Source organism: Nitrospirota bacterium, assembly GCA_016214845.1.
Taxonomy (GTDB): domain Bacteria; phylum Nitrospirota; class Thermodesulfovibrionia; order UBA6902; family UBA6902; genus SURF-23.
In genome coordinates this window covers 1-106,692 of sequence record JACRMS010000008.1, presented here as the reverse complement: position 1 = coordinate 106,692, position 106,692 = coordinate 1, and the positions used below count along the sequence as shown (strand labels likewise).

The following is a 106,692-nucleotide window of genomic DNA, read 5'->3' as shown; positions in this document are numbered from 1 at the left end:
TATCCACTGAATAATACATTGTCTGAGGTCAGATTCTGGTGCAACGGAAATTTGCTCGACGTTCAGAACGTCAAAAACAAGGACCTTGAAGGTGTGCACTTTTAATTCTTAAAGTGTGCACTTTTGAACTTTAGCTAACAGCAAAAAAGCTGTCAGCAAAAAAGCTGTCAGCGTTTAGCCGCACCTCTGTTTAGCTGCACCTCTTGCCTGACGCCTTTGAATATAATAATATTTAAATGCACGGCCCCTGTTTGCCGTGCCGGTCATTATGCAAACTGGCTCTATTTTACTGAGATGCAGATCATGTCATACTCTTAACCGGCTTCCAGCGGGCAAGCTCGGGCTCCGCCCGGTATGCGGGAAATGCAAGGCCCCGCTTGATTTCCCAAGGACGCCCGTTTACGCGGCTGCCTCAACATTCGACCGTGAAGTGAACGATTGGCCCATGCTCTTGCTTGTTGAATTTTTTGCGCAGTGGTGCGGTCATTGCCGCGCGATCGAGCCTGTTGTTAATGATATCGCTGCAAGGAGGGCGGGTTCTTTGAAAGTGCTGAAGGTAGACGTGGACAGGGAGCCGGCCCTCTCAAGCCGGTTTACAGTCAAAGGCACACCAACCTTTTTGCTCTATAGAAACGGACGTCTTCTTGGGCGAATAGACGGAGCGCCAAAGTCCCACAGCGAGCTGGAAGCATGGATACTTCAGATGTCACGTACATAATAAATTGGAATGCATTGGACAGCGGTGATAAAGATGACTACTTTAAGTAAGCACTGCTCTTAATGTATAGTAGAGGTGCACGAAATGAGATTTGATGAACTTAATATCCCTGAAAAGGTCCTTGAGGGGATCAGGACCGCGGGGTTTACAGAATGTACACCGGTGCAGGAGCAGACCCTGCCTGAGGCGCTGCGTGGCAAAGACATCGCGGCCCAGGCACAGACAGGCACAGGCAAGACAGCGGCGTTCCTTATCGCTGTTTTCTCGCGTATGCTTTTGAAGCCCTCGCCGGGACGAGGCCCCTCGCCGCGCGCCCTCATCATAGCCCCGACCCGCGAACTCGTAGTGCAGATAGCCGCTGAGGCGAAACTGCTTAGCGGCTCGGCCGGTTTCAAAATCCTGCCCGTCTACGGCGGTATTGACTACCGGAAACAGCGTGAGGAGATCAGTGAAGGCGTTGACATCCTTATCGGCACACCGGGCAGGCTCATTGATTATCTCAAGCAGAGGGTCTACAGCCTGAAGAAGACCCAGTTTCTCGTGATCGACGAGGCGGACCGGCTTTTTGATATGGGCTTTATCGCTGACCTCAGGTTTCTGCTCAGAAGGATGTCCCCTTACGACATGAGACAGTCCATGCTCTTTTCCGCCACTTTGTCCAACCGCGTGCTTGAACTCTGCTATGAACATATGAACAACCCGGTGCGGTTCTCGCTGACGCCGGAGAATATAACAGTGGAACAGATCGAGCAGGAGATCTATCATGCCGGCAGGTCCGAGAAGATAGGCCTGCTCCTTGGTATACTCAAACGCGAGCCTGACGGGCGATATCTCATTTTTTGCAACACCAGGGCGGCAGTTGAAAGGCTCGACGGTGTTCTCAATGCAAACGGCTTTGCAACCGCATCCATCACCGGAGACCTTGATCAGAGGAAGCGGATGAAGGTGCTCGCGCAATTCAAGGAAGGCACACTGCCTATCCTTGTAGCCACGGACGTGGCGAGCCGGGGGCTGCATATCGACGGGGTGACGCACGTGATCAACTACGACCTGCCTCAGGACCCGGAAGATTATGTGCACAGGATAGGCAGGACCGCGCGCGCAGGCGCTGCAGGAAAGGCGATAAGCCTGGCCTGCGAGGAATACGTCCATTCCCTTCCCGACATCGAAGACTACATCAGGCTTAAGATCCCGGTCATACCGGTGTCAGATGAAATTATTGTTAGAGGATATCGCAGGCCATCGGGGAGTTTTAAGAAACAGGGTGTCTATTCACAAAGGAAAGAACATCATGGGATGCGCCCGAAAGAAAAACAGTCACGCACAGGCACCACCTCTCGCGGCCCCCGGCCGGCCGGCCGTATCAACACCGGCAGAAAAAGGCCTTAAGCAAATCACACCGCTCCGCTCTTCGTGCTTTCTGAAACCAGTCTTTATCCTCTTGTCAAATGCCGGTATTTGATCCTGTGGGGCTGGTCCGCAGCGGCGCCGAGGCGGGCTTTTCTGTCAGCCTCATATTCAGAATAATTCCCGTCGAACCAGACCACCTTGCTGTCGCCTTCAAATGCGAGCATATGTGTTGCGATGCGGTCGAGGAACCACCTGTCGTGACTGATGACAACTGCGCAGCCCGCGAAATTCTCCAATGCCTCTTCAAGCGCGCGCATGGTATTTACATCAAGGTCATTTGTCGGTTCATCAAGCAAAAGGACGTTGGCCTCTTCCTTCAGCATCCGCGCCAGGTGAACGCGGTTCCTCTCACCGCCCGAAAGCATGGAAACCTTCTTCTGCTGATCGCTCCCGGAGAAGTTAAACCGCGCCACATACGCGCGTGAGTTGAGCTGCTTCTTGCCAAGCTGGACCACATCCAGCCCGTCGGAGATGATCTCCCATATAGTTTTGTTAGAGTCAAGGTCATCGCGGCTCTGATCTATATATGCGAGTTTTACGGTCTCTCCTATTTTAAATGTTCCCGCGTCAGGCTTCTCCTGTCCGGTGATCATCCGGAAAAGCGTGGTCTTTCCGGCGCCGTTCGGCCCGATCACGCCGACGATCCCGCCGGGCGGAAGAGAGAAGGTCATGCCCTCCACAAGGATATTGTCGCCGTATGCCTTTTTCACGTTATCGGCTTCAATGACCACATTGCCCAGACGCGGCCCGGGCGGAATATATATCTCCAGGTCCTTTGAGCTTTTTTCGACGTCCTGACTTAGGAGCGCCTCATAAGAGGTGATACGCGCCTTTGATTTTGCGTGGCGTCCCCTGGGTGACATCCGTATCCACTCAAGCTCGCGCTGAAGGGTCTTCTGCCTTTCGCTTTCGGACTTCTCTTCCTTCTCAAGGCGGTCTTTCTTCTGTTCCAGCCATGAGGAGTAATTGCCTTTCCACGGGATCCCCTGTCCCCTGTCTAATTCGAGGATCCACCCCGCGACATTGTCAAGGAAATAACGGTCGTGCGTCACTGCGATGATAGTGCCTGCATAATTTTGCAGATGATGCTCAAGCCACGCGACTGTCTCAGCGTCGAGGTGGTTGGTCGGCTCATCCAATAGCAGGATGTCCGGTTTCTGAAGGAGCAGCCTGCAAAGAGCGACACGCCGTTTTTCTCCGCCTGAAAGCACTTTCACCGGCGTGTCTCCCGAAGGACAGCGCAGGGCGTCCATTGCCATCTCAAGACGTGAATCCAGGTCCCAGGCATCCATCGCGTCAAGCTTCTCCTGCACCTTACCCTGACGCTCGATGAGCTTGTTCATCTCATCATCAGACATCGGCTCCGCGAATTTTTCATTTATAAGATTGTATTCTTTCAAGGCATCGACTATTTCCTGTACCCCTTCCTCCACGATCTCCCGCACGGTCTTGCTGCTGTCTAATTGCGGCTCCTGCTCAAGTAATCCCACGGAGTGCCCCGGTGAGAGCACGGTCTCGCCGTTGAACTCTTTGTCCCTGCCCGCAAGGATACGGAGGAGGGAGCTTTTCCCCGACCCGTTAAGGCCGAGCACTCCGATCTTGGCCCCGTAGAAATAGGAAAGATAGATATCTTTCAGTACAGGCTTCTTGTCATAAAACTTGCTCACCCCGATCATGGAGTAAATTACTTTGTTAGGCTCAATGCTCATCGTATATCAAATCCTTTCTTTCCGTAGGGGCGAGGTTTAAAACCCGCCCTGCAAATCCGGTTTTGAAGTATACCATAATCAGGACAGGCAGCCGCAAATCTAAAGGAGGTGTATGATTTAAGATTTAACTCCGTTTGACCAGGTATCAAATAATCCTTTAAGATCATTGCAGCTTGAGGGACGGCAGGAGAGACTATTGAACCTCTATGTTTGGCGCAGACCATGTTCTGCTGCCGGAGAATTTGAAACTAAGTCAGATTTTGTTTTTTGTACCGCTCGCATGACGGATTTTTTCAAAATCCGTGACGGGTGATCTTTGCCCCTTGACAACCGGAGGCCTTATAAGTGTTCGGTGTCCATTCAGTCCTTCATTTGTTTCTTTGCAGATTTAATGAAGCGTCCGAATGCTCTATCCTTCTTCCGTTTGTCTATGTACGACAGCTCATGGTACTCCGACTCCTTCTTGAGCTTCATATAGCTGGAATAGCGATCTTCAGTCAATGCACCGCTTGTGACTGCGGCTCGGACCGCACAGCCGGGTTCCTGCGTGTGGCCACAATTTGCATAGCGACAATTCAGGGAAAGCTGGACAATGTCTTCAAAGCCTTGGTTGACCCCTTCGCTCACACCGAGAAGACCCAGTTCTCGCATTCCCGGCGTATCAATCAACATGGAACCTTGATTAAGAACAATAAGCTGGCGGCGCGCAGTTGTATGTATGCCTTCTCCTGTTCCACTGACGGCCTTTGTGTCAAAAGCGTCTTGCCCGATCAGGCGGTTGAGGAGTGTTGTTTTGCCGACCCCCGATGAACCGAGTAGGCAATATGTTCTTCCCGAGACTAACACCTGCTGGAATTCGTTAAATCCGATGCCCGTGATATTGCTGAGGGCAAGGACTCTGGCTGTAATGGCGCTCGATCTAATGGCAGCAAGCTTCTGCTCCATTTCTTCGGGGGTGATCAAGTCCGTCTTGGTAAGAATAACAATCGGCTCAACACCCCCGTCAGCTGCCATTACCAAATACCGATCCATCCTCCGCACATTGAAGTCAAAGTGACACGACTGGACAATGAAAGCGACGTCAATGTTGGCCGCTATCATCTGGAAATCCACCTTTTCACCGGCAGATTTGCGGCGCAGAAAGGTCTTTCTCGGAAACACCTCGTGGATAATTGCCGCAGTGTCGTTGCTGTGATATTGCACGGTTACCCAATCTCCGACGCACGGCAGGTCAACCGAGGATTTAACTTGGAAATAGAATTTCCCGGCGAGTTCGGCTGGGACTTCCTTGGTCTCATTTCTGACGAGGTATGAGCCGCGATCAACTGCTGACACACGTGTAATGTTCCAACCCTCTTGACGCAAGTCACTGACATGCGCTTGAAACCATTGTTCGAAACCTATATCACTCAATTTCGTCATATGTTGTCACCGAACAGATATTAGATAGAATGTTTTATATTTAATATCCTACAATTTGCCAATAAGTAATAGGGGACATTGTGCTCTATTTCTTATTCACATCTTTTCTACAGGAAATAGTGAATTATAGGGCCCATGCTTTTACCCCGTAGGATTATTATTAAGATGGATTCTATCAATGTCAAGGGAAAACTTTCTCACCGGTGGCCCACGTTTGACTGAGTATCAAATAATACTTTAAAATCAATCGAGCGAGAGTGGCGGAATTGGCAGACGCGCTGGACTTAGGATCCAGTGGGTAACTCCGTAGGGGTTCAACTCCCCTCTCTCGCACCATTTGTGAAGCTGTGCATTTATAACCTACGCGGTTTGTCTTTTCCTTTTCAAATAACTCCTGACTGACAGAGCAAGCCCTCCAGATAAAAAGAGAATCGAGCTAATGGGCTCAGGCCCAGCTACAGTAGTTCCAGTTATCTCTGATATATTTCCTGCGTGATCGTCAAAATACGCAGTAAATGGAATGTTCCCCGCCTGATAGTCAATTATAAAACTAAACCCGCTTAGAGAATTACCCGCGGCTAAGTCATAGCTTGGATCAATTGAAACAGGATCTAAATATGTAGTTGTATTTGTTCCTTCCCAAACAGTTGCGCCCATCCATCCCTCTGGAAGAGGTAAACCTGTAACTGTCGCGGTCTGGCTGAAATCAAACCAGACATTAAAAAGATACTCGCCGGTTGTAGATGTGTTATTAATTGTATAGTCATATTGCCATAACTCGTTCCCTAAATTTGTTTCACTATAAAGCACATTGCTTCCGGCAGATGCTGATGCCATAGAGTTGATTAATAATAAAACCCCTGCAATAACTGCTAATGCCAATATTTTCGCTTTCATGACAAGTCCCCCCATGCTGATTTTATTTTTGCGGGCCAAGGGCCCGTTGATTCAAGAACTGCTAAATGCCCCCTCCTTTCTGCAGATAGCGTGCCTCCATCTGCAAAGCATCAGATTGAAAAATATTTATTGAAACGTTATTGATTAATTAGAAAGCCCGCTCATGATAGGAACTATCCTCCCACTGTACAAATAATTTGAAAATCAATTAAGCAGAAAAACCAGCAACTTTCCCTCCCAGAGTATGAAAAAGTCTGTCTGCGGTCTGTTATTAAAACAACTAAATTTATTTTAAGAGCCCATTAAGAATTGTGCTTAAATATAACATTCAACGAATCACCTGTCAATTTAATCTTTCGGATTTATCTCCGGCCTTAGTTTCTCAATAAATATTCCCCAGAGGGTTTCCCATGTTTGCCAGTCATGCGCGCCGTTGATTACGACAACGTGATCGCGCGGGAGGGCTGTCGCGAATATATTATTTACGGGAGCAAAACGGTCATGGTCGCCGTATCCAAGATATACCGGAAGGGATTTCTCTGTTTCATAATTCTTGATCCACAGCCATAGAAAATCCTGCCAGTCGTCTTCGGTTATCCTGCCCGGATTCCAATTTTGAACTCCATCCGCATTTTTAATTTTGCCGATTATCTCTTCGTCTCCCAAAAACGGCGAGAATGCTATAACGCCGGATATGTCATCAGGGTACTTGCTCGCGTAGAGCAGCGCACCTGTCCCTCCCATTGAGATACCCACGAGCCAGATATGCTTGTAACCTTTTGCCTTAGCAGGTCCGATAATGTCTTCCCTCAATCTGACGCCGATGCTTCCGTCCTGATAGTAGGCTTCATAAGCGTCTGCTTCCGCCATGTCAACGTTTAATCCCTTCTGCCGTATGGCATCAATAAAACCATGCTTCATGTATGTCCCTAATCTGTCGCCCCTTCCGGGGAGGAAAACAATGAGATGAGAATTTCCAGCCTTCTCCGGTCCTTCGTAATAGATTGTGTCCATCGGGACCTTAGCAGCCCGGATACACCCGGTAATGAATATTGAAAATAATAAACCTATGCAGGCAATGGCTTTCATTGTTTAGAGAAATATTATCTCGTAGTTCACAAGGCGTCAATGAATTTTATCCTGAGGATCTCTGTTGAAAAAATAAAAATTTGCGGCTATTATCTAAAAATCAACTGAAATTTCATCGTCCAAAATTTATAAATGAGATACTGCATATTTTTCATATCAGCGCTTTTATTTTTTTCTTTTGCCTCCTCCGTCTTTGCACAGGAGGACCAGCCGTTGGGATTCAGCAAAGCAAAAAGCCACTGGACTTTTCTGGGAGGCTTCGGGCAGACCCACAGAAACCTCGGCAGCACTCATGTGAGGGTCCAGCAGGCGGACACGATACTTCAGTACGGTTATTTTCTGACCGAAGAGGCTGGGAGATCATGGTACAAGGTGCGCCATGAAATACTGATCGAGCTGCCTATCTCCTATGTCTTTCATCCTGATGACGGCATCATGACAGGGATAAACTTTTTGGCGTGCTGGGATTTTACCGCTTCTGAAAAGATCGTGCCCTACTTCTTTGCAGGAGGCGGGTTAGTTTACACAAATATTGATATACCGGGGCTGGGCTCGGATTACAATGGCAATTACCAGGGCGGGGTCGGCGTGCATTATTTCATAGACAAAAATGTCACCCTTGACCTGAACTACCGCTTGCACCATGTATCAAATGCAAATACCGTCAAACCGAATGACCCGCTGAATTCAAGCAAGTTCCTGTTCGGCTTGTCGTTTTTGACTAATTAATCAGCATCTCCTGATCTTGCCGCTGGGAGTTTTGGGGATGCCGCTGACTATCTCAAAGCCTTTCGGCACTTTATACTGCGCAAGCTTCCGGTAACAAAACTTCTTTAACTCGTCTAACGGGATGTCAGCATCTTTTTCCGGGACAATCTTTGACATCGGCAGTTGCCCGTATCTCGGATGGTCCTCGCCGTACACAAACGATTCCTTCACGCCGGGGAAATTATTAATGACTGTTTCCACCTCATAGGGGAAAACCTTCATCCCGACGAAGTTAATTACGTCCTTCCCGCGTCCGGCTATGGTAAGAAATCCGTCTTCATTTATCCTGCCTAAATCTCCTGTGTTAAACCAGCCGTCTTTTAAAATACTCTCCCTGTTTTGCCAAGGTGAAAAATAAGCATTCAGCATCCCCTTTCCCCTGATATGAATTTCTCCCACTCCGCTTTCGTCTTTGTTGTAAATCAATATCTCATAGTCGGGCAATACCCTGCCGACAGAGTTTCGATTGTCTTCATCTTCAGAGAGGTTTATAAAAGGCAGCCCCACTTCAATGATCCCGTATGCCTCGGTCAATTTGATGCCGAATTTCGCAAAAAATTCACCGGCGACACTCTCAGGCAGTTTCATTGCCGTGGAGACAGCCATGCGAATGTTTTTCAGAGGGCCGGGTGAGAGCAGGTTGGAGTTTGCCAACAGATTGTAATGAAAAGGAGAGGCGTAGATAAAAGTGCCTTTGTGATTGGTCACGCCTTCTATCAAAGATACCGGGAAGCGGTCACCGCAGAGCACAATGGCTGAGGCGCGGCGCAGAAAAAGGAGGATGGTCACTACGAAATGAAAGCTCATGGAAAGCACCCACAGCACTGTATCGGCAGAGGTAATTCTCATTCCTCTGTCAGCCGCATCAGTCCTTTCGATGATCGCCTCATGGGACAGGACAACGCCTTTGCTTGCGCCGGTTGTGCCGGAGCTGAACCTGATGAACGCGGGATTGATTTTAAAATACTCATCGCAGGGTTTTTCTTTAACGGCCCTCTTTTTAATGTAAAGATCTTTTTTGACAAATCCTTTTGATGAAAGACCAGGGGCTTCATTATCAGTGTATGGGCCCTTTTCAAAAAGCAGGAAATCCACCGCGATCTTTTCCAGTATCTCGTTGATCTCATCTTCCCTGTGATCGGTAGAGATTGGCACGACTACCGCTGAAAGAGACAGCACAGCCAAACTTGCAGCGATATAATCAATGCTGTCGCCGCAGAGAAGCCCCACGCGATGGAATTGAAGAACGCCTTCAGCTTTCAGGGATGAAGCGATCAGCTCAGCGGAAGAGATCAACTGACCGTATGTCACACGGTCGCCATCATCGATGACAGCGATTTTGTCTCTGAAGTTTTCCGTTTCTTTTTTTATTATGGCAAAGACTTTCATGTATTTCTTCTCTCCCCGACTACTTACTACTATCTACTGTCTATTTTTCATAGGTGTCGTATAGAAATATTTCGCCAGACTTTCTGCTCCTCTGATTCATTGAGGCACATTGTAATCCTTGTACATATTTCTCAGCGCGAAGATGTATTTTGTCCCGCGGTAAATGATCCTGGCGATCTCTCTCTTTGGGACCTTGACCTTGTTGACCCTTAGCGGATTCGCCCTGAGGGCCACGCTGGACAGCCTCGCGAAATGCGCGTAGAATTTCTTCAGTCCGAGCCTTGTCGGCAGGATGGTGTGCATGCAGTCATAAAATAAAAAGGGGTCGCAGATAAAGTCGTCCTTATGTTTCTGAAACAACTCAGTGCCCGGCGCAGGAGAAAATACCGTAAAAGTGACCTCGGCAGGACAGAGGTCCAGGACCTCCTTCTCAAGCGCGACAAAATCATCCACGTAGAAATCAGGGTCAACTATAAAGCTTGCGTGAAGGGTGATGCCGATTCCGCGAAGCACGGATATGGCCTTGCGGTTGGTCTCAACGTTTGTCCTCTTATTGTAATTGTCCAGCTGCGACCCTCTCATTGACTCCAGCCCGACATAGACCAGACCCAGTCCGGCTTTTTTCCACAACTGAAACAATTCAGGATTTTTAGCGATGGTGTCGCTTCTGGCCCAACTGATGTATTTCTTTTTAATACCCCGCTGAAGCAGAAGCTCGGCAACAGCGGTCATACGCTTTTTATTTAAAAAAGTTTCGTCATCTACGAAGTAAATGTTGTCTTCTTTTATTTGACTGATCTCATCGACCACGTCTTCAGGAGTGCGCTGAAGATATTTGCCGCGCATGATATGATGCACGACGCAGAAGGAACAGTTAAACGCGCAGCCTGTGGAGGTGCGCATACTTGCAGTCTGAGGGAATATCGTATCGAGGCTGTTTTCAGGGGCTGAGGTCCAGACGCAGAAATATTTCGAGCGCTGCACCAGGTCTCTCCTCGGTCTCGGTATGTCCTCTACCGGGGGGAATTCAGGCGGCGGGGCTTCAGCTTTTCTGAGAAAGTCAGGGTCTTGAGGAGAGAGAGAAACGTCACCAAAGTGAAGCGGCAGTCCTTCCTTATAACGATTTACTATCTCGCGGAATGTTGTCCCGCCTTCGCCGCGCACAATGATATCAATTTCGCCTCCCGCGTAATCAGCAGGGATAATTGTCGCGTGAACGCCCCCTGCCACAGTAATTGCCGAAGGGATATGTTCTTTAACGAGCCGCGCCAGTTTTTTCACCATCGAGGACTGGGAGCTGTATCCGGTGAACCCGACGATGTGCGGATTTATCTTGTGCAATTGATCATGGAAGGCCTCAAGCGGTTCCTTTTCAATGCCCAGATCACAGATCGTTATTTCATTTCCCTCAGGCACGCCCCCGGCAACTATCTCCAGTTCCAGAGGTTCCAGATGCAGAAACCCCTGCTGCAGGCGTTTTGCTATAAGCAGCTGCGGATGCGGTTTGACAAGTAAGATGCGCAATGAAGACCTCCTTTAAATATTAAAACAAATTACCACAGAGGGCACGGAGAAATAAACAATAAAAAAATACAACTTGTTCTATCTTTCAATTGTAAACATTTATCTCTGTGCTCTCTGTGGTTTTTCTATATCACCGAAAGGGAACTTCCCGTTTTTCACTTTAAATGCTGCTGCCAGGCCTGCCTGTTCTCCAAGTGAGATACAAGTGCCCATGACCCGCGTGGAGCCGAGGGCTTCATGAGTGACGGAGATACAGCGTCCTGCCAGTAATAAGTTATCAATTCCTTTTGCCTTCAGACACCGGAAGGGGACCTCGTAGTAGTCTCCTGACTTGACGTATTTGTAGATCGTTCCTTTTCTTTTGTCCCATATCTCTATGGGCCAGGAATTCTTGACAACGCCGTCATTAAATTTTCCGGCGTTGATTATATCATCTTCAGTAAGAACATATTCACCGCGAATTCTTCTGCCCTCCCTGTCCATTACTCTCAGGGAAGTCCCGGCAACGCAGGCGTTCTTAAATGAAGGCAGTTTGTCCGCTAAATAGCGGAGCGCCTTTTCAGCATTTTTTAAAACTACTTCATTGCGCCTGCTGTTCTCATAGCCAGGATTCAACTTCAAAAATCCTTCATCCGGAGACTCTCCTTTAGTGAAGGAGGTAAACCTCAAATACGCGGGAAGCAGTTTCATTTTTACCGCCTGTGATAAATGATAAGGCACTTTGATTGCCAGTGTTTCGTCTGCGTTTTTTAGTCCATTCAAATGAATGGTAAATCCCGCCAGTTGCCTTTTCGCCGGAGAGGACAATTCGAAATCCGCTCCCGCCATCGCAGAAACATCCCCATTCCCTGTGCAGTCGATCACAACGTTAGAGGTTATTTTGTGAATGGTTCCATGCTGCTTTAATCCGACCTCAACGATCGTCTTGCCTTTCTTCCTGACCGTTACAGCAGTTGCATCAAACATAACATTTAACTTCGGTACATTCCCGCACAATGAATTAAAAACAGACGACAGGTCTTCTCTTGAATATGGAAGCACATAAACCTGCCCGATCTTTTTAATCGTTCTTTGAGGAGATAATTTATTTAGATTGCTGACGATCTCTCTGACGATCCCGTCATTTAAAGTTTCCTTCGGCATGGCTTTACCGTTCAAATATAATCCGCATATATATTGGAACAAGCCGGAGTAACCAACGCCTCCGAGGAAGTTTTCTTTCTCCGCCAAAATGGTTTTGACGCCTGAGCGCGCCGCAGCCAATGCTGCCGCTGCGCCTGAAACACCCGCGCCGATCACAAGCACATCACAGGGAGTGGTCATTGTGCAATTCCCCCTCACCCTACATCATTTCCCGAATATTCTTTTCCAGCATATTCGCTTCTTCATCACTTATAATTCCGTCGAGATATGATATTACCAGATTGAGCCTGCCGTTGAAATAATTGGAGAAGAACCCAAGACCCGGAGGCACCGGGACTCTCGGCATATGAAATACGTTCTCTATCTTTGCCCCCATTATCTCAGGCGATAAAGGGTTCGTGCTCACGTGCGAAAAGATGAAGGTGGCGAGCTTTCCCTTCAATGGCCCGTCGATTATTTTTCCCAGAAAAGACAACGGCGCGATACGCGTCAGATGGCTTGCCTCAATAATATCACGCGGGATGCCTGCCTTCACCTGCTCGTACATCTGCGTCTTGATGCTGTTTATTATTTTCTTCTGGTTGCCCATCAAAGCGGTTTGGACCTGAAAAAAAAGGTACGACACATGATTGAAGAACAACTCCTGCTTAATGCCTTCGCCTGTTCTCGTGTCAATGGAAACTGTGGCCAGATAATTATCTGCCGACAGGCTTCTCTTTTTAAAAAATCCGTCCACGGCCCGCATGACAACTGACAGCAGATAAGGCGTCTCCATCAGATAGCCTGCCTCTCTGTATGCTTTGTCGTAGATCTCTTGTGTCTCCTGCGGGGTAAAGGACATTAATCTGAACTTAAACCTCCTGGTATTATCGCCTGAAACAGGCAGGACTTCAGGCGGCTTTTGAGACAGCGAGATTATCTTGCGGTTGACATTCCTTCCCGAAAGGAATTTTTTCATCCACTCAGAAAGATGGGCCGGTGCGGCTAAAGGAATCCCGCCTGAGATCCCGGCATCATCGCTGCTTTCAAGATACTGTTGAAATATCCTGAGAAGGTTTTCCGCTCCCCTTGCGTCCAATAGACGGTGGTCAAAGGTCATTGCCAGACAGCTTTTATTATTCTCAATATTAAAAAGGTGAAACGCCAGATGCTCGCTGTCATTCCTGAAAGGCTTATTGGCGCATTCACTGAGAAGAGCTGAAAAGGTCTCTTCGCTGGAGCAATTGTGGAAAGTAAAATTCAAATCCCCTCCTGCTTTCTCAGGGACCCTCCAGTAGGGACAGAGATTGATATCGCGCGCTATGCTGCCACGCGTTACCGGGAGTGCGTTTACAAAGCGGTTTAAGCGGTCCTGAATTTCAGCCTGAGCGATCACTGAGTCCAGTACAAGAACAACCTGCGACATGTTGCCGGCGCAGGTGTTCCTCTTCATCATGTGATCGAGGGAGCTGATTATCCAGTCGCAGCCGGAAAGATAGAGTTTGTTTTTTGATGACGGAATTACAAGTCCCATAAAATTAACCACAGAGGACGCAGAGAGTGAAACTAACAATAAAGATCGTAACGGGTCTTTGTCTCATAATACTGTCACCCTGAACTTGTTTCAGGGTCTAAAAAATACCAGAATAAGTTCGGCATGACATTTTATAATTTTTTATGAATAAAAGACGCTAATGAATGAATGGTCCCGAAGTCTTTCTTTTCCAGCCCTGATTCGATCAGCTTGAGATTGAAAGTCTTCTCTATGAAAACAAGGACCTCAACAAGCCCCAGCGAGTCAATGCCAAGTTTATGAAAAGGCGTGTCAGCGCCAATTGAGGCCGCGTCTTTCGATATGATAGCGGCGATCCCCTGAGTTAATTTGTCCTGAATGTTTTGTAGTGTCATTAAGAAACTCAGGCGCAGACTTTTTTTGCTGAAGGCGCAGGCAGTTCTTTCCCCTGCTTTTGCAATGCCTCTGTATGACAGGCGAAGGCCTCTTTGGCATTCGCGATTGCTTCATCTATAGTGCTTCCACCTGTGAGTATTTCAGGTATATCAGGGAACCTGACATAAAGCCAGTGCTCTTCTTTGTCTGTCGAAGGGGTTATTACAATTTCATAATCTTCTATTGTAAACATCTCTTTATTACCTCCTTAACATCCTGCACATGGCAAAACGTATGGCTGCCGTGTGGTCTCACTAAAGTTAAGGTCGTTGCCCCATTAGAGAAAGAATAATGGCTTCCTTTGACGTTTATTATATCATAGCCTTTGTGTTTTAAGACCTTCACTAAGTCCTCAAATCTTACATGCTTTGGATTTGCCTTGATCTTATCAAGCAGCTTTTCTGTTCTCCCCAATTTGTCCCCTCGTTATTTTGCACGTAGTTGGATTACAGCTTTTTCGTTCAGGCAATTATATCTGATGCACCGGATGAATTCAATGCGGGAGTTTTTCGTCTCATCAAGGAGGTTTACGCTATGCGGATTATCGGATACCGGGTTTGCATAGCACAATTGTTTCTTAAGCATCAATGCCCCTGCGGCGCAGTTGAAGGCGCTGCCTATCATCATGCTGCCAAATATTGGTGAATAAGCAGCCGTGGGAATTTCAGGAGAGAGGGATGACACATAAACGGATTCGTCAGCTAACATTCCATCGGTGTCAATGATGTTTAAATCTGCCCGAATGGGGGCTGGATTCCCGCTTTCGCGGGAATGACGAGTCGTTATGTCTTCAACCTTGCAAAATACATTTTCAGAATCTTCGTTGCTTACCAGAAAGAAGACAGCGCCCTCACCGGGAATACTGTAAGCCGGATTAAAATTGAATGGCTTTATCCTGCCGTCAATTGCCTGCGCCAATTTGGAACCATAAATGTATCCAAGCACGTCACCGTATTGTTCCACTGCCCCGACAAGGACATGATCACAGCGTTTTTCCTCAAGCCATGCCTTTGCAAGCTGAAGGGCGGAGTGGAAGGAGAAGAAAAACTGCGTCACGGTCAGGGCAGGCCCCTGAATATTTAATGCGGAAGAGATGTAAGAAGCAGCGGCATTATGCACGGAATTGGAAAACGTTGTCGGAGAAACATTCGCCTCCCCGTAATCGAGGATGTCATTGAGGAAGTCAAAGGTTGTCATATGCGCTCCGAATGCCGTGGCTGTGATGATGCCGATAGTTTTTTTATTTGTGTTTTCAATTCCGCAGTTTGTAAACGCGTCAGCGGCTGCGAGCACGGCCATCTTGCTGAGTTTGTCCGCGCGCCGCATTTTCTTTAGCAGCGACTTGTCGGACATTGTTTGCAGACCAACCTGATACACAAAAGATTTCCTGCCTTTGATTTCTATTTCATCAGGTCTCTGCCATCCCTCTTTCAGGGCATTCTCAAAACAGTCAACACCCCTGCCGCGTGTGAAGACGGTCCCGATCCCGTTAATGTTCATTTATAAAATCTCCCCTGCCCCCTCTTTTCCAAAGAGGGGAATTATCTCTCCCTTTGGCAAATGGAGATGTAGAGGGATTTTACCGTAAATAATTTTTAACCACATTCTTATACCCTTCCAATCACTATCGCCGCGTTGTTTCCGCCGAATGCCAGAGAGGTGGAAAGGGCGTATTGCCCGCTGATATTTGTTCTCTCTCTGACGGGCATCAAAGGAATGGCATCATCTTTGTTTTGAAAACCTGCGCTTGCCGGTATCCATCCTTCCCGAAGGCCTGCTGCGGTAAACACTGCTTCCAGCCCTCCCGCAGCGCCGAGTGTATGCCCTGTGAATCCTTTTGTTGACAGCATCATTAAATCCGTCCCGAAAATGTCAGCCAATACATTTCCCTCGACAAGATCATTGTCCGGCGTTGCCGTCCCGTGCGCGTTAACAAAACATATTTCCCCCGGCGTGATTCCCGCGTCTGTCAAAGCCTTTTTGATCGATATTCTCAACCCTGTGCCTTCGGGATGCGGAGCAGTGAGATGATAGGCGTCGCTTGATGAGCCGTATCCCGTCAAAAATAAATCGGATGAAATTCCCCTCTTTGTTGCGGACTCTTTCGTCTCTAAAATTATCACGCCTGCGCCTTCGCCGAGATTAAGTCCCTTCCTGTCCCTGTCAAAAGGCGCGCACAGGTCCATGCTCACGATGCCGAGCGAACCGAAACCGCAGAGAGGGATGCGGTTCATCTCATCCGCGCCTCCCGCGATTGCAATGTCACACAGGCCGTTGTTCAACCACGACAGCGCAACCCCGATCGCGTCTGTCCCTGAGGAGCAGGCATTGACAACTGTCAGGGAAGGCCCTTTGGCCTTGACCCTGCGCGAAATAAATTCAGCGGGATTTCCCTTCAAATATCTGTCCACGGAATTCATGGCGGCGGAGCCTGTGTCGCGGTATGATTTATAAAACTCAAGGTCATTCAACTGGCTTGCCACTGTTGTGCCGAGACAGACGCCTACGCGAAATTCAGACAGATCATTCAGCCTTGCGTCTTTCATCGCCTCATCAACCGCGAAGAGTGCGAGACTGAGTGTCCGCTGGCCTTCCAAATAGAATTCTCCCGGAAGACCCCTCACCTCAAACACAGGGTATTTCAAAGGCGTCTCAAAAAGGGTGACCTGTCCGGCGTTCCTTTTGGCGTCTCTGAATGAGTCAAGCGTTTCAGCGGCATTATTTCCAGCCGCCGAGATTGCGCCGAGGCCTGTGATCAAGATGTTTTTATTCATGTGGAATTCCATTCCAAGACGTGGAAGGCTGTGGAAGAATTTCTATACGACACCTTGAAAGGGTAGTCAGTAGATAGCAGTAAGTAGTTGGGAACCCCTATCTATTGGCTACTAACTACCAGCTACTGTTTTGTTGTCGATTATAGAAACTCTGAAACAGACTTCCATACGCTGAACGATGTTATTATTTTAGCCGGAGAAAATCAATAAATCAAAAATGTCGTTGCAACTTTTCAGTGAAACATGGTAAAACCTTCTATGCCTAAAAAACTCGTTATTGATATTGAAACAATCGGGAAGGACTTTGAGTCCCTTGATGAGATATCAAAAGAGTATCTCCTGAAGTTTGCGGAGTCTGAGGACGACATCAGGGCGGCGAAGGAGGGGCTTGGGTTTTCGCCGCTTACTGGAGAGATTGTCGCGATAGGGATGCTCAATCCCGACACCAATAACGGCGCGGTATATTATCAGTCCCCTGAAGTTGCTCAGGAGCCTTTAAAAGAAGACGGGATAGAATATATCGCTGATACGGAAGAGGGGATACTTAGAAGATTCTGGGAAGCGGTAAAGCATTACGATAAAATAATCACGTTTAACGGCAGGGGATTTGACGCGCCTTTTATAATGCTCCGTTCCGCAGTCCACAAAATAAAACCGACAAAAGAGCTCATGCCCAACCGCTACAACCTCTCGCATACTGACCTGATCGACCTGTTGACTTTCTACGGAGCGGTGAGGAGGAAGTTCAGCCTCCACATGTGGTGCAAGGCATTTGATATCAAAAGTCCGAAGGAAGAAGGCGTGTCAGGTTATGAGGTAAATGACCTCTTTAAAAGCGGTCAATACCTAAGGATCGCGAAATACTGTGTCGGGGATTTATACGCAACGAAAGAACTCTTTGAATACTGGAATGAATATATTAAATTTCCTTTAAATTCATAGACTTGCCTTGCCCGTGATTTTTTTATTTTTGCCGCTAAAAAAAGCTTGCCTATGGCAAAGGGGATGGGCTATAATAACACACTTTCCTGCCGGGAAAAGTTGCCAACAATTTATGAACATGTGTTAATAACTATAGTTGCCATTTCAATAGCCTATAAGACCGGACAGTAAAATAATCATGAATATCGAAGAAGCATGGATAAAAACCGTTGAAGCCATTGGCGCCAAGGTCGGCACGCAGACCTTTGACCTGTGGTTCCGGCCCATCAAATTCGTGGAGCTTCAGGACCAGCAGATAGTCCTTGAAGTGCCGAATAAATTTTTCAAGGAATGGATCGAAGACCACTTCCCCGGACTCATCACAGAGACCGCTGAAAAGTTTTTAAAGAAGGACTTGTCCATTAAGTTTAAGGTTTACGAGAGGAAGGAAGACCCTGCCCTTAAAAAGATAGAGACGAAACAGGAAAACAGGAGGGCCAAGCTTGCTAACCGGGGCATATTCCTAAATCCGAAGTTTACCTTCGACTCCTTTGTAGTCGGGGCGAGCAACCAGTTTGCCAATGCCGCTGCGAGGGCAGTGGCGGATGCGCCGGGCAAGGCGTACAACCCGCTGTTCGTTTACGGCGGAGTCGGCCTTGGAAAAACCCATCTCATGAACGCCATCGGGAACAAGATAATAGATAAGCATCCCGATATCAAGATGATGTACGCGCCCGCAGAGCAGTTCACCAACGAATTCGTTTACTCCATGAGGAACGATAAGATGGACGAATTCAAAGCCAAGTACAGGAACCTCGACGTCCTCCTGATCGATGACATCCAGTTCATCGCAGGCAAGAGCGGCACACAGGAGGAATTGTTCCATACCTTTAACGCGCTTTATGACACGCATAAACAGATAGTGTTCTCAAGCGACAGGCCGCCCAAAGATATCTCGCCTATCACCGAGCGTCTCAGGTCAAGGTTCGGCATGGGTCTTATCGCGGAAACACAGATACCGGACGTTGAGACCAAGATGGCAATCCTTGGAAAGAAATCAGAGCTCGAAGGGATACAATTGCCTGAAGATGTCAGTTTCTTTTTGGCAAGCAAGGTCAGGTCGAACATAAGAGACCTTGAGGCCTGCATGATAAGGCTTGGGGCGCATTCATCCCTGACAGGCAAAACCATAACGGTTGAGATGGCAAAAGAAGTGCTCAAGGACCTTGTCCATGACGAGGACAAGGCGTTGACAATCGACTACGTGCAAAAGCAGATCTGCGAATACTACGGGCTCAAGGTGCAGGACATCAAGGCCAAAAAGAGGAGCAGGGACATTGCCTTCCCCAGGCAAATAGCGATGTATCTCTGTAAAGCGCTTACTGATTCCTCGTTAAGTGAGATCGGGAAAAATTTCGGGGGCAAAGACCATTCCACTGTAATTCATTCCTGCAAGCTCATAGAGGAGCGCAGAAAGAAAGACGAAGATTTCGATAAAAAAATAGATTATTTCATCAAGAAAATTAAGGGTACTGGATAGAAACCGGAGGGAAGAATGAAGCTCAAAATTCAAAAGGAAGAGATACAAAATGTCCTGCAGAGCATTCAGGGAATAGTGGACAAGAAAACAACCATGCCGATACTCGGGCATTTTCTGTTAAAGGTCGATAAGACCGCCGCCTCTTTAATGGCGACCGATCTCGACATAGCTCTTAAAGGCCCGCTGAAGGCCGAGATAATTGAGCCGGGCAGTCTCTGCATTCCTGCAAGGAAGCTGTTTGAGATAGCCAGGGAGGTCGAGGGCGATATTTTGATCGAGTCGCAGGAAAACAACTGGCTCAGGGTCACCTCGGGAAAAAGCACCTTCAAGCTCATGGGGCTTCCTGAGGCGGATTTTCCCGCATTGCCCGAAGTTAAGAAGTCTGAGGAACTGGTCGTCAGCGCTGAAAAGATCGGGACCATGATCGAAAAGACCGTTTATGCGACAGGCGAAAGCGATACCAGATATACACTCAACGGGCTTCTGTTCCACTTTACTCCGAAGAAGAAAAATGTCGAATTCAAAATGGTCGGCACCGACGGGCACAGGCTTTCATTGATCGCCATAAACCTGGATGGGAAATTATCTGAAGAGAAAAAGATAATCCTGCCCAAGAAGGCGGCGCTGGAATTGAAAAAGCTCATTGAAGGAAGCTCCGAGGATGTTACGATCTACATGGACAAAAACCACATCTTCTTCGGCATCAACGGCATTGTGCTGACGTCGAGGCTCATCGAAGGAACTTATCCAAACTACGATCAGGTGATCCCGAAAAACAACGAGAAAAATGTCATAGTCGACAAGATGGAATTTCTGAAGGCGCTCAGAAGGACCTCCATCATGAGCAGGGAGAAAACCAATGCCGTGAGATTCGACCTTGAAGATGGAAAGATAACGCTGATATCAATGAACCCCGACGTTGGAGAGGCGAGGGAAGAGATCGCGGCCCAGTATAAAGGTGAACAAATGACTGTCGGATTTAATGCCCGCTACCTGATGGACATCCTTCAGGCCATGGAAAAAGAATCTGTAAATATAGAGCTCCAGGAGCCGTTAAGCCCTACACTTGTCCTCGAAGACAACAACAGGGATTATCTCTGCGTAGTAATGCCGATGAGGACGTAAATTATGTAGGGGCGAAATGGTGTCTCGCTTTTAATATTGAATAAAATAGTAGGGGCGGGTTTCAAACCCGCCCCTGCAATTAACACAACAGAAAGGAAGTACATGACAGAAAAAATAAATGAACAGGCCTATGGCGCGGAAGAGATAAAAGTCCTGAAGGGACTTGAAGGCGTCAGGATGAGGCCCGCCATGTATATTGGCAATACAAGTTTTGAAGGGCTTCACCACCTCGTTTATGAAGTGGTGGACAACAGCGTTGACGAGTCGCTTGCCGGTTACTGCGACACTGTCGAAATTACCATTCATACCGAAGGAAGCATTACCGTTATTGATAACGGGAGAGGCATTCCCACAGGCAAACACCCCGGCGATCCCGAAGGCAGGAGCGCCGCTGAAATTGCGCTTACTGAGCTTCACGCAGGCGGAAAGTTTGAGAGCAAGGCGTACAAGATTTCAGGCGGATTGCACGGCGTCGGCGTCTCGGTAGTCAATGCACTTTCAGAATGGCTCGACATGGAGATCAAACAGAACGGCCAGGTATGGGAACAGCATTTCAAAAACGGCGGCGTGCCCACAGGCCCGCTTACACTGGTCGGGAAGACAAAAAACAGGGGAACAAAGATAACCTTCAAGCCCGATACAAAGGTTTTTGATACCACTGATTTTCACTACGACACGCTTGTCAACAGGTTCAGGGAGCTTGCCTTTTTAAATAAGGGCCTGAGCATAACGATCTCTGATGAGCGCACAAACAAGAAAGAGACGTTTTTCTACGAGGGCGGAGTGGTCTCTTTTGTAGAGCACCTCAATAAAAGCAAAACAGCGCTGCATCCGAAACCGATCTATATCGCAAAGGAAAAAGACGGCATTTCCGTAGAGGTGGCCTTACAATATAATGACAGTTACACCGAGACGCTTTATTCTTTTGCAAACAACATTAATACAAGGGAAGGCGGCAGCCATCTTGCCGGATTCAAATCAGCGCTCACAAGGACTGCCAACAGCTATGCCGTATCATCCGGCCTGATAAAAGGCGAAAAGGAATCCATCACGGGCGACGACATAAGAGAAGGGCTCACCGCTGTCATCAGCGTAAAGCTTCCCAATCCCCAGTTTGAAGGGCAGACAAAGACCAAGCTTGGCAACAGCGAGGTAAAGGGCATTGTTGAATCCGTTGTGAACGACGTGTTAGGCAGTTACTTTGAGCAGAACCCCTCCGTCGTCAGGAAGGTCATTGAAAAGGCGATCCAGGCCGCGCGCGCGCGTGAAGCTGCGAGGAAGGCCCGCGAGCTCACCCGCAGAAAAGGCGCCCTTGAAGACACAGGCCTTCCGGGAAAACTCGCGGACTGTGCCGAGAAAGACCCGGCCATGAGTGAATTGTTCATCGTCGAGGGAGATTCAGCAGGCGGTTCCGCAAAGCAGGGAAGACAAAGGCACAACCAGGCCATACTGCCGCTGAAAGGAAAGATACTGAATGTTGAAAAGGCGCGCTTTGACAAGATGCTCAGTTCCGAAGAGATAAGGATCCTGATAACCGCCCTGGGTACCGGCATTGGAACAGAAGATTTTGATATAAACAAAACGAGGTATCACAAGATAATCATCATGACCGACGCTGATGTTGACGGCGCTCACATTAGAACGCTGCTCCTGACATTCTTCTTCAGGCAGATGCCGCAGGTCATAGAAAAAGGGTATCTCTTCATTGCCCAGCCGCCTTTATTCAGAGTGAAAAAAGGAAAGTCCGAACGCTACATACAGAATGAGGGCATGCTTGAAAACATGCTGTTTGAACTTGCAGTAGATGAGATCGAAATACAAAACGGGAAACAGCTTACCGGAAAAGTGATAATGCCGTATATCAAAAATCTCTCCAAATTCGAGAAGCTCCTTGAATGGTTTTTCAGAAGAAAGAGCGACACCTCGGTGATCAAGGCGCTCCTGCATTATGATCTGAACAGCGCCCTGCTGAAGAATGAGAAGGAATGCAAAGAGCTCGTAAAAAGGCTTAAGAAGGAATTCCCGGATATGTCTGAAGAGATAATGTTTGATGAAGAGCACCAGGCGTACAGGATCGAGACAAAGAGGTCAGGGCTTATGCTGACCATTGACGAGCATTTTTTTGCATCGCCTGATTTCAAAGAACTGACAAAACTCTTCTCGGAGCTCAAAGGACTCGGACATCCTCCGTATAAGGTTTTGCATAACAACGAAACACAGGAGTTCGGCAGCTCAAGGGAACTGTTCAACTTCATACTCTCCATTGCCAAAAAAGGCATCGCCATCCAGCGCTACAAGGGCCTCGGCGAGATGAACCCGACGCAGCTCTGGGAGACCACAATGGATCCTGAAAAAAGGACGCTCCTTCAGGTCAGCGTTGAGGACTCCATCAAGGCCGAGGAGATATTCAGCACTCTCATGGGAGACCAGGTCGAGCCGAGAAAAGAATTCATCGAGAAGCACGCCCTTGAGGTGCGGAATCTGGATATATAATGAGTTGCATGAGTTACGCATAAGACAATAATTTAAAAAGGGTGGGTCTCCCACCCTTTTTGTTTTTAACTGAATTGTCATTCCCGCTTGCCGGGAATCTTTCTTTTATTTGAGGGAATTTTTCGAAATGGCTAATCACAACAACGACATTGAAAAACGTCTCTGGGATGCGGCGGACCAGTTAAGGGCCAATTCCGAGTTGACCGCACAGCAGTATTCTGTTCCAGTATTGGGTCTTATATTTCTCCGCTATGCTGATCACAAGTTTACCGATGCTGAAAGGGAAATAGCGAAGAAACAGCCCACTGGCAGCAGAAGGAAGATTGGCAAGGCTGATTATCAGGCAAGGGGGGTGATGTTTCTGCCTGACGAGGCCAGATATTCATTTCTGCTCAACCTCCCTGAAGGTAAGGACATCGGTAAGGCAGTGAATGATGCCATGAAAGCGATTGAAGATGAGAACGAGGAACTGAAGGGCGTTCTTCCACGGACATATACGCGGTTTGAAAACAATGTGCTTGTTGCCTTATTAAAAGTCTTTTCAAGCATTCAGATGGATATTGAAGGGGATGTGTTCGGGAAGATTTATGAATACTTCCTCGGCAAGTTTGCAGCGAGTGAGGGGAAGAAAGGCGGAGAGTTCTTTACTCCTACCTCTATTGTTAAGCTTATTGTCGATGTTATTGAGCCCTTCCATGGAAGGATATATGACCCGGCCTGCGGATCTGGCGGTATGTTTGTCCAGAGCGCCAAGTTTATTGAACGTCACAAGAAAAGGCCGAGCAGTGAGATCATGGTCTACGGGCAGGAAAAGACTGACGAGACCATTCGGCTTTGCAAGATGAACCTTGCCGTGCATGGTCTTTCAGGGGATATCAAGCAGGGGAATGCCTATTATGAAGATATCCATAAATCCGTCGGCAAGTTTGATTTTGTCATGGCCAATCCTCCGTTCAATGTAAACGGGGTCGATAAGGAAAAGATCGCAAAGGACAATCGTATCGTCTATCAAATCCCCAGGCCGGATAATGCCAATTATCTCTGGATTCAATATTTCCTGAGCGCATTGAATGAAAAAGGAAGGGCAGGTTTCGTCATGGCAAATTCTGCCAGCGATGCCCGGCAGTCCGAGCTTGACATCAGGCAGAAGATGATAGAAGACAATGTCGTGGATGTGATGATCTCCATCGGCTCGAATTTCTTTTACACAGTTACCCTGCCGTGTACACTCTGGTTTCTTGACAAGGGGAAGAGAAAGACTGACCGCAAGGACAAGGTGCTTTTCATTGATGCCCGCCATATCTATAACCAGATCGACCGTGCCCACAGGGACTTCCTGCCGGAACAGATAGAGTTCATCTCAAATATAGTCAGGCTTTATCGGGGTGAGGATGTCGAGTCCGACGCAGGAAGCGAAAAGCTGATGAAGGAGCATTTTCCAAAAGGGAAATACAAAGATATCGATGGTCTCTGTAAGGTTGAGACAATCGAGAAAATCAGGGAGCATGGATATTCATTGAATCCTGGACGGTATGTCGGGGTAACAGAAAAACCTGAAGATGATTTTAATTTTTATGAGAGGCTTGAGGAGTTGAATGAGGAACTGGAGCAGTTGAATATTGAGGCGCGGGATTTGGAAGATAGAATCGCGGACAATGTGACAAAGCTTATGGAAGGACAGTCATCATGAAGAAGGTCGGCAGATATGACGTATCGCATCTGGAAGAAGCGCAGTTTGAGCCTGGTTCACGGGGCAGGGTCCTTAAGAACAGGCTTGGAATAAAACGCATCCGAGAAATGGAGGCGGCTGAATCTCTGGCTCTGAAGGATACACTTGATAAGCTCCTTACGATGTATGACGCAGGCCATCGTTTTACAACCTCGGATATAAAAGAGATGCATAAAATCTGGCTTGGTGCTATATACGGATGGGCCGGTGAATACAGGCAGGTAAATGTCAGTAAAGGTGATTTCCATTTTGCCTCAGCAAAACAGATTCCACTGTTAATGACTGAATTTGAGAAAGGGCCTTTGAGAAAACATACGCCATGCAATTTTAAAACTCAGGAAAGGGTTATTCAGGCATTGGCGGAAGTTCATGTCGAGTTGGTCCTTATACATCCTTTTCGAGAAGGGAACGGCAGAGTAGCCAGATTGCTGTCGACTGTAATGGCATCTCAGGCTGGATTGCCTATTATTGATTTTTCTGAAATTTCGGGAAGAAGACAGGAAGAATATTTTGCAGCTATAAACAGTGGATTGAGAAGAGACTATAAGCCGATGGAAACGCACTTCAGGAAAATTATAGACAAGGCAAAAAAGGACTAAGAGTGGCGAAGATTCCGAGACTTCTTCTTCAGGAGTGCAGGAGTAACACGGATGCCCTCAATGGCAGAAGACGATATTACGTTCTTAATAAGGGCTTCTTCGTATTGCTTGGGGTCTTTAAGGTAGGGATTAGTCTCTTTCAATGATTTTTTGCGCATGTTTAATTTTAGCATAAATGAGGGTTGAATGAACGGAGATTTTCCGATAGGATGGACTTATAAAAAACTTAATGAACTTGGCTTTGTTGGCCGAGGAAAATCCAGGCATCGTCCCCGAAATGAACCTTCACTATATGGTGGTCTATATCCTTTTATACAAACCGGGGATATTAAAACAGCAAACCTGTATATCTCAGAATATAGCCAAACCTATAACGAAAAAGGGCTTGCACAAAGCAAGCTTTGGAATCCTGGTACATTATGTATAACAATTGCAGCAAACATTGCTGAAACCGCGATACTTAAAATCAATGCATGTTTCCCTGACAGTATTGTTGGATTTGTTGCTGATCCTAAGACGGCAGATGTACGGTTTATAAAATATTACATTGATATAACAAAACTGCAAATGCAAAACGTTTCTAAGGGGACTACTCAGGACAATCTGAGTTTGGATAAACTGTTATCCTTTAATTTCGTTGTTCCGCAGTTACCACTTCAGCACAAAATCGCCTCTATTCTCTCTGCCTATGATGACCTTATAGAGAACAACAACAGGCGGATTAAGATTTTAGAGGAAATGGCGCAGGAGATTTACAGGGAATGGTTCGTCAACTTCCGCTTTCCGGGGCATGAGAAGGTGAAGATGGTTAAGTCGGGATTAGGGATGATTCCGGAGGGGTGGGAGGTGAAGACGCTTGTTGACATATGCACTATTGTAATGGGCCAATCACCTAAATCTGAATTTTACAATGAAGATGGAAATGGTTTGCCTTTTCATCAAGGTGTTACAGACTTTGGCGATAGATTCCCCACGACTCGAATATATTCCACCGTTCAAAATCGTATTGCTGAAGCTGGAGATATTCTATTTAGTGTTCGTGCTCCTGTTGCAAGGATAAATATCGCTAATAAGAAAATGGTTATTGGTCGTGGGTTATGTGCTATAAGAAGTAGAACGGCTAATCAGTTTTTTGTATTTCAACAATTGAAAGACAAATTTCAAGAAACAGACACAATGGGCGGCGGAACAATATTTAAATCTGTTACTAAAGAAGACGTTCATAGTATCAAGATGATTGAACCTTCAAATAAAGTTCTCACGCAATTTGAAGAGATTATCAAGCCTGTCTTTAGTAAGCTTGAAATCCTGTATAACAAAAATGATAACCTCCGCAAAACCCATGATCTCCTTATACCGAAATTAATCAGCGGAGAGATTGACCTGGAGGGGTTGGATATTAAGATAGATATAATAGGGGGCAATCATGAATGATCCAAGAGGCTCTACATGGGAAAAATGTGACTTGCATATTCATACACCATTGTCAATTGTTCAACATTATGGTGGTAATTCCGAGGAAATTTGGGAAAAATTTATTACTGATCTGGAAAATCTTCAACCCGAATTTAAAATCATAGGAATTAATGATTATCTGTTCATTGATGGATACAAAAAGGTATTGCAATATAAGCAAAATGGAAGATTACCTAAAATAGAGTTGATTCTTCCAATATTGGAATTTAGACTTAAAAAATTTGCAGGCACTGAGAACAGACTTAGAAAAATTAATTTTCACGTTATCTTATCCAACGAATTAAGTGCTGAAGTTATAGAACAACAGTTTCTAAATGCATTAACAAGTAAATATAAATTATCTCCGGGCCTCTTAGGAGCGACTTGGAGTGGTGTTATAACAAGAGAAAGCCTCGAGGATTTAGGTCGGAGTATTAAAAGTACAGTCCCAATTGAAAAGATTCATCAATATGGATCGGACCTTGAGGAGGGATTTAATAATTTAACGCTCGATGAAGACGATATTCTTGACGTCCTAAACAATTCATCATATTTTAACAAGAAGGCTAAGCCCTTGTATTTAACAGCTATCGGCAAAACAGAATGGGAAAGCCTAAGTTGGGCGGATGGATCAATAGCAGACAAAAAAGATGTTATTAATAAGGCTAATTTTGTGTTTATATCTTCTGTCAGCATAGATCAATTTCATAATGCAAAGAGCAAGCTCGGAGAACAAAACGTTAATGATCTTCTTTTAGATTGCAGTGATGCAAAATATTATTCGAGTAGCTCTGACAAGGATAGGATAGGGAATTGTTTTACTTGGATTAAAGCCGATCCGACATTTGAGGGGTTACAATATGTACTCTACGAACCTGAATCACGGATTTTTGTTGGTGATGTTCCTCCTGTTTTAAAGCGAGTAGATTCCGATAAAACCAAATATATTAATTCTATTTCTATTAATAAAAAAGAAGGCTCATCATATGATGAAGAGATTTGGTTTAACGACATCAGGATAGAATTAAACCCTGAATTAGTAGCCATAATTGGTAATAAAGGTAATGGTAAAAGTGCGTTGTCCGATATTATTGGGTTGCTCGGAAATTCAAAAAATTACAAATATTTTTCGTTCTTAAACCCGAATAAATTTAGAGAACCCAAAAACAATAAAGCTAAACACTTCAACGCCGATTTAGAATGGGCCAGTAAAGATACTGACACACAAATACTATCTGAAAATCCTGAGGATTACGAATATGAAAAAGTAAAATACATGCCACAAAAATATTTAGAAATACTGTGTAACGAGGAAAAGCCAGAATTCGAAAAAGAACTTAAGCAGGTAATTTTTTCTCACGTCCCAGACGATGAAAGGCTTGGGATGAGTTCTCTAGATGAGCTAATAAATTATCAGGGAGAAGTTATTAATGAGAACGTTGTGTTATTGATTGAAGATCTTAATAAAATCAACGAGGACATTGTTAAGGTCGAAGATTTTCTTGATGAAAACTTCAGTAAAACTTTAGCTGAAGAATTTAAGGTAAAGCTAAAGGAATTAGACTTTCATAAGAAAGGAAAACCTATTGAAGTTAAGAAGCCTGAGACCGATGAAAGCGTTACAAAAGAAATTAGTAACATAAATAACGATCTTGATAAATTATCAATTGAAAAGAAAGAACTTGAGAAACAAAAACTTGAGAAGCAGAATAAGAAAACTGACCTCAAAAAGAAAAGAGCTATTTTAGACAAGATATTGGGAGAGTTGGATAATTTTCAGACACAATATGATAATCTCCTCATAAAGATAAAGAATGATGTAGAAGAGTTAGGATTGCGTTTAGAAGAAATAATTTCACTATCAATTAAAACAAAATCGCTTGATACATTAAAAGAAGAGATTACAAGAGAAATTCAGCAAATTGAGGAGTCATTAAATCCTCAAACTCCTAATAATATTTTCAATAGATTATTAGATACTTCAAAAAAGATTGAGGAATTGCAGACAAAATTAGATGAACCGAATAAAAAATATCAGGAATACCTTAAAAATCTTGAAGAATGGCAAAACAAGAAAGCAGAAATGATAGGTGATGATCAGAAGGAAGGTACAATTAAACACTATATACAAGCAATAAAAAATATTAAATCAAAATACCCCAAACTTTTAGAGGATAAAAGAAAAGAGCGATTAGAAATAACGAAAAAGATTTATAGAAAAAAGAAAGAATTACTTGAAAAATATAAGTCATTATATAAGCCAATAGAGACTTTTGCAACGACATATGATATTGCGAATTATCCTGTAAGGTTTGATGTAGCCCTTGAAATTCGAGACTTTTATGACAACTTTATTTCGCATATCAATCAAAAAGTAAAAGGGAGTTTCTCCGGAATTGATGAAGGGGGAAAGAAAATTAGATCGATTATTGATGAAACTGAATTTAATAATGAGGAGGCGGTAGTTAATTGTTTGAATCGAATAATTGAAAATTTAGATTATGATACAAGATTTGAGAAAAAGGAAAAGAGAAGCATCAAACAACAAATTAAAAAAGACGTTCTTGATTTTTATGATTATTTATTTTCTCTCGATTACTTAGTCCCAAAGTATACTTTAAGGTTAGGTGATGTTGAACTATCTCAATTATCTCCAGGTGAAAAAGGCGCATTATTGCTAATATTTTATTTGCTTCTTGATAAAAATAATATACCTCTTATTATGGATCAACCAGAAGAAAATTTGGATAATCAAAGCGTCTACGAATTGCTTGTGAAGAATATTAAAGAAGCAAAAAAGAAGAGACAAATTATTATAGTTACTCATAATCCTAATCTTGCTGTGGTCTGCGACGCAGAACAAGTTATTTATGCAAAAATAGATAAAACTAACAAAAACAAAGTCAGTTATGAAGCTGGTAGCATAGAAAATCCTTTTATAAATAAGAGAATAATTGATGTCTTAGAAGGAACCATGCCGGCATTTAGTAACCGCGATTTAAAATATACAATAACCAGAAAATTAATGGCATAACATCATAATACATGAGCATATATTCCGAAACGAATCTCATCGAACAACCCGACATCAAACTCTTTCAATCTCTCGGCTACTCTTATCAGGACTGCTTCCACGAAATCTTCAGCGAAAAATGCACTCTCGGCAGGGAAACTTCAACCGACGTCTACCCATTCAAACAGGAGACATTAATAAATGATATAATTTAAAATCACGGCAATGAGGAGGATTACAATGCTTGCTTATAAAAAATATGTAACGATTAAAGACCCTGAAAACCTTGTTTTAAAAAAGCTGCCATTTCACTCAGGTCAGCGGGTCGAGATAGTGATGATTGCGGAAGATGAGAAGAAGAAAATAAGTGTACAGGAGCTGCGGAAGCTGTTTAAGAAGACCCAGAAACTTCCAAAGGTAAAGACAATCAGTGAAAGTCAGATCGCCGAAGAAGTAGCGGCATACCGGATTAGTAATTGATGCATTATCTTAGTGGATAAATAATGGCATATTATAATTATTCTGAAGCAGCCCTAATCGAACAACCCGCTATTACTCTCTTCCAATCCCTCGGCTATTCTTATCAAGACTGTTTTCATGAAATTTATGGCACAAAAGGAACCCTCGGCAGAGAGACTTCAACCGAAGTTATCATTATTCCAAGATTAAGAGAAGCTCTTCTCAAACTCAATACAGACATCCCAAACGAAGCAATCGAGCAAGCTATTGAAGAACTGACCCGCGACAGGAGCGTTCTAAATCCCGTCAATGCCAATCGGGAAATCTACAAACTCATCAGAGACGGAGTTAAGGTAAAGGTCAAACGCGAAGACGGTACTGAGGAAGATGAGACTGCAAAGGTTATTGATTTCGATAATCCTGACAGGAACGACTTCTTCCTTGCCTCTCAATTCTGGATAACAGGCGAGATGTACAAGCGCAGAGCTGATCTTGTGGGATTTATAAATGGACTGCCCCTTATCTTCATTGAGCTAAAAGCTGTTCATAAGAAACTTGAGAACGCTTTTAGAGACAATCTCACTGATTACAAAGACACGATCCCGCAGATATTTTGGTATAACGCTTTTATTGTCCTGTCTAACGGCTCGGAGAGCAGAATTGGCAGTATCTCTTCAGAATACGAACACTTCAGCGAATGGAAGAAGATTAACAGTGAAGGAGAAGAAGGAGTTGTATCCCTTGAGACTATTATTAAGGGAACCTGTGACAAGCGTAAGCTGCTCGACCTGATCGAAAACTTCATCTTATACAGCGACACAGGCGGAAGCCTTATTAAGATCGTAGCAAAGAACCATCAATTCCTTGGGGTAAATAATTCCATTGAATCATTCAGCAAGATAAAAGAAAATCAGGGACGGCTCGGAGTGTTCTGGCACACTCAGGGAAGCGGGAAGAGCTATTCCATGATTTTCTTTTCTCAAAAGATACTCAGGAAATTCGAGGGAAATTATACCTTCCTCATCGTAACCGACAGAATAGAACTTGATAAACAGATTTACAAGAACTTTGCATATGCCGGTGCAGTTACTGAACAAGAGGTCCATGCTGAAAGCGGGATGCACCTTGAACAGCTTTTGAAGGAAGACCACAGGAATATCTTTACCCTTATTCACAAATTCGGCGATATCAACTATAAGGTCTCAGACAGGTCGGACATCATTGTGATCGCAGACGAGGCGCACCGTTCACAATACGACACGCTTGCAATGAATATGAGGACAGCCCTTCCCAATGCCGCATTTATCGCATTTACCGGAACACCATTGATAGCAGGCGAAGAACTCACGAGAAAAACATTCGGCGATTACATCAGCATATACAATTTCAAACAATCGGCTGATGATAACGCTACTGTTCCGCTCTATTACGAAAACAGGATTCCCGAAGTACAGCTTAAGAATGAAGACCTGAACGAAGACCTGGAACGGATCATTGAAGAAGCCATGCTTTCTCCTGAACAGGAGGAAAAGCTCCAGAGGGAATTTGCGCGGGAGTATCACATTATCACAAGGGATGACCGTCTGGAGAAGATAGCAGCTGATATTGTCACTCACTTTATAAACCGGGGTTATCAGGGCAAGGCCATGGTGGTATCTATCGATAAACCAACGGCAGTAAAGATATATGACAAGGTTCAGAAGCATTGGCAGAAACATTTGGAGGAGCTAAGAATTAAACGGTCTGATGAACCTCAGGATAGAACTAAAGACATAGCAGAGAGAATAGAATACATGGAAGAGACCGACATGGCTGTGGTAGTCAGCAGCGAACAGAACGAGATACAGAAATTCAGAAAGCTTGGACTTGATATCGAGAAACACCGCAGGAGGATGGTCAAAGAGGATCTGGCGGAGAAGTTTAAAGACCCATATAACCCCTTTAGAATAGTCTTTGTCTGTGCCATGTGGATGACAGGGTTTGATGTGCCAATCCTTTCGACAATATACCTCGATAAGCCGATGAAAAATCACACCCTCATGCAGACCATAGCACGGGCAAACAGGGTATTCGGAGATAAGAAAAATGGTCTGATCGTTGACTATGTTGGGATATTCAGGAATCTCCAGAAGGCGCTGGCTATTTACGGCACTGGTTCCGGCGGCGGTATCGGAGAAGGTGATACTCCCGTAAAGCCCAAGAGTGAACTTGTCCGGGAACTTGAACAGGCAATTAAAGAGACGGAGGATTTCTGCGTAAAGCGTGGAGTCGACATTCAAAAGATCATTGAGGCAAATGATAAATTTGAAAAGATCAAACTGATTGCCGATGCCGCAGATGCCTTTATGGTGAACGATGATACGAAGAACAGATTTCTTCTGCTTGCGTCCAATGTCATGAAATTATTCAAGGCCATCCTGCCTGACCCTGAAGCAGGCAAGTTTTATGATAAATGTACTGTACTCAATGTCATTGCCGGCAAGATCATATCCGAAACAGGCGATGAAGTTGATATCTCAGCGGTCATGGGTAAGGTAAAAGACTTACTTGACGAATCCATTGAAGCAGAGGGGTTTCTTATCAGAGAGTCTATTGGGGCAAACAGAGTTGATTTATCCCGGATTGACTTCGAGGCATTAAGAAAGCAGTTTGAAAAAGGTAGAAAGAACACTCAGGCAGCGGGTCTGAAAGCTGCAATCAGTGCAAGGCTCAACAGAATGGTCAGACTAAACAGGGCACGGATTGATTACCTCCAGAAATTTCAGCAGCTCATTGATGAATACAACTCAGGCTCGATCAATGTAGAGATGTTTTTTGAAAGATTGATGGCATTTGTGAAAGATCTGAATGAGGAAGAGAAGAGGGGAGTATCTGAAAATTTAACGGAAGAAGAACTTGCTGTATTTGATCTGTTGAAGAAACCTGATATGACCAAAGCTGAAACACAACAGGTAAAACTTGCATCAAAAAACTTGCTAATAAAGCTGACAAAAGAAAAGCTGGTATTGGACTGGAGAAGAAAACAACAGACAAGAGCAGATGTCTTTATTACAATTGAAAAAATTCTTGATGAAATGTTACCGAACAGCTATCCACCTGACCTCTATCAACAGAAATGCAATACAGTCTATCAGCATGTATATGATTCGTATTATGGGGCAGGGAAGAGTGTGTATGCGCAATGAATACAATCCTCTTTCTCCCCCTCCGTTCTTTGTATTATAATTAATAATGCCGAGGCGGTTATATCTGAAGGTCGGAGACAGGGTCAGTCATCTCAATTACTCCGCGTGGGGCACGGGAGAGGTGGTGGAGGAGAAACATTCATCTCTCACGGGCGGTTTCTGTCTTGTAAGGATCATGTTTGAGGATGGTGAGGAGAGGTCTTTTATCAACGACCTTGAAAGCGCCCTCTGCTGCTACTACGCCGGGGTCAGGATAATCTACTGAATCTCAAATTTATCTCTCACGAACTTTATCTCTTCATCCCTGCTTTTGATCTTCCTTTCGAGCCTCGCGTCAAGTATCGCTGAAAGTATCTTTTTGTAAACCGGCCCGGGCGGGTATCCCATTGACTTCAGGTCTTTGCCGGTGAGGTCAGGTTTAATGTTCCTTAATTTCGTCAGATATAATGAGACGGCTTTTTTCAGTTCCTTCTGCCGGGCCTTTGCCATTGTGAAAAGGATGGTCTGGATATTCAGATGGCAGAGTGTATAGTAGATCTCCTTTTGAGAAGCGTTTTGCAGTTTTGCAATCGCGTTACGCGAATCGTCGATGCCGTCAAGTATTTCACGGTTTGCATTGGGAGGCACATGAAGCCTCTTCAGTGCCTTGTGCCTCTCCTGCGGGGCCAGGTCTTCGATCATGGCCATGAGAAAAAGATGAGACTTGTTGACCTCCTCTTCAAAGAAAAGTAACTTGAACCACGCGAATGTTTCCTGTATCGCCTCAAAGGTGTCTTTCAGGCTTTCTGTCACTGATATATTGGGATGAATGAACTTCAGCAGGTCCATCTCCTCCAGCTTTTTGAGCGCCTTGATCGGTTCTGTCTCAAGAAAGAGCAGGTTGAGCTCGTCGTACATCCTTGCGCCGGAGAGCTTTTCAAAAAGGTTTATCCGCACAGCGGTATTGATCAGGTTCATCGTGTGTTTGCTTATTTTGTAGCCGAACCGCTCCGAGAACCTTATGGCACGGAAGGCCCGAGTGGGGTCTTCTATGAAGCTCAGATTGTGAAGTATCCGTATGGCCTTTTCTTTAATGTCCCTCTGCCCTCCGAAGTAGTCAAGCAGTTGCCCGAACTTGTCGGGGTTCAGCCTTATCGCCATAGTGTTTATCGTGAAGTCCCTCCGGTACAGGTCTTTTTTAATTGACGACATCTCAACGGTGGGAAGGGCGGCGGGAGATTCGTAGTACTCCGTCCGCGATGTGGCGACATCGAATTTAAAAGAGTCCCTCTTTACGACAGCCGTGCCGAACCTCTTGTGGCTTGTTACCTTCGCATCGATTTTTTTCCCGAGGACCTGGGCAAACGCAATCCCGTCTCCCTCGATCACGATGTCGATGTCGAAGTTCGCTTCACCGCGAATCAGGTCGCGCACAGAGCCGCCCACAATATACGAGGAAAAGCCGAGGCCGTCCGCGACCTCGCCTGAGAGCTTCAGCAGGCTGAATATCTCAGGGGGGAATTTTGATTTCATGACCGCTGAAAGGTTCTTGCCTATGGAGGGTTTTTCGGTCAATCTTTCATATGTAAGTATCCTGTCTTTTCTCAGCAGGCTTTCATAAAGCGACCTCAGGAGGTCGGTCCTTGTTATCGCGCCTACTATTTGACTGTTTTCGATCACCGGCATGAATCGCTGGTTCTGCTCTATCATCAGCGCTTCAACGACGCTTACAGGTGTTGCGGGTTTTACAGTTGATACATCCGTGGTGCAGAACTCGGTGACCCTGCTCTTGCCGAAGCCGTGGAACAATGCCTTTTCCACGACCTCCCGCGAAATGAGCCCGTAGTAGGAGTTGTGCTTGATAACAGGCAGGACGTTTACTTCATATCTTGTCATCGTCTTTTCAGCGGTTGATACGGTGCTGCCCCAGGTAATGGTCTTTACAGGGCTTGTCATGATGTCCTTAGCGGTCCTTGTAGGATGTATCTTGTTTTTCAGGACTTCCAGTAATTCCTTTTCAGTCTCCTCAAGGGTCATGTTCCGTAGGCTTGCTGACGCTGCCTGAGGATGTCCGCCGCCGCCGAACACGCGCAATATTTCGGAGACGTCGACCTCGGGCATTTGGCTCCTTGCGATGATCTGAAGCCTGTCTTCCATTGCGACAAGGAGGAAGATCACATCAGCGTTTTCCATGTCGCGTATCTTATGGGCCATAAACGCAATGTCCCCGATATAATTGTCTCTCGACGCCTTCGCTATTTTTATTCTCGTGTCGTGAATGATGTAATCCTTTGCGGAATGCACCAGCTCATTTAAAAGGTCTATCTCCTCAGGGTTGAGTTCTTTTGTTATGAAGCTGGAAACGATGTTCAGGTTCGCGCCTTTCCTTAGAAGATAGGCGGCTGCGTTAAGGTCCCTTTCAGTAGTTGAAGGAAATATCAGGGAGCCGGTCTCTTCATAAATCCCAAGCATGAGCACCGTGGCTTCCGCCGGAGACAGAGGCAGTTTGTCTTTCCTCAGCATCTCAGTAAATATCGTTGTCGTGGCCCCGGCTGTTTCAATAATTTCCTTCTGCCCCCTTATATCATCCGCGGAAAGGGGGTGATGGTCGTAGATATGGATTGTCAATCCCTTCCTGTCCAGGATTTCGCAGAACCGTCCGACCCTCTCAGGGTTCTTTACGTCCACAAGAATCAGCCGCGTTATCTCCAGCAGGTCCACGTCTTTTATCTTTGTGAGCTCCGGCGCGATCTGCGAAGTTGAAAGAAAATCGCGGACGGTCTTTTCCTGCGAGCCGGGGAATACGAGGAGCGCGTCTGGATAATATTTCTTTGCCGCTAACATTGACGCAAGCGCGTCAAAGTCCGCGTTCAAATGAGTAGTAATCACGTCCATAATGTTTTAATTATATCCGAAATGGGTGAATTTGTAGCCGTAAATAAGCAGGAGGAGAGCCTGGAACTGTTCAAAAATGGTGAAAGGGTTGCGCAGGAGTTTTTGAAGAAATGGAATTTTAAAGACTGGAAGAAAAAGTACAGGCAGCAGCTGTTGACGCTTTCTCAATCTGCGTTATCCATCGTTTCAGGGCCTGTTTCCTGTTTTTCAGCTTCAGCGTTTGCGCAGAGAGGCAGATAAATTCTGAATGCTGTTCCTTTGCCCGGTTCACTATCCACGTATATGTAACCGTTGTGCTGGCGGACAATGCCGTAAACTATGGAAAGCCCGAGCCCTGTTCCGGCCCCCGCCTTCTTTGTCGTAAAGAACGGGTCGAATATCCTCTCCTTCGTCTGCTTGTCCATGCCGGCCCCTGTATCGGTGACACTGATCTCTGCGAAATCAGTATTTGATCCGGAGCATTTGGCCTGAAGCTCCGCTGTAAATTTCTCTCTGCCCCATGCTCTGAACTCTGAACACCGGACCCTTCTCGTCCGCACAGCCAGTATCCCTCCGCCTTGCATAGCGTCCCTCGCGTTTGCCGCGAGGTTCATCAGTACCCGTTCAATTTGTACCGGGTCAGCCAATATATTCAGGTCTTCTTCCGCAAGATCGATTTTTAAATCTATTTTTTCATGAAGGAGTCTTGTCAATATTCCCTCAATGCTGCCGGCAATGACGTTGAGATTTACGCGCTCGGGGTAGATGGCCTGCTTTTTACTGTATGCCAGCAGGCTTTTTACAAGGGTCTCCCCTTTTTCCGCGGAAGACATAAGCTGCTCAAGGCCGCGCCTGACAAAGTCCGCATCTTCTCCTCTTTGCTGGAGAAGCTCGATGTAACCGATCATCGCCCCGAGGATATTGTTGAAGTCGTGGGCGATACCTCCCGCAAGGGTCCCGATGGCCTCCATTTTTTGCGCCTGCCTCAACTGGTCTTCAAGCTGCTGTTTTTCGGAGTCCCTTTTTCTCAGGGAGTCTGCCATATTGTTGAAAGCCTCCGCCAGTTTGCCCACTTCGTCGCGTCTTTCTACGAATACTTTGTCGACCGGATGTCCCGCCCCCAATGCCTTTGCCTCCACGGTCAGGCGGCGCAGAGGTTTTGTAACGCCCCTGACTAACAAATAGGTAACGATCAGAGCTGGTATCAGAAGAAGTACTGGTATCAGGATGCTCTTTAAGAATATGCCCCTGAGATTTTTTTTCATGAATTCGGTAGTAAGCAGTATCCTGATGAACCCTGTTACCTTCATTTCACTGCTGGAAGGACCTCCATCAAAAAACAGATCTTCTTCATTGAAGGAAGGGTTTGAGATCACCGGCGCCCAGAACTCGATCTTATTCTCGTCTATGGAATAAGATATCGACCGGGATTTACTGAGCGTGTCAATGGCTCTCTCCTGCATACTGAATACGCCTTTGACGTTTTTTTCACGTGTCTCTCTGTACGGGCTCTTTTGTGTCTTCAGAACTTTTCCGTCCGCGGTAAACACCTGTACCAGCATGACTTCCCGGTTCTGTAAAATCCCCCCTACAGGGTCTTTAAGCAGGTCCGCGTTTTCAGTAAACACACCGAGTTTCGCATTATGCGCGAGCAGGCTTGAGAGCTGCCTGCCGCTGGATATAAGGTGCAGCTTTTCGGATTTGCTCTCGTGATAAATAAAAAACGCGGCAAATAAAAAATATATAATTACGATCAAACCCGCGAACAGGTAAAGTATTTTCGCCCCGAGGCTTTCCTGATTGCGCCTTAGATAGTCTGGAATTTTCATATTATTGTTTCCCGTTGATCACTTTTGCCTTATCAAGGACTTCACGGCCGATCGTGACCCCAAGTTTATTAGCTATCTTCTGATTTATTGTTATGCGCGTTTCTCTTGCGCCGGCCTTTTTAATACCTGCGGGTCCCGCCCCGGATAAAATCTTTTTTGTTATGTCCCACGCCTGCTTCCCGATGTCATACGCGTCAACTTCGAGAGATATCAACGCGCCTATCTCCAGGTATTTATCTGAGAATGTAATTACCGGCACCCGGTTTTCAAGATTAAAGAGGAACAGGAACTCAACCGTATCAGGGGCGATAACTGTCATATCAGGCAGCATCCAGAAGACGTCTATTTTGCCAGGCATATTTCTTAATGCACCGGGGACATCTTTTGAATTATGGACTTCAACAGTAATGAGCTCGATACCCTTTTCAGAGGCGGCCATACGGGCCTTGTTTACAAAATCGCCGGTCCTGTCGGGGTCGTACAAGACGCCGATGTTCTTTGCGTCCGGCAGCGCCTTCTGCAAAACGGACAATTGTTTCTCCGGCGCTACATACATATTTATCCCGGTAATATTTTCCCTGCCGGAGATCGCGGGCTGTGGGGCCAGCACCATCACGTAGACGATTGGTATATTTTTAATGTCCTTGATCTTATTCAGCGCGTCGGAACCTGCCGCAAGGATTATGTCAGGCCGCGCCTCGCGCAGTTCCTTTATGATGTCCCGGTCTTTCATCTCAGAAAGTATAAACCTTTCTACCTCGCAAACGCAGGCGTTCTCAAAGCCCTTCACAGCGTCGTTATAAGGCGGGATATTGAAGCTCTGGATGGCAATGATGTTTGACGCTGACACGGCGGAGGAAAGCAACAGGAAATATATCAGAGCGAACAGCGGAATTGTGCTGAAGTTGCAAGACCGCGCTGCGAGCCTGAGCAGCATATGGATTTTGTGTCTCATGAAATTATTCATGCCCCTTCAAAATTATTATAGACAAAGAGCCCCAAAATTGATAATAATAATCTCCGTACTCAAGCTTCATCAAGTAAATAATGAAACATCAAACCTGGAAAAAGATACTGTCCTAAAGGACAGGTGGGAGAAGGAAGGGGTCTAAGGGTGAACACAACGAATGAAGAAGCACGTCACAGCTCCAGCACATGTTACCGGTCTTTTTTATTTTCACTGTTGATTTTATCGATCATATGGCTGCCTGCTTTTGTCTTTGCACAGACTGAGGAGGAAATGCAGACCTTGCGGATGTACTTCAAAGAGGACCAGCTTGTCACCGCGCCGACGAGGGCGCCGAAGCCGTTGTCGAAGGTGGCGGAGAATATCAGTATTGTAACGGCGGCGGAGATAGAGTCGATGAACGCGCATACCGTGCTTGAGGTATTGGAAAGGGTAACGGGCGTGTTCGTTAATTTTGGCCTTGGCGGACATGATTTCGGGGGAGGGGGGTTTATATATATTCAAGGCTCAGAACATAGACACATACTCGTATTGCTTGACGGCATGCCCTGGAATGCTCTGGCAGGAGGAATAGTAACTCAGCCAATCCCCGTGAAGATAATAAAGCGCATGGAAATCATCAAAGGCCCGGCTTCATCAGCATGGGGATCGTCTTTAGGCGGAGTGATTAACATTGTTACAAAGGATGCAGGAGACTCTGTTGTCCCTTCAGGCTCTGTCAGCGGTTCAATTGGCGAGAGGGACACGCATGATTACAGTGCCGAGGCAGCCGGCAAGGCAGGCATTGCCGGGTATTATATATATGCGGGGAGGCAGGACTCTGATGGATTGAGGGACAACAGATCCTTTGAAAATGACAACATTTACGGGAAACTCGATATTCCTTTTTCTTCTGACATAAAACTTTTGCTTACTGCAGGTTACGGCGATCCCCATGCAGATACGGGAGACCTGCCGAGCTCGGACCTGGCGACAGGGACTATTGAACGCGCCTTTTTCACAACAGCGACGTTGTCAGCCGGGATTACGGACAACCTTAGTTTTGAGGCGTCTTATTACACATTCAAGCAAAAGGGCATTTCGAATAGCGATATCCTTAGCACAGGCGAGATGTTTGTTCATGAGATATATGACGAGGAATCTGCGGGGGGAAGCGCCAAGCTCATCTATAGGAACGAGGCACATACCGCGGTTGCCGGTTATGATGTCAGCCACGGAAAGCTGGACCATACAATTGACTCAGGAGACCTTGTGCAGTCCTTTGGCGCGCCTGCACATTCTGTAACGCATCCCGGCATGAGCAAGTGGGCGGTGTTTTTTAACGACACAATATCCATCGGCAATTTCTCGATCACGCCAGGTATAAGGTATGACAAAAACAACGTCAGCGGCGACTTTACCAGCCCGAGCATCGGAGCGACATACAAGATCGGCAGTCACACCATTATACGAGCATCTGTTGCCAAGGGGTTCTCGACGCCGTTGCTGGCGTCGATGTCAGGCGGGGGATTATTCCTTGATCCTAACCCGGACCTGAAACCGGAGAAAATCTGGTCTTATCAGGCAGGTGTTGAAACACGGGCAATGGATGTTCTTACCTCTCGGCTTACCTACTTTCACCACGAAATGAAAGAGGCCATAGATTTTATTCCGTTCGCTGGGGGACCTCCAGCGTTTAATGATAAGTTCTTTAACCTCGGAGAGATAAAGCGAGATGGAGTAGAACTGGATATGGAAACGGTCTCATTTTATAACATAACTGTAAAGGCCGGGGTTGGATATGTACACAAAACACTTGACTTTGAAACAGATACAACTGGAGATGACTCGATATATAACTATGCTTACAACCTTGCCCTGCTATATGACGACAGAAAATCCTTCTCAGCGCGGCTTGACGGGCATTACATATGGTGGGACACTGAGTCGTCCTCTATGGCAAGATATGACGATTTTATCTGGGACCTGAATCTCCGGAAGGGGATTTATTCCAAAGAAAAAATTAACGCTGATGTTTTCCTGACCGCACATAATCTCTTTAACGGTTCACAATATGACTTTGGTGACAGGAAGAACCCTCGCAGGTGGACGGAGGCAGGAGTTAGGATAAAATTTTAATTGACGTAGAGCATTTTTTGTGTAGAATAAGGAATCCTGTTTGCAGGATAAATCTTTTTACAGGAGGGAATATGAAAAAAGAAGAAATCATTGTGCTGGAAGAGGGCGTAAGTGTTGATGAGTTGGCAACCGATATGGCGTGCTGCAAGGCTTCTCCACAATCAGCAGTAAGATAAGTAAGGTTTTGAAGGGGAAGATAAGCCTCCCCTTTTTTTATCAAATCAAATGAAACTCTCTCACTATACAAGAGTCTACCCCTTTGAGGGGAAGCCCGGCTATCTGCTCCTTTACTCCACAAAGAGATCATCAAAGGTTCTCTTAAAAGAAGAGACATTCAATTCCATAATAAATGGCAGCCTCTCTCCTGCAAACGAAGCAGTCCTGTTAAAGCTCGGTATGATCGTCCCTGACGTTGAAGCTGAAAAGCGGGAAGCGCTGGGGATGTTAGATGAGATCAACGCGAAGAACCGGACATTGAATGTTTCTGCCATAATCAACCTCGACTGCAACTTCAACTGCGTGTATTGCTACGAAGGTGGCATGAAAGGCAAGTTCTACATGACTGATGAGACGGCAGGGCTTCTGACAGATTTCATCAAAAATAAATTTACTCCCGGCAAGAAAACTATCAACATAGACTTCTACGGCGGGGAGCCGCTGTTGAGCACGGGTCTCATTAAATCCATCTCCGGGGAGATGAAGTCTTTTGCAGAAAGCAATGAGGCAAAATATACTTTCACTCTCGTTACAAACGGCTCTCTTTTTAAAAGGCGGATCGCGGAAGAGCTCGCCGGGCTCGGTCTGAGAGGTATTAAGGTAACCCTTGATGGGACTCCTGAAATACACAACACAACCCGTCCGTTTAAGACAGGGGCGGGAAGTTTTGACACTATTGTGAACAATATCCGAGAGACCTGCGATATTGTGAAGATCGGCATCGGAGGCAATTACCAAAAAACAAACTTCAACAAGTTCCCCCTCCTGTTTGTCTATTTTGACGAAAAAGGGCTCACCCCGGAGAAGATACATGAAGTGAATTTTAATCCGGTGATGGAAAATCCCAAAGACATAAAAGCTCCCGTTGATTATGCAGACGGGTTTATGTCCGTCAATGAGCCGTGGGTTGCTCAAGCGGTGGTGTCGTTGAGAGAGGAAATCTTGAAAAGGGGCTATAAAACGGCAACTATTTCCCCGTCGCCATGTCAGGTGGATGTTACTGATTATTTTGTGGTCAATTACGACGGCGGCATCTACAAGTGCCCTTCATTTATCGGGAGGAAGGGTTTTGAAACAGGCACTCTTCTACTCGGTGTGGCAGATTACGCCGATTCTCATAGTCCCCTAATGTGGAAGACCGGAGAATGTCCTGAATGTGAGTATTTGCCGCTGTGTTTCGGAGGCTGCCGCTACATGACTTACGTGAGAGACGGGAATATCAGCAAGGTTGATTGCAAGAAACCTCACCTTGACACTGTCCTTGAGACACTCATCAAACAGGACATAAAATATAAGGTATTGAATCATTGACTTAGAAAATCTCCCCTGACCCCTCTTTTTCAAAGAGTGGAATTATTTCGGGTTGATTTAATCCCGCAGTTTCTTAATAATAAGCTATTAGCTTCCTAAATAAGCAGGTGTATGTCAGGATATGGAAAAAATACTGATCATTGACGATGACCGGGAGATGCGAATGCTCCTTTCGGATATTGTAGCCTTTCAGGGATGTGAAGCCATTGCCGCGAGTGACGGCATCCAGGCCCTGAAAGAATTCAGCGCACATTCGCCGGGGATAATTTTGTTAGACATCAGGCTTCCGGGGATTGACGGGATGGAAGTGCTGAAGGAGATCAAGAAGGCAAACAAGAACGCAGTAGTGATCATGCTGACCGGATACGGGGAAATAAAGGACGCTGTGCAGGCGATAAAACTGGGCGCGCTTGATTATATTACCAAGCCCATCAGGAATAATGAGATAACAACAATTATCAAAGAAGCTGTCCTTATCCGCCAGAGCAGCAGTAATGCCCACGGTATTTCAGTGCGGGAGCAGGAAGTGCTTAACTGGCTGATAGAGGGAAAGAATTCAGACGACATCTCTCTGATCCTCAATATAAGCGCACGGACTGTGAAATTCCACATCAATAACATCATGCAAAAACTCAACGCTGTAAACAGGGCTCAGGCAGTAGCGATCGCAATCGAAAAAGGCATAATCGCCCCCCGGTAGCCCTCATCCACTTTCCTAACCACGCCAAAACCATACCTGTCCTTTCGGACAGGTGATTTTATCGGGCTGTTCCGCTAATATCATATAGCTTGTCAGTATGCCATTGCATGTTTGTTAAGAGTACATGCCGGGCTACTGCAAAGGGGGGCAATTATGGAAGAGAATACAGGGACACATAGCAGCCGAAACAGAGCGGAATTTAAAGTCAGCGCAGACACGTTAACTAAGGCAGATAAATGCCAGATGAATTTTTCCTGTCTGCAGGGTGAAAAAGAATGCCTTTGCGAAATCGAGGAAGGCATTAATAACAAGATTATTTTTATAAAGCCATCCAACAGCAGTCTTTGTAATTACTCGATGTCTTTTGGTTATTCCAGTACTTGCAATTGTCCTGTCAGAAAAGAAATTTATAGAATTTACAGGGTATAAGTGAAACAGGGATCAAAGCATAAAATATTTATAGTTGACGACCATCCCTTACTGCGCCAGGGGCTTGCGCAGTTTATTGATAAAGAGACGGGATTTATTGTTTGCGGCGAAGCCTGTGACTATAAAGGTGCGATACAGGGAATTGAAGAGCTCCAGCCTGATATCGCGGTCCTTGATATTTCTCTTGGACAGGGCAGCGGGCTCCGGCTTATGGAGGATTTACGAAATCTTCATCCGTTAATCTTGATTCTGGTCTTTTCCATGCATGATGAATCCGCATATGCAGAGCGCTGTCTCAGGGCAGGCGCCAATGGATATATTATGAAGACCGAGGCCCCTGAAAAAGTTATATCGGCAATAAGGGCCATCCTGAATGGAGAAATATACGTAAGTGAAAAAATACAGAAAAATATTATAAACAAGTTGGCTCCCAACCAGTTTGAGGTCCAAAGTTCTCCTGTTGCGTGTCTCAGCAACCGCGAGCTTGAGGTGTTTCAGTTGATCGGCTTCGGAATGAAGACACAGCAGATCTCGGCAAAATTAAATCTCAGCGTTAAAACCATAGAGACATACATTGACCATATCAAACGGAAAATGAATTTCAGGAACTATCATGAGCTGCTGATGTTCGCAATTCGCCAGGCCATGAGCGAAAATATGGTTTGATTCTTTATAAGTAGTGCCTGATTAGACGCGCTGTTTGTCTGTCATTCTGGCAGTCTTTAAGCCGGAATCCAGTTGTTTTTAACCTTCAAAAAACCTCGTCCTGTTCTCTTTTCCCGGACTCAAGAAATTTCAAACAAAATTCGAATTAAATACAGGTGAATGCCGATGACAGAAAATAAGACAAAGTGCTGCGCCCACTGCGGGAAAAATATAAACGTGAAATACACAACCTGCCCTCTTTGCGGCGGGCAGAACGGTGAAGATATCAGGCCTGCTCCTCCGGTGTGCCCGCGCTGCAAAGTCGATCTAAAGCTGATTGGAAAAGACGGCGAGGAATATGACCTCTGTACGCAATGCGGGGGGCTGTGGCTTGATAAGGTAGAATTTCACCGCTCAACCAGAGAGTCTGATGTCTACCGTAACGAGAACTTCAAAGATGAATATCAAAAAGGCCCCGCAATAGATACGGTTGAATATGTGCCGTGCGTCAGGTGCGGGAAATTGATGAACAGGAAGAACTTCGGCCAGATATCAGGCGTGATAATTGACGAGTGCAGGAAACACGGGGTGTGGCTTGACGGCGGGGAGCTTGAGAAGATAAGGCATTTCATTGCCGACGGCGGCCTCGAAAAAGTTCAGGACCTGAAAATAGAGGAAAACAGGGCCGAACTGCGGGACCTCGCAACAAGGGTCGCAGATGTTGATTTTACGCAAAGGGTCATACACTTCTGGGACTGGAAGAGATGGCTTTTTCGCGGCTGGTAATTGTGCGCTGCCTGTTATGTTTTTTTCTTCAGATATATAAGATACTCCACATTTCCTTTTGGCCCCTTGATCGGGGAAGCGGTTACTCCTTTTACATCAAGCCCCATTTTTTCTGATTCGCTCTTTATGTTTTCTACAACCTCAAGCCGTTTGCCTTCATCCTTCACAACCCCTTTGCCGACGTCTTTTCTGCCTACCTCGAACTGCGGCTTTATCAGGGCGATTATTTCGCCGGATGGTTTTAGAAACTTCATAACTGGCGGTATGACTTTCAGAAGAGAAATGAAAGAGACATCAATGGTCGCGATATCGATTCTGTTTTCCATAAGTTCTTCCATGCGCTGACTTCTGACTTCTGACTTCTGGCTTCTGACTATCTCTTCGAGATATCTGATATTTGTTTTCTCAAGCAAAATAACGCGCGGATCGTTTCTCAGCCGCCAGTCCAATTGTCCGTACCCGACATCTATTGCGTAAACTTTTTTTGCGCCATGCTGGAGCAGGCAGTCAGTGAATCCCCCTGTTGATGCGCCGGCGTCCATTGCTGTTTTGTCTTTCACATCTATGCCGAAAGTGTCTATCGCGTGTTTGAGCTTTAACCCGCCGCGGCTTACGTAGGGTATTTTATTTTCTAACGCCAATGCATCGTCAGGGTTTATCAGCGCGCCTGCCTTATCAACGACAAGGCCGTTTACACGGACATTGCCTTCAAGGATAAGCGCCTTTGCCTTCTCCCTGCTTTCAACAAGGCCTTTGTCAAACAGCAATTGGTCGAGCCGGATTTTTTTCATTGGAAAAATAGAATGGACAGGATTTTGAAGTTAACCCTGTTTTGAAATTTTTCTCTTGTCGCCGATCAGCGCAAGGGCTTCTCTTGCGATGCCTTCCGCATCGAGTCCGAGTTTTTTTCTTAACAAACCCTGCGAGCCGTGTTCGATAAAAGCATCGGGGAGGCCTAACAGTTTAATTTTCAGTCCCTCAATGTCGGACAGGGAAAGCTCTTCCAGCACAGCGCTTCCGAAGCCGCCGGCGACCGCGTTCTCCTCGACTGTAAGGACATGTTTGATATTTTTTGCAAGGCGGAAAATTAAATCAGTATCCAGAGGCTTTACGAATCTTGCATTGACCACACACGCGTGGACACCGGCCTCTGCAAGAAGCTGCGCGGAGGCCTCGGCTGGAGTTACTGTGCTGCCTATGGCTATGATCAGGATATCGTCCCCATCTGTCAAAACTTCTGCTTTGCCTATTGGAATAGTCTTTAAATCATCATGCCCCTGATCTTCGATTGCCGCTCCCCTCGGATATCTTATTGCGCTGGGGCCGTCGAGGGACAACGCGGTCTTTAACATGCATTGCAGTTCATGACCGTCTTTCGGGGCCATGACGATCAGATTGGGAATATGCCTCAGGAATGATATATCAAACGAGCCGTTGTGTGTAGGGCCGTCGTCTCCAACTATGCCGCTTCTGTCAATCGCAAAAACCACAGGCAGGTTTTGCAGGCACACATCATGGATAATTTCATCATAAGCCCTTTGCAGGAAGGTCGAATAAATTGCCACGACAGGCTTTAGCCCCTGGGTTGCAAGTCCAGCGGCAAAGGTTGCGGCATGAGGCTCGGCAATGCCCACGTCATAAAATCTCTTCGGAAAATTATTCACAAATTCCGAAAGTCCCGTGCCTTCCGTCATCGCGGCGGTTATCGCTACAATGCGGCTGTCATCTTTTGCGAGCCTTACGAGACAATCACCGAAGATATCGCTGTATGATTTTTTGCCTGAAGAACGCAGCTCGCCTGTTTCTATATCAAACGGGCCGACTCCGTGAAAAATTCCGGGATTCTTCTCCGCGGGCTCATAGCCTTTCCCTTTTTTCGTGATCGCGTGTATCAGGACAGGCCCCGGAAAATCTCTGAATCTTTCCAGGGTCTCAATAAGTGAATCTATCTTATGGCCGTCAACGGGGCCGACGTATTCAAACCCCAATTCTTCAAAGAGAAGGCCGGGAACAAAGAACCCTTTGACCGTGTCTTCCGCCTTTTGCGCTATTTTTAATACAGGCTCCCCGAACGTCGGGATGCGCTCTAAAAACTGTTTGGTTTCCTTCTTGAATTTCGTATATAAGTCCCCCATCATTATCCTGCGGAGATAAGCGGAAAGTGCGCCTACATTGGGAGAGATGGACATCTCGTTGTCATTCAGAATGACGATAAGGTCTTTCTTTAAATGTCCCGCGTGGTTCAGCCCTTCAAAAGCGAGGCCCGCGGTCATTGCGCCGTCGCCGATAACTGCCGCAACCTTGAACTTTTCCTTTTTCTGGTCTCTTGCCACGGCTATGCCGAGCGCTGCGGATATTGAAGTTGAGCTGTGGCCCGTGCCAAAGGCGTCATGCGGGCTTTCCGTTCTCCTGGGAAATCCGGAAATGCCGCCGTATTGCCTGATGCTTGAGAAAGAGTTATATCTGCCGGTCAGCAGTTTGTGCGCGTAAGACTGGTGCCCGACATCCCAGATTATCTTGTCTGACGGAGAATTAAAAACATAATGAAGGGCTATGGTGAGATCAATTGCGCCGAGGTTTGACGCGAGATGTCCGCCGTTGGTCGCCACCGTCCCGATGATTATTTCTCGCAGCTCGTCCGCAAGCTCAGTTAATTCGGCTGCTGAGAGTTTTTTGACGTCTTCCGGAGATTTTATTTTTTCTATTAACATGCATTAATTCCTTCTTGATAAAATATATCCTGCGATCTCCCTCAATGGGTCTGCCTTGCTGTCAAAGCATTTTAACGCCTTAACGGAGTCATTTACAAGCCGTTCTGCGATCGCCCGTGATTTTTTTATTCCGAAGGCTGATGGATATGTATTCTTGCCTTTTGCCTTATCAGCACCGGCTGTCTTGCCCAGCTCTTCTTTCGTGCCTGTAATATCAAGGATATCATCCACAACCTGAAATGCAAGCCCTGTCTTTTCCCCGTATTCCGTCAGGGCCGCGAGTTTTTCCGGAGAGGACCCGGCCATTATAGCGCCGATGCGGACAGAACCCCTGATGAGCGCCCCTGTCTTATGTGTATGAATATATACGATGTCGTCCTTTTTCACCTTTTTGCCTTCAAGAAGGATGTCTACGGTCTGCCCTCCCACCATGCCTTCCGGGCCGCTGGCGTATGAGAGTTCCCGGATTACTCTTATAAGTTTCTCCGGGTCCGCGTCAGTATTGGAAATAATGTTAAAGGCGTCTGTAAGCAGCGCATCGCCTGCAAGTATGGCGGTAGCTTCGCCGAAGGTTTTGTGCGCCGTAGGTTTATTTCTTCTGAAATCATCATTGTCCATGGCAGGCAGGTCGTCATGTATTAATGAATATGTATGGATTAATTCGATGGAAGATGCTACCGGCAGAATATTATTTGATCTCCCTCCAACTGCCGCATAACTTGATATTGCCAAGACGGGCCTTATCCTTTTTCCGCCCGCCAGCAAAGAGTAGTCCATTGCCTCGCTGAGTTGTTCCGGACAATCCTTCTGCTTTTTTTTGGAAGCAATATATTTTTTGAGAAAATTATCTACGAGCCGTTTCTTTTCTTTTAAATAGAGATCAAGATTCATTTTGAAAATAAAAATTACCTGCCTGAATATAAGAGCGTTTTAAATTTATCATAGTATACAAAATATTGACTGCTTTTGGGATTACAGGTATGAAAATGGACCATTACTGAGGGTAATTTATGTTGTGTGTACTATCCGGGTGAATGAATATACGACCTGAGGGTCAAACTGTGTGCCGGCCCCTGACTTGATTTGCTCCAGGGCGTCTTTTTTATTGAAGGCTTTTCTGTAAGGCCTGTCTGATGTCATCGCAGTGTATGAGTCCACCACGGCAAGCACCCTTGCCATGAAAGGGATGACGTCGCCCTTCAATCCGTCAGGATAGCCGGAGCCGTCATATCTTTCGTGGTGATGAAGGATGCCCTCTTTGACTGTTTTGTCTGTCTCAATAGGCTCAAGCAATCCGACTACAGGGAATGGATGGGTCTTTATGAGCCGCTGTTCAAAATGAGAAAGCCCTCCAGGTTTCCTGAGGATAGTTTCATCCAATTGCGTCAGTCCCAGATCATATAGCGATGAAACATAGATCGCCAATCTTATTTCATCCTCGCTGCATTTCATGTTCTGCATTAATTTTAAAATGAGGTCCGCTGTTTCCCCGGTTTTCTTCCCGTATTGTTTCGCTGCGTTATGGAGGTTCTCCATACTTCCGGTTATTCGTTTAAACCCCGCATCACTGATTTTGCCGCTCTTTAATTTTTTAATAATTTGCGCAAAACGGTCTGTTAAAGTGGATGCGAAGTAAAGGTCTTTTTTGTTAAAGGGTTTGCCGCTTACTTTATTATTGAGATTTAAAACTCCGATTACCTTGCCGTCAATTGTGACAGGAAGACAGAGGAGAGATTTTGTATTATATTGCGCCGCGCTTCCCCCCCCGGGCTTTGGAAGAGTTTCAATGTCTTCAATCAGTAAAGGTTTATTTTCAGCGGCAACCCGCCCTGCGATATTATCTTCCGGCCTGGTCCTGGTTTCCCTTATAATGTCCTCGTCAAAGCCGATAGTGCTCCTGATCATCAGCTCTCCGGTCATTTCGTCGTAAAGCATAAGAGAACATTTGTTAAGGTTCATTGTTTCAGCAGTAAACGACAGGAACAGCTTCGCCAGTTCGTTAATCTCAGCGGAGCTGTATTCCTGCACGCTTCTTGGAAAAGTGATGTGTACGGTAATTCCAGCAGGTGCATTAATTACTGACAGGGCGCCCTTATGAAGCCCTATGGTTTTTTGGGAAAGATAAAACTTAAGTTTATTTTTAATTTCATAAACCTCTGTCCAGATGGAACGTTCATCAAAAAGAAACGGCAGCTCAGTATCAGGGATTTTCCTCCCCTTAATAAATAATTCTACATCTACAGTAGAGTCTTTGCCTGTTACCTTCAGATCAATTGTGTCTCCCGCTGCCGTATACCTTGTAATGCCGTCAATAAGATGTATAAGTGACTGGATCAGGCGTATCTTATCTCCGATGATATCGGGGAGGGAATCAGGACACGATGCTTTGATTGAGATGTTATTTTGCGCCAGGATGTCTTTAACGATCTTTGATGTAATCACCTCTTCAATAATAACTTTGAAACTCAAAACCTTTTGGTTAAGGAAGGGCCTTTCTTTTTCGAGTACGGAAAAGTTGAGAAGCCCGGTAAGGAGGTTTATCAGCCTGTTTGTCTCGTCGGATATTATATTGATGAATTCGTTTCGCTCTGCTTCCTGTGCCCTTTTTTCTTTGAGGTAATATACAGCACCTGTGATCGAATTCAGCGGGGTCCTGAATTCGTGAGACATTGTCGCAACAAATTCGCTCTTTAACCTGTCGGAATCAATAAGCACCTTGTTTCTTTCATCCACCTCTGAGGTCTTTAACCGCAGTTCATTCATCAGGCCGGCATATTGCAGCGAGACGGCTGTTTGAGAAGCAAGGATATTGATTAAATAAAATTCATCTTCCGTAAAAGGGGTGCCGTCTGTTTTATCGGTTATATTAATAACACCAAACGGCTTGTCATGAATTATAATAGGGCATGAAATGAATGACCCTGTTTTATATTTGCCGTCGCTTTTTTTTCTGAACCTCTCATCGGTTTTTAAGTCTTTCACCAATACGGGAAGTTTTTCTTTTGCAACCCTGCCACAGATATCTTCACCCAATTTTATTTTTATAGTAGGGATGACCTCATGGTTTATGCCCTTAGAGGCCTTAACGACTAACGTGCCGTTTCCGTTTGACAATAAAATAGAACCATTAAGGGCTTTCGTATAGCTGAGGGCAAGGTCAAGTATGAGATTTGTGATGGAATCTACATTTTCGGTTGAGGTCACTACGCCGATAATTTCATTTATGATCGCAAGCCTTGATTCGTGATTATTTTTTTCCGCCATGTATTCATCTTTATTGATAGTTATAAGTTATTAAAGAATGAATAGTCCAATCTAAGTATACTGGTTGCAAGTTTCTTTCCACTTTGTAACTTCTTGAAAAATCAAAAAACGAATTCTAAAATTGTTTATTAAAAGTCGGATTTCCTTACATTGCGATAGTATTTAAATAAATTGTGTCGGACAGCTTTACATTTTAAAACGGTTATTTCGTACAGTCATTGAATGTTAGCACTCGATAAAATTGTTAGCATCTAATTTGAAGTTATAGCACATTTTAGTTAATATATAAACCCATGAAAGCAATTATTCTGAGTGGAGGGAGGGGCACAAGATTAAGACCGCTGACTTATTCAGGCGCTAAACAGCTTGTGCCTGTAGCTAATAAACCAATCCTTTTTTACTGCATAGAAAACATAGCCCTGGTAGGGATAAAAGACATCGGGATTATTATTTCACCTGAGACAGGACAAGAGATAAAAGACACGGTAGGTGACGGAAGCCGCTGGGATGTAAGCATACAATATATAACTCAGGATGTGCCTGGCGGACTCGCTCACGCTATTAAAACGGCGAGAGCTTTTCTTGCCGGGTCATCTTTTGTAATGTATCTTGGTGACAACCTTATAGGCAGCGGGATAGATAAGTTCGTTAATGAATTTAATAAGAATAAGCCTGAAGCGCTTATTCTGCTTAAAGAAGTGGACAACCCCAGCCAGTTTGGTGTTGCAGATATTTCAAAAGAAGGGAAGGTCCTGCGCTTAATAGAAAAGCCGGAAACACCTCCGTCAAATTTCGCACTTGTGGGCATATATATTTTCTCTCCGAGGATACACGATGCTATTGAAATAATTAAACCTTCAAAAAGGGGAGAGCTTGAAATAACGGACGCCATTCAGGAGTTGATTAATATGGGTTGCAATGTCGAGAGTTTCGTGCTTGATATGTGGTGGCTGGATACCGGGAAGAAAGACGACATGCTTACGGCAAACGCGACCGTCCTGGATGAATGGCTGAAGGGTAAAATTAACGGCACCGTAGATAACACAAGCAGGCTCCTCGGCAGGGTTGCAATCGGCAAGGGTTCAATAATTAAAGACAGCACGATAAGAGGTCCTGTTGTGATAGGCGAAGATACCGTGATTGAAAGCTCTTTCATCGGCCCTCATACAAGCATAGGGAACAATGTGCGTATTATTAAGTCTTCGGTCGAACATTCAGTAATAATGAATGAAAGCGAGCTGAGAAATATAGAAAGACTGGAAGAAAGCCTTATCGGCCGCAGGGTGAAAATCGTTGAGAACAGGGCAACTTATAAAGCGTTGAGACTGATGTTGGGCGATGATTCGGTAGTTGAGGTATAAGGTGGAAGGTCTTCTAATTAAGGAACTGTCACTTTTTAAAGATAACCGCGGCTGGCTTGGTGAGATAATCAGGGAAGATGAGTCCGAGATCAAGCCGGTGATGTCATATTTATCGATGACAAATCCCGGACTTGTCAGAGGGCCCCATGAGCATAAAGAACAGACAGATGTCTTTTGCTTCATCGGCAGGTTCAGGGTATATTTGTGGGACAACAGAAAAACATCCGCCACTTATCGGGAAAGCAAGACGATAGATACAGATGTTCCCACAGTTGTAATTGTCCCGCCTGGAATAGTACACGCTTATAGGAACACCGGAGACGGTGAAGGCATTGTAATAAATCTTCCTGACAGACTTTATAAAGGATGGGGGAAGAAAGAACCGGTGGATGAAGTAAGATATGAAGAAGATCCTTTATCCCCGTTCAGGATGAACGAATGAAACTGCTCGTCACAGGCGGCGCGGGATTTATAGGATCAAATTATATCAGACATGTTTTGTCTGCCCATCCAGACTATCAGGTAATCAATATTGACAACCTGACCTATGCCGGCAATCTTGAAAACCTGACTGACGTGGAATCCTCTCCCAACTATTTTTTTGTCAAAGGGGACATCTGTGACAGAAAGATTATTGAAAGCCTGACATTTGATGCTGTCGTAAATTTTGCCGCAGAGAGCCATGTCGACAGAAGCATACTTGATGCCTCTCCCTTCCTGCAGACAAATATCATGGGGACCCATAATCTTCTTGAGATAGCGAGGCAGAGGGACTGCATCTTCCTGCACGTCTCGACTGACGAGGTTTACGGTTCTACGGAAAAAGGATTTTTCAATGAAGACTCGCCCCTTCAGCCCAACAGCCCTTATGCCGCAAGCAAGGCTTCTTCCGACATGCTTGTGAGGGCGTATGTTGAAACCTTTAAAATCAGGGCGATGATAACAAGGTGTTCAAATAATTACGGGCCATATCAATTTCCTGAGAAACTTATTCCGCTTGTGATTATTAACGCGCTTAACAGAAAGCCTATACCTGTTTACGGGGACGGCATGAATGTCAGGGACTGGATTTATGTTTCAGACCATTGCAGGGCAGTAGATGCAGTGCTTTACAGCGCCAGATATGGCGAAGTTTTTAACATAGGCTCACGGAATGAAATGCCGAATATAGAAATTATTAAATTGTTGCTCAAGAAACTTGCTGTGCGGCTGGACCAAAATGAAGATGAACTTTTAAGCCTGATAACATTTGTCAAAGACAGACAGGGACATGACAGGAGATACGCGATTGATCCTTCAAAGATCGAGCGGCAGTTAGGCTGGAAGCCTCAGATGAATTTTGAGGATGGGATATCAAAAACAATTGAGTGGTATATTTCAAATAAGCAATGGTGGCAGAGGATCAATTCAAAAGAATACATGCAGTACTATGACGCTCAATACGGTGAGAGGATGAAAAAGTGAAGGTCGCTTTCACCGGCGCAAGCGGGATGCTGGGCTATGATATTAAGAATGTTTTTACAGACGTCGAACTGCTCCCATTTACGCGCATCGAATTGGACATCACCAGTCTCGATAAATCCGTTACGGCGATTCGTGATGCAAAACCCGATTATTTGTTCCATGCAGCGGCTTTCACTGATGTGGATGGAAGCGAACTCGATCCTGAGAAGGCGTATCTTGTAAATGGCATCGGGGCCAGGAACATAACTATAGCGTGTGAAGAGATTAAATGCCCCGTAATTTACATCAGCTCGGATTATGTCTTTGACGGCACAAAAGGGGAGCCTTATAACGAATGGGACAAGCCTAATCCGGTTAACAAGTACGGACTCTCAAAACTTTTAGGCGAACAATTTGTAACATCGCTGACAAACAGATTTTATATTGTAAGGACCTCGTGGCTTTTCGGCAGGAACGGCAGGAATTTTGTCGATACGATAATAAAACTTTTATCGGCAAGGGACGAGATAGATGTGGTCAATGATCAACTCGGCTCTCCTACTTACACATATGACCTTGCGATGAAACTCAGGGAACTTATCGGCCGGGGTTACGGCATATACCATGTAACGAATTCATCACATTGTTCGTGGCATGAATTCGCAGTCGAGATAGCAAATATAAAAGGCATCAACAAGAAGATCAATCCAACTACTTCCGATAAATTTAAAAGACCCGCTAAAAGGCCTTCCTTTTCCGTGCTTGGAAATACCATGCTCAAACTTGAGGGCATAAAAGAATTGAGACACTGGAAAGAGGCGCTGAAGACTTATTTAAGTTGATAACAGCAGGGGCTTTATTATGAAACGCCCCTGCTGCTTTTATTCTATCAAGCGCTGGTTCCCGACCTCTTCTTTTTGAAATAACGCCTGACACCCAAAATTGCCCCCCCGGTCATAAAAAGAATGGAGCTTACCGGCTCCGGCGCAACGTTGACCGAGAAATTATCAAAGGTGACTCTCTTGCTTGCCCCGCTGAATTCAACTCTTGATATATCATAGTCAGGACGCGTTATACTTAGAAGAAAGGCTTCTCCTTGCACCGAACCGCTAATATTGAAGGTGTCAAGCAGATTGCCGTTTGCATCGTAAGCCTTCATCCAGGCAAGAAGGTTATCGGTGCTGAAAGGTTTGGCCCATATTTCAACATTGTTTGCCGGGGCTGAAAAATCCGCCCGGCCTGTAATATAGGTGTCATTTAAATACGTGTACCCGGACCTATTCCCGCCAATAACGTTAGGGTTTGATGCGCTTAAAGAGCTGTTTCTTGCATAGGCGTGCCCATCGCTGTATCCCGCAGCTCCGTAAGTTGAAAATATCACGCCAAAGGCTGAATACTGATTATCAATCATGGTAAGGTTTGAAACATCGTCGAAATTGATTGCAACAACTGCATCTGCATGAATGGCAAATGCGGAAACCAATATTGTTACAGCTAAAAGAGTAAAAAGTTTTTTCATGCTTGTCCCTGCCTTTCTTTGAGTCATAGAATAGTAAATGTTAAAAATTGATGGTAGTGTTAGATTGATGCCGAGCTAATAAAATATGTTTTTCATTTCCATGCCCCCCCTTATTGAATCTGCCAAAACTTTAATAATCTGACAGCGCTACTGTATTGTGCTAAAAGATGTTAGTAAGATTGATAATGGATTAACCGCAAGCCCTTCATATTATGTCCCCCGAATTTTATTGAGTTATTAAACGCTATCGGATAAAAATTTGTCAAGCGACATTATCCCCTCAAAAAGTTTTATTTTTTCAATAAAGCAATTCATGTGCCATGTTAAACAAATTAACTGTCGAAGTAATGAGTTTTATACAAGAACCATTTGATTTTCAACGTAAAAAAATTATTGCATATTAGCTGTACTAAAGTGCAAAGAAAAGCAGTCCGTATTAAATATAATACAGTTGGCACTGTGTCAAGGTGTGCAAATTTTGTACTGTCACATATAATATGTTATCCTTGGAAAGATATTATCCCGGGGGTTGGCGAAGCAAATCAAGATACAATTTATTGAAAGCTTTAAAATTTTGCCTGATGTCTTATCCCAACTTGTTTGAGGAAAATTTTTATGTCATTTGCAGTTAAAATTGTTTCAGCGGAAAAAGAATTAGCGGATATCTACAGGCTGAGGTATAAGGTATACTGCTTGGAATGGGGTTTTGAAAAACCGGAAGACCATTCAAGCGGGACCTTGACAGACAGCTATGATGATAAAGCCATACATTTTGCCGCTAAAGACCCGGCGCAAAAAATCGTCGGTGGGGTAAGGTTGATAATGGATTCAGCGGAAGGCTTCCCGATTGAAAGATACTGTGAACTGGACATCAACAAAGATGAACTTCCAAGGGAGGCGATTGCTGAAATTTCAAGGCTGGTAATACACAGAGATTACAGGAGAAGGGCCGAGGACAAGTTCATATACGGTCCGGATGAGGAAAGAAGGAGCATCGGCAGTTTTACATATCCGACTTATCAATACTCGCCCAATAATAAGTCTTATTCCAGAAGATTTGAGGACAGGCATAAAAGACAACCGGCCCAACGCGCAGGTTCATCAAACAACGAAAGACGCGTCAGGCATGAGCTTATTATCAGTTTGTACAAAGCCATATACCAGGAGAGCAAACGAAGGCATATCAATTATTGGTACGCGATAATGACAAAGGGAATCGTGCTGCTGCTCAATAAGTTCGGATTAAAGTTTGAGGCAATCGGCGACCCGGTCGATTATCACGGCATCAGGACGCCTTATCTGGCAGACATAAATAAGCTGGAGATGGGGATGTCGGAAGAGTATCCTGAGTTACTGGAAGAGTTTAAAAAAGGCATATAGGATTTTTTGCTTGAGAACATTGCAGGATACGCTATAATTTTATCGAAGGATTCAAGCATACAAAACGGATCAGGTTATGAGAGGTAAATGCAATTTCAGCGTCGATAGTGCTTTTACAATAAAGTCATGGAACTCCGATATTGAAAAACTGGGCCGCAAACAGGCTGAAAACATCATTGGAGAAAAAGTAAACGATGTATTCCCGCGATTGCAGGACAAGATAGAGCTTGTTTTTGGCGACGGCAGGAAAAGACACATAAAGGCCAGCAGGCATATCTGCTTGATAGGCTCAAATATTTCATATGATGTCCGGCTATGTCCTGTAAAAGATGGAAACGGGAAGGTCAAAGAAGTTTCAGTTGTGCTTGACAATATTTCGGGCAGATGCCCGCTGAGCAGGCACCTGTCGGATTCCGATGAGCAGATGATCGCGATAGGAAAAATGGCGTCATCCCTTGCACATGGCGTAAGAAATCCGTTAAATGCTATAAAGGGCGCGGTTGTTTACCTGAGTGAAAAATACGGGCATGAAAAGACCCTCCTTGAATTCAGCACCATAATCAACGATGAGATCAACCGGCTTGATAATTTTGTCTCAAATTTTCTCAGCGCCGCAAGAGGCGAATTGAGATTTGCCCCGATAAACCCCAACGATATTCTGAAAACTATTATCGCTATGATCAAGCCCCGCTCTGAAATTCAGAACATTGCAATCTCGCACGACCTCTCAGATCTGCCGCTTGTGTCCGCGGACGCATTTCAGATAGAACAGGCTTTGTTTAATATTATAAATAACGCTATTGAGGCGATGCCCAAAGGCGGTTCAATTGACATAAAGACTTCTTCGGGATGGGAAAAAGACATTGATTATGCCGTAATAGAGATTTCCGATACGGGCAAAGGTATTCCGGGAAGAAAACTTAATAAGCTTGGAGAGCTTTCAAATAAGCCTGAAAGAAATGAGAGGGGGTTCGGTATTTTCCTTTCGCGTGAGATCATAAAAGCCCATAACGGAAAGCTTCTGTGGGAGAGCGTCAGGGGGAAGGGGACCATATTTAAAATATTTCTTCCGGTAAATCCTCTTGAAGCTGTGGTGCGCAAAGAGAAGTGAAAAAATATAGGGATACCTGTGGAAAAAAAACATAACGCAAACATACTCCTGGTTGACGACGAACCGAACGCACTGAGGGTCCTGTCCGCTATTCTCGGGGAGGCTTCATATAATGTCTATCAGGCAGACGGAGTCGATAAAGCTATAGAGATCACCTCCGTTGAAAATATTGACGCAGTCGTTACAGACCTCAAGATGCCGGGCAAGGACGGGTTATATCTTTTTAACCATTTAAAAGCAAACCATCCCGATGTACCGGTGATTTTTTTAACGGCCTTCGGGTCGGTTGATTCCGCTGTGACCGCGATGACAGAGGGCGCTTTTTTCTATTTTATAAAACCGCCTGACTACGTCAAGCTTAAGGCAATACTGTCGAAGGCCGTTGAACAGAAAAGACTCAAAAATGAGATCGCCAATCTCCGCAGCCAGCTTGAATCCACGTACAGATTTTCAAGCATTATCGGCAAAAGCCCGGGCATGGATAATGTGTTCAGGATGGTCGAGAATATTAAAGACTCATCAAGCAATGTGCTTATATTAGGCGAGACAGGGACGGGAAAGGAGCTGCTTGCAAGGGCGATACATTACACCAGTCACAGGCACTACAGGCCTTTCATAGCGGTCAACTGCGCTGCCGTGCCGCGTGAACTTCTTGAGGCGGAGTTTTTCGGCTATGAGAAAGGGGCCTTTACCGGGGCCGTCTCAAAGAGGGTTGGGAAATTTGAAGAGGCAAGCACCGGCACATTGTTCCTTGACGAAATCGGAGAACTGGAGCTTTCGTTACAGGCGAAGATATTGCGGGCCATTCAGGAGAAGGAAATAGAGCGCATCGGCGGAAGCAAAAGGATAAAGATCGACATACGCCTGGTTGCCTCGACAAACCGTGATCTGGCAAAAGAGGTGAAGCTTAAAAAGTTCAGGGCCGACCTTTATTACCGTTTAAATGTGGTGCAGATCAAGCTGCCGCCCTTACGTGACAGGAAAAGCGATATTCCCCTTCTCGTAACGCATTTCATAGACAAATTCGCTCAGCGCGAGAACAAGCATGTTACTTCCGTATCGCCTGAAGTTATGAAAATCTTTCTTAATTATAGCTGGCCCGGAAACCTGAGGGAGCTTGAAAATGCCATAGAGAGGGCTGTTGTGCTGACCAAAAGAGAGACAATAGGCACAAGAGATATTTCGGCTGAGATCAGAAAAGAAGCAAGACATGACGGCGCGCATATAGCTGCATTAAAGCCTCTCAAAGAGCTTCAGATGGAGACAGTTATCAAAGCTGTTAATGCCTTCAACGGAAATAAATCAAAGGCCGCAAAGGCGCTCGGCATAACCAGGAAGGCACTTTACAGCAAGCTGAAACAGGCAGACGGCAAGGTCGTATCTTCAAAGGCAGAGCAGCCCTTCTCATAACTTTTATCTGAAGTCAGAATAACTGCTCAATATTAAATCCTGCTTGTGTATCCACTCAATTTTTGTATCCAAAGGATACAGTTTTGAAATATTTTTTGACCTAATGATTTTTAAGGACTTTTTAAGCTGACCTGGCAATTATTGTTTCTTTTGGATACAATCGTCTGGCTTTCACGTCATAAAAATATCCTCACGCAGAAGATCAATTCAGCTCATTTCTTAGAAAATAAAATAAGATAATCTAAACAGTTACAACGCAGTTTCATTTTAAAAAAATTGAAATGCATGCAGTGGCACTATAATTGCAATCTTAGCAATGCATTTTTAAGTTTCAACTCTAAAACAGGATTAAATGTCTAACGCGAAAAAGATATTGATTTTAGATGAAAACGGCTTCTCAAAAGTATGCTCCGCCATATTGAATGATGAAGGATATCAAACAACACTTGCCATCTCTTCGGAAGAAGCTGCGAAGTTTGTCTCTGCAAACGGCATTTCGTTAATTGTTTCGAGCTATCCATATGCTCTGCCTTTTCTGAAATCTAAGTTGATTAAGGACATCCCTACCATTGTGCTGTCAGATGAGTTGAACAGCGATTTGCTGGAAGTAATGAAGCGCATCAAAAACTCAATCTGCCTGGTAAAGCCGCTCGATTTTGAAAGATTCAAATATATAGTTTGCGGAATTATAAACGGTTACTTGAACATATCAGGGGGAAACATAATTGCGTAAGATAATAGTTTTGACGGTTTTGGTTGCGGCGTTGTTTGCAGGTTGCAGTAAGGATTTGAGCAAGCAGCAATATTATGAAAAAGGCGTCAAGCTTCTTAAAGGCGGAAACTCAAACGGGGCCATAGTAGTCTTAAAAAAGGCAATTGAAAAGGACCAGAATTATTTTGAGGCGAGGTATCAACTTGGACTGGCTTATATAGGGCAGGGTAAATATGAAGCAGCGGAGCGTGAGCTGATGAAGGTGCTGAGATTAAACCCGTCTTTCGACACAGCCCATATAGCCCTCGCAAGAGTCTACACATACTCCTCGAAGACAGAGGACGCTGTTAAGGAGATAAACCTGTACTTGAGCAAGGTCTCGGACAACCCTGAGGCATATGAAGTCGCTGCTGCCGTTTATTCCGCAAAGAAAGACTATGCAAAAGCTGAGGAGCTTCTATTTAAAGCGCTCAAGATTTCCCCTGACAGTGTGTCGTCAAAGGTGGTTCTTGCGGACGTTTATTTTGCGGACAACAAGATTGACCACGCGGAATCTCTATTAAAAGAAGCCCTAAATTCCGACAGCAAGAATAAAAGAGCGCTCTATAGCCTTGCAAGGATAAAGCAGAAACAGGGCAAGACTGATGATGTGATAGACACATATCAGAAATTAGTCGGTATGTATCCTGCGGATGTTAATGCAAAACTGGAGCTTGGATTAACCTACCTGCAGATCAATAAGATTGAAAAAGCTAAAGAGTTAGCCGGGCAGATGGAAAAATTAACTAAAGAAAGCCCTGAGACCTCTTATTTAAAAGGGCTCATATTTTATAACGAGCGTAATATAGACGACGCATTGGTTTCACTGCAGCAAGCCGTAAAGAAGGCCCCAATTCCCGGGGCATATTACTATATGGGTCTTTCTTATGCTGAAAAAGGGAATTTGGAACAAGCGACAAGCGAATTCCAAAAGGTAATTGATATGAGAAAGACCATGATTCAGCCCCGTTTGATGCTTGCGGTAACTCACCTGAAGAGAGGCAGGGCAGAGGATGCGGAAAGAGAGACGAAGAAGGTCTTGGAGATGGATGAGAAAAACGCTTTTGCACATAATATCCTCGGAAGCGCTTATGCGGCCCTGGATAAAGCGGACTTAGCGACAGAGGAATTTGACAGGGCAATTGCGCTTAATCCGGGGCTTGTTGATGCTTATATAAAGAAAGGCGCATTTAATTTATTGTCTGGTGATGCGCAAAAGGCCGAGAAGGAGTTTATCAGTGCAGTTAGGATTGCGCCTGACCTGTTGAACAGCAGGATCATGCTTGCCAAATATTATGTCAAGAACAAGAAGTATCAGGATGCTGTTAATACGCTCAAGGAAGGTTTAAAGGGGAATACAAATGACGCGATACTTTACAACATTATCGGCATTGCATATCACGAGGCAAAAGATGATGGAAATGCAAAGCAGAATTTTGAAAAGGCTATATCTTCTAACCCGAAGTTCCTCCTGCCTTATTTTAATTCCGCGCTTGTGGATATGAACAATGGTGAAAAGAAAAGCGCAATAAAAAAATACAATAAGGTGCTCGACATAGACAAAAACAACGTCACTGCGCTGCTGATGCTGGCAAAGATTATGGAGTCGGACAAGAATGACAAAGAGGCGCTTTCTTATTACAGCAGGGCAAAAGAGAGCGGCAAAGTAGAAGCTTATCTGTCGCTTGCAGGATATTATCAGAGGAAAAGAGACACCAAACAGGCAGCCAAAGAGCTTGAAGAGGCAAGAAGCATTGATCCCAAAAATGTCCAGGCCCGTGAGATGATGGGACGTTTATATATGTCAGAGAAGAATTATAATGAAGCGCTTTCTTTATACAAAGATTTAAAGGACAGCGCTCCCGCTCTCGGCACGGGAAGGACCGCAAGCGTCTATGCTGCAATGGGCGATTATGATAAAGCGATTGCAGAGCTGAAGGGGCTGCTGGCAAAAGAGCCTAACAGGGTAGATATTATGGGAGGAATAACCAATCTCTACTTAAGGAAAAAAGATTTTGCGTCTGCAGAAAAGACTGCGAGAGAAATTATCGCCTTAAATCCGAAGAAAGAATTAAGTTATATGATACTGGCCCTGGTGTATACAGAAAGCCGTCAGTTCAAGAACGCTATAAGTTCTATTAAAAAGGCCCAGGAGATAAAGCCAGACAGCACAGAAATAAAAGTGGCCTTGGGCAGAACATACATGTCTAATAATGATCTTCCAAAGGCGCTTGAGACTTTTAATGAAATCGAAAAAGCAACCCCTCAATACCTGCCTGTATATTTTCTTCAGGCAACCGTCCTTGAACAGATGGGGAATAAAAACAGCGCAGTTGAAAAATACAAAAAACTATTGGAGCTTTCCCCGAACAATGCGCCTGCTTTAAACAATCTTGCATACCTGTATGTGGAAGGCTACGGCCCGGTCGAAAAGGCTGTAGAATTTGCTAAAAAGGCAAAAGAAGTAATGCCCAAGGATGGAAGCATAACAGATACACTTGGGTGGACGCTTTATAATAAGGGCAACTATGATGATGCTATAAAGTATTTCATAGAAGCCACATATTATCTTCCCGCAGATCCCACTGTACGGTATCATTTGGCCCTATCGTATTTGAAAAAGGGGATGGAGGACAAAGCCGAGGAGCAACTTAAAAACTCCATTCGTCTTGGGCGTCAGACTCCTTTTAGTGAACAGGAGAACGCCCAAAAAACCTTAGAGGCGATGAAGAAGTGACAGGGTTGAAGAATTCTAATCTCATAACTAATAAATTTGCTTTTGTCCTTGGGAAAAAAGAGAAGAATAAATTAAAGTTATTCCAATTTTCTCCGAATACAAAGAGACAGGAGGGCGTGTGAAGAAGACTATATTTGCTACAGTATTTTTTTTACTGATATCATTTAATGTTTTTGCGAAGGACTATGTTATCGGAGGTGGAGATTCTCTTCAAATATCCGTATGGGGAAGCCCGGAGCTTAGTCTTGTTACCACTGTAAGACCTGATGGGAAAATAGCGCTTCCTGCATTAGGCGAAATAAAGGCCGCAGGCATGACACCGAAAGAACTGACCGGAGTTCTTGAAAAAGAAATGACCAAAGTGATAAAGACCCCCATTGTCACTGTAATTGTTACTGCCATGACCAATTATCGGATATTTGTCTTTGGAAAAGGCGTTCCTTCAGGGGTAAGAACACTTACCCGGGAAACAACCCTTCTTGAGTTTCTCTCGCAATTGGGTTCCTTAGACAATGCAGATTTGGTAAACGCATATCTGGTCAGGGATAGCAAAAAGATAAAGACAGGGTTTTACCATTTGTTTGAAAAAGGCGATTTTAGCCAGGATATAGTTCTTGAGCCGGATGACATGGTATTTATTCCTGACAATTTCGAAAATCGGATCAATATCGTTGGCGCTGTTGTAAAACCTGGTGCAATACCCTACAGGGAAGGACTGACAATCCTGGATGCTGTCCTGTCTGTTGGCGGATTCACGGAATTTGCAAAAGAAAATGACGTGGAAATTCTAAGAAAGAAAGAGAATGGTGAGCGGGGGAAAATATCTATTAAGGCAAAAGATTTAATGAAGGGTGATTTAAGCCAGAATGCGGCGCTTTTGCCAGGCGATTTTATTGTAGTTAAAGAAAGTTTGTTTTAGATTGAAATTATTTCAAAATATTAACCCGGAGAAGTGAACATATGAATGACACAGTGCAATTTGATGTTAAGCAATACTGGCGACTGGTTGTTAGTCGAAGGTATCTGTTTATAGCTGTCTCAATGCTTTGTCTCTCAATCATAGTTTGGGGAAGCTATTTGCTGCCAGACGTATACGAGGCGCAAAGTACGGTCTTTATAGAGCGAAATATTATTGACAAATTCGTAAAGAACATAACAGTTACCCCTGATATTGAGGACAGGATCAGAGTCATGTCATATACCATGACGAGTAGAAATCTTCTCATGAAGGTCATTGATGAACTTGAGTTTAATGTTAATAAAGAAAATCCTGCAGAGTTGGAAAAACTCGTTAAAGACCTTCAGGAAAAGACAGTAATTAAAATGGTCAACAAAGGGGGTAAAGGAACAGACTGGTTTTCTGTCACCTATAGAAATAAAAACCCAAAGCTCGCAAGAGACTATGTCAATACACTTGTGAGACGGTTTGTTGAGGAGAATACGTCAGCAAAACGGGATGAGTCTTACGAAGCCAACAGGTTCATAGGGGATCAGAGAAAATATTTCAAGGACAAATTGGATGCCATAGAAGAAAAAATTATGAACTTTAGGAGGAGCAAGGATATTTTCGTAGCGGTGGATGAAGCTTCAATTGTTGGGGCTATTAAGAGTGCGCAGGAAAACCTTGAGTCGATCAAAACCCAAAAGGCTGAATCGGAAGCGAAAAAAAGTTTAATCGAAAAGCAACTCAAGGAGGAGAAGCCATATACGGTAGCAATGATGGGAAGGCTTAAGGGAGATTCTGTAAATGATAGACTGCTTATGCTTCAAAATAAATTAAATGAATTGCTCGTTAAATATACGGAAAATTATCCGGAAGTCATTAAGGTCAAGGCAGAGATTGAAACATTAAACAGGCAATTACAAAATAAATCCTCAAATTCGGATACAGAAGGCGTGCAGGGTGGCTCAACAGAGATGACAACTCTGAACCCTCTCCATCAGAAGCTGAAAGAAGAACTTGGGAATATAACTGTTGAACTCGCAGCTCTTTCAGCAAAAGAGAGAAATGTAAATGCGATTATAGAATCAAAAAAGGAATATCTTAGAAATATTCCAGTTGAAAAGAAAAACCTTGCTGATTTTGAAAGAGAGAGAGATTCATATAAAAAGATTGATGAGGAACTTGTTTTAAAGCTTGGTCAGAGTGAAGTCTCAAAGCAGATGGAGATTCAGGACAAGACAGAAAATTTTCGGATAGTCGACCCGGCCATCCTTCCAACAAAGCCCGAAAGCCCTAACAGGGTGTTGATGATACTCTTTGGAATTGTTGCAGGAATTGCCAGCGGCTTTGGCGTTGTTTTGTTGCTTGATAATATCGATCATTCAATAAAGACTGTTGATGAATTGAAAACATTATTAAAAGCGCCGGTGCTTGCTGTAATCCCCAGGATTATTACTGACGAGGAAATAAATAAAGAGAAGATAATAGATCGAAAAGTTTACGCAGTGTCTGTTGCGTATCTTTCAGTTATCGGTATTCTCTTTATTAAAGAGGTAGTAAAGAGATTTTTATAAAGGTGCCGGAACTGAGATTCCGGGAAGCCGAGAGGAAAACACATGAGCAAAATTGAAGAAGCATTGGAAAAAGCGAGCAGGATCAGAGAATCATCGGGTAACAAGAGAAACACGCATCAAGAAAATATCCATAATTTTACGCAAATAAAAGTTGGTAATCAGCATCTTATAGCAATTACTCAACCTGATTCTCCAATTACTGAAGAATATAGAAGGCTTAAGTCAATCTTGATCAGAGAGACAAAAGCAAATTTTCTCAATACCATTATGATCACCAGCTCTGTCGAAACTGAAGGGAAAACACTTACCGCGATTAATCTTGCAATTACGCTTGCACAAGAGATTGACCATTCTATTCTTCTTATTGATGCAGACATGCGGAAACCCATGGTGCATCATTATCTTGGAATAAAATGCGACAATGGGCTTTCCGATTACCTTACCCGTGATATGGATGTTTCTGAAATAATGGTTAAAACAGGCATCAGTAATCTGATATTGATCCCGGCGGGTCATCCTGTTGAAAATCCTGTTGAACTTCTTTCTTCTGGAAAGATGAAAGCGCTTATGAGAGAGATTAAACATCGATATATGGACAGATATGTCATTATTGACACTCCGCCCATTCTGCCTTTTGCTGACGCGATTTCGATAGGGTCGACTGTTGATGGAGTAATTTTTGTTGTCAAAGAGGGCCGTGTAGACAAAAGATCAATTGAAAACGCAATGAATCTGATTAAGGATTTAAAAGTATTAGGCGTTGTATTTAATAATGCAAGTATGGAAACCCTTGATGGACAGTATTCACGTTACTATTATTACAATCATAGAAAGCAGGAGAAGAAATGAAGAAGGCAGCATGTTTTTATATGGCTATAGCATTGTTAGCAGTATATGAATCGTCGTCATTTGCAGGTGTTTCTATAGCGCCAAGTGTAAAACTTAAGGAAGTGTATAATGATAATTTATTCCTGTCAAAATCCGGCAAGGAAGAGGATTTTATTACTGATATCTCTCCTGGTATTATGCTTACATACAACCCTAATAGAGCAGTTGACATTAGTCTTGATTACAGTTTGTCTCTTAGATTTTACAGAAATCATAGCGAGTTAAATGATACAAGTATCAGGGATACTCAACATGTTGATCTTAAAAGTTTAGTTCAACCCTTTGATCATTTTTTTATCAATCTTACTGATTTCTACGATAGGGTTCCTATTGATGTAAGGAGGAGCTTCGTCACAGAAAATGCTTTCAGGAATATGACTGACAGCAATATTTTTACTATCTCACCATATATTGATTATCCTTTGTCCCCTTCCTTGTTGTCACGTATTGGATATCGCTATTCCAATATATGGTATAAAGCTGAAGAAGGCGATAATTCAAATAGTCACTCTGCTTTTATTGCAATAACAAAGATATTTCCTTCTAAAACTTTTGTAACGCTGAATTACGATTATCTTGCATATCGTCCTCAAGTAGCTGATGATTATGACAGGCACCAGGGTTCGATCGCAATCAAGCAGCAGATAACCCACGATTTTCATATCTGGGGCGAGGTTGGAAAAGCCTTCCTGGATTTTTCCCGCGCATCCACTGAAAAGGCCAGCTTCTGGGACATAGGGGCCGATTATTATTTCAATGTGCTGGGCGGCGCTTACTTGGGGGGCTCATATACCAATTCGCTCTCGGAAGCAAATGCTACCACCGCAGATCCGAATTTAAAACAGATTGATTTTGAAACGTTGCAATTCTCTCAGATACCACTTTACACAACTCCCAATAAAGATTCCATAACAAAGAGTGTAACGAAAAGAAACCAGTTTGATTTATTTATTAAGGCCGGGAAAAAACTCAAGGTTGTAATTCATCCCTACTATTCAGTTGATAAAGAACTCCATTCAGATAATGAAGATAAAATAACGGGAGCTACTGTGGATATTGACGGTAAAATAGTTAACAAGATATCCTGGACATTAAGTGGCTTATGGGAGAAACAGAAGTTTTTGCCTGACGATGAAAGGGTTCGCTTATATAGCGCAGGGTATAGTCTGAATTATAGCTTGAGTCAGAAAGTCACTGCAAGTATTGGGTACGGATACAATTATAGAAATTCAAATATAGAAACCAATGGTTTTAATAACAATATAGTCTGGCTTGAGGCGAAAGTAGTTTTTTAGGTTTTTAAAATGTATGAAAAACATTTTTCACTTAAATTTAAACCCTTTGAATTAGTCCCTAACCCGGATTTTCTTTTTCCGAGTTCCACTCATAAGAAAGCGATTACTTACCTCGATTATGGAATCAAGGAAAAGATCGGTTTTATTCTTTTGACCGGAGAAATTGGATCCGGGAAGACCACAATTATCCGCAACCTGATAAAAAATCTTGACGGTTCTGCAAAGTTGTCGAGAATACATAATACAAAGGTTTCATCAGAGCAGCTTATATCAATGGTTAACGAAGATTTCGGGCTTGATATTGAAGGGAAAAGCAAAACCAGATTATTGAGCGAACTGAACGGATTTCTCATTGAGCAATACACAAAAAAAACACAGCCGATATTGTTGATTGATGAGGCCCAGAATCTTTCGCCGGACCTTCTTGAGGAGGTAAGATTACTGTCTAATCTCGAGACTGATAAATCAAAACTGCTTCAGATAATACTTGTGGGACAACCTGAACTGAAGAGGACCCTGATGCTGCCGGAACTGCTGCAGTTACGCCAGCGCATTAACATCAGTTATCATATCTCCCCGCTGACGATCGAGGAGACGTCAGGATATATCAAACATCGCCTGGCTATAGCCGGGAACCCTGCTGCCATAAGATGCGATGAAGATATTATCAGACTGATCCATCAATTTAGCAGAGGTGTTCCGAGGCTGATTAATATCTTGTGTGATTTTGCGCTGCTCAGCGCTTTTGTTGAAGGAAAGACAGAAGTAACTTCTGACATTATCAGGGATGTTACAAAAGACCTCGAGTCGAGTGATTATTGGAACGAGTCCCGGGTCCCCGTTGTTTTTACTGGGTCAGAAAAACAAGTGGATTCTGATTTATCAAAGATTACGGGAGATATTGCTTTAAGGCTAATTAAACTTGAGGAAACAGTTAAAAATAATCTTTCCGAGATAGTATCCCTGACGAATAAAATGGTTCAGGTCGAGAAAGATATTCTCAAACTTATAAGTGTTACTGAAAGCGCTATGGCAGGGCTTCTTGAAAGAGTGGCCAGACTTGAGCGGATGCCGGTTGTTCTGAATGTTGAAAAAAAAGATGATAAACAGGAAGATGATAACGAAAATTACTCCAGAAAAGAATTCCATCGTTTCGGCATCCAGGTTGAATCATTAAAAGACGCGATTCACTTTTTGAATAAAAAAATAAAGAGCCAATAATACTTTCAATGTCATTGCAGCTAATGCTGTTTGATTTATAAAAGTATTGGCGCATATCCGGCAGTACGCCGGGTTCTGGCACTTAAGATTTTTGCAACACCTCTTCGGACAGCCATTATGTGACCGAGAGGGCGGAGCACCGCCCGAACTCCCGGGAATTTAAACAAATGTGCGGCATAGCAGGCATATTCAATCTACACGGCGATAAAGAGTCGGCAATGCTTACCTTAAAGAAAATGGTCGCTATCATGCATCACCGCGGTCCTGACGGAGCAGGATTTTACTGCGACGAAGAAGCCGGCCTTGGTCATGCGCGCCTGAGTATAATTGACCTTACAGGGGGGGGGCAGCCTATCCATAACGAGGACCGAAGCATTTGGATAACCTTTAATGGTGAGATATTTAATTATAGGGAGCTCAGAAAAGACTTGCTGGCAAGGGGACATGAATTTTATACGGAGTCTGATACAGAAGTGATCGTCCATCTTTACGAGGATTACGGCGTAGACTGTCTTGAGCATCTTAACGGACAATTCGCGTTTGCCATCTGGAATAAAAATACCGGAAGACTTTTTATGGCCAGGGACAGGGTTGGCATCAGGCCGCTGTTTTACACATTTTCCGGTGACCAAGTAATATTTGCCTCCGAGATAAAGGCATTGTTTATGGATCGCCGAGTGAAGAGAGAGATAGACCCTTATGCGCTTGATCAAATATTCACCTTCTGGATGACTATCCCACCGAGAACTGCATTTAAAAATATTTTTGAGATCCCGGCAGGACATTATATGACGGTTGAAGCAGGCAGCCGGAAGCTTAATAAATACTGGGACATGGATTTTACCCCTGACAGCCGTGTCAGGGCAGAGGTAGAATGGGCAGAGGAGCTGAGGGAGCTATTGACAGACGCAACAAGACTTCAACTGAGAGCGGATGTGCCTGTCGGAGCATATCTGAGTGGCGGACTTGACTCTTCAGTGATTACCGCGCTCATCAAAAAAAGTTCGGATACCTCTCTCAGGACATTCTCCGTGACTTTTGAAGATGAGGCTTATGACGAAAGAGTGTATCAGCGTGAAATCATCGAATACCTGGACACTGTACCCAGCGATATAAGATGCACGTATTCCGATATCGGCAGGGTGTTCCCTGACGTGATATGGCATACGGAGAAGCCTGTTTTAAGAACAGCGTCTGCGCCGCTTTATCTGCTGTCGGGGCTTGTCAGGGAGAAAGGTTACAAGGTCGTATTGACGGGCGAGGGGGCTGACGAAATCCTTGCAGGCTACGATATATTCAAGGAGACAAAAGTGCGGAGATTTATGGAACGGTTTCCTGACTCAAAATTCAGACCGCTCATCCTCAAAAAGCTGTATCCCTACCTTGCCCATTCTCCGGTTAAATCCGTTCAATATGCCGAAGAGTTTTTCAAAACCGATACAGCGGGCTATCCTGATGAATATTATTCTCATTTTCCACGGTGGAATACCACCTCAAAGACAAAGCTGTTTTTTTCTGATGCCATGAAAGAAAGCCTGGGGAATTACAGCGGCCTGAATGAACTGTCGTCATTGTTGCCTGATGATGTTTACAAATATGACTATCTTTCAAAGTCCCAGTACATCGAGAGCAAAACCCTTCTCCCGGGTTACATACTTTCTTCGCAGGGCGACAGGATGGCCATGGCGCACTCGGTGGAAGGCAGGTTCCCTTTCCTTGATCACAGGGTGATTGGGCTATGCTGCAAGATGCCGCCGAACATAAGGATGAACGCCTTAAAAGAAAAATACATACTCAGGGAAAGCATGAAGGACTTACTGCCTGCGTCAACACTTAAAAGGACCAAGCAGCCGTATATGGCTCCTGATGCAAAAAGTTTTTTCAGCGGTGACACTCCTTGCTATCTGGATGAGCTGCTTTCAGAGAGAAACTTGCAAAGCGCCGGATACTTCAATCCAAAGGCGGTTTCTGTTCTGGCAGATAAATGCAGGAAGAATGCGGCGCTTGGATTTAAGGACAACATGGCCGCTGTCGGCGTAATCTCGACAATGCTTTTACATGACATGTTCATAGACAACTTCGACTCGAAGAGTAAAGGTGCCGCAGACAGAGCAGCGGAGGACAAGAGATATGCGATTAAAGTCTGAGATCAGGGGTTTTGTCGTAGAGAACTTTCTTTACGGGAAAGACGACGGCTTCGGAGATAATATCTCCTTTCTGGAGAGGGGATTGATTGACTCCACAGGCGTGCTTGAGCTGCTTGCCTTTGTTGAAACAAGGTATGGAGTCTCTGTGGATGACGAGGAGCTGATACCTGATAACTTTGACTCTGTGGACAAGCTTTCGGATTTTATTGCAAGAAAAGCAGGCAACGGAAATTAACTTATGTTCAGACACACCCTGGTGCATCACTTCCTCGAATACAGCGCTCAAAGATATCCTGACAAGACTGCGCTTGTTCACCAGGGAAAAAGACTGACTTATGCCGCGATTGATTCAGCGGCGGACAAGCTTGCTGTCTCTCTTCAGCAGAGGGGCATTGAGCGGGGCGACAGGGTTGCGGTTTTCATGGACAATTCGGTGGAGGCTGTAGTTTCAATCTTTGCGGCATTAAAGGCAGGAGCCGTATTCATGGTAGTAAATCATACGACAAAGACAGAGAAGCTTGAGTTTATAATGAACAACAGCAGGGCGCGTGCGCTTTTAACTCAGGAAAGCAGGGCGGAAACAGTCCGTGCCCTTCACTGTCCTTTTCTTGAAACTATAATAATCACGGGACAGCATCAGTCTTTTGAATTACAAAGCAGTAAAGCTCCGGTGTGCTTTTTATATGAAGAGGCTTTAAATTCCGGCAGGGAAGACGCTGTAAGTTCAAAATGCATTGATATGGATCTCGCCTCGATAATATATACCTCGGGCTCGACAGGCTTTCCAAAGGGGGTAATGCTTTCGCATCTCAATATGGTTTCCGCAGCGCATTCGATAACAACATACCTTGAGAACAATGAAGATGACATCATTCTGAATGTGCTGCCGCTTTCCTTCGATTACGGCCTCTATCAAGTATTGATGGCTTTTAAAACAGGCGCCACAGTAGTGCTCGAAAGTACCTTCACATATCCATATCAGGTGGTAGATATCATGATAAAGGAAAGGGTCACGGGTCTCCCGGGAGTTCCCACACTGTTTGCAATACTGTTAGGTCTTAAGAATATTGGGAAATGTGATTTTGGTTCCCTGCGGTACATCACAAACACAGCGTCAGCCCTACCGGTAAGTCACATAAGGAAACTGCGTAAATTATTCCCACAGGCAAAGCTTTTTTCCATGTACGGGCTTACGGAATGCAAGCGCGTTTCCTTCCTCCCTCCGGGAGAGATCGATAGAAAGCCTGCATCCGTTGGCAAGGCAATACCCAATCAGGAAGTTTATATTGTAAATGAAAATGGTCAAACAGTCGGCCCCGGAGAAACCGGTGAACTCGTTGTCAGGGGCACGAGTGTTATGTGCGGCTATTGGGAGCTGCCCGAAGAGACGTCGAAATTTCTCAAACCAGGAAGATACCCGGGGGAGAGGGTTCTTTATACAGGGGACCTCTTCAGAATGGATGATGAAGGTTATCTCTATTTTGTCGCGCGGAAGGATGACATAATAAAGTGTAAAGGGGAGAAGATTAGTCCCAGGGAGGTGGAGAATGTCCTGTACAGCCTCGAAGGCATATTGGAGACTGCTGTTGTCGGAGTTCCTGATGAAATATCGGGAGAAGCGGTCAAGGCCTATATTGTCTTGAAAAAGGATTCGGGGCTGACTAAGGAAGACATATTGTTGCACTGTTCCCGGCATCTTGAAAATGCCATGGTTCCCCAATATATCGAGATAATGACATCCCTGCCGAAAACCTCCACCGGTAAGCTTGAAAAGACTTTCCTGAAGAAAAACAACAAGGCAACGGCATCTTTTTGAACGTGGAAGAAGCGTCACAATCCATTATGAAATCCGTAAAAGTTGCAGCGCAACTATATAGTCTCATAATATCGGTCATAATTTTTTGTATCTCCGCAGCCTTATTTTATCCGGTGGTTATGGAATTAAAGACTCAATGGAACACTGATCCGGAGGCCTCGTCCGCTCTTTTGATCCCCATGTTCTCAGTTTATTTCATATGGATGCAGAGACACAGTATAAAAAGAATCTTGGCGGATGCGCCGGAGACCGTTTTTTCAAAAAGCGGGTTCGGTCTGCTGTTGGCCGGGTTGATAATGTTCATTCTCGGTAAGTTCACGTACGTGGTCCTTCTTCAGGGTTTCGCTTTTGTCATCATTGTCTCAGCATCCATTCTTTTCCTTTATGGTAAAGAGATTTTTAAGATTACGCTCGTTCCTGCGCTGTTTTTATTGTTTATGCTGCCCATTCCTTCTCCCGTGTACGGCGCTGTGGCCGAAAAACTGAAATACATAATTGCCCATTTTTCAACGGTGCTTATAGCTTCCCTTAACATCCCTGTTTTTTTAGATGGAAACGTTATAAATCTGCCTTCAGGTTCTTTTCTGGTCCACGAGACCTGCAGCGGGATACAAACGACCATTGCAATAATTATTGTCAGCAGCGGTTTTGCATATTTATTCCTCGGGTCATACCTGTACAGGATGGTCTTTATCGGCGTGTCCGTGCCGCTTGGAATATTGGTAAATATTTTGAGGGTTGCTTTTATAGGGATTATCTCTTATTGGTATGACGCGGCTGCGGCCTTGAGCTTTCACAGGCATGCCTGGGCGCTCGTCACACCACTTGGGGTGCTCTCTGTATTTGCGATAGGGGTCGCGTTTAGAAAGTGCGAAAAAAGAAATATATTGTAATAGCTGTTCTGCTTGGCTTAACGCACTTGTTTGTTTCGCAAATGCCGTATGCTCCCCCTGTAGCCTTAAAAAAGGATATCGGGTTTTTCCCTCTCAATATCGGGGCATGGAAGGGACAGGATATAAAAATTGATACGGATAACCTGCCTCCTTTTGCCGACCAGTATATTTACAGAAAATATTTAAATGACAAAGGCGAAACACTGTTTTTGTATATAGGATATTGGGGCAAGTTCCGGCATAACGCCAATGTTTTTTCGGGGAATAATATCGATCCGGGTTATCTGTGGGAACCCGAAAATGAAAAGCAGGTCCCAATCGATGTCGCAGGCGGAAGGATATCCGTGAATGAGACTGTTTATAAGAACGGGAGTGACGGGGTCTCACTTGTATATTGGTATCAAACCGGCAAAGGGGCTACAGCGGACAGGTTCAGAGAGCGGGTCCTCAACGGGCTTGGCGCAGTTATTAATCTCAGGACCAATGCGGCCTTGATTAAAATATCTTCATCTCCGCTAAACGGCTCCGACATCGATTCAGCCGGAATCAGATCCATTACATTTGCAGAAGAAATATACCCCTTTCTGAGGGAATTCCTGCCTTTTGATATGTAAGGCGGAGGCTTTAAAGCTCTAAGACCGAGATGAGAATCTGTTCAAAATGCATACTGCCGGAGACGTTCCCCGGCCTTTCATTTGATGATAAAGGAATTTGCAGTCATTGTATGAAGCACAACAGCAGGGAATTAACATCTTCCGATGATAAGAAAAAATTCGAGCAGAAATTTCTTGGTCTTTTAAAAAATATCAAAACCGATAATAACCAGCGTCCTTACGAAATACTGATGGCATACAGCGGGGGCAAGGATTCTACATACACTATGTATCTCCTCAAAGTTAAATACGGCTTGAGGGTGCTTGCCCTGACTTTTGATAACGGATTTGTATCTGACAGAACCGTAGCTAATATCAAAGCGGTAACGGACCAACTCGGCATCGATCATATGTTTTTTAAACCGAAGTGGGAAATACTGAAGAGAATATTTTTAGCGGCGGCGGAACGGGAGATGTATCCGGGGAAGACGCTGGAAAGAGCCAGCACCATATGCACGTCATGCATTGGCCTGGTAAAATCAATCTGTCTTAAGACGGCAATTGAACAGGATATTCCCATGATAGGATTTGGCTGGTCGCCCGGACAAGCGCCGATGCAGGCCTCAGTCATAAAAACCAACCCGTCATTTATCCGGTCCACGCAAGAGGTTGTCTTAAAGCCCTTAAAAGAGGTTGTCGGCAATGAAATCGGGGCGTATTTTCTTCAGGAGAAACATTATGCAGCGCCGGAGAAGTTCCCTTATAATGTTCACCCAATGGCTTGGGAACGTTACAACGAGGACATGATTCTGGCGGAAATCCGCAAGTTCGCCTGGAGGGCTCCCGATGACACGGACGCAAATTCAACCAACTGCCTACTTAACGCATTTGCCAATGAGGTCCATATCAGAAAGTACGGATTCCATCCCTATGCATGGGAAATAGCCAATATGGTAAGAGAAGGCGTAATGACCAGGGATGCAGGCTTAAGGAAGATATATCAGGAGCAGGGAAAAGGGCTAACGGAGATCGCAAGGGAAAAGCTGGGAGCGACTTGATAAACGGCACTGCTGAAAAATAAATAATGCACCAATACAAGATTGAGAAAATTACGGGGGGCTATAATCCTGATATCCTGTTACCTATATGGAAAAGCTCACTTCAGGAAATAGGTGAAGAGAGAATCAAATGGTCTTACGAAGAAAACCCCGATGGGAAGGCGCAACTTTATCTCATTAATGATATGGAGAAACATCAATACTTTGGATCTTGCGCTGTTATAGCAAGGAAGTTTCATTTTGCGGGCCGCGAGCTGAGAGGGGGGGTCACTGCCGATTTCGCAGTTAAGAGAGAGTATCGCATGCTCGGTTCCGCAATAAAATTGCAAAAGGCAATAGCAAATTCAGATGATCTGGAAATCCTGATCGGCTTTCCGAATAAGACGGCTGAAAAGGTGCAGATGCGCGCCGGTTACGAGGTTCTTGCCAATATGGTCAGGTATTTAAAAGTATTGAATGCCGCGCAGGTGTTAAAGAGAAGGTTTCATCCCCTTGCTGCTTATGCGGCAGTCCCCTTCGCAGCCTTATATCTGAAAATGAAATCTTTCAGGCTCAAAGGAAATCAAGGGAGCCAGAGCTGTGCTGCTTCCCTGGATGAGCGAGTTGCTCAGATATTTGAGTATGCAGAGGATGTGTTCGATTTCAGCGGCAGCAGAAATCTCGACTATCTGAAGTGGAGGTTTCTGAAGTGCCCGTACAAGTCCTACAGTGTTTTCTGTATTGAAGACCGTGTGTCATCGCAGTTGGCAGGCTATCTGATTTATTACATGGAAAATAATATTGCCTACATTGATGATTTTTTTTGCAGGGGCTTTGATCGTTATCTTGAGGAAATGCTGGAGACCTTCACAGCGCATTGCGGGAAAATGAAGCTGGACGCGGTTTCCCTGATGATGGCTGAAAACAGCGCGTTGGATATTTATTTTAAAAAAGCCGGATTCCTGAGCGAGATGACCGATCACAACATATTGTATTTTTACAAGGACATCCTGAGAAATAAAAATGTCTTTTTGACTGCCGGAGACCGGGATATTTAAGCTTTTTATTAAATGGCCGTAATGACACAAGATAGGGCATTGGTTTTGCGTGAATCAAAAATTAAGGGGGTATAATTGAAAATGTTTAGTAGAATTTTGCACAACAGGTTTTTCATTACGTATAGATTTTTCGTAATTTTAATTTTCCAGTTATTTATCGTTGGAGTTTCGTATTTTCTCTCTTTTGCAATACGTTTTGAATTCAACATCCCGAAGCAATACCTTCAAATATTCTTCATGACCCTGCCTTCCCTCCTGATTTGCCGGATGGTTGCGAATTATTTCTTTAAAATTCATTTAGGCTCATGGAAGTTTGTCAGCATGCAGGACTTGACAGACACGGTCAAGGCTACGGCAACCGGATCAATCCTGTTTCTTGTAACGATGGTGTTTGTTCTTGGACTTATGGAATACCCGAGAACGGTCTTTATCCTGGAGATGATGCTGACCCTCCTGCTTATTGGAGGCAGCAGGTTCAGTATCCGGTATTTAAGCGAGATAAAGGAAGGAAGAAAATTAAAGATATCAAAGAACGTGCTTATTGCCGGGGCTGGAAAGGCAGGCATATTGTTGGTGAAGGAAGCTGCCGGAAATCCTGAACTCGGTATCCGTGTTTCAGGCTTTATCGATGACGATGGGTATAAGCTTGGAATGTATGTTCACGGCATACCCATACTGGGTCATACAAAAGACATACCGCATCTTGTAAAAAAGTTTGAGATCGACGAGGTCATTATCGCAATGCCATCTGCGAAATATAAGGATATTGCCCGTATTAAAGAAGTAGCGAGAACTTCAGATGTGGAGGTGAAGGTATTGCCTGAAGTCGGCAGAGTGATACAGGACGATTATTTTAACGGACCACTGAAAGACGTTGCATTTAACGAGTTGCTTGGCAGGAGGGTGGTGAGATTCAGCCGAGAATCAGACAGTAAATTAATGAGAGGAGAAATTAATGACAAGGCGGTGCTTGTCACCGGGGCCGGCGGCTCTATTGGTTCTGAATTATGCAGGCAGGTCGTTCAGCTTTCCCCACGGCTTCTTCTTCTTTATGACCGCTATGAAAACAGTCTGTATGATCTTGAAATTGAGCTTAAGAAGTCCTTTCCTCATGTTAAGTTTGTACCGATCATAGGCGATATCCTTGACGGCGATAAAGTCGAGAAGGTTTTGAAGACATATAAAGTCAGTCTTGTATACCATGCGGCAGCTTACAAGCACGTGCCGATGATGGAGCGGGAGCCGGTAGAGGCGATCAGGAATAACATATTCGGAACGCTGAACGTTGCAAAACTGGCGGTCGCAAATAACGTGGACAAATTCGTGCTGATCTCGACTGACAAGGCAGTTAATCCGGCCAATGTCATGGGCACCACTAAAAGGATATGCGAGTTGATTATCCAGGGGCTCAGCAGATTCGATACGAAGTTTATCGCGGTAAGATTCGGCAATGTCATCGGCAGTAACGGCAGTGTCATACCCTTGTTCAAAAAACAGATAAATGAAGGCGGGCCGGTAACGGTAACGCATCCGGACATAACCCGGTATTTCATGTCGATTCCGGAGGCAGTGCAGCTTGTCATGACGGCAGGTGCTATGGGTAAGGGAGGGGAGATATTCCTGCTTGACATGGGCAGACCGATAAAAATTGCGGAACTCGCAAAAGACCTTATCAAACGTTCGGGGCTTGAACCCGGCTCAGATATAGATATTGTCTTTACAGGTCTTCGGCCCGGAGAGAAACTGTACGAGGAGCTTTACTGGAAGGGTGAAGGCATAGTGCCCACTGATAATAAGAAAATCACCATGCTTAAGACAGGCAGAGAAGATTACGCCAGGGTTTTTGATACCTGCAAAAAAATGGAAGAATATACACTGACAGCCTGTGACGTAAAAGAGATTTTAAAGCTATTGAAAGAGCTTGTGCCTGAATCAACCATTAACATTGAGGAAAACTCGGCAATAAATAAACATATTGCTTTTCCCGGTAATATCTAAGCAAATAATAGAACACAGGATGGAAGGTAATCCCTAAGGAGGAGATAAGCATGGCCATTAGAAAAGAACTGCTTGATATTCTTGCCTGCCCAAGATGCAAGGGAGATGTCAGATTGAAAGAATCCGAAGACAGGCTCATCTGTGACAAATGCTGCATCATGTACCGCATAGAGGATGATATCCCGATAATGCTTATTGATGAAGCGGAGAAGAGTGATGTGTGAAGCTTTTTTTTAAGGCGGCATTTCATTCGTAGAGGGTTGAATGCCGCATGAAGCTAAATAACATTGATGATTTGCACTTGTAAGCTACCTGGAAAAACTCAAGGAACTATTTTTTTTGACAAGAGAAAAATTCAACATAGACGTAATAACGGACTTTGAAGAATTCAGGAAACTGCGTGATCCGTGGACTTCTTTACTTGAGCAATCAAGGGCCGATAAGGTGTTTCTTACCCATGAATGGTTCTCCGTATGGTGGGAAGCCTTTGGCGGAAAGAGAAGCCTTTTTGTAATACTGGTTAAAAAGGGCGGCGAGATTCTGGGGATAGCGCCATTGATGCGGGGTAAAAGCACCTACCGCGGATTTCCGGTGAGAAACATTGAATGCATGGGCAACAATGACTCTCCGGGATTTGGGTTTATTACAAAAAAAAATTACGGAGATGAGATTGCCGGAGCAATAATTTCTTTTTTGTTCAGAGACGAGACGGGCTGGGATATCATCTCTTGCAATAATATGTTCTGCAATGAGGATTATCATGAAATAAGAGCGGCTGTTGACAGGGCCGGGAGAAAATGTATTGTCATGGATGGACTGAGCTCTCCCTATCTTATGACGGACGCTGATTGGGAAACGTATTTTAAATCTGTTTCAACTAAATCGAGAAAGACGTTGAGGAATATCAGCAACAGGATAAAAAAACTTGGCAGCATTACGGTCAGTGAGATTGAGAACCCGGAGAATCTTGACGACATCATATCGGTAAGCAAAAGGGGTTGGAAATATAAAAAAGGCCTTTCCTTTATTAACCGGAGCAACAGACGGAATTTCTTCGAAGCATTGACCTGGATGGCGCGGCGGAAAAAGTGGCTGTCGATATGGTGCATGTATAAGGACGGGGTTCCGGTTGCATACGAATATCATCTAAAGTACAAAGGGAATAACGCTGCGCTGCTTTCAGAATTCGATATTGACTATGAGAATTATTCTCCAGGGGCATATTTGGATTATGAGATTGTCAGGTCGCTGTTTGAGAAAGGTGTGCATGAATATGACATGTGCGGCTCACAGGATGAATACAAAAAGAAGTGGTCGAAGGACATCAGGCAATATAAAAACATGAGGATATTCAATAATACTTTTTATTCGGGGTTTCTGTATTCTCTTGAAATGAAGCCTGTCAAACTTTTAAAGGGCCTGAGGGACAAGATATTTCACTGTTCTTGAAGTTTAAAAAAAATTATGCAGAGGGCGGGACAACTCAGGTCTTCCGGAGGGGGCTCAATAAGTCCTTTTATTTTCTATACCATACGAACAGGGCGTATTGGTACAAGGCCGATTTGTCTAAAGAAAAGAAAGAAATCATTGTTGATGAGAATATTCATGTCGATTTTGATAATAAAGAAAAAACAATACAGTATATAAGGGATTATGGATACTATTACCCTATGGAGCTAATTACTGGACTACAGGAAGGACATCTGTTCACCGGCTTAAGACATAAGGATAAAATTATCGGATATAACAAGACCGGTTATTCTTTTGTGTATATTGAAGATTACAAAAGGATTTATAGACTGCCTGAACGTATTGCCTTTACATACGATATCTTCATAAGTCCTGAATACAGAGGCCGTAATTATGGGGCCTTTTTGCTCGGCAGTATATGTAATTATTTGAGACATAAAGGTTACAAATCAATTTGGGCGCACATCCCTCCATGGAATAAGGCATCGGAATCAATGCACGGGAAATTAGGATTTAAACGGCAGGAGATGATTGCATACTACCACATAGCAGGGATTTCGTGGACTACAAAGGACCCTGGAAAATTAATTCAACAGGTTGATGGGGTTGTTTAATATAATATATATTTCACATTCACAAAACGGAATGTGAAGGCGACTATCCGGATTTTTTCGCTGGTGTACCTGACTCTATTTTATGGAATTTATCAGGAAGCTTAAGCGTCGAGAATTTCTAATCAGTTCTTTGATATTAGCCTGCGAAGGTGTTTTTTCTCATGTTTTTGCTTCAAGTTCAGTTAGTATTACAGAGAAGAATAGGAAGCGGAGCAGGCTTGTAACGGTCTTTCATCAGGAGGCAACCGATGGAACGGATGGAAGGGACAACAAAAATCTTAATGGCGAGATTGTTAGGCTAATGGTCAACGAGGGGATAAAAGAATTTACCCGAAAGAAAGATCTTAAAGAGGCGTGGTCGGTGATAATTCCTGACCGGAATAAGAAGATTGCAATAAAAATTAATTGTCAGATTACAAGCATATATACAAAAGCTAAAGTTGTAAAACCTATCGTAGACGGTCTGATTCTTCGAGGCGTTACTCCTGACAACATTATAATTTACGATAAAAGGGATAACGCTTTCGAGTATGCAGGCTTTATAAAAAATAAAGGAGCCGGTGTCAAAGTTGGAACGGTACAGGATTTTGGGGGGTATCACAGGTTCTTTTTTAATCGCTTAGCAGTACTTCTTACAGGAATAAATTTCTTTACTGTTGAAAAATATCATTGCGATTATTTGATTAATGTGCCTGTATTAAAAGCTTTGGATGGTTATTCAGGAGTAAGCTTGAGCATGAAGAATCATTATGGGTCCATAGATAATCCGTATGATCACCATGAGGATATTATGACTTATTTGCCGTTTTTGAACAGTTTGCCGTATATTCGTGAAAAAACCCGTTTGATCGTTATGGATGCAATTTTTGCAGGATATAAATGGGTTAACGGAAGAGATCAAAAGTACATTGACGCACCTAATAAAATCATCATTTCAGATGATCCAGTGGCAGTCGATTATACAGGCTGGGAGTATATTGAAGCGAGCAGGAAGGCACACGGTCTTGCCCCAGTCTCACCAAAACCTGTATTCATTGATCAAGCTGCCCGTATGGGATTAGGCAACAATGCCACTGAGAAAATTGATAAGACTGCTATTAATCTCTAACATTAAATGAATACAAGATATCTTAAATTTTTAAAGTGTTTTTGCAATGCAACTCCGATGTACGTGAAGAACTGCGACGGGAACATATGTCACGTTGAAGATAAAAATAGCTCTAATATTACTAATGGAGTTATGCTTTGTAATGTATGCAAGAGATGGTATCCAATCGAAGATGGTATCTTGATTATGCTGCCAGACAACTTGATTAAGGAGGATAGGCAAAAATTTCTGTCGCAATATGGCGATATGTTTAATTTGGATAAATACAACAATATGACTTCAAGCAGTATAACAAAACAAAACAGAGCTGACAGGGATTCCGAACTTAAAAAGAGCGAAATGGATATGAGAGATGAGCAGGCTTCTATATATCACAAGTTCGGCTCAGAGTTTCATGACTTGACAGAAAAGAATCATTTTATCCGCTTGCTAAGTCCGCCTTACAACTCCCTGATTGTAGAGCTCGGATGCGGCACTGGAAGAATTACTGAAGAGTTTGCTGGGAAGGTAGATAGTTATATAGCAATGGATTTCTCAGTAAAATCTTTAGAATTGCTTAGGGACAAGATAAAGACTGACATACTACTGGTTAAAGGAGATGTGTGCAGATTGCCAGTTATCGATGAAGCAACATCATATGTACTAAGCGCGCAGGTCTTTGAACATGTCCCAGGGCATGAAGAGCAGCAGGAATTTGTCAAAGAGCTAAAAAGAATACTCAGGGCTGAGGGGCAGGCCGTTTTGACAGTTTATAATTATAGCTTAGAGAAGAGATGGCAAAAGGAATTCCAAAAAAAAGGGTTCCATGCTGATAAAATTTACTATGAATGTTTTACATCTGAAGAATTATTGAGACATTTCAAGGATAATTTTGAAGTGCTTGATCTGCGTGGGATTAATTGCTATTTGCCCAAGGTATCAAGAGTCAGAAACCATCATTTAAGACGATTGATTGAAAATATTCTATCCCGGTCTTTTTTGAACTCATTTCTTGGAAATATCTGGCTCTTATCATTGCAAAAATAGCTGACTCAATCGTGAAACAACTCATCCACATTTACGGCGAGACCATGGAAGCTGCAAGAATAGAATACAGCCATTTTAGGGTGAGGGCCACAGATTCTTTAGGTTTCCTGACCTACCGTTGTACCAGTCAATGCAAAACATGTAATATTTGGAAAAGGAATCGGGACAATAGCAGATGCGATGAACTAAATAAAGAAGAGTGGATACTTGTACTTTCAAAACTAAAAAAATACGGTATTAGATCATTTGAGATTTTTGGAGGAGATGCATTACTGAGAAAGGATGCAATCTTTGAAATTATCCGCAATTGCAACAAGCATGATATAAAAACTTATTTGCCGACAAATGGGAATTTGTGCGACAGGGAGACCGTAATTAATCTGATAGAGGCTGGACTTTACTCAATATATTTATCTGTAGACGACATTGCAGAAAAACATGACTGCATAAGGGGAGTAGAAGGAACTTTTAAGAGAACCATGAATACCCTGAATATTCTTTTTGAAGAGAAGGCTAAAAGAAAGTCCTGCTATCCGAAGGTTATGATCATAACCACAATTTCGAACATGAATTACAGAAGTATTCCTGACTTAATAAGATATTTTGAGAACTATCCAATAGACTGTATTTATCCAAGAAACCTGGTTGAGTTCAAAAATGAGAACATGAAATATTCGGTAATAAATGGTTATAGTCCTGACCCATTCTTTGTCTCTTCTGAACAAAAATCACATTTACTGGAGAAAGAACAATATGAAGAATTTAAAAAGATCATCAGTGAAATAAAAAAATACGGAACTAAAGTCTATGTTAATTTCAGGGATGTTGACCTGGCAAGAGATGTCACCTTTGTAGAAAGTATTTACGGCTTCAAGAGTTGTCATGTTGCAACTATGCTGGTGACAATCAACCCGAATGGTGATGTGGTACCCTGTCCATTTTACAAATCATATGTAATAGGCAATCTACTTGAAAATGACTTGGAAGATATTTGGGGTAATGCCATGCACAGAGAATTTATTAAACTTCAGCAAGCAAAAAAGATTTCGATATGCCAGAATTGTAACCTGCCATTATATCATCCATCGGCATTTGAGACCCTGAGATACTATTATTTGAGGTTACGAGAACGCTATATTTAGAACTTGAATACAATACTTGATTAGTGTGCCGTGTGAAAGAAATAAGAAAAATAAATATTCTATTCATCATAGATACCCTATGCGGCAAAGGAGGGACGGAGAACCACTTATATCATCTTGTCAGGAATCTAAACAGAGATAGATTTAAGTGTTTCATTGTTGCTTTCAAGCTTAATCGCACATTTACAGACAAAATAACAGCCGCGGGAATTCCTGTTTACTATATCCCAGTTGAGAGATGTTATTCTCCGTATGCAATCTTGCAGGCACTTAAGATAGGACGAATAATAAAAGAAAACCACATTGATCTTGTTCAAACATTTCATTTTGTATCAGACACATACGGGACTTTTTTTTCAAGATTATTTGGTGTTAAGCATATTATCTCCAGCCGTAGAGATATAGGGGACACAAAAAAGGCGCGTCATATTTTTATAAACAGAATAGTTAATAAATGCATTGAAAAATTTATTACAGTATGTGATGCGGTCGGAGAAAGAATATCGACTGATGAAAACATCCCGGCGGGAAAACAGAAAACTATCTATAACGGGGTCGATCTGGGGAAATATAAAATTGCGGATTCGGAACTTGTCGCGACTTCGAGGAGAAAACTTGGTTTCTCCTCCGATGATTTTGTCGTTGGCACGGTGGCTCATTTCCGTCCTGAAAAGAATTATGATGTTTTTTTTAAGGCTGTTGAAAACGCACAGGGTTCCATTGAGCACTTAAGGGCTATAGCAGTTGGCCAGGGCCCCCAGCTTGGGACTTTCAAGAACTACTGCAGGGACCGTGGATTAACGGAGAAAGTTGTTTTTACAGGCCCGGTGAAGGACGTGAGGGAGTATATCTCAGTCATGGACGTGGCATGCCTTGTGCCCGGAAGCAACGAAGGCTTTTCAAACGCCGTTCTTGAAAAGATGGCGATGGGTAAACCGTTGATTGTCACGGACATGGGCGGCAATGCGGAAGCTGTAAAAGACGGTGAAAACGGTATAGTGATACCGCCGCTTGATCCGGGAAAATTGACCGCTGCAATAACGTATCTTTACCGCAATCCTTCAGTAAGAATGGATATGGGCAGGAAAAGCAGGGAGAGGGCCGAGCTGTTATTCAGCATGGAAAAAATGATAATGAATCACGAGCGCTTTTACAGGGGGATTTTCAACGGTACAACATGAGCCCCCTGAAGATTTACAGACAGAGGCTGATGTTAAATCTTAAATTTACCGTCCGTTTGTTAATCAGCATAGCGCTGTATTACACCGGAATGGTAAGGTTAGCAAGATATTTGAGGAATAAATCCGCCGACAAAAAGAATGCCATAAGGATTCTCGCTTATCATGATATCTCCGATAAGCCATTTCTAAACCTGCATATTCCCCCCCGCGTTTTCTACAAACAGATTAAATATTTAATTAAAGCTAAATACAATATAATTTCACTTGTTGATGCCATAAGCCTGCTAAAGAATAATTTGCCGGTTCCTGATAATACCGTCGTTATTACTTTTGATGATGTATATAAAAGTTTCTATACCGATGTTTTCCCGATAGTTAAAAAATACGATATACCAGTTAACATTTTCCTTGCAGGCGATCCTCTGGAAAAAGGATACCCTTTGTTTATTGATGCGCTCATTTATGCCTTCAGCAAAACTGCTTGCAAAGAACTTGATCTTACCGTATGGAACATCGGGAAGTATTCGATCAAATCCCTTTTTCTGAAAGAAGACGCAATGCGCGAAATTAACGATTTCAGCAAAGGATTAACCACTCAAAAGAGAAAAGAGCTTTTGGAATTTATATTTAAACAGTTGAGAGTTGACTTCCAGGCTCCTGAATTGCGTGACGACATACTTAAGTGGAATGACATCCTGGAGATGAGCCGGGACAGCAGAATAGAATTCGGCGCTCACACGATGTTTCACCATTCGCTGTCAAGAATCTCTTGCAGCGAAGCTCATAGTGAAATATCCGGATCAAAAATCATCCTTCAGCAGAGACTCAATAAGGAGATAAAAACATTTGCTTATCCATACGGCTCACGTAAAGATATTACAGATGATGTGAAGGAAATCGTCAAAGAGAACGGATTTATATGCGGAGTTACTCTGAACGATGGCGTTAACAAACACGGAGACGACCTGTTCATGCTGAATAGAATGTGCGTATCGAATGATATAAGGTCGAAGCTGTTACTGGCTTTCTCTACTGCTGTTTTCGCGGTCCAGATCGAGAATATTCTCCATCTCCCTAAGAGGAGGCTCTACGAAGGGGTAGGAGAAAAGGGGGACGAGAAGAAGATAAACATACTCTACATGATTGATCAGCTTGAAACAGGAGCCGGCACGGAGAGACATCTTACAAGCCTCGTAACAAGACTTGACAAGAGCAGGTTTAACTGCCATGTGTATTTTTTTCAGGGGAAATTCGGCAGGATACAGCAGGAAATGTTGAGAAACGGAGTTGGCGTCAGGAATATTAATTTGAGCAGGATTTATTCATTGAAGGCGCTTATCAAGGCTTTTCAACTGGCAGTAGCTATAAAAAAAAGCAGGATAGATATTGTTCAAACGTTTCACTTTATGTCGGATACGTATGGTGTCTTTATATCAAAACTGCTTGGCGTTCCAAAGATAATTTCAAGCAGGCGGGATATCGGAGACCTAAAAAAGCCGAGACAGATTATGCTCAATAAAATTATGAACCGGTTTATCGACCGATACATTATGGTTTGCAATAAGGTTGGAGAACGAGTTAGCCATGATGAAGGCGTTTCCAAAAGCAGGATGACCACGATCTACAACGGTGTGGACCTGGAAAAATTCAGCCGGAACGGCAATCACTCCTTTAACGAGATAAGGAACGACTTAAGGCTAACAGAGGATGATTTTGTTATAGGGAAGGCTGCCATTTTCAGGCCGGAGAAGGCATATCACGTTTTTTTCGAGGCAGTAAAGAGTATTGGCCCGTTTATACGGAATCTAAAGGTTATTCTTCTTGGAGACGGACCGACAAGAAGATATTTTGAAGATTATTGCAAGAGAAATAAATTGGAGGACATTGTAAAATTTGCGGGCTATGTTGACGACGTTAAGGCATATGTGCAGCAGATGGATGTTTTTTGCCTTGTGCCTAACAGCAACGAAGGATTTTCAAATGCCATACTTGAAGCGATGGCACTGGGTAAGCCGGTAATAGCTACTGATGTAGGCGGTAACGCGGAAGCTGTAATTCACAATGAAACAGGCTTTATCATCCCCCCTGATGACCCGCAGTGCCTTGCGGACGCTATTTTAAAACTCTATTACAATCCGGGATTGCGTGAAGCAATGGGAAAGGCCGCGAGAAATAGGACAGAAGAAACTTTTTCTGTTGAGATGATGATCAAAAATCATGAGAAATTGTATAAGGAAGTTTTAAGCAGATAACATTAGGCAAAATCAATGAAACCCAATATCATTCTCATCTCTATTGATACTCTTCGTGCCGATCATTTGTCTTGCTACGGCTACTCAAGGCCAACAACTCCAAACATTGATAAACTGGCAAGCGAAGGAACAATCTACCGGCAGAATTATTCAACAGGCGTATGGACACCTCCAGGACATGCATCTATGCTGACCGGACTTTATTTGCATGAGCACGGCGTTTATGATGACAGGCGGCTGGCAGATCAAATCCCCACAATTGCAACGGTGTTAAAGGAGAACGGGTATCAGACGGCGGGATTCGTCAGCAACAGTCAGGTCGGCGAATTGGTAGGTTTTCATAAAGGGCACGATGTATTTGAAGAGGTCTGGAAAGGGATCTGCTCTAAGACGATCATAGAGAGGATTATTAGAGGCATAACATGGAGAATTAAGAAAAAACTCGGGCATCTGGATATGGGGGCAAAAAGAACAAATGAGCTTGTTAGGAACTGGCTGGAACAGCGGATAAACAAGGGGAAACCCTTTTATGCATTCCTTCACTATATTGAAGCCCATAATCCGCTAAGCCCGCCAAGGTCTTTTAAAAACAAATTCTTGAACATACCTGATAGAAAAGTCGATATGGACAAAATAAACAAGATCGCTAACAACCCTTTAATCTGTTATGTTGAAGACCTGCATGCGACTTCTGAAGAGATAGAATATCTGAAAGGTCTCTATGACGGAGAGATAGCATATATCGACGGCAAGATAGGCGAAGTAGTAAATATATTGAAAGAGAATAGGATATATGATGATACAATGCTCATCATTACCGCGGACCACGGCGAGCATTTCGGAGAACATGGAATGTGGTCTCATGTAGCCAGTCTTCATAAGGAAGTATTGCACATACCGTTAATTATTAAATATCCCGGAGGCACGGAGCGTATCAAGGAAGTCACTGAATATACACAGCTTGTTGACATATTTCCAACTGTTATGGAGATTGCAGGTTTAACTGATGTCGCAGCATACAACGGCTCCGGGGTCAGCCTTGTTTGCGATAAAGAAAATGAAGTCAGACACCATGAATATGTCTTTGCCGAATGGGAAGGAAGGATACCATATTTTATTCTGGAGAAATCTGAAATCGCTGAAAAAGATATTGATCTCGGCAAATTCAAAATTCAGATGTCCGCGATTCAGGATAAACAATACAAATATATCATGAGGTCCGACGGTACGGAAGAACTGTATGATATCTCAGACGGCGAGAACAAGATTGAAGATATTAATATACATCAAAAAGTAAGAGAAATTTTTCAATCCGAGTTGTTAAGCAGGAAAATGACAGGGAAGGAAATTGCAGAGACAGAAAGTATCGCCATAGATGATGAGATAGCAAAAAATCTTAAAGCTCTGGGTTATATGTAAGGAGTGATGAATATAATATCTAAAATATGGGCTGAAAAAGACTGGATTATGAACTATGCCCAATGGGCTTTATTCGAGCATAAGCCGGTGCAAGACGACATTGGCACTATCCATATAATGGTCTTGTTTGTTGATCACTTTGAGCCTAAGATTGATAGATTGCATGGGATTCGCGTTACTGATGATGTTGGTATGAAAAGATGGATGGCTGAATACCCGATGCTTGCGTCCAAGCATAAGGATTCCGACGGGAAACATCCTCAGCATACATGGTTTTACCCGTATGATTACATGAATATGGAACATCTGAGGGAACTCTCAATGCTTGTTTATAAAGGATATGGAGAAATAGAACTGCATCTTCATCATAAAAACGACACAAGTGAAAGTCTTGAAGCGATAATAAAAGATGCTGTTAGAAAATATAATACAATCGGTGCCTTAAGAACCGAGGAGGAGAATACATATGGGTTCATTCATGGGAAATGGGCTTTGGATAACTGCGATGGTACATGTGGGGTAAATGATGAAATATCAATTCTCCTGAAAACAGGCTGTTATGCTGATTTTGGCTTACCAGCGCAAAACAGGTACGCGCGAACTAAGAAAATCAATAAAATCTATTATGCGATAGACGACCCTTGTAAGCCCAAGTCATTTGATACCGGTATTGATGTTGCAGTCGGAAATTCAACTAACGGCGGATTGATGATGATTCCCGGTCCATTGCGGATTGACTGGGAAGATTGGAGATTTAAATGGCACCCGATGGTGGAACATGGAGAGATAAGGCTTATACGTCAACCTACAGAGTCACGGGTAGATTTATGGATTGATACAAATATTCATATACCAGGCCGCCCCGATTGGATATTCGTCAAACTTTTCACTCATGGATGTGTAAATGAAGATTTAGATACATTATTGGGTCCATCTGTAGATAGCATGCATAACTATTTAGGAACAAAATATAATGACGGGAAGAAGTATAAACTGCATTATGTTACTGCGCGGGAAGCATACAACATTATAAAAGCTGCGGAGGCAGGGGAATCCGGGAATCCGAACCATTATAGGGACTTTATTATTAAGCCATATCTGAACAGAAAAAATTACCAATTCATGTCCAAATGAATTCAGTAAAGAAATTATTTTCTCAATCATCTAATTATTTAGTAGGCAACATAATCGTCATGCTGGCCGGATTTATATCTTTCCCCTTATGGACAAGGATATTAACTACTTCAGATTATGGGATGTTTTCAACTATAACGATAACAATAACTTTTCTAACTGCCTTTTTAAAGTTTGGGAATCAGCAGTCTATTGTCAGATATCATTATGAATATCATGCTACGGAGGAAAAACGCAACACATATTATTCAACATTTGTGTTGGGAGCATTTTTCGTTAGTGGTGTAATTACGTTACTGGTTATGAGTATAATCCTAGTATTATCAAAAAATGTTTTAAATCCGACCTGGGTGAAATATTTAATGTTAGCTGTGTTAGCCGGTTTCTTGGGAGCATTATATGAAACATTTTTGAATTTTTATCGAGCGAAACAGTTAATAACGATGCATAATATATTTGGTATTCTCAGCAGATATGGGGAATTGAGTTTCGCCTTCGTTTTTGTTGTAATGTTTTCATTTGGATTGTACGGACTGTTTATTGGGCAAATATTATCACAAATATTAGTAATATCACTCATTATCTATTTTTTGATCCGGAGAGAAGGTAAGGTGATTAATTTAAGCAATTTCAATTCTGAATTCCTTAAGGAAACTATAAAGTATGGGTTCCCCTTAATTTGGTTAGAATTGTCTAATGATGCTTTATCGATTAGTGATAGATACTTAATCCTTTTTTTTAAAGGAACCGAAAGTGTTGCAATTTATTCGGCAGGATATAATGCAGCGCAATATTGTCTTGGATTTTTGTATCGCCCTCTTTGGCTTGCTATCGTTCCGTTATATTTACAAATGTGGAGCAATGATGGCCGTGAAAAAACAGAAGCTTTTTTAACAAAAACATTACATTATTTTTTTATGATTGGCATACCAATTATTTTTGGAATTAGTTACTTGGGTAAAGGGTTAGTTACTCTTCTGGCAACTTCAAAATATCAAGATGCTTATATTATTATGCCGTATGTGAGCGCTTCTTATCTTATTTTTGGATTAATGCCAATTTGTAGTGCTGGCATACATATCCAGAAGAAAACAAACATTCTTATGAAACTTTCAGTGGCTGCTGCGTTAGCTAACATCCTGCTTAATATTTTCATGGTTCCTTGGCTTGGTATTCTAGGCGCGGCAATTGCGACTTTAATTTCATACATATTGTTAGTTGCGGCTGTTGCTTATAAGGCATCAAATTTTTTAACCGTAAAAATAAATTTTTTCGGGGTCATAAAATATATAATCATATCGTCTTTAATGATATACGTTATGGACTTTTACAATCAGGGAATGACTGTTATTGACATCATTGTGAAGGTTATTATTGGAAGTTCATTTTATTTATTAGTGTTATTATTTATCGATTCTGATATTAGAAATGCAGCTATAAGGAGTAAAAGCTATATAGCTTCTAATAAAAGCGTCTTAAAAATTAAACATTATTTATGGGGTTAGGACTTAGTCAATATATACCTTTTCTTGCATACATTGTATGCATGATCGTAGGTGTAATAGTCCTGTTTCGTAATGCTGTCTACGGACTGTATTTGCTGACTATGTTGATCCCGCTGCAGAATTTAATGGAAAGATTTATTGAATTTCCTTTCGGAAAGGATATGCTGGATATTCTATTTGCGGCAATATTAATAAAGATACTTATTCAGAAAAAGAATTTTACAGCAACAGAAGATGAGAAGAAAATCAATAAATATGTGTTCCTGATGATCCCTTTAACATATTCTGCTCTTTGGGTGGGAAGCTTCAAGTTGGGATTACCTTATCCAATTACGCTTGACAATCCACAGTTAGCCCTTTGGAAGAACTTTATCAGGTTACAGTTCTTATATTTCATTGCAATAAATACAATTACAAACAAGAAGCAAATAATGATTGTTATTGGGATAATGGTGCTTACAATTTTTATAATGGACCAAAATTTTTATCAGAATCAAAAATGGGTTGGTCACGAATCTTTTTCTGAGGATAAAAGAGATGTAGGTGTGACTTTCAGCTATCTCGGACCTAATGAATTTGCTGCTTTCTATGCACAGGTAACAATATTATTTATGGGTATCTTGTTGGTAATTGACAGAACATTTGTGAAAATAGTTCTTTGGTGCTTGATAATGTTTAATACGTATTGCATCTTATATCTCTATTCAAGGGGTGGATATGCTGCCGTCTTGGCAGGACTTTTGTTCCTTGGGTTAACTAAAAACAGAATTGTGTTGTTGTTATTGCTAATACTTCTGGTAAGCTGGAACACTGTTCTTCCCGATGCTGTTGTAGAACGGCTTGAGATGACAAAAACTGAAGAAGGAGTTGATGCATCATCATCAAGCAGGCTTGAATTGTGGTCGCAAGCGTTGGAAGAAATAATTGTTAATCCATTGACAGGAGTAGGTTTCGGCAGCTCTCAATATTTAGGATTTAAGACATCCGGTGAAAAGTCGAGGAGGAATGTTCATAATGGATATGTTGAAATACTCTTGGAGCAAGGAATTGTCGGCCTTACGTTATTCCTCTATATTTTTTACTTAGGCATTAAGAAAGGATGGGCATTATACATGAGTTCGAAAGATAATTTTCTAAGAGGTATGGGTATAGGATTTGTCGGGATGATTATTGCATGCCTTGTTTCTAATCTTTTTGGCGATAGATGGTCATATCTAAATGTTATGGGATATTTCTGGATTCTTTTGGGTTTGGTTGTTAAGACAAATCAGATTAATATAGAAGAAGAGAAGGCCGCTACCCTATAATTGCGCTTTCTTTGAAACAGACATAAGCACTTCTGAAAAATGCAATATCGTATAATGCGTTATGAATGAATGGATTGCCCAAAAAATATTTTTTAGCATTATTGAACGGTTAAGAGGTGAAACTATCTCCAAATTTCATAAAGATATTGCTCATATTCCTTATCTACCTCGTCACGAAATAAGAAAACTCCAACTCGCCAAATTGAACAATACGCTACAAACCAGTTATCAGGAAATCCCTTTTTATCGTAACAGATTTCATGATGCCGGTATAGATATTAAGAATCTGTCATTGCCTTTCGATTTAAAAAAAATCCCATTATTAAATAAGCAAGATATACAAAATAATTATGACCAATTGGTTAATCACAGACAAAGAAAAAGAATTAGCAAAGACTCTACCAGTGGCTCATCTGGTAATCCTTTAATAGTCATAAAAGATATTGAAAAGAGCGCATATATTAGGGCAGTAATGTTCCGCTGCTACGGGCAATACGGATTAAATATAGGAGACAAGCAGGCTCGTTTCTGGGGGGTACCTCTCAGCCCCCGTAATTATATAGTCGAGAAACTGAAGGATTTTATGATTAATAGGATTAGATTGTCAGCTTTTGCGCTTGATGACAGGAGTTTTTCACAGTTTGCAGATAAAATTGAGAGATTCCGACCAAAATATTTTTGTGGTTATCCATCTTTGATATATAAATTTGCTCAATGGTTAAGTGAGAAAAATATTCTATTTAAGAAAATAGATCTATCTGTAATTATCACAACCGGTGAAATTCTGCATGATTTCCAAAGAGAACTCATAGAGAATACCTTCAAATGTAAGGTGGCCAACGAATATGGTGCGACCGAAGTTGGTGTAATAGCTTTTGAATGTCTTCATGGTAAACTTCATGTTAATTCTGACCATCTATTTGTTGAAACGGTTGATTCCGATCAACCTCATAAAGCAAAAGAGATTGTGATTACTGAATTAAATAATAAATATAATCCGTTAATTAGATATAAGGTTGGAGACATGGGAGAATTATCAGACGCTCCCTGTGACTGCGGAATAGGGTTTCCGATTTTAAGCAAACTGAAGGGTCGAGAAGATAGCTACATCATTACTCCTGAAAATAAACATGTTTACGATGCAATACTTGCATATACATTCAAAAGAGGGGTTAAGCAGTTTCAAGGGATTCAGAATAGGAAAGATGAATTGATTGTAAAGATTGTAAAATCAAATGATTTTACAGTTGAGATGAGCAGAAAATATAAGCAACAATTAGAAGATGTCTTGGGGAATTCTATAAAGATTCAATTTGATATTGTTCCTAACATAGAACCTGGAAGGTCAGGAAAGTTGAAATATTTTATCTCACATATTCAAGATAATAGATAGGCTCTAAAAAACATGACAGGGAAAAATAAAGATTGCAGAATCTTGATGTATCATGAAGTGACTGATGAACCAGAAAGGGGCAAAAAACTTAGAAGGATTGATCCAGCTTATTCGCTATCGACCTCCCAATTTACGGAACAACTTAACTTCATTCGTGATAATGGATTTAGTGTTTGTCCCTTAGAAAGTATCTTATTTGAAAAAGATGACATTATTAATCCTATAGTAATTACATTCGATGATGGACTTATCGGAAACTATCGCTTTGCGTTACCAATTCTTCAAGAGCTTAATTTTAAAGCAACTTTCTTCGTAACTGTCGAGTACATTGAGAAAGCTCGATACATGAGTTGGAATCAAATAAATGAAATTCACAAGTGTGGACATTTAGTTCAATCACATACAATGACCCATCCTATGCTTGGAGAGATTGGTGATAGAGAAATTTATTATGAATTATCAAAATCTAAAGAGATCATAGAAGAAAAAGTTGGGGAGGTTGTAAGATACTTAAGCTTACCTTTCGGAAGTTATAACGATAATGTTATAAAGATAGCAAAAGAAGTTGGTTACAAGGCAATTTTAACATCAGATTTCAATAAGAAGCAATATGATGAAATACCATTTCAACTGGGGAGAATCCCAATAAAAGATAGCCATAGCTTGAAGACGTTCGGTAACTTAATCAGCCAAGAATCTAATAGCCGACTTGGAATTATCATGTGTAATTGCTTCAAAAGTAGTATTAAGAAAGCAATAGGTTTGGGTAGGTATAGAAGAATATATAGATTTTTTAACAGAATCAGGATAGAGGGTTGAATATTTTATTTATATCAACTGAAAATCCTTATCCCCCGGTTGGTGGCCACCATATAAGGACTTATAATATATTAAAGATATTAGCTGAGAAGAATAAAATCTATTTTATTGGATTTGCCCAGCATAAGAAGGAACTTAACTATTCAAGGAACATTAAAGAATTATGCGAAACTGTAGATAGTTATCTTATTCCTAAAACAGGCTACAATTTTCATTTCTTATTGCAGGTTGGGAAAAATTTATTTTCTAAGCACCCATTGGTATCAGAAAGATATCTTGTTCCTGAAGCAAAGGTGAAACTAAAAGAAATTCTATCTAAATACAACATAGAATTAGTTCATATTGATATGCTTGCATTAGCAAGTTATGTCAAAGAAATTATTAATAATATTCCGACAATATTAACTAATCATAATGTGGAGTATTTAAGGTTATATCGTTGGATGAAAACAGAGCAGAACTTTTTAATTAAATCGTTTTTATATTATCAATACTTGAAACTAATGAATTATGAAAGGAAAACGTGCCCATTATTTAACAGATGCATAGTAGTTTCTGAAGAGGATAAAATGCATTTGCTTAAATTATGCAAAGTCGATAATTTTACAGTAATTCCTAATGGCGTTGATATTGACTATTTTAAGCCTTTGCCAGGAAAGATTAAAAAAAACCATTTAGTATGGGTAGGAGGGATGGCTGGACATTATAATGCAGACGCAGTAGATTTCTTTTTGCGTGACATTTGGCCTATTCTTAAGCAAGAAGTACCAAAAGTGACGATAGAATTTATTGGAAAATCGCCTACTAATTTGCTACAAGAAAAGGCTATGCATGATCCTAATATAAAAATATTGGGGTTTGTAGAAGACATAAGAAATATTGTACAAAGTGCTTCTATATTTGTCGCTCCAATAAGAAGTGGAAGTGGGACAAAGATAAAAGTAATAAATGCTATGGCTCAAGCTAAAGCTGTCGTAACCACTTCAATTGGTGCTGAAGGAATCATTGTTGAAAATGGAAAAAATATCTTGATTGCCGACAGCCCTGAAGAATTTGCGAAAAGAGTTGTATGGTTATTGCGGAATGAAGATTGTTTAATTAAGCTTGGACAAAACGCCAGACATCTTATTGAACAAAAATATAGTTGGAAGTTAATAGCTCAACATGTAGATGATAGTTATAGCTGCTATGACAAGAAGCTCCAAAGCAAAACAAATGCGAAAGATTTCTGAATGGATAGTAACAAGAAAGTCTCCGTATTAATTCCCTGCCGCAATGAAGTCAAGAATATTGAAGCCTGCATTAGGAATGTTTTTGGCTTTGAGAAACCTGAAGGTGATTTTGAAGTAATGATTGTGGACGGAATGAGTGATGACGGTACAAGGGATATTCTTTTGAAACTTCAGGAGCAATATCCGACGCTTGTTATACTGGACAATCCAGAAAGGACTGTGCCGCACGCAATGAATCTCGGCATTACGCAGGCAAAAGGCGAATATATTGTGCGGACTGATGTCAGGTGTTTACATCCGAAAAATTATTTGAAAGATTTAATAAAGCTGAGTGAAGAGACCGGGGCTGATAATGTGGGAGGCGTTCTTATCCCTCTTGGAAATACTTATGTTCAGCAATGTGTAGCCGCCGCATACCGGAGCCGCATTACAATGGGCGGGGCGCTGCGTGACAGGGGGGATTTCGCAGGGGAGACAGATGCGGTTTACGGGGGATGCTTTCGAAGAAGCAGGCTAATTGAAGTCGGGATGTATGATGAGTCTATGGTAAGAAACCAGGACGACGAGCTTTCCTTCAGACTGCGGAAATCAGGCGGAAAAATCATTCAGTCTGGGAGGATAAAGATCCAGTACTTTCCTCGGAATAAATTCAGGCAGCTTTTTAAGCAATTCATGCAGTACGGCTACTGGAAGGTTGCGATCATGAAAAAACATCCCGCTCAGCTTTCATTGAGGCACTTTGTTCCGGCAGTCCTTGTTGCCGGGTTTGCTTTATTGGGTGTAACAGCTGTGTTGAATAAATTTGTCCTTGGGGCGTTTTTCTTATATGCCGGTGGATATGTTTCGTTAATATTGCTGGAATCGTTAAGGCTGACCTTCTTTGAGAAAATGAAGCTGCTGCCCGGGGTTATGCTCGCAATCGTCTCTATACATTTTGGATTCGGCGCAGGTTTCATTACTGCTCTGATAAGCAATGCGGTTCGTATTAAACCTAAGGTTGTTGAATCACTCAGCAGATAATTATGGCTTCTCTGATTCCATCACCACATCGATGTTAAATGCCTTTTCCATTGACGTTGAGGACTGGTATCAATCATCCCATGATCTTAACGCTCCAATCAGCGATATCTGCCTTCACAATACCCGCGTTGTGCTTGATTTTCTCTCAAGGCATAATGTCCGTGGCACTTTCTTTGTCCAGGGGATGGTCGCCAGAGAATTCCCTTTCCTGATAAAGGAGATTCATGGTAAGGGGCATGAAATCCAATCACATGGTTTTTCGCATCGTCCTGTTAATAAGATGTCACACAATGAGTTTAAACGTGAGCTTATGGAGACCAGCAAATACATCGAGGACATAACAGGAATAGCTGTTACCGGTTTCAGGGCGCCTGATTTTTCAATTGATGCAAAATCCTTCTGGGCCTTTGAAGTTATGTGCGAATGTGGAATAAGATATGATTCATCCATCTTCCCGTTAAGAACAAAAAGATACGGCATCAGCGGTTTTGAGCGGGGATACAGTTTGTTTAAAACTCCTTCCGGGAATATAGAGGAGCTTCCGGTCAGCGTTTATGAGTTATCCCGTCCTAACGGGTTGAGAATACCAGTTGGAGGCGGAGGCTATTTCCGCCTGTTTCCATTCTGGTTTCTGGAGATGAGCAGGAAGAGACTGGAAGTTCAGAGACTGCCCTTTATAATATATTGTCATCCTTATGAATTTAATCCCGGTGAGTGGAAGCAAAGCATGAAGCGTATTCCCATGTATAGACGATTACATCAGGGAATAGGGCGGCATGGTTTTCGGGGAAAAGTTTCAAGGCTTCTTGAGTCGGGTACTTTTGGAACAATGTCAGATGTGCTGAACAGACTGAAAAAGAAGGAGGCGGAAACATGCGTATAGTTTTCTTGAGTCCGGACGAACCCTTTTATCTGCCGGATTTTTACAAGTATGTTCTTGACAGCATAGACCCGAAGCATGAGGTAAAGGTGATAATAGTGCCGCCTGTTTATAAGAATACCACAAGCGCGTCACTGGCCATTCGGTATGCGAAAACTTTCGGGTTAAAAGAAACTGCCGCAATGTCCTGTAATGTCATTTATTACAAGTTGATGAATCTCCTCTCCGGGAGAAAGAACGGAAGATTTTATTCCCTAAGCTCGATATTAGAAAAATATCGCATACCGTATTTGCAGGAGCTTGATGTAAACAGCAGGCAGAATCTTCAACGGTTAAAGGATTGGAATACCGATCTGATAATTTCCGTTTCATGCCCCCAGATTTTCAAAAAAGACCTCATTGGACTGCCCCCGAAGGGATGTCTTAATCTGCACGGCTCCTTACTGCCGGACTACCGCGGAGTCATGCCTTCGTTTTGGGTCCTTGCCAATAATGAAAAGGAGGCCGGTGTCACGCTTTTTTTTGTAAATGAAAAGATAGACGCCGGAGACGTTTTAATACAAAGGAAGTATTCTGTTCGCTCTGATGACACGCTTGATGCAGTCATAAGGCGGTCCAAAAGAATAGGGGCAGAAATTGTTGTTGACGGTATCGCCATGATTGCGGAAGGCGAAGTCAGGACATATCCAATTGATATGACAAGAGGAAGCTACTACGGCTGGCCGGACCAGGAGGCTGTGGGGCGGTTCCTTGAGTACGGAAGACAATTCAGATAAAGACAAGGAGACAGTATCTATGAAAACAAGTGTAAAATATCTGCCTTTTTCATTGCCGCTTATTGAAGAAGATGAGATAGAAGCGATTATCGAAGCGTTGAAATCCTGCTGGATTACTACCGGGCCTAAGGTAAAACAGTTTGAAAAGGAGTTTTCAGAATATATCGGATGCAAACATGCCATAGCTGTCAACTCCTGCACGGCGGCACTTCATCTTGCGCTTGAAGCAATAGGGATCAAGGAAGGAGACGAGATTATCACAACGCCGATGACCTTTGCGGCCACCGCTGAGGTTATCCGTTACTTCAAGGCCAGGCCTGTTTTTATCGATATAGATCCTGTGACTATGAATATTGATACCGAAAAGATAGAGGCATATCTTTCACCCCTTTTATCTCGCCCCTTGTCGCTGCCTAAGGCCATTATTCCCGTTCACTACGCAGGATATCCATGTGAAATGGACACCATTATGGAGCTGGCCGAAAAATACAATCTGAAGGTGATAGAAGATGCGGCGCATGTCTTGCCTGCTTTTTATAAGGACCGTATGATAGGGACTATTGGCGATATAACATGCTTCAGTTTTTACGCTACAAAGAATCTTACTACGGGGGAAGGCGGCATGATCACAACTGACAATGATGAATGGGCGGAGAGAATGAGGATCATGAGCATGCACGGTATAAGCAGGGACGCGTGGAAGAGATACACCGCGGAAGGGAATTGGTATTACGAAATAATTGCACCCGGGTTTAAATATAATCTGACCGATGTAGCCGCAGCCCTCGGCATAGGCCAATTAAGAAAGACTGACAGAATGTGGGACAGGCGGAAAAAAATTGCCGGTATGTATAGCGAGGCATTCATGAATCTGACCGAGATCGAAATCCCTTTTTCATCTTTAACTTCGCTTCTGGCGACTCCCGCCGGAACACAACATAGCTGGCATTTGTATGTGATCAAACTCAATCTCGAATGTTTGACAATAGACAGGGGACGCTTTATTGAAGAGTTGAAGGACAGGGGAATCGGCACATCAGTGCACTTTATTCCCCTTCACATCCACCCGTACTATCGGGATACATATGGATATAAACCTGAAGACTTTCCAGTGGCATATGAAACTTTTCAGAGGATCATTTCCCTTCCGATATATCCGAAGATGACTGACGGCGATGTGGAAAGGGTCATTGAGGCGGTTATTTCAGTAATAAAAAAATTTGGGAAATGAAGCGTCTTTTTGACATTTTCTTTTCACTTATTGGCCTGCTCATGTTGCTGCCCGTTTTTATGGTGATGGCAATCCTCATAAAGCTTGACAGTCCCGGTCCTGTATTTTTCAAGCAGGAAAGGATGGGAAGGAATTTCAGGCCATTCTTCATTTATAAGTTCAGGAGTATGGTAAATGACGCACATAAAAAAGGTTTGCAAATTACGGCAGGCGGGGATGCCAGGGTCACGAGATCAGGCTGGGTTTTAAGGAAGACAAAGATTGACGAGCTGCCGCAGCTTATAAATGTTCTGAAAGGAGAAATGAGTTTTGTCGGGCCAAGGCCGGAAGTCAAAAAGTATGTGGATTTGTATAAAGATGATTACAATGACATTCTACGTGTTAGACCCGGCATAACCGATATTTCTTCAATTGTTTACAGGGACGAAGAAGGTGTCCTGCAAAATCAGGACAATCCGGAGGAATATTATAAGTCAGTGTTATTGCCTGAGAAGTTGAAGCTTGCTAAGAAATACGTTGCAAAGTCTTCCTTCTTTTATGATTTGAGGCTTATACTGCTTACCATCTTTAAAATTATATTTCCTGCTGATAAAACCGCCCGGCTGTCCGATTAATAAAGCTGCAGTTCAGATTTTCACAACAGATACAACAAATATGCGTATCCTTCATCTAATCAGCAGCAGCGGATTATTCGGAGCTGAAAGGGTGCTTCTTGAGTTGTCAAAAGGCCTGAAGAAATTTGAGAGTTGCTGCCCGATAGCAGGAGTCATAAGAAACTCGAATAACCCGCATGTCGAGGTTGCAGAAGAAGCGAATGCCTCCGGTATTGACACCGTTATATTTCCATGCAAAGGGCAATTTGATTTTAGTCTGGTTTCATTAATCAGAAAATATATTAAAGAGAACAGAGTTGATATCATCCATTGTCATGGGTACAAATCCAACTTTTTCGGATTGCTCGCATCAAGAGGGAAAATCCCACTTGTCACAACGAATCATAATTGGCTGACAGCACACTGGAAACTGAAAGTTTATTGCTTTATTGACAGCCTGCTTATCCGGTATTTTGACAGGATCGTGGCTGTCTCGGAGGATGTTAAAAAGGACATGCTGAGATACAAGATCCCTGAAAGAAAAATCCGCATTATCGATAACGGCATTGACCTTGACAGGTTCAATGGAAAAGTTTATCCGGTTAATATCAGGAAGGAATTCGGGATCAAAGAGCATGAGACCGTCATAGGGACAATAGGAAGTCTGGGACATGAAAAGGGGCATATCTATTTGCTCAAGGCTGCCAGGGAAATCCTTGAAACACATAAGGCGGTAAAATTTCTTATCATTGGGGACGGGCTTTTAAGGAATGAGCTTGAGAGTATGGCAAATACTCTGGGCATAAGTAGCAATGTTATTTTTGCAGGCTACAGGAAAGATATCCCGGAGATGCTCTCTATGATGGATATCTTTGTCTTACCTTCCATAAAAGAGGGGCTGCCTATGGTGCTTCTTGAAGCTATGGCAGCTAAAAAGCCGGTCATCGCTACAAGGGTTGGGGCTGTGCCAAAGGTGATTACACACGATGAAACCGGTATATTAGTAAGACCGAAAGAAATAGATGAATTAAGACATTCAATTTTAAGATTGATTAATGATCGTGCAACAGCAGAAAAATTAAGACAAGCAGCATATAGGAGACTCCGAGATAATTTTACATCTGATACAATGGCGGGGAAGTATATGTTATTATATTCCCAAAGCAAGCGATAACAACCGGATGAAATATTTTAAAGTCTATCAAATTAGACATTGACAAATTGATGTTAGATGAAAAAATGAATACCGACATGACGCATAAGTAGATGACGGAAATCGAGATGGAGTTAGCAGGAGTGAAGTTGGGGTGGGCATATCACAAAAAAAGCTGCCGTGTACTTTGCAAAGGAGTCGTTGCCGTGTCTATGAGTGCATCTTCCGAATCAAACACCTTCGAGAACCTTGGCACCTGTTGTTAAGAAAAGAAAAAGTTCAAGACTTTTTACATACTGAAAACATACACTGCCTTGTAGCGAAGAACTTGCTGTAATAGCAGATTGACTGGCAGGGGAGGGAAAAATGGGATTGACGATAAATAAGCAACCGTATTTTAAGTGGTATTTAAACACCAGAACATGGTCGAAAAGGCTGCTGGAAAGACTGCACCATATAAAAAAAAGAGATCATCTTGTAAGACATGAATTGCAAGATATTTTGACTCCAGCATTTCAAAAAAAAGAACCTCCTCTATTTTATCACGTACAGTTTGAAACCGTATCTATTTGCAATAACGATTGTTCCTTCTGTCCAATGAATAGACGCCTGAGAAAGAGGGAATATAAAGAGGCCGATTGGGAAGTCATATCAAGATTAGGTAGTGAATTACAAAGCTGTTCCTTTGATGGTGTCTTATCATTATTTAATAATAATGAACCTCTTATAGATAAGAGGTTACCAGAAATAGTTGCTTTTTTCAGGACGAAGATTCCTAAAGCCTCTATCCGAATTCTAACTAACGGCATATTAATCAATATGAAAATTGTTGAACAATTAATTCAAGCTGGTATGAATCAGATTGGAATAAACAATTACAATGATAAAAATAAATTTATTCCTTCAATAAGAAAGTTTGTTGACGATTTTCGTAGTTCTAAGTATAAGGATGCAATTGATATTGACATATCAATGCGATACAAGAACGAAGTGATGCACAATAGAGGTGGGAATTCTCCTAATAATCGTCCCCTTAATAGTAGCAAGAGATGGTTTTGCTTGTTTCCATTCGAACAAATTAATGTTAATCCTTGGGGGGATTTGACAATTTGCTGTAATGATGTCATGTATAAGCACAAAATAGGAACTATTTTAGGCAATGAAACAATTTATCAATTATGGTCAAATAAGGAATATAGTAATATTCGTAATTCCTTGGTGGAGGGGAAGAGAGAAAAGATTGACATTTGTTCTGTTTGTGACAATCCTGGTATTGGAGGAACCGGTGGCAATTTTACATACAAAATTGAAAAGTCAACCTCAGATATGTATCGCATCTATAGAGTCTATAGATAGTTTGGAGTTGGAATTCCCACAGCATAGTGCCGTCTCTTACGATTATAGAGCATTTCAATAAAAAGCCCCTCGCTTTCTGTACAAGGAAGCGAGGGGCTTTTTCTACTATTGTACAAAGCGAAGATTGCGAGGAGGCGAGGGCGGGGTATGGTCTACAATCACATTCTGCGTTGTAGCAGAAGCAGATGATGACCCTGCCGATACATTGCCAACAGCATCGTAAGCTTTTATTGAGTATGTATAAAAGGTTGACGGAGAGAGTCCCGTGTCGGCATATACGGTTGAGGTTGAGGTTGCAATTAGAGAACCGTTTCTGTAAATACTGTATCCTGTAACGCCTACATTGTCAGTGGTGGCGTTCCAGGAAAGGCTAATCTGAGAAGATGATGTTGCTACTGCCGTCACACCCGAAGGAATAAAAGGTGCCTGAGTATCAGGAGAAGCGGGTGTATTTGCCGAAGCAGATGTTGAGTCTGCCGATATGTTACCAGAGGCATCATATGCCCTTATCTTATAAGTATAAGAGGTGGATGCAATGAGCCCTGTGTCGGAGTAGGTAAGCGAATTTGAGGTCGCTACTTGGAGGCCATTCCTGAAAATTTTGTATCCTGCAACGCCCACATTGTCAGTAGATACACTCCACGAAAGATTGATTTGCGTAGGAGATAATGCCGTTGCTGTTAGTCCCGAAGGAACGGTCGGAGCCTGGGTGTCAGCCCCTGCTTGGGTGGTTGCCGAGACAGGCGCTGACAGAGCCGAGTTTCCGGCGGCATCATAAGCTTCTACTGTGAAGTTATATGCGGTTGAAGGGCCGAGTCCTGTGGATGAATAGCTGGTTGAGGTGGTGGTTGCAATCTGTGAACCATTTTTGTATATCTTGTATCCTGTTACTCCGACATTATCAGTGGATGAGTTCCATGAGATATTGATTTGCGTTGATGATATCGGTGTTGCTGTAAGACTAGTCGGAACGGTTGGGGCTTGCGTGTCCGGCGCGGGAGGGGTGTAAGTTCCGGTATATTCATACGCGCCGATGTCATACTTGGCTGTTCCATCATTGTCGCCGTCCATGGGACGGAGATTGCCGTCAAAATCTGTTGCTACTTCGGCAAGTGACAATCCTGAATCGATTGCTGGACTTGTGGATTGGAGATGGAAATCATAAGTGGATAAGGATGAAAATTTAGGATCACCCACTATTTGATGGCTGTCAATTATATCATATAATTTGGGACTGGCAGCAAAAAGATTCTGGTCTGCAACAACATTAACCGGATTGCTTGGCCAAGAGTGTATGTTGATATCATAATTGCCTGTTCCGCTTATGTTTGAAAAAATATTATTCTTGACTTCTATATTCGACGCAGTAGAAGAGTCTCCCCGAATCGCATTCTGATTCATGTTATAAAAGACATTGTTGTAAATTTTAACATTCTTGACGTTCGCTCTCATATAAACCATGGCAAATCCGGGGTCTATCAAGCCGTTATCTCTGGTATAGAAAATGTTATTTCTGACAATCATACTTTGAAAATCTATCGGTATACCGGTGCTTGCATTATTAATTACTTCAAATATGATAGCCCCTCTTAATCCTATCCCGCCATTATTGGTTGCATCAAATATATTGCCTTCAATTATGCCTGAAACTGCCTTGCCTGCTTCTCCTGCCACTCTGGATTCATCGTAATAATGCATCAGCCAAGTGGCGCCTCCATAAATCTCATTATCCTTAATAGTTCTGTTTAATCCGGAACACATATAGAGTGAGTACGCATGACCGCTTGGTGCCGTTGTATCAGGAGTGAATTTTACATAATTGCCTTGTATGACAAAATTATTGCCATAGGCTTCCATAGCCAGCCACATTGTTCCCCTGAATTCATTGCCGATTGAATTAATTCCGGAAGAAACCCCGTGTGGATTTATCGAAGAGCTATATCCGGTTCTATCGCCCATTTCAAGCGGTCCGTAAAAATTATTGCCCGGACCCTCAAAAGTAATTCTGGCAAAAGACCAATAAGAAGATTTAGCGTCTATTTCATCTTTTACTATCGCCTCTTCTCCGGGAAAGCTTGTCATTGTGATTCTTTCAGCGTCAGTCCCCGGATACCAATCATCAACGGCATATTGAGAACCGATACCAACCCTTCCTGTTTGGTGCGTACCGCCTGTAAGATAGAGAAAGTCTCCGGGTTTCATCCGGTTAACAACTGTCTCTAATGTTTTCCAGGCAGTTGCTTTTGTTTTTCCATCACTGGAATCGGAACCCATGGGGCTTATGAACCGTATGTTTCCAGTATTATCACAACTAAATGGATAAGTATCGCTGCTTGCTCCATTAACATTAACGGTTATTCCGCTTCCATTCAGCATGCTTGACTTGAGCCAAAAAGTTATTCTTTTTGCATTCTTTGCTGTTTTCGGTTGAGCAATAGCGCCCCATTCCGCAAAATCAGCATCTTGATTTAATGTCACTCCGCACACAGTTAGAGTATTTCCACTTCTTATATCGCCAAAGTTGTCTCCCCATATAGTGATTGCTGCTCCCTTGGTAGATGAGCCTTCCCACCCTGATACTGGTCCGTTCTTGGCGCTGGCATAATGAATAACAGGGCTGGCTTGTGCTGCTGACGCATTGAAAGCCGTGAAAAATATCGCAGTTGCCAGGACATAAAACAATATTTTATAGCTCATCTTTTTTTTTGTTTCATTTTTTGTTGTCATAGTCTTCACCTCATTATTATGTAATATGAAATTTTTATCTGTTATCATTAACTGCTTGCTGTAATCTCCGTACACGCTTCATTGGAATGTTCGCTTTCATTCCCCGAAGAGTCATAAGCGGTTGTTGTAAAGCACCAAGTGCCAGGAGTCAGTCCGCTTATAGCGGCTTCGGTGTTGTTACCTATGTCAACCGAGTTAGTATAATTCCCGGTACCTTGGCCGTAATAAACTTTGTATCCGGCAAGATTATCGGTGTTTGTATCAGGAGCGGACCACGCAATTGATATTGATCCGGTTAAAGCGTTGGGTTGTGAACTTTCACTGCCGTTGCTATTACTGCTACTATTGCCGCCGCCACCGCTACCTCCACTGCCACAACCTGTTATTGCCAGCAGTATTAGTGGAATGAGAAGATATATCAAGAAGTTTTTCTTTAACATAATTTTCTCCTTTGTTTCTATTTTGTTCATCAATCCTATCTTAAAATTAATTAATGACAGTAACAGTGATTTCAATTACAATTTTCGCAAAAAAATTCAACAGTATTTTATCAAATATCTTGAAAATAACAATTATCATTTCTCTGAAACGTTGAATTACATTCCAAGCAACAAACATACCAATAATATATTTTTTACTAACTATCTGAATTTCAATCTTTTCAGCAAGATGAACAATGCTTTTTATGAAGGAAATTCCATACAGGGTAATCTTGCTTAGTGACATGTATTGTCGATTTGATATATGTTCTCATCATTAGTGCAGTAATTTCCATACAATCAAAAACTGCTGAGGAATCAAACGAGTAATGTGACGGGAGCGGTGTAGATGATAAATTAATAAATATTTTGGATATAGCTGAACGATCCAACCTCTCTTATAATAACTGTCCCAAAGCCGGTTTTTTACATGCAACACTACTGTAATACCAAAATGATAATGTCCTAAACAACCAAAATAAGAATGTCCGGATTTAAGATGCTAAACTGCCTTCTTTTCAATAAGGAGGTACGGTGACACGAAAGGACATTATCATGCTGAGCCAGAAGGAGTGGAAGAAG

General features: G+C 43.3%; 87 protein-coding genes and 1 tRNA gene. 65 read left to right on the top strand and 23 right to left on the bottom strand.

Going from position 1 to position 106,692, the window contains the following annotated elements; all coding sequences use genetic code 11:
• Window positions 1–268 precede the first annotated feature (268 nt).
• Both HZB61_02380 and HZB61_02375 read left to right on the top strand, forming a co-directional pair.
• Window positions 269–718, top strand: a complete 450-nt coding sequence (locus tag HZB61_02380) for a thiol reductase thioredoxin (GenBank protein ID MBI5055455.1) — start codon at window positions 269–271, stop codon at window positions 716–718.
• 84 nt (window positions 719–802) lie between these two features.
• Entirely contained in the window at window positions 803–2,107 is a 1,305-nt protein-coding gene (locus HZB61_02375; protein MBI5055454.1) for a DEAD/DEAH box helicase, read from the top strand.
• Between the two features lie 44 nt (window positions 2,108–2,151).
• Here the strand turns inward: HZB61_02375 and ettA are convergent, their stop codons facing one another.
• On the bottom strand, window positions 2,152–3,837 hold the full coding sequence (gene ettA, locus HZB61_02370) for an energy-dependent translational throttle protein EttA (GenBank protein ID MBI5055453.1): 1,686 nt from the start codon (window positions 3,835–3,837) through the stop codon (window positions 2,152–2,154).
• Window positions 3,838–4,197: 360 nt separating this feature from the next.
• Window positions 4,198–5,259 carry a ribosome small subunit-dependent GTPase A gene (rsgA, locus tag HZB61_02365; protein ID MBI5055452.1) on the bottom strand — a complete coding sequence of 354 codons (1,062 nt, stop codon included), beginning with the start codon at window positions 5,257–5,259 and terminating at the stop codon, window positions 4,198–4,200.
• 251 nt (window positions 5,260–5,510) lie between these two features.
• On the opposite strand from rsgA, the gene HZB61_02360 reads away from it, so the two are divergent.
• Window positions 5,511–5,595: transfer RNA gene (locus HZB61_02360), tRNA-Leu, on the top strand.
• A 24-nt stretch (window positions 5,596–5,619) separates the two neighbouring features.
• Here the strand turns inward: HZB61_02360 and HZB61_02355 are convergent.
• Both HZB61_02355 and HZB61_02350 read right to left on the bottom strand, forming a co-directional pair.
• Window positions 5,620–6,156, bottom strand: a complete 537-nt coding sequence (locus tag HZB61_02355; protein ID MBI5055451.1) for a hypothetical protein — start codon at window positions 6,154–6,156, stop codon at window positions 5,620–5,622.
• 348 nt (window positions 6,157–6,504) lie between these two features.
• Window positions 6,505–7,170: an alpha/beta fold hydrolase gene (locus HZB61_02350; protein MBI5055450.1), complete on the bottom strand. Its 666-nt coding sequence runs from the start codon at window positions 7,168–7,170 to the stop codon at window positions 6,505–6,507.
• A gap of 288 nt (window positions 7,171–7,458) precedes the next feature.
• Between HZB61_02350 and HZB61_02345 the strand changes: the two genes are divergently transcribed.
• Window positions 7,459–7,974 (top strand): acyloxyacyl hydrolase, encoded by a 516-nt coding sequence (locus HZB61_02345; GenBank protein ID MBI5055449.1) that lies wholly within the window; start codon window positions 7,459–7,461, stop codon window positions 7,972–7,974.
• On the opposite strand, the gene HZB61_02340 is transcribed toward HZB61_02345, so the two are convergent.
• From HZB61_02340 to HZB61_02300, 9 genes are all read right to left on the bottom strand, one after another.
• Window positions 7,975–9,402: an acyl--CoA ligase gene (locus HZB61_02340; GenBank protein MBI5055448.1), complete on the bottom strand. Its 1,428-nt coding sequence runs from the start codon at window positions 9,400–9,402 to the stop codon at window positions 7,975–7,977.
• Between the two features lie 96 nt (window positions 9,403–9,498).
• Window positions 9,499–10,926: a cobalamin B12-binding domain-containing protein gene (locus tag HZB61_02335; protein MBI5055447.1), complete on the bottom strand. Its 1,428-nt coding sequence runs from the start codon at window positions 10,924–10,926 to the stop codon at window positions 9,499–9,501.
• Window positions 10,927–11,025: 99 nt separating this feature from the next.
• A complete protein-coding gene (locus HZB61_02330) occupies window positions 11,026–12,249 on the bottom strand; it encodes an FAD-dependent oxidoreductase (protein MBI5055446.1) in 1,224 nt (407 codons plus the stop codon).
• Window positions 12,250–12,268: 19 nt separating this feature from the next.
• A complete protein-coding gene (locus HZB61_02325) occupies window positions 12,269–13,582 on the bottom strand; it encodes a hypothetical protein (protein ID MBI5055445.1) in 1,314 nt (437 codons plus the stop codon).
• Between the two features lie 131 nt (window positions 13,583–13,713).
• Entirely contained in the window at window positions 13,714–13,956 is a 243-nt protein-coding gene (locus tag HZB61_02320) for an acyl carrier protein (protein ID MBI5055444.1), read from the bottom strand.
• An 8-nt stretch (window positions 13,957–13,964) separates the two neighbouring features.
• A complete protein-coding gene (locus tag HZB61_02315) occupies window positions 13,965–14,189 on the bottom strand; it encodes a type II toxin-antitoxin system HicB family antitoxin (GenBank protein MBI5055443.1) in 225 nt (74 codons plus the stop codon).
• Window positions 14,177–14,410, bottom strand: coding sequence for a type II toxin-antitoxin system HicA family toxin (locus tag HZB61_02310; protein MBI5055442.1), 234 nt, complete (start codon window positions 14,408–14,410; stop codon window positions 14,177–14,179). The genes HZB61_02315 and HZB61_02310 overlap by 13 nt, the downstream gene beginning before the upstream one ends.
• 12 nt (window positions 14,411–14,422) lie before the next feature.
• On the bottom strand, window positions 14,423–15,496 hold the full coding sequence (locus HZB61_02305) for a beta-ketoacyl synthase chain length factor (GenBank protein ID MBI5055441.1): 1,074 nt from the start codon (window positions 15,494–15,496) through the stop codon (window positions 14,423–14,425).
• Between the two features lie 107 nt (window positions 15,497–15,603).
• Window positions 15,604–16,770 carry a beta-ketoacyl-[acyl-carrier-protein] synthase family protein gene (locus HZB61_02300; protein ID MBI5055440.1) on the bottom strand — a complete coding sequence of 389 codons (1,167 nt, stop codon included), beginning with the start codon at window positions 16,768–16,770 and terminating at the stop codon, window positions 15,604–15,606.
• A 258-nt stretch (window positions 16,771–17,028) separates the two neighbouring features.
• On the opposite strand from HZB61_02300, the gene HZB61_02295 reads away from it, so the two are divergent.
• From HZB61_02295 to HZB61_02240, 12 genes are all read left to right on the top strand, one after another.
• Entirely contained in the window at window positions 17,029–17,712 is a 684-nt protein-coding gene (locus HZB61_02295; GenBank protein ID MBI5055439.1) for a ribonuclease H-like domain-containing protein, read from the top strand.
• A 178-nt stretch (window positions 17,713–17,890) separates the two neighbouring features.
• The gene (gene dnaA / locus HZB61_02290; GenBank protein MBI5055438.1) at window positions 17,891–19,231 is read left to right on the top strand and encodes a chromosomal replication initiator protein DnaA; all 1,341 of its coding nucleotides are present in this window, start codon (window positions 17,891–17,893) and stop codon (window positions 19,229–19,231) included.
• A gap of 15 nt (window positions 19,232–19,246) precedes the next feature.
• Window positions 19,247–20,356 carry a DNA polymerase III subunit beta gene (locus HZB61_02285; protein ID MBI5055437.1) on the top strand — a complete coding sequence of 370 codons (1,110 nt, stop codon included), beginning with the start codon at window positions 19,247–19,249 and terminating at the stop codon, window positions 20,354–20,356.
• A gap of 102 nt (window positions 20,357–20,458) precedes the next feature.
• Window positions 20,459–22,849 carry a DNA topoisomerase (ATP-hydrolyzing) subunit B gene (gyrB, locus tag HZB61_02280; protein MBI5055436.1) on the top strand — a complete coding sequence of 797 codons (2,391 nt, stop codon included), beginning with the start codon at window positions 20,459–20,461 and terminating at the stop codon, window positions 22,847–22,849.
• Between the two features lie 127 nt (window positions 22,850–22,976).
• Window positions 22,977–24,539: an SAM-dependent DNA methyltransferase gene (locus tag HZB61_02275; protein ID MBI5055435.1), complete on the top strand. Its 1,563-nt coding sequence runs from the start codon at window positions 22,977–22,979 to the stop codon at window positions 24,537–24,539.
• On the top strand, window positions 24,536–25,177 hold the full coding sequence (locus HZB61_02270) for a Fic family protein (GenBank protein ID MBI5055434.1): 642 nt from the start codon (window positions 24,536–24,538) through the stop codon (window positions 25,175–25,177). The genes HZB61_02275 and HZB61_02270 overlap by 4 nt, the downstream gene beginning before the upstream one ends.
• Before the next feature lie 186 nt (window positions 25,178–25,363).
• A complete protein-coding gene (locus HZB61_02265) occupies window positions 25,364–26,611 on the top strand; it encodes a restriction endonuclease subunit S (protein MBI5055433.1) in 1,248 nt (415 codons plus the stop codon).
• Window positions 26,604–29,666, top strand: coding sequence for a DNA repair protein (locus HZB61_02260; protein MBI5055432.1), 3,063 nt, complete (start codon window positions 26,604–26,606; stop codon window positions 29,664–29,666). Before HZB61_02265 ends, HZB61_02260 begins: the two co-directional genes overlap by 8 nt.
• Window positions 29,667–29,677: 11 nt before the next feature.
• Entirely contained in the window at window positions 29,678–29,860 is a 183-nt protein-coding gene (locus HZB61_02255; protein ID MBI5055431.1) for a hypothetical protein, read from the top strand.
• A 25-nt stretch (window positions 29,861–29,885) separates the two neighbouring features.
• A complete protein-coding gene (locus HZB61_02250; GenBank protein ID MBI5055430.1) occupies window positions 29,886–30,125 on the top strand; it encodes a hypothetical protein in 240 nt (79 codons plus the stop codon).
• A gap of 23 nt (window positions 30,126–30,148) precedes the next feature.
• Window positions 30,149–33,289 carry a type I restriction endonuclease subunit R gene (locus HZB61_02245; GenBank protein MBI5055429.1) on the top strand — a complete coding sequence of 1,047 codons (3,141 nt, stop codon included), beginning with the start codon at window positions 30,149–30,151 and terminating at the stop codon, window positions 33,287–33,289.
• Between the two features lie 46 nt (window positions 33,290–33,335).
• A complete protein-coding gene (locus HZB61_02240) occupies window positions 33,336–33,554 on the top strand; it encodes a DUF3553 domain-containing protein (protein MBI5055428.1) in 219 nt (72 codons plus the stop codon).
• Here the strand turns inward: HZB61_02240 and HZB61_02235 are convergent.
• The 3 genes from HZB61_02235 to HZB61_02225 form a co-directional block, all read right to left on the bottom strand.
• Window positions 33,548–36,163, bottom strand: coding sequence for a CBS domain-containing protein (locus HZB61_02235; protein ID MBI5055427.1), 2,616 nt, complete (start codon window positions 36,161–36,163; stop codon window positions 33,548–33,550). The two genes, HZB61_02240 and HZB61_02235, sit on opposite strands and share 7 nt — an antisense overlap.
• 164 nt (window positions 36,164–36,327) lie before the next feature.
• Window positions 36,328–37,971, bottom strand: coding sequence for a HAMP domain-containing protein (locus HZB61_02230; GenBank protein ID MBI5055426.1), 1,644 nt, complete (start codon window positions 37,969–37,971; stop codon window positions 36,328–36,330).
• Window position 37,972: 1 nt separating this feature from the next.
• Window positions 37,973–38,926: an ABC transporter substrate-binding protein gene (locus HZB61_02225; protein ID MBI5055425.1), complete on the bottom strand. Its 954-nt coding sequence runs from the start codon at window positions 38,924–38,926 to the stop codon at window positions 37,973–37,975.
• A 285-nt stretch (window positions 38,927–39,211) separates the two neighbouring features.
• Here HZB61_02225 and HZB61_02220 point away from each other — a divergent pair, with 285 nt between their 5' ends.
• The 5 genes from HZB61_02220 (at window position 39,212) to HZB61_02200 (ending at window position 45,143) form a co-directional block, all read left to right on the top strand.
• Window positions 39,212–41,056 (top strand): TonB-dependent receptor, encoded by a 1,845-nt coding sequence (locus tag HZB61_02220; GenBank protein MBI5055424.1) that lies wholly within the window; start codon window positions 39,212–39,214, stop codon window positions 41,054–41,056.
• A 225-nt stretch (window positions 41,057–41,281) separates the two neighbouring features.
• Window positions 41,282–42,583: a geopeptide radical SAM maturase gene (gptM, locus tag HZB61_02215; GenBank protein ID MBI5055423.1), complete on the top strand. Its 1,302-nt coding sequence runs from the start codon at window positions 41,282–41,284 to the stop codon at window positions 42,581–42,583.
• 121 nt (window positions 42,584–42,704) lie between these two features.
• Window positions 42,705–43,283 (top strand): response regulator, encoded by a 579-nt coding sequence (locus HZB61_02210; protein MBI5055422.1) that lies wholly within the window; start codon window positions 42,705–42,707, stop codon window positions 43,281–43,283.
• A gap of 429 nt (window positions 43,284–43,712) precedes the next feature.
• Entirely contained in the window at window positions 43,713–44,378 is a 666-nt protein-coding gene (locus HZB61_02205) for a response regulator transcription factor (protein MBI5055421.1), read from the top strand.
• Window positions 44,379–44,543: 165 nt separating this feature from the next.
• Window positions 44,544–45,143, top strand: a complete 600-nt coding sequence (locus tag HZB61_02200; protein MBI5055420.1) for a zf-TFIIB domain-containing protein — start codon at window positions 44,544–44,546, stop codon at window positions 45,141–45,143.
• Between the two features lie 14 nt (window positions 45,144–45,157).
• Here the strand turns inward: HZB61_02200 and HZB61_02195 are convergent, their stop codons facing one another.
• From HZB61_02195 to HZB61_02180, 4 genes are all read right to left on the bottom strand, one after another.
• On the bottom strand, window positions 45,158–45,934 hold the full coding sequence (locus tag HZB61_02195) for a TlyA family RNA methyltransferase (GenBank protein ID MBI5055419.1): 777 nt from the start codon (window positions 45,932–45,934) through the stop codon (window positions 45,158–45,160).
• 30 nt (window positions 45,935–45,964) lie between these two features.
• Window positions 45,965–47,854, bottom strand: coding sequence for a 1-deoxy-D-xylulose-5-phosphate synthase (locus HZB61_02190; GenBank protein MBI5055418.1), 1,890 nt, complete (start codon window positions 47,852–47,854; stop codon window positions 45,965–45,967).
• A gap of 3 nt (window positions 47,855–47,857) precedes the next feature.
• Window positions 47,858–48,745, bottom strand: a complete 888-nt coding sequence (locus HZB61_02185; GenBank protein ID MBI5055417.1) for a polyprenyl synthetase family protein — start codon at window positions 48,743–48,745, stop codon at window positions 47,858–47,860.
• A gap of 117 nt (window positions 48,746–48,862) precedes the next feature.
• Window positions 48,863–51,118, bottom strand: a complete 2,256-nt coding sequence (locus HZB61_02180) for a GAF domain-containing protein (protein ID MBI5055416.1) — start codon at window positions 51,116–51,118, stop codon at window positions 48,863–48,865.
• A gap of 293 nt (window positions 51,119–51,411) precedes the next feature.
• Here HZB61_02180 and HZB61_02175 point away from each other — a divergent pair, with 293 nt between their 5' ends.
• The 4 genes from HZB61_02175 to rfbD are packed head-to-tail and all read left to right on the top strand — an operon-like array spanning window position 51,412 to window position 54,764.
• Window positions 51,412–52,479: a glucose-1-phosphate thymidylyltransferase gene (locus HZB61_02175; GenBank protein ID MBI5055415.1), complete on the top strand. Its 1,068-nt coding sequence runs from the start codon at window positions 51,412–51,414 to the stop codon at window positions 52,477–52,479.
• A complete protein-coding gene (locus HZB61_02170) occupies window positions 52,469–52,921 on the top strand; it encodes a dTDP-4-dehydrorhamnose 3,5-epimerase family protein (protein ID MBI5055414.1) in 453 nt (150 codons plus the stop codon). Before HZB61_02175 ends, HZB61_02170 begins: the two co-directional genes overlap by 11 nt.
• Window positions 52,918–53,943: a dTDP-glucose 4,6-dehydratase gene (gene rfbB / locus HZB61_02165; GenBank protein ID MBI5055413.1), complete on the top strand. Its 1,026-nt coding sequence runs from the start codon at window positions 52,918–52,920 to the stop codon at window positions 53,941–53,943. Before HZB61_02170 ends, rfbB begins: the two co-directional genes overlap by 4 nt.
• A complete protein-coding gene (gene rfbD / locus HZB61_02160; GenBank protein MBI5055412.1) occupies window positions 53,940–54,764 on the top strand; it encodes a dTDP-4-dehydrorhamnose reductase in 825 nt (274 codons plus the stop codon). Before rfbB ends, rfbD begins: the two co-directional genes overlap by 4 nt.
• 47 nt (window positions 54,765–54,811) lie before the next feature.
• Here rfbD and HZB61_02155 read toward each other — a convergent pair whose 3' ends face one another.
• Window positions 54,812–55,441, bottom strand: a complete 630-nt coding sequence (locus HZB61_02155; protein ID MBI5055411.1) for a hypothetical protein — start codon at window positions 55,439–55,441, stop codon at window positions 54,812–54,814.
• Between the two features lie 615 nt (window positions 55,442–56,056).
• Here HZB61_02155 and HZB61_02150 point away from each other — a divergent pair.
• From HZB61_02150 to HZB61_01955, 40 genes are all read left to right on the top strand, one after another.
• Window positions 56,057–56,821: a GNAT family N-acetyltransferase gene (locus HZB61_02150; protein ID MBI5055410.1), complete on the top strand. Its 765-nt coding sequence runs from the start codon at window positions 56,057–56,059 to the stop codon at window positions 56,819–56,821.
• Between the two features lie 76 nt (window positions 56,822–56,897).
• On the top strand, window positions 56,898–57,932 hold the full coding sequence (locus HZB61_02145) for a hypothetical protein (GenBank protein ID MBI5055409.1): 1,035 nt from the start codon (window positions 56,898–56,900) through the stop codon (window positions 57,930–57,932).
• 18 nt (window positions 57,933–57,950) lie between these two features.
• Window positions 57,951–59,342, top strand: coding sequence for a sigma-54-dependent Fis family transcriptional regulator (locus tag HZB61_02140; GenBank protein ID MBI5055408.1), 1,392 nt, complete (start codon window positions 57,951–57,953; stop codon window positions 59,340–59,342).
• A 352-nt stretch (window positions 59,343–59,694) separates the two neighbouring features.
• Window positions 59,695–60,075 (top strand): hypothetical protein, encoded by a 381-nt coding sequence (locus HZB61_02135; GenBank protein ID MBI5055407.1) that lies wholly within the window; start codon window positions 59,695–59,697, stop codon window positions 60,073–60,075.
• A complete protein-coding gene (gene prsT, locus HZB61_02130; protein MBI5055406.1) occupies window positions 60,068–62,830 on the top strand; it encodes a PEP-CTERM system TPR-repeat protein PrsT in 2,763 nt (920 codons plus the stop codon). The genes HZB61_02135 and prsT overlap by 8 nt, the downstream gene beginning before the upstream one ends.
• 118 nt (window positions 62,831–62,948) lie before the next feature.
• On the top strand, window positions 62,949–63,749 hold the full coding sequence (locus HZB61_02125; protein ID MBI5055405.1) for a polysaccharide biosynthesis/export family protein: 801 nt from the start codon (window positions 62,949–62,951) through the stop codon (window positions 63,747–63,749).
• A gap of 41 nt (window positions 63,750–63,790) precedes the next feature.
• A complete protein-coding gene (locus tag HZB61_02120) occupies window positions 63,791–65,347 on the top strand; it encodes a chain length-determining protein (protein ID MBI5055404.1) in 1,557 nt (518 codons plus the stop codon).
• 42 nt (window positions 65,348–65,389) lie between these two features.
• Window positions 65,390–66,196 carry a polysaccharide biosynthesis tyrosine autokinase gene (locus tag HZB61_02115; protein MBI5055403.1) on the top strand — a complete coding sequence of 269 codons (807 nt, stop codon included), beginning with the start codon at window positions 65,390–65,392 and terminating at the stop codon, window positions 66,194–66,196.
• On the top strand, window positions 66,193–67,530 hold the full coding sequence (locus tag HZB61_02110) for a TIGR03016 family PEP-CTERM system-associated outer membrane protein (protein MBI5055402.1): 1,338 nt from the start codon (window positions 66,193–66,195) through the stop codon (window positions 67,528–67,530). The genes HZB61_02115 and HZB61_02110 overlap by 4 nt, the downstream gene beginning before the upstream one ends.
• Window positions 67,531–67,539: 9 nt before the next feature.
• Window positions 67,540–68,751 carry an AAA family ATPase gene (locus HZB61_02105; GenBank protein MBI5055401.1) on the top strand — a complete coding sequence of 404 codons (1,212 nt, stop codon included), beginning with the start codon at window positions 67,540–67,542 and terminating at the stop codon, window positions 68,749–68,751.
• Between the two features lie 167 nt (window positions 68,752–68,918).
• On the top strand, window positions 68,919–70,898 hold the full coding sequence (gene asnB, locus HZB61_02100) for an asparagine synthase (glutamine-hydrolyzing) (GenBank protein ID MBI5055400.1): 1,980 nt from the start codon (window positions 68,919–68,921) through the stop codon (window positions 70,896–70,898).
• A complete protein-coding gene (locus HZB61_02095) occupies window positions 70,882–71,133 on the top strand; it encodes an acyl carrier protein (GenBank protein ID MBI5055399.1) in 252 nt (83 codons plus the stop codon). Before asnB ends, HZB61_02095 begins: the two co-directional genes overlap by 17 nt.
• 3 nt (window positions 71,134–71,136) lie before the next feature.
• A complete protein-coding gene (locus HZB61_02090) occupies window positions 71,137–72,714 on the top strand; it encodes an AMP-binding protein (GenBank protein ID MBI5055398.1) in 1,578 nt (525 codons plus the stop codon).
• A gap of 119 nt (window positions 72,715–72,833) precedes the next feature.
• Entirely contained in the window at window positions 72,834–73,607 is a 774-nt protein-coding gene (locus HZB61_02085; protein ID MBI5055397.1) for an exosortase/archaeosortase family protein, read from the top strand.
• Complete coding sequence (gene epsI / locus HZB61_02080) at window positions 73,583–74,221, top strand: EpsI family protein (GenBank protein MBI5055396.1); 639 nt, start codon at window positions 73,583–73,585, stop codon at window positions 74,219–74,221. The genes HZB61_02085 and epsI overlap by 25 nt, the downstream gene beginning before the upstream one ends.
• A gap of 110 nt (window positions 74,222–74,331) precedes the next feature.
• Window positions 74,332–75,258, top strand: coding sequence for a hypothetical protein (locus tag HZB61_02075; protein MBI5055395.1), 927 nt, complete (start codon window positions 74,332–74,334; stop codon window positions 75,256–75,258).
• A gap of 26 nt (window positions 75,259–75,284) precedes the next feature.
• Window positions 75,285–76,295, top strand: coding sequence for a hypothetical protein (locus HZB61_02070; protein MBI5055394.1), 1,011 nt, complete (start codon window positions 75,285–75,287; stop codon window positions 76,293–76,295).
• Between the two features lie 321 nt (window positions 76,296–76,616).
• Window positions 76,617–78,293, top strand: coding sequence for a polysaccharide biosynthesis protein (locus tag HZB61_02065; GenBank protein MBI5055393.1), 1,677 nt, complete (start codon window positions 76,617–76,619; stop codon window positions 78,291–78,293).
• Window positions 78,294–78,343: 50 nt separating this feature from the next.
• The gene (locus HZB61_02060) at window positions 78,344–78,517 is read left to right on the top strand and encodes a Trm112 family protein (GenBank protein ID MBI5055392.1); all 174 of its coding nucleotides are present in this window, start codon (window positions 78,344–78,346) and stop codon (window positions 78,515–78,517) included.
• Window positions 78,518–78,632: 115 nt separating this feature from the next.
• Complete coding sequence (locus HZB61_02055) at window positions 78,633–79,742, top strand: GNAT family N-acetyltransferase (GenBank protein ID MBI5055391.1); 1,110 nt, start codon at window positions 78,633–78,635, stop codon at window positions 79,740–79,742.
• Window positions 79,739–80,377, top strand: a complete 639-nt coding sequence (locus HZB61_02050) for a GNAT family N-acetyltransferase (GenBank protein MBI5055390.1) — start codon at window positions 79,739–79,741, stop codon at window positions 80,375–80,377. The genes HZB61_02055 and HZB61_02050 overlap by 4 nt, the downstream gene beginning before the upstream one ends.
• Window positions 80,378–80,459: 82 nt before the next feature.
• On the top strand, window positions 80,460–81,485 hold the full coding sequence (locus tag HZB61_02045) for a DUF362 domain-containing protein (protein ID MBI5055389.1): 1,026 nt from the start codon (window positions 80,460–80,462) through the stop codon (window positions 81,483–81,485).
• A gap of 57 nt (window positions 81,486–81,542) precedes the next feature.
• Window positions 81,543–82,511: a methyltransferase domain-containing protein gene (locus tag HZB61_02040; GenBank protein MBI5055388.1), complete on the top strand. Its 969-nt coding sequence runs from the start codon at window positions 81,543–81,545 to the stop codon at window positions 82,509–82,511.
• A 44-nt stretch (window positions 82,512–82,555) separates the two neighbouring features.
• Complete coding sequence (locus HZB61_02035; protein MBI5055387.1) at window positions 82,556–83,653, top strand: radical SAM protein; 1,098 nt, start codon at window positions 82,556–82,558, stop codon at window positions 83,651–83,653.
• Between the two features lie 32 nt (window positions 83,654–83,685).
• The gene (locus HZB61_02030; GenBank protein ID MBI5055386.1) at window positions 83,686–84,834 is read left to right on the top strand and encodes a glycosyltransferase; all 1,149 of its coding nucleotides are present in this window, start codon (window positions 83,686–83,688) and stop codon (window positions 84,832–84,834) included.
• A 29-nt stretch (window positions 84,835–84,863) separates the two neighbouring features.
• On the top strand, window positions 84,864–87,086 hold the full coding sequence (locus HZB61_02025) for a glycosyltransferase (GenBank protein ID MBI5055385.1): 2,223 nt from the start codon (window positions 84,864–84,866) through the stop codon (window positions 87,084–87,086).
• A 15-nt stretch (window positions 87,087–87,101) separates the two neighbouring features.
• A complete protein-coding gene (locus HZB61_02020; GenBank protein ID MBI5055384.1) occupies window positions 87,102–88,505 on the top strand; it encodes a sulfatase in 1,404 nt (467 codons plus the stop codon).
• A 6-nt stretch (window positions 88,506–88,511) separates the two neighbouring features.
• Window positions 88,512–89,639, top strand: coding sequence for a hypothetical protein (locus HZB61_02015; GenBank protein MBI5055383.1), 1,128 nt, complete (start codon window positions 88,512–88,514; stop codon window positions 89,637–89,639).
• The gene (locus HZB61_02010) at window positions 89,636–91,144 is read left to right on the top strand and encodes an oligosaccharide flippase family protein (protein MBI5055382.1); all 1,509 of its coding nucleotides are present in this window, start codon (window positions 89,636–89,638) and stop codon (window positions 91,142–91,144) included. The genes HZB61_02015 and HZB61_02010 overlap by 4 nt, the downstream gene beginning before the upstream one ends.
• Window positions 91,145–91,269: 125 nt before the next feature.
• Window positions 91,270–92,451 carry an O-antigen ligase family protein gene (locus tag HZB61_02005; GenBank protein MBI5055381.1) on the top strand — a complete coding sequence of 394 codons (1,182 nt, stop codon included), beginning with the start codon at window positions 91,270–91,272 and terminating at the stop codon, window positions 92,449–92,451.
• Window positions 92,452–92,512: 61 nt separating this feature from the next.
• Window positions 92,513–93,844: a phenylacetate--CoA ligase family protein gene (locus HZB61_02000; GenBank protein ID MBI5055380.1), complete on the top strand. Its 1,332-nt coding sequence runs from the start codon at window positions 92,513–92,515 to the stop codon at window positions 93,842–93,844.
• Window positions 93,845–93,889: 45 nt separating this feature from the next.
• Entirely contained in the window at window positions 93,890–94,663 is a 774-nt protein-coding gene (locus HZB61_01995) for a polysaccharide deacetylase family protein (GenBank protein MBI5055379.1), read from the top strand.
• Window positions 94,660–95,895, top strand: coding sequence for a glycosyltransferase (locus HZB61_01990; protein MBI5055378.1), 1,236 nt, complete (start codon window positions 94,660–94,662; stop codon window positions 95,893–95,895). Before HZB61_01995 ends, HZB61_01990 begins: the two co-directional genes overlap by 4 nt.
• Window positions 95,896–96,915 (top strand): glycosyltransferase family 2 protein, encoded by a 1,020-nt coding sequence (locus HZB61_01985; GenBank protein ID MBI5055377.1) that lies wholly within the window; start codon window positions 95,896–95,898, stop codon window positions 96,913–96,915.
• Window positions 96,896–97,798 (top strand): polysaccharide deacetylase family protein, encoded by a 903-nt coding sequence (locus HZB61_01980; protein MBI5055376.1) that lies wholly within the window; start codon window positions 96,896–96,898, stop codon window positions 97,796–97,798. The genes HZB61_01985 and HZB61_01980 overlap by 20 nt, the downstream gene beginning before the upstream one ends.
• On the top strand, window positions 97,789–98,571 hold the full coding sequence (locus HZB61_01975; protein ID MBI5055375.1) for a hypothetical protein: 783 nt from the start codon (window positions 97,789–97,791) through the stop codon (window positions 98,569–98,571). Before HZB61_01980 ends, HZB61_01975 begins: the two co-directional genes overlap by 10 nt.
• A gap of 19 nt (window positions 98,572–98,590) precedes the next feature.
• Window positions 98,591–99,802, top strand: a complete 1,212-nt coding sequence (locus HZB61_01970) for a DegT/DnrJ/EryC1/StrS family aminotransferase (protein ID MBI5055374.1) — start codon at window positions 98,591–98,593, stop codon at window positions 99,800–99,802.
• On the top strand, window positions 99,799–100,416 hold the full coding sequence (locus HZB61_01965) for a sugar transferase (GenBank protein ID MBI5055373.1): 618 nt from the start codon (window positions 99,799–99,801) through the stop codon (window positions 100,414–100,416). The genes HZB61_01970 and HZB61_01965 overlap by 4 nt, the downstream gene beginning before the upstream one ends.
• 40 nt (window positions 100,417–100,456) lie before the next feature.
• Entirely contained in the window at window positions 100,457–101,569 is a 1,113-nt protein-coding gene (locus HZB61_01960) for a glycosyltransferase family 4 protein (GenBank protein MBI5055372.1), read from the top strand.
• A 345-nt stretch (window positions 101,570–101,914) separates the two neighbouring features.
• On the top strand, window positions 101,915–102,904 hold the full coding sequence (locus tag HZB61_01955; protein ID MBI5055371.1) for a radical SAM/SPASM domain-containing protein: 990 nt from the start codon (window positions 101,915–101,917) through the stop codon (window positions 102,902–102,904).
• Window positions 102,905–103,009: 105 nt separating this feature from the next.
• Here the strand turns inward: HZB61_01955 and HZB61_01950 are convergent, their stop codons facing one another.
• Together HZB61_01950 and HZB61_01945 are read right to left on the bottom strand one after the other, a co-directional pair.
• Window positions 103,010–105,280: a fibronectin type III domain-containing protein gene (locus HZB61_01950; protein MBI5055370.1), complete on the bottom strand. Its 2,271-nt coding sequence runs from the start codon at window positions 105,278–105,280 to the stop codon at window positions 103,010–103,012.
• A 398-nt stretch (window positions 105,281–105,678) separates the two neighbouring features.
• Window positions 105,679–106,101 carry a fibronectin type III domain-containing protein gene (locus HZB61_01945; GenBank protein MBI5055369.1) on the bottom strand — a complete coding sequence of 141 codons (423 nt, stop codon included), beginning with the start codon at window positions 106,099–106,101 and terminating at the stop codon, window positions 105,679–105,681.
• Window positions 106,102–106,692: the final 591 nt, after the last annotated feature.

Excerpts from the sequence above, each read along its gene's own strand:
- HZB61_02380 (MBI5055455.1), top strand. The coding sequence starts at position 269 with ATGCAAACTGGCTCTATTTTACTGAGATGCAGATCATGTCATACTCTT.
- HZB61_02375 (MBI5055454.1), top strand. The coding sequence starts at position 803 with ATGAGATTTGATGAACTTAATATCCCTGAAAAGGTCCTTGAGGGGATC.
- ettA (MBI5055453.1), bottom strand. The coding sequence starts at position 3,837 with ATGAGCATTGAGCCTAACAAAGTAATTTACTCCATGATCGGGGTGAGC.
- rsgA (MBI5055452.1), bottom strand. The coding sequence starts at position 5,259 with ATGACGAAATTGAGTGATATAGGTTTCGAACAATGGTTTCAAGCGCAT.
- HZB61_02355 (MBI5055451.1), bottom strand. The coding sequence starts at position 6,156 with ATGAAAGCGAAAATATTGGCATTAGCAGTTATTGCAGGGGTTTTATTA.
- HZB61_02350 (MBI5055450.1), bottom strand. The coding sequence starts at position 7,170 with ATGGACACAATCTATTACGAAGGACCGGAGAAGGCTGGAAATTCTCAT.
- HZB61_02340 (MBI5055448.1), bottom strand. The coding sequence starts at position 9,402 with ATGAAAGTCTTTGCCATAATAAAAAAAGAAACGGAAAACTTCAGAGAC.
- HZB61_02330 (MBI5055446.1), bottom strand. The coding sequence starts at position 12,249 with ATGACCACTCCCTGTGATGTGCTTGTGATCGGCGCGGGTGTTTCAGGC.
- HZB61_02325 (MBI5055445.1), bottom strand. The coding sequence starts at position 13,582 with ATGGGACTTGTAATTCCGTCATCAAAAAACAAACTCTATCTTTCCGGC.
- HZB61_02320 (MBI5055444.1), bottom strand. The coding sequence starts at position 13,956 with ATGACACTACAAAACATTCAGGACAAATTAACTCAGGGGATCGCCGCT.
- HZB61_02315 (MBI5055443.1), bottom strand. The coding sequence starts at position 14,189 with ATGTTTACAATAGAAGATTATGAAATTGTAATAACCCCTTCGACAGAC.
- HZB61_02305 (MBI5055441.1), bottom strand. The coding sequence starts at position 15,496 with ATGAACATTAACGGGATCGGGACCGTCTTCACACGCGGCAGGGGTGTT.
- HZB61_02300 (MBI5055440.1), bottom strand. The coding sequence starts at position 16,770 with ATGAATAAAAACATCTTGATCACAGGCCTCGGCGCAATCTCGGCGGCT.
- HZB61_02295 (MBI5055439.1), top strand. The coding sequence starts at position 17,029 with ATGCCTAAAAAACTCGTTATTGATATTGAAACAATCGGGAAGGACTTT.
- dnaA (MBI5055438.1), top strand. The coding sequence starts at position 17,891 with ATGAATATCGAAGAAGCATGGATAAAAACCGTTGAAGCCATTGGCGCC.
- HZB61_02285 (MBI5055437.1), top strand. The coding sequence starts at position 19,247 with ATGAAGCTCAAAATTCAAAAGGAAGAGATACAAAATGTCCTGCAGAGC.
- gyrB (MBI5055436.1), top strand. The coding sequence starts at position 20,459 with ATGACAGAAAAAATAAATGAACAGGCCTATGGCGCGGAAGAGATAAAA.
- HZB61_02275 (MBI5055435.1), top strand. The coding sequence starts at position 22,977 with ATGGCTAATCACAACAACGACATTGAAAAACGTCTCTGGGATGCGGCG.
- HZB61_02270 (MBI5055434.1), top strand. The coding sequence starts at position 24,536 with ATGAAGAAGGTCGGCAGATATGACGTATCGCATCTGGAAGAAGCGCAG.
- HZB61_02265 (MBI5055433.1), top strand. The coding sequence starts at position 25,364 with ATGAACGGAGATTTTCCGATAGGATGGACTTATAAAAAACTTAATGAA.
- HZB61_02260 (MBI5055432.1), top strand. The coding sequence starts at position 26,604 with ATGAATGATCCAAGAGGCTCTACATGGGAAAAATGTGACTTGCATATT.
- HZB61_02255 (MBI5055431.1), top strand. The coding sequence starts at position 29,678 with ATGAGCATATATTCCGAAACGAATCTCATCGAACAACCCGACATCAAA.
- HZB61_02250 (MBI5055430.1), top strand. The coding sequence starts at position 29,886 with ATGCTTGCTTATAAAAAATATGTAACGATTAAAGACCCTGAAAACCTT.
- HZB61_02245 (MBI5055429.1), top strand. The coding sequence starts at position 30,149 with ATGGCATATTATAATTATTCTGAAGCAGCCCTAATCGAACAACCCGCT.
- HZB61_02240 (MBI5055428.1), top strand. The coding sequence starts at position 33,336 with ATGCCGAGGCGGTTATATCTGAAGGTCGGAGACAGGGTCAGTCATCTC.
- HZB61_02235 (MBI5055427.1), bottom strand. The coding sequence starts at position 36,163 with ATGGACGTGATTACTACTCATTTGAACGCGGACTTTGACGCGCTTGCG.
- HZB61_02230 (MBI5055426.1), bottom strand. The coding sequence starts at position 37,971 with ATGAAAATTCCAGACTATCTAAGGCGCAATCAGGAAAGCCTCGGGGCG.
- HZB61_02225 (MBI5055425.1), bottom strand. The coding sequence starts at position 38,926 with ATGAGACACAAAATCCATATGCTGCTCAGGCTCGCAGCGCGGTCTTGC.
- HZB61_02220 (MBI5055424.1), top strand. The coding sequence starts at position 39,212 with ATGCAGACCTTGCGGATGTACTTCAAAGAGGACCAGCTTGTCACCGCG.
- gptM (MBI5055423.1), top strand. The coding sequence starts at position 41,282 with ATGAAACTCTCTCACTATACAAGAGTCTACCCCTTTGAGGGGAAGCCC.
- HZB61_02210 (MBI5055422.1), top strand. The coding sequence starts at position 42,705 with ATGGAAAAAATACTGATCATTGACGATGACCGGGAGATGCGAATGCTC.
- HZB61_02200 (MBI5055420.1), top strand. The coding sequence starts at position 44,544 with ATGACAGAAAATAAGACAAAGTGCTGCGCCCACTGCGGGAAAAATATA.
- HZB61_02195 (MBI5055419.1), bottom strand. The coding sequence starts at position 45,934 with ATGAAAAAAATCCGGCTCGACCAATTGCTGTTTGACAAAGGCCTTGTT.
- HZB61_02190 (MBI5055418.1), bottom strand. The coding sequence starts at position 47,854 with ATGTTAATAGAAAAAATAAAATCTCCGGAAGACGTCAAAAAACTCTCA.
- HZB61_02185 (MBI5055417.1), bottom strand. The coding sequence starts at position 48,745 with ATGAATCTTGATCTCTATTTAAAAGAAAAGAAACGGCTCGTAGATAAT.
- HZB61_02180 (MBI5055416.1), bottom strand. The coding sequence starts at position 51,118 with ATGGCGGAAAAAAATAATCACGAATCAAGGCTTGCGATCATAAATGAA.
- HZB61_02175 (MBI5055415.1), top strand. The coding sequence starts at position 51,412 with ATGAAAGCAATTATTCTGAGTGGAGGGAGGGGCACAAGATTAAGACCG.
- rfbB (MBI5055413.1), top strand. The coding sequence starts at position 52,918 with ATGAAACTGCTCGTCACAGGCGGCGCGGGATTTATAGGATCAAATTAT.
- HZB61_02155 (MBI5055411.1), bottom strand. The coding sequence starts at position 55,441 with ATGAAAAAACTTTTTACTCTTTTAGCTGTAACAATATTGGTTTCCGCA.
- HZB61_02150 (MBI5055410.1), top strand. The coding sequence starts at position 56,057 with ATGTCATTTGCAGTTAAAATTGTTTCAGCGGAAAAAGAATTAGCGGAT.
- HZB61_02145 (MBI5055409.1), top strand. The coding sequence starts at position 56,898 with ATGAGAGGTAAATGCAATTTCAGCGTCGATAGTGCTTTTACAATAAAG.
- HZB61_02135 (MBI5055407.1), top strand. The coding sequence starts at position 59,695 with ATGTCTAACGCGAAAAAGATATTGATTTTAGATGAAAACGGCTTCTCA.
- HZB61_02120 (MBI5055404.1), top strand. The coding sequence starts at position 63,791 with ATGAATGACACAGTGCAATTTGATGTTAAGCAATACTGGCGACTGGTT.
- HZB61_02115 (MBI5055403.1), top strand. The coding sequence starts at position 65,390 with ATGAGCAAAATTGAAGAAGCATTGGAAAAAGCGAGCAGGATCAGAGAA.
- HZB61_02110 (MBI5055402.1), top strand. The coding sequence starts at position 66,193 with ATGAAGAAGGCAGCATGTTTTTATATGGCTATAGCATTGTTAGCAGTA.
- HZB61_02105 (MBI5055401.1), top strand. The coding sequence starts at position 67,540 with ATGTATGAAAAACATTTTTCACTTAAATTTAAACCCTTTGAATTAGTC.
- asnB (MBI5055400.1), top strand. The coding sequence starts at position 68,919 with ATGTGCGGCATAGCAGGCATATTCAATCTACACGGCGATAAAGAGTCG.
- HZB61_02095 (MBI5055399.1), top strand. The coding sequence starts at position 70,882 with ATGCGATTAAAGTCTGAGATCAGGGGTTTTGTCGTAGAGAACTTTCTT.
- HZB61_02090 (MBI5055398.1), top strand. The coding sequence starts at position 71,137 with ATGTTCAGACACACCCTGGTGCATCACTTCCTCGAATACAGCGCTCAA.
- HZB61_02085 (MBI5055397.1), top strand. The coding sequence starts at position 72,834 with ATGGAATTAAAGACTCAATGGAACACTGATCCGGAGGCCTCGTCCGCT.
- HZB61_02075 (MBI5055395.1), top strand. The coding sequence starts at position 74,332 with ATGAAGCACAACAGCAGGGAATTAACATCTTCCGATGATAAGAAAAAA.
- HZB61_02070 (MBI5055394.1), top strand. The coding sequence starts at position 75,285 with ATGCACCAATACAAGATTGAGAAAATTACGGGGGGCTATAATCCTGAT.
- HZB61_02065 (MBI5055393.1), top strand. The coding sequence starts at position 76,617 with ATGCAGGACTTGACAGACACGGTCAAGGCTACGGCAACCGGATCAATC.
- HZB61_02060 (MBI5055392.1), top strand. The coding sequence starts at position 78,344 with ATGGCCATTAGAAAAGAACTGCTTGATATTCTTGCCTGCCCAAGATGC.
- HZB61_02045 (MBI5055389.1), top strand. The coding sequence starts at position 80,460 with ATGGAATTTATCAGGAAGCTTAAGCGTCGAGAATTTCTAATCAGTTCT.
- HZB61_02040 (MBI5055388.1), top strand. The coding sequence starts at position 81,543 with ATGTACGTGAAGAACTGCGACGGGAACATATGTCACGTTGAAGATAAA.
- HZB61_02035 (MBI5055387.1), top strand. The coding sequence starts at position 82,556 with ATGGAAGCTGCAAGAATAGAATACAGCCATTTTAGGGTGAGGGCCACA.
- HZB61_02025 (MBI5055385.1), top strand. The coding sequence starts at position 84,864 with ATGTTAAATCTTAAATTTACCGTCCGTTTGTTAATCAGCATAGCGCTG.
- HZB61_02020 (MBI5055384.1), top strand. The coding sequence starts at position 87,102 with ATGAAACCCAATATCATTCTCATCTCTATTGATACTCTTCGTGCCGAT.
- HZB61_02015 (MBI5055383.1), top strand. The coding sequence starts at position 88,512 with ATGAATATAATATCTAAAATATGGGCTGAAAAAGACTGGATTATGAAC.
- HZB61_02010 (MBI5055382.1), top strand. The coding sequence starts at position 89,636 with ATGAATTCAGTAAAGAAATTATTTTCTCAATCATCTAATTATTTAGTA.
- HZB61_02005 (MBI5055381.1), top strand. The coding sequence starts at position 91,270 with ATGGAAAGATTTATTGAATTTCCTTTCGGAAAGGATATGCTGGATATT.
- HZB61_02000 (MBI5055380.1), top strand. The coding sequence starts at position 92,513 with ATGAATGAATGGATTGCCCAAAAAATATTTTTTAGCATTATTGAACGG.
- HZB61_01995 (MBI5055379.1), top strand. The coding sequence starts at position 93,890 with ATGTATCATGAAGTGACTGATGAACCAGAAAGGGGCAAAAAACTTAGA.
- HZB61_01985 (MBI5055377.1), top strand. The coding sequence starts at position 95,896 with ATGGATAGTAACAAGAAAGTCTCCGTATTAATTCCCTGCCGCAATGAA.
- HZB61_01975 (MBI5055375.1), top strand. The coding sequence starts at position 97,789 with ATGCGTATAGTTTTCTTGAGTCCGGACGAACCCTTTTATCTGCCGGAT.
- HZB61_01970 (MBI5055374.1), top strand. The coding sequence starts at position 98,591 with ATGAAAACAAGTGTAAAATATCTGCCTTTTTCATTGCCGCTTATTGAA.
- HZB61_01965 (MBI5055373.1), top strand. The coding sequence starts at position 99,799 with ATGAAGCGTCTTTTTGACATTTTCTTTTCACTTATTGGCCTGCTCATG.
- HZB61_01960 (MBI5055372.1), top strand. The coding sequence starts at position 100,457 with ATGCGTATCCTTCATCTAATCAGCAGCAGCGGATTATTCGGAGCTGAA.
- HZB61_01955 (MBI5055371.1), top strand. The coding sequence starts at position 101,915 with ATGGGATTGACGATAAATAAGCAACCGTATTTTAAGTGGTATTTAAAC.
- HZB61_01950 (MBI5055370.1), bottom strand. The coding sequence starts at position 105,280 with ATGCTGAATGGAAGCGGAATAACCGTTAATGTTAATGGAGCAAGCAGC.
- HZB61_01945 (MBI5055369.1), bottom strand. The coding sequence starts at position 106,101 with ATGAACAAAATAGAAACAAAGGAGAAAATTATGTTAAAGAAAAACTTC.